The sequence below is a fragment of the Enterobacter sp. 241F3 genome (assembly GCF_034106785.1).
In the GTDB taxonomy this organism is placed as follows: domain Bacteria; phylum Pseudomonadota; class Gammaproteobacteria; order Enterobacterales; family Enterobacteriaceae; genus Enterobacter; species Enterobacter vonholyi.
In genome coordinates this window covers 56,102-139,074 of sequence record NZ_JAWNDD010000009.1, presented here as the reverse complement: position 1 = coordinate 139,074, position 82,973 = coordinate 56,102, and the positions used below count along the sequence as shown (strand labels likewise).

The window sequence follows — 82,973 nt, the reverse complement described above, 5'->3', positions numbered from 1 at the left end:
GAGCAAGATACCACTTCATATACAAATATCTGGTAGGGGGCAGTGCGACAAATGAAGAGTAAAGTAAACCACTGTGTAAATACTATCTGAAACATAGAAATTTAAAAAAACCTTTGAAAGGAGTTTCTCATGCAGCAAATAGGTTCAAAATGGTGGAAATTTTATTTCCATACGCGCACACCCGCCTCAATGGACTATGGCAAGGGTGATCATGAAATCAAAAAGACTATGACACTGAGAAATTGGCTATTAGACCATATAAATAAAGGAATAGAATGTAAAGCAGTAACCGACCATAACTCAGGAGCATGGATTGACCAATTAAAGATTGAATCCATGAAAGTAAGAAAGGAAGGGACGCTTGAGGTTTTCTTCAGCATCTGAGATGACAGTGGGATATCAATCACCACCCACTGTTTAACACCGCTCAATGAAAACTATATAGACGAAGGGCTAAAGCATTTCTTTCCCATCTGATTAATATAAACTTCTTTTAGCTACTTTAGATGCTGAAAGTAAATTGTTGGAGTCGAAGAAAAATACCAAAGAGTTGCAAAGGGTCAGGAGCGGAAATTGAGATGTAATTGTCTATACGCGAGTGTTTCAGGCGCATAATGCATATTAAACGGTAAAGTAACCTTAGCGGAAAAAATGAGGAGCCGTAGTCTAACACACAGGCCTCCTTGCCCTACCAAAATCTGTGAAATAAATCAGAACGCTCATGCACAATTAACGATTTGGAACATAGAAAAGCTATAATAAATGACTTTGAGATATCTGTTAAACACATGACAATTCAATATAATAATATTGATCAATTAGCCCGCACGAACAAAACGTTGCGGTCTAATCGATTGCCTATGGTATGGAAAAACAAAGCTACTTAAAATACCTCGTCCTTATATATGGCTTTCTTATTAGTTCCTTCTCAATTTCAAGGGCGGAAAAATTAAGCTGATCCACCCCCCTTTTTTTACATAACTTATCAAGTTTGTCATAAAGGGTTGCATCAATTAAAGTGTTAGTAAAAACGCCAAACCCTTCGACATCATAATAGTCTAGCATATCACCAACATCTACAAGTTTCGTGGCAGAAAGTGACCCTGCTCCTGTAACCAATTTACATTGAAAAATCCATTTTTTTGATGGTGTTAATGAATTTAAAGGAATATCATACACTTGTATATCTCTCCCCCCATCGCGAGAACGAGACTTACCTAATTTTCTAATTGTTTCATTATTAAAGCGTGGATGACTATAAATTATATCATAACAAAGCTTTTCAAATTCCTCGTCATCAATCCTAGACCAATCATATGTTAAACCTTCGGAAAAACCTATATTAACACCGGTAGAAATAAGAGCAACGCCTAATGTTTCGTTAAGGCTTTTCATCTGGGATAAATTCAGCTCTGCGGTATCATAAAGAAGGTGATAAAAATCACCGTCATCAACAACTACTAGAGTTCCATTTGGATCAACATAACATCGTTCTTGGCTAGGTTTTGGAGATAACAAACTACTTTCGTGACCTATCTGCCCCCTAAGAAAATCATTATAGGGCGAATAAGTAAAAGTTGAATTAGACCAATCAAATGGATCTAATGGCCACCTATCTTCATCTCTTAATAACTCAATACTGCTACAAACTTTAGATTTGAAATAATGCTTCATTGGGAAATAACAAATAATCACATCCGATATAATGTAAGAGACTCCTTTTAACACTAAAATGTCAGAGGGTATGAAACTTTCAAAACTGTAGTTTTGCTCGGTAACTTTAAAAAAGTTATCTAAGTCAACTGTATTTGGGAAAACCCAATTATCTGAAGATGCATAACATCTCTCTCCTATCACACTACTGTAAGCACTTTTCCAAAAACCCAAAGCTCTTTCAGGATATTTATTTATTTCACTCCGGTGCTCATCGGGCGCATCAGACATCATCTCAAAATACTTACCCCCTATTAAATTCGCATAATAATAATCATGCAAGGCAGGTACTTTTACATCAAAATTATCTAAATTATTTTCTATAGAGAGTACAGCATCTCTTATCTCACTATATACCGAGGGAACTTCGCTATAAAGACTGTCATCATATCTTTTATAAAGGACTATACAATCACTCAATGCTTCGAGAAATTTTTTGTTTGGCTTTGTTAAAAACAACTTAATGTATGATTTATGATTTTCACGATCGTAATAGGAAACTGCCCGGGCGTGTTGACAATTGTCGGCCAGTCGTTCCCCTGCCCATATTGCTTCAAGATAATCATCGCATAAGTCAATATATGAGTTTGATATTCCTACACTATCTAAAGGAATAAAAACCTCAATATCAGCATCAGGTTCCTGCCGGATATTTTTTATATCTTCAACATCTATATTATTTAAATAAATCTTAATCATTAACCTGCCCCTCAATGACCAATATAAACTGATATTAGCTGTATCTGCTTGTAGCACAAAGCAGACATTAACTCTCTGTATAAGAAGATATCATTCTTCTGAAGAAGGTCTCAAAAAAATCAGCAAAAAACAGATTCTCCGGTGTAGAGCGCCGCCGGTTTGGTGGCGCGCTACATTAGTTTTTACTCGATCTAACCAATAAAGCAGAAAATTGAAAGGAAAAATCATAAGGTAATGGTCAGTTTAAACTTTCCAATCGCTAATATAATCCCCATACCACTGCATCATCGCCCTTTTCCCTCTAGGCACTGCGCATAGTTGTACGTCCCACGAGTATCACACTCTTAACGATATGTGCAAGCTGTGTTTCAATCCAGGCCTCTGATTACGCTGAATAAGACTCACCATGTGGCGAAAACCATGCCCTTTCAGCTTGCCTCTATATCACAATAATTCAATGACCTAGTTGATGCTTTCGTTGCTAATTGGTTGGCATGGATCGTTACTGTCAATAAAGCACCATGGAAAAGGTTGCCTCAGTGATAATTTGACTATTTGATACTGCCAACCAACCCCTCAATTGAATTAGTCAGCAGATTTTAATTTAGAGCCAAATGTGCACTTATAGACAACTCACACGCCATTCCCCCTATTGATCTTAGCATAGTCAAACGGCGTAATCCCTCTGCCCCGGTTAGCATCCAGAAAATCAGCCCACCATTGCAGCATCAACTTACGTTCGTCGATAAATTCCGCCTTATGGATATACGCTGCTCGTACCGAATTACGTTCCATATGGCTCATCTGGCGTTCGACAGCATCCTTGGACCATAGACCTGACTCAATCAAAGAACTACAGGTCATTGTGCGAAAGCCATGACCACAGGCTTCGACTTTAGTGTCATAACCCATTACCCGTAGTGCACTGTTCACCGTGTTCTCACTCATGGGTTTACGCGGGTCGTGATCGCCAATAAAAATCAGCTCGTGTTCCCCGCAAAACTGTTTTATCTGCCTCAGGATCGCCAGCTCATGCTTTGAAAGCGACACCAGATGCGGAGTACGCATCTTTGAACCTCGCTGAGAATGTTTCACATCAGGAACAGGCTCTCGCTCGGGCGGGATGGTCCACAATGACGTTTCAAAATCGATTTCTGACCAGCGAGCAAAACGCAGTTCACTGGACCGAATGAAGATAAGCAGAGTGAGTTCTGTCGCCCAGCGGGTTAGCGGCCTGCCGGTATAGCTGTCTATTTTCTCAAGCAACTCAGGGAGGCGCTTTAATTCCAGCGCCGGACGATGTTGTCGATTACCGGAAGCAACCGCCCCAGCTATCTCTTGTGCCGGGTTATAATCAATTAACCCACTTTGCACTGCATAACGCATGATGGCCGTAGTGCGCTGTTGAAGACGAGCAGCAACCTCAAGACGTCCAGGCATCTCCACTGCTTTAATGGGCGCTAATAAATCGCGCGTTTTTAACTCAGTGATATTACGTTCACCAAGCGCTGCAAAGAGATTATCTTCCAGGCTTTTTAGCACACGATGGGCGTGATCTTCAGTCCACTTTTTATTGGTGCCATGCCACTCGATCGCTACCTCTTTAAAGGCTCGTGCTTTACTCTGTTCAACCTTATCATTTTTCTCTTAGTCTCCCGGATCGACGCCATTCGCTAGTAGCTTACGCGCTTCGTCAAGACGTGCTCTGGCATCCGCCAGTGTGATTTCAGGGTAAACCCCAAGTGCCAACATCTTTTGCTTGCCGTCATAACGGTACTGCAAACGCCAGTACTTAGAACCATTTGGATGGACAAGCAGGTGCATACCGCTGCCATCGGTCAGTTTGTATTGCTTATCCGTTGGCCTAGCTGTTCTGACCTTGATATCTGTTAACACCATGCTTATCCCCTCCCTGTTGGTACAAGCATTATCGAACCGGAAAAACCATCATCTGGACCAACATCTGTTGGTAGATGTACGTTGAAGCCGGTTGACCTTGAGAGAGTTAATAAAGCGGGGATGATGGGTAAATACTGAATTTCAGACACAAAAAAAGCCGCCCTTAAGCGACTTTGATTTGCATCTTTTGGTGCCGAAGGCCGGACTCGAACCGGCACGTATTTCTACGGTTGATTTTGAATCAACTGCGTCTACCGATTTCGCCACTTCGGCACTGAAGGGAATGCGGAAACGTTGTGGATTATACCTGTCGCGCGCCGCCATGCAAGCGACGACGCGCTAAACCCGCGCTAAGTGCCCAAAAAACCAGCGCCCTTTGTCACTCCAGCTCAGACACCGCCAGCCGAATCACCCTCGCCGCCTTCTGCTCCGGCAGCGCCAGCACCTTGGCCCACATCTCCTGCACCATATCGCAGGAGAGCTTCTCTTTGCCCGCCGCCTTCTCCGGCATCTGCAGCAGCTGGATGTCCTCGCCGTACTTATCGGCAAGTTGCTTCATAATCGGTCGCACATCCTCGACGGCCGCCTCGCGTTCGGCCGGGGTCACGGTGTGGCGGTTTTTGCCGTAGGCCGCGCGCATCATGTCGGCGTCGGCCTGCATGCGCCGCGTCATCAGGTCTTTATCCAGCATGCGCATCGGGTTCACGCCGCCCTTCACCATCGGGTAGAGGAAGCGGAAGCAGGCGTCGTCGCTCACCTTCTGGATGGCGGCGGTCTGCTCCATGTTGATGGTCATGTAGTTCACCACGTTGGCGTCCGGGGCGTTCTGCAGGCGCGACATCTGCAGATGCAGGATCTGCGGCTGGATGGTGTCGATAATCTGCTGCTCCGGCTCGCCCGCTTTTTGCAGGGCGGCCATCTGGTCGAGGATGCGCTGATGCAGCGCGGGCTCTTGCTCCTTAATCACCTGCCAGGCGGGCATCGCGTTGAGGGTGGTATCAATCTGGTGTTCGGGGGCACGCTGCTTATCGAAGAATACCCAGAACGCCACGGCGGCAGCCGCGACGACGACAATCACAATACGGGTCCACGTTTTATTCATCTCGCATCCTTATCCTTTCGCTATGCCGGTTTACACCGGCACGCCGCTGTGGAAGCGAAACTCGGTGTCCGGTGTCGAGATAAGTGTGGCTTCAATTTCACCAAAAAGCTTTATACGCGGTGAGATATCGTCGTCGCTCACCTGCCGGGCCAGCGTCAGGTAGTCCTGATAGTGGCGCGCTTCCGAGCGCAGCAGCGAGAGATAGAACTTCTGCAGGTCGTCGTCGAGGAACGGGGCCAGCGCGGCGAAGCGTTCGCAGGAGCGGGCTTCGATGTAGGCGCCGCAGATGAGCTTGTCGATCAGCGTCAGCGGTTCGTGGGTGCGCACTTCCTTCAGCATCCCTTTGGCGTAGCGGCTGGCGGTGATTTTGACGTACGGAATGTCGCGGGCCAGCATCGCCTCGCGCACCTGCCAGAAGTGGTGCAGCTCCTCTTTAATCAGCAGCACCATGCTGTCGATGAGCGCCTGGCCCCACGGGTCGTCGGTTTTGGGCATCACGCTTTTGCCAATCTGCCTGTGCAGGGCGATGAAGTCCGGCTCCGGGCCGTCGCGGAAGGTGAACTGTTCATAGGGTTTGAGCCAGTCGAGCAGCGCGTCGGCACCGCTTTCGTCGGCGACGTATTTACGCACCAGCAGCAGCGCGGTCTGGGCGGCCTTGAGCTCGCACACCATGTGGTCGGTGAGCAGCAGCGGCAGGTTCGCCGGGTCACGGGCTTTATCAATCCATGCTTGCGGGGTCGGGCACTGGAGGAAGTTGAGTACGGGGGCGAGTATCTGCGGGTAATCCATGGTTCTGCCTTGAAAAAGCGGTGGCGTGCGCCACCGCCTGAAACGCTTAGTGACGCACGCCGTCGTCGTCTTCGTCGACGTAATCTTCGTCGTCGCCTTCTTCGCCGTCTTCACCGTTCGGATCTTCGAAGTAGGTTCCCCAGCCGTCGTATTCAACATCAAACTTCTCGGCCAGGTTCATCAGTTGTTCTACCTGCGCGTCGATAAGCTCCGCCTTCAGCGCGCCTTCGCTCAGGATGTCGCAGCAGATGACGGTGTCGCCCTCTTCCACTTCCAGCTCTTCCGGCTCGGTCACTTCGTAACCAAGCTTGAAGGCTTCCACGGCCATTTTTTCCAGCGCGTCGAAATCATCCGCAGAGAAATGGTGCTCGATGGTGTACAGCGCGTCCGGATCGCTACCGTCTTCCAGCAGTTCTTCAATAATCAGACGCGTCTCTTCGCGTTGCTCTTCCAGGTGTTCCGGGTTTGCCATGGCTGAATCCTCTTTAAAGTGCGGCAGATACTTCTATTTTCACACACGGACGGGTTTGCCTCCACCTTTGTAAGAAAGAATTGTGAAACGGGGTTGCAAATGAATAATTACACATATAAAGTGAATTTTAATTCAATAAGTGGCGTTCGCCATGCGAGGATAAGATGTCCGATTTATACAAGAAACACTTTCTGAAACTGCTCGACTTTACCCCTGCACAGTTCACTTCTCTGCTGACTCTTGCCGCACAACTCAAGGCCGATAAAAAAAAGGGCAAGGAAGTACAGAAGCTTACCGGTAAAAACATCGCGCTCATCTTCGAAAAAGACTCGACCCGTACCCGTTGCTCTTTCGAAGTTGCCGCATTTGACCAGGGCGCGCGCGTCACCTATTTAGGACCGAGCGGCAGCCAGATTGGGCATAAAGAGTCAATTAAGGACACCGCGCGCGTGCTCGGGCGGATGTATGACGGCATTCAGTATCGCGGCCACGGCCAGGAAGTGGTTGAAACGCTGGCGCAGTATGCGGGCGTGCCGGTGTGGAACGGGCTGACCAACGAGTTCCACCCGACGCAGCTGCTGGCGGACCTGCTGACCATGCAGGAGCACCTGCCGGGCAAGGCGTTTAACGAGATGACGCTGGTGTACGCGGGTGACGCGCGCAACAACATGGGCAACTCGATGCTGGAAGCGGCAGCGCTGACCGGGCTGGATCTGCGCCTGGTGGCTCCAAAGGCCTGCTGGCCGGAAGAGAGCCTGGTGGCGGAGTGCAGCGCGCTGGCTGAGAAGCACGGCGGGAAGATCACCCTGACGGAAGACGTGGCGGCGGGCGTGAAGGGCGCGGACTTTATCTATACCGACGTGTGGGTGTCGATGGGCGAAGCCAAAGAGAAGTGGGCGGAGCGTATCGCGCTGCTGCGTGGGTATCAGGTGAATGCCGAGATGATGGCGCTGACCGGCAACCCGAACGTGAAGTTCCTGCACTGTCTGCCGGCGTTCCATGACGACCAGACCACCCTCGGCAAGCAGATGGCGAAGGAGTTCGATCTGCACGGCGGGATGGAAGTCACGGACGAGGTGTTTGAGTCGACGGCGAGTATCGTGTTCGACCAGGCGGAAAACCGGATGCATACGATTAAGGCGGTGATGGTGGCGACGCTTGGGGAGTAATTGACTCCTCTGCGGCCTGATGCCCTCACCCCGGCCCTCTCCCACGGGGAGAGGGAGAACACCGGCTCCATTTCATTGATTTTTCACCCCGAAAAAGGTACGTTTTCGCCTTAATTCCAGCGTGGACATACCAGCATTATGCCGATTATTCAGTCTGTTGAACGTGCGTTGCAGATCCTCGACCTGTTCAACGAGCAGGCCACCGAGCTTAAGATCACCGACATCAGCAAACTGATGGGGCTGAGCAAGAGTACCCTTCACTCGCTGCTGAAAACCCTGCAGCTTCACGGCTATATCGATCAGAACCCGGAGAACGGCAAATATCGCCTCGGCATGAAGCTGGTCGAGCGCGGCCATTTTGTCGTGGGCTCCATCGATATTCGTCAGAAGGCGAAAGGCTGGCTGACGGAGCTGTCCCAACGTACCGGGCAGACCACCCATCTGGGGATCCTGGACGGGCGTGAAGGGGTTTATATCGAGAAGATTGAAGGCAAGCTCGCCGCCATCGCCTATTCGCGCATTGGCCGCCGTCTGCCGGTTCACGCCACCGCCATCGGCAAGGTGTTGATTGCCTGGCTGGGCGAGGCCGAGCTGAACGCTCTGCTGGAGGGCTATCAGTACACCACCTTTACGCCCGCTACCCTCGCCTCCCGCGAAGCATTAATAGCCGCCCTGACGCAGACCCGCGTGCAGGGCTACGCCCTGGACAGCGAAGAGAACGAGCAGGGCGTGCGCTGCGTGGCGGTGCCGGTGTGGAACCACGAGTCCCGCGTCATCGCCGCCCTGAGCCTGTCGACGCTCACCTCACGCGTGGACGATGCCGAGCTGGCCCGCTTCCGCGAGCAGCTTCAGCAGGCCGGGCTCGCGCTGTCACGCGCGCTGGGCTACCCGGCCTGAGCCGTTATGCCGGCTCGTAGGTGAAGTAGTCGAAGTCCGCGTGGCAGCCGTCGCCGCTGATGTCCTCGCAGTGCAGCCCTACAAACGCGCCGGTGAAGAAGCCGCGCCCGCCGATGTAGTCGTCCGACAGCTTCCACGCCTCATACGTTACCGGCACGACGTGCCACGTCTCGCCGTCAAACGAGTAGCTGTAGCGGTAGACCAGCGTATCCACGTCCACGCGTAGCCAGACGCTCTCCGCATGTTCCGGCACCCGAATCGGCTGCTCGTGCAGCGGCCATGACGGCACGTTGTGGTCGAGCTGGATCACCTTGATGGTTCTTCCCTGCCCCTCCTCGTAGTCAACAAAGCAGTAGCTCCAGTTTTTGCTGTTGTAGTAGCAGGTCAGCCCCGCGCTCTGCTGGAAGTGGACCGGCGAGAACTGCATCCGCGTTTCTGAGCGGAAAGCGAAGTGCTGCCAGCGGCGCGCCACGGTCGACTGGGTAAAGGTCGAGTTGAGCGAGTCGTTGCCGTAGAGCCGTAAATAGCCGGGGCGTGCGGTGAGCGAGCCGAGGGTATCATCGAACGGAACGCGCAGGGTCTGCAGTTCAGGGTCCAGCGTACTGCCATCGAAATCGTCCCGCCAGCCGTTCTGAACGGCAGCGGGCTGCTCGGCAATCTGCGGGCCTTTCACAGTCAGCTGCGCGTGCTTGCCGCCTTCCACGTACGGCCAGCCGTCGCGCCATTCAATGCGGGCGATGCCGGTCTCGCGGCCCAGCGGGCAGTAGCCGCGCCCGCCGGAGGCCAGCAGCGGCACGCCGGGCAGGCGCAGCGGGCGGCTGGTGAGGTAGGCCATATACCATTCTCCGGTGTGGGTCTGTAGCAGCGAGCCGTGGCCGCTCTTCTGCAGCGGGTTCTCCGGCAGGTGCCAGCTGGTCATCATCGTCACGTCCGGGTGCAACTCGTACGGCCCGTCGATGTTTTTGGAACGCAGCACCACGACGGCGTGCTCGTAGCTGGTTCCGCCTTCGGCCACCATCAGGTAGTACCATCCCGCGTGGCGATACAGGTGCGCGCCCTCGGTGTAGCAGAGCGGCGTGCCGGTAAACAGGGTTTTGCGCTCGGGCGAGAGCGTGCCGGTCTGCGGGTCAAACTCCTGCATTACGATGGTGTTGTGCGGGTTGCTGTGGTGGCGCGGCCCCCACGGGCGGTAGAGGTAATATTTGCGGCCATCGTCGTCGTGGAACAGGGACGGATCGAACCCGCCGTTGCCCATCGGGATTGGCTCGCTCCACGGCCCCTCAATGGACGGCGCGGTGACGAGGAAGTTGCGGCCGTTTTTCCACGGCGAGTCGACAATCTTCACGTCGGTGTAGAGCAGCCAGAATTTGCCGTCGGCGTAGCTCAGGCACGGCGCCCAGATGCCGCCGGAGTCCGGGTTGCCCTTCATGTCCAGCATCGACACGCGGTCCAGCGGGGTACTGACCAGCGACCAGTTTTTCAGGTCGCGGGAGTGGTAGATGCGCACGCCGGGGAACCACTCGAAGGTCGAGGTGGCGATGTAGTAGTCCTCGCCCTGACGGCACAGGGACGGGTCCGGGTTGAAGCCGGTGAGTATGGGGTTAGTGATTTGCATAGTGCCTCCGGTTAATGGGATGCGGCTGTCGCAGCGTCAGGAACGGCCTCGCCCTGCGCCGCGCGTTGCTTGATCAGCTGCTGGCTGATGGCCTCCACGCGGGCGTCAGTGAGCTTGTAGAACGACAGCATGATGAACATGCCCGCGTAGAGCACCACCGGCACTACGCAGAACAGAATTTTGATGGTGGTCAGCACCTCGGCCGGCTGCACGCTGCTGCTGGCGGAGTAGTTCACGTACGCCAGGATCCAGCCCACCACCGCCCCGCCAATCGCCAGGCCAATCTTCAGGCTGAACAGGTAGGTGGAGAACACCAGCCCGTCGAGGCGGCGCCCGCTGCGGCTCTCCTCGTAATCCACCACGTCAGAGGCCATCAGCCACTGCAGCGGCGTGGTGGTGTTAAAGACGAACAGGAACAGGATGTTGAGGGCGAAAATCAGCGCGATGTGCTCCGCCGGGGTGACGAAAATCAGCAGGCTGATGAGCGAGTAGGCGACGATGATCCACTTGAAGGCGGTGACGCGGTCGAAGCGCCCCAGCAGTCGGGAGGAGCAGAGCGAGCCAAACATGGTGGCGAGGCTGCCGTAGAGTAAGAACTGGGTCGCCATCTCCGGGTGATCCATCACGTATTTGACAAAGTAGAGCGTCGCCCCGCCGCGCACCACGTTGGAACAGGTCGCCATCATCTTGAACGCGCACATGATGCGCCACTGGCCGTTGCCGAGCAGCAGCTTGAGATCTTTCGCCACCGACGAGCCCGGCTGCACCTCAAAGGTGTAGCGCTCTTTGGTGGTGAAGAAGCAGACGTAGAGCAGCACCACGCCGCTCAGGCCCAGTACGCACATGGCGCCGAAATAGCCCACCTGCTCGTCCCCCTTGCCGATGATGCTCACCAGCGGCAGGGCAATGCCGCTGATGGCGAGCGATCCCGCCGCTGCCAGGAAGAAGCGCCAGGACTGCAGGGCGTGACGCTCTTTCGGGTCGGCGGTGATGACGCCGGGCATGGCGCAGTACGGCACGTTAACGAAGGTGTAGACCAGGGTAAGGAGAATGTAGGTCACGCAGGCGTAGATGATTTTGCCCTGCGCGGAAAAGTCCGGCGTGTAGAAGGTCAGCACGCAGACGATGCCAAACGGGATGGCGCCCCACAGCAGGAACGGGCGGAACTGGCCGTGACGCGTGCGGGTGCGGTCCACCAGCAGCCCCATCAGCGGGTCGGTCACGGCGTCGAGCACGCGGGAGATTAAAAACAGCGTCCCCATAATGCCCGCCGACAGGCCGAAGACGTCGGTGTAGAAGTAGGCCAGCAGGAACATCGTGGCCTGCCAGACGAAGCCGCAGGCGGTGTCACCCAGCCCGTAGCCAATTTTGTCTTTCATGGTTAATTGCGTCATCAGAATTACACCCTTATGTAGTGTGCTGAATTACAACATCGTGTTAATGGAGTGTAATGAGCTGTTCAATTAACCAGCAATGGTCATATCTTATTTCTGAATTACGTTATTTTGCTTTTGTGACGCCAGCGATATATCTCAACTTATTGTTTAGATTGATAAAATAAAGATAAGCAAAAGCCGTCCACGGAATATATTCCGTAGACGACAATCGCGTGAAAAATAATTAAATACCGAGCGCTTTTTTACCGGCGTTAATTACCTCGATAATTTTATCGGTGTCATAAATACAGCCTTTCCAGGTGCCGCCGCTGACCGACTGCAGTGCCGCCCACAGGCGGGTGTCGTCCGGCAAGAAGTCGTGGGCGTGCAGGTCCGGGTGCGTCTGCCGCATTGCCAGCTCGCGCGCGCCCTCCTCCGGCGTCAGCGGGTTGTCCGCGGTGCCGATAAAATTCACGCTGCCCGTTAATGTCAGTCGGTCGACGGCTATCTCGATAATGTCATTATCGCGCAGCTTGCCAATCGGCCCGCCCGCCAGCGCCTCCGGCGAGACGTGGCCGAAGCAGGCGCCTGTCGACACGCCCGAGAAGCGCGCATCGGTGATTAACGATACCGTCTTGCCCCACGAGATATGCTTCAGCGCGGAGGTAAGCTGGTAGGTCTCTTCCATGCCGGTGCCGGACGGCCCGCCGCCGATCACCACCATGATATCGCCCTGCTTGATCTCTTCCCGCTTGATGGCCTTGATTGCCTGCGCTTCCGAGACAAACACCCTCGCCCGGCCGGTGTGGCGGTAAACACCATCTTCACCGACGACCGACGGGTCGATCGCCGTGGCCTTGATCACCGAACCTTCCGGCGCGATGTTGCCCGTCGGGAAGCAAACCGTTGAGGTCAGCCCTTTCGACTTTGCCTTCTCCGGCGGCAGGATCACGTCATCCGGCTCCACGCCGTCCTGCTCGCGCAGGCACTGGCGGAAGCGCGCCCGGCGCTCGGATGCCTGCCACCAGTCGAGGTTCTCGCCGACCGTCTGGCCGGTGACGGTCATGGCGTCCAGATGCAGCAGGCCGAGATCGCGCAGGTGAAGCATCACCTCCGGCACGCCGCCCGCGAGGAAGGCGCGCACGGTCGGGTGATAGTCCGGGCCGTTGGGCAGCACGCTGGCCAGGCGCGGCACCCTGCGGTTAACGCGCGTCCAGTGTTCAACATCCGGGATCGTGCAGCCCGCCGCGTGGGCGATGGCCGGAATGTGCAGCAGTAAATTGGTGGAGCCGCCGAACGCCGCGTGGATCACCATCGCGTTTTCGATGGCTTTGTCGGTAAGGATATCGCGCGTGGTGGTGCCGCGGTTATCCAGCTCGCTCACCGCCCGCGCCGACTGGCGGGCAATTTCCAGCCACACCGCCTGCCCGGACGGGGCCAGCGCGGAGTGCGGCAGTGCCAGCCCCAGCGCTTCCGCGACCACCTGCGAGGTGCCCGCCGTGCCGAGGAACTGACATCCGCCGCCCGGCGAGGCGCAGGCGCGACAGCCCAGCTCGGCGGCCTCCTGCAGGGAGAGTTCGTGGTTGGCAAAGCGCGCGCCGATGGTCTGCACCTTGCCCGCGTCTTCCCCCACGGTCGGCGGCAGCGTCGCCCCGCCCGGCACCAGAATGGTCGGCAGGTCGTGCATCGAGGCCAGGGCAATCATGGTGGCGGGCAGCCCTTTATCACAGGTGGCGACGCCGATCACCGCCCGCCGCGTGGGCAGAGAGCGAATCAGACGACGAAATACGATCGCCGCATCGTTGCGGTACGGCAGGGAGTCGAACATGCCGTGCGTGCCCTGCGAACGTCCGTCGCACGGATCGCTGACGAAGGCAGCAAACGGGATCCCACCGTTGCGGGCGATCTCCTTCGCCGCCGCCTGCATCTGCATACCGATTTCCCAGTGCCCGGTGTGGTAGCCCAGCGCAACCGGGCGTCCGTCCCCGGCGCGAATGCCCCCCTGGGTACCGATAATCAGCACCTCTTTGCCGGTCAGCCTGTTGGCGTCCCAGCCCATTCCTGCGTTCTGCGTCATGCCGAACAGGTTGCCGCTGGGGGATTCCATCAGCATCTGCGGGGTCAGCGGCAGCGCCCCCTGCGGCCCCGCGGCATGGGTGATCACCGCATAAAACGCATCGTCCTGTGGGGTGAAAATTTTCTCGATGGCCATGGTTATCGTCCGGCTCAGCAGAGCTTGAGCTGTTGCAGCAGGGTTTTCAGCTGCGCCTTGCGCGGCTCGTCCAGCGGCGAGGCGGGCGGCAGCACGTGCGTCGAGACAGGGCGACCGCAGAGCGCTATCGCCTCTTTAATGACGTTCACAAACGGCGTATCCAGCTGATACATCTGCGGGATTTGCAGCAGGGTCTGATGATACTCAGCCGCTTTCGCCACGTCTTTATCCCGCCAGGCTTTTAGAAGATTCACCGACACCTGCGGGGCAAAGTTGACGCTCGCCGAAATCGCCCCGTCGCCGCCGAGCAGCAGGGTATTGAACAGATGATCGTCGTAGCCGCAGAGCACGGTGAAGTGAGGGTGAGCGGCTTTGACGGTATGGATCATGCTGCGCAGATGGGCGACGGAGTCGATGGTGTCTTTGATGCCGATAATGTTGCTGCGCGAGTCGGCGAGGGTTTTCACCAGCGCCGGGGTCAGATCCTGACCGGTCAGCGCCGGGAAGTTATAGAGCATTACCGGCAGCGTGACGCTGTCGGCCACCTGCTCGAAATAGCGGATCAGGTTCGCTTCCGACACTTTCCAGTAGTAGGGGTTGATCACCACGATGCCGTCCGCCCCCGCCTGCTGCGCGTGCTGGCTGAGCTCAATGGTTTCCCGGGCGTTGGTGCCGCCGGTGCCGATCAGCACCGGTACGCGACGATCGACGCGATCGATAGCAAATTGGGCAATGGTTTTACGCTCTTCGGCGCTGAGCTGGGAGAACTCGCCGCCGCTGCCCAGGAAGAACAGGCCGTCAACGCCTGCCGCGATCAGATCGTCGATCAGCGCGGCGGTGCCCTGCTTATCGAGCTGGCCATCGGCGGAAAAAATGGTGGAGACAGGGGGAATGATTCCCGTAAACAACGCGGACTGCGGCATGAGATCTCCTTGCTGAATCATTTTGTTCTACATTATAGAACAACGTTCATTAAATTAACGATCATACTATGACGCAGGAAAAGCGCAGGTAAATGAGAGATGAAGAGGGAGTGCGGAAAATTTAAGCTGGATCACATATTAAGGGTGCGGTCTGGTGCCCTCACCCTAACCCTCTGCCACATGGAGAGGGAACTTTTACACCCTCTCCCCTTGGGAGAGGGCTGGGGTGAGGGGAAACTACTCAACTCGCATCTTCACCACAACTTTTCGCACCTTCGCCGGTGCCCCCACCGCGCACAGCGGCTTGTGCACTTCGCCCGGCCAGAACACGACAAAATCCCCTTCGCTCAGCACCACCGTTTTCTCCTGCTCGCCTTCCGGCAGGAACGCAATGTCTTTATCCGCCAGCCAGTCGGTGTCCGGCGTGCCGGGCGGCAGGGTGCTGAACGTCATCCCTTCCTGGCCCTTCAGCACGATCTGGATATCCAGATAGCGCGCGTGGTACTCGGCGCGACGTTCGGCGAACGGCTGGGTTGTATCTTCAGAGACCAGATAAAACAGGCTGTTGCCGTTGACGTCGTGCTTGCCGAGCGGCGTCGCGTCGGTGACGTGGGCTTTAACGTGCTCAATCGCCTGGCGCAGATCGTCAGGCAGCCAGGACTGCAGATGGTGGATGTTGCCGATAATCATGAGAAAATCCTCGATATAAAACAACGTTTCATTTTTACCTTTTATACGAGAATCCCGGCTGCCATACCAGCCCTTTTTGGAAGAGGTTTGCGCGAGCGCATGTTTATCGGGAATGGTGTTAACCCGCTGTTAATCCTGCCCAGGCAATTATGCAGGGGTTATGCATAACCTCGATCGGCTCTTATCGCGCGGCTGTTCTAACCTCTTGAGCATGCTCTTTAATTAACAAAACCCGTTGCCGCCTCACACTTTACTGTTTTGATAATTTGCTCTAAAAAACCATAATTATTTATTGATTTTTCTTAAGTCAAAAATAGTTAATTACGTTAATTGCATAGCCATTCTTACCCATTAATCTTATCGTTTAAAATCAGTCACATAAAAATATATGTCAAAAGATTAAAATCTACAAAACAATAACAACCTCAAATAACGCCACCGGATCCTGCTTAGCTATTCACCCCTCAACAATATGAAATTAATCATTATCTGATGCGAATCATGCTAATGAAAACAAACCGCATAATATCCATTTTCGCGTGAGCAACATCACAATACTGATTATTTAACTGCCTAGTATGAATCACGAAATCAATTGAGCTTAGCCGCCATGAAATTAAATTCATCACATGGCGCATGCCCTTTTTATTCTGAAAAACAGTTAAAGGAATAATTATGGAAAAGCATTACGTCGGTTCTGAAATTGGTCAATTGCGTAGCGTTATGCTGCACCGCCCAAATTTAAGTCTGAAACGCTTAACGCCATCGAATTGCCAGGAGCTGCTTTTCGATGACGTGCTCTCGGTTGAGCGTGCGGGTGAAGAGCATGACATTTTCGCAAACACGCTGCGCGAGCAGGGTGTGGAAGTCCTGCTGTTGACCGACCTTCTGACACAAACCCTTGATATTGCAGAGGCGAAGGCTTGGCTGCTGGATACGCAAATCTCCGACTACCGCCTCGGCCCCACCTTTGCCGGCGATGTCCGCGGCTGGCTGGCGGATATGCCGCACCGCGAACTGGCGCGCAGATTAAGCGGCGGATTAACCTACGGTGAAATTCCGGCGGCCATTAAAAATATGGTGGTGGATACCCACACGGCGAATGATTTTATTATGAAGCCGCTGCCAAACCATTTATTTACCCGTGATACCTCCTGCTGGATCTATAACGGCGTCTCTATTAACCCGATGGCCAAACCGGCCCGTCAGCGCGAAACCAATAACCTGAGGGCAATATATCGCTGGCACCCGGCGTTCGCCGACGGCGATTTTATTAAGTATTTCGGCGACGAGAATATTAATTACGACCACGCCACTTTAGAAGGCGGCGACGTATTAGTCATTGGCCGCGGCGCGGTCCTGATCGGCATGTCTGAACGCACCACCCCGCAGGGCGTGGAGTTCCTCGCCAACAGCCTGTTCAAACACCGCCAGGCCGAGCGCGTGATCGCCGTTGAGCTGCCAAAACACCGCTCCTGCATGCACCTCGACACCGTCATGACCCACATCGACGTGGACACCTTCTCCGTCTACCCGGAAGTGGTGCGCAAGGACGCCCAGTGCTGGACGCTCACCCCGGACGGACGCGGCGGCCTGCTGCGCACCCAGGAAACCGACCTGCTGCACGCCATCGAGAAAGCGCTCGGCATTAACCAGGTGCGTCTGATCACCACCGGCGGCGACGCCTTTGAGGCCGAACGCGAGCAGTGGAACGACGCCAATAACGTCCTGACCATCCGCCCCGGCGTGGTGATCGGCTACGAGCGCAACGTATGGACCAACGAGAAGTACGACAAAGCGGGTATCACCGTGCTGCCCATTCCGGGCGACGAACTCGGACGCGGCCGCGGCGGCGCGCGCTGCATGAGCTGCCCTCTGGAACGCGACGGAATTTAAAGGAGCCATCATGGAACGAAAACCCACTCTGGTTGTGGCCCTGGGCGGCAACGCGCTGCTCAAGCGCGGCGAGCCGCTGGAAGCGGAGATCCAGCGCCAGAACATTGAGCAGGCCGCCCGAACCATCGCCGGATTAACAGAACAGTGGCGCGCGGTGCTGGTGCACGGCAACGGGCCGCAGGTCGGGCTTCTGGCGCTGCAGAACAGCGCCTACGACAAAGTCACGCCCTACCCGCTGGACGTTCTCGGCGCCGAAAGCCAGGGAATGATCGGCTACATGCTCCAGCAGGCACTGAAAAACAATCTGCCGCAGCGCGAGGTGAGCGTTCTGCTCACCCAGGTAGAAGTGGACGCCGCCGACCCGGCCTTCAGCAACCCGACCAAGTACATCGGCCCGGTCTACAGCGAAGCCCAGGCAAAAACGCTGGCGGCGGAGAAAGGCTGGGTGTTTAAGGCCGACGGCAGCTACGTCCGCCGCGTGGTGCCGTCACCGCAGCCGAAGCGCATCGTCGAGAGCGATGCCATCACGGCGCTGATCCAGCGCGACCACCTGGTGATCTGCAACGGCGGCGGCGGGGTGCCGGTGGTGGAACACGCCAACGGCTATCGCGGGATCGAGGCGGTAATCGACAAAGACCTCTCCGCCGCCCTGCTGGCGCGCCAGATCGAAGCCGATGCCCTGCTGATCCTCACCGATGCCGACGCGGTATACCTCGACTGGGGCAAACAGACCCAGCGTCCGCTGGCGCAGGTGACGCCGGAGCTGCTCAGGGGCATGCAGTTCGACGCCGGATCGATGGGGCCGAAAGTGGCCGCCTGCCGCGAGTTCGTAGAAGCCTGCAACGGCATTGCCGGGATCGGCGCGCTGGCCGACGGCGCGGAGATCCTCGCGGGCGAGAAAGGCACGTTGATTCGTAACTGAACACTCATTTTAAAAAGGATTTAGCCATGACCATCAACCTGAAAAACCGCAACTTCCTGAAACTGTTGGACTACACCCCGGCGGAGATCCAGTACCTGATTGACCTCGCCATTGAGCTCAAGGCCGCCAAAAAAGCCGGGCGCGAGAAGCAAACCCTGGTCGGAAAAAACATCGCCCTGATCTTTGAAAAAACCTCCACCCGCACCCGCTGCGCCTTCGAAGTGGGTGCGTTCGATCAGGGCGCGCAGGTGACCTATCTCGGCCCAAGCGGATCGCAGATTGGCCATAAAGAGTCGATGAAAGACACCGCCCGCGTGCTGGGCCGGATGTACGACGGCATCGAATACCGCGGCTATGGTCAGGCCATCGTCGAAGAGCTGGGCGAGTACGCAGGCGTGCCGGTGTGGAACGGCCTGACCGACGAGTTCCACCCAACGCAAATCCTCGCCGACCTGATGACCATGCTGGAGCACTCTCCGGGCAAAACCCTGCCGGAGCTGAGCTTTGCCTATCTCGGCGACGCGCGCAACAACATGGGCAACTCCCTGATGGTGGGCGCGGCCAAGATGGGGATGGATATCCGCCTCGTCGCGCCGAAATCCTTCTGGCCGGAAGCGGGGCTGGTTGAGCAGTGCCGCGCCATTGCGAAAGAGACGGGCGCGCGCATCACCCTCACCGACGACGTGGAAGAAGGCGTGCAGGGGACCGATTTCCTCTACACCGACGTGTGGGTCTCCATGGGCGAGCCGAAGGAAGCCTGGGCCGAGCGCGTCAGCCTGATGAAGCCGTATCAGATTAACGCCCAGGTGATGAAGGCCACCGGCAACCCGAACGTCAAGTTCATGCACTGCCTGCCGGCGTTCCACAACGAGCACACCAAAGTGGGCCGCGAGATCGAGATGGCGTACGGGCTGAAGGGGCTGGAGGTAACGGAAGAGGTCTTCGAATCACCAAACTCCATCGTCTTCGACGAGGCAGAGAACCGCATGCACACCATTAAAGCGGTCATGGTGGCGACACTCGGCGACTAATCACCGCCCGGCGCGCCGCGGGTGCGCCGGGTTTAAGGAGAACATCATGGGCAAGTTTAAGTTTCCCTCCGCTTACACCATTCTCTTTTTTCTGATTGCCGTTGTGGCGGCGCTGAGCTGGGTCGTTCCCGCCGGTCAGTACCAGATGGCGATGAACGACACCCTCGGTAAAGAAGTCCCGATTGCCGGAACGTACGCGCACGTGGCGGCACATCCGCAGGGGCTGGTTTCCGTCCTGATGGCACCCATCGCCGGGCTGTACGATCCGGTTTCCGGCCAGGCCGGGGCGATCGACGTAGCGCTGTTTATCCTGATCATCGGGGGATTTCTCGGGATCGTCACCAAAACCGGGGCGATTGACGCCGGGATCGAGCGTGTTACCACCCGGCTGCGCGGACGCGAGGAGTGGATGATCCCGATCCTGATGGCGCTGTTTGCCGCGGGCGGCACCATTTACGGCATGGCCGAAGAGTCGCTGCCGTTCTACACCCTGCTGGTGCCGGTGATGCTGGCTGCCCGGTTCGATCCGGTTGTCGCCGCCTCCACCGTGCTGCTCGGCGCGGGGATCGGCACGCTGGGTTCCACCATTAACCCGTTTGCCACGGTCATCGCCGCCAACGCCGCCGGGATCCCCTTTACCAACGGCATCGCCCTGCGCGTGGCGCTGCTGGTCATCGGCTGGATCATCTGCGTGGCGTGGGTGATGCGCTATGCCCGCAAAGTCCGCCAGGATCCGTCGCTGTCGATCGTCGCGGATAAACAGGAAGAGAACCGCGCCCATTTCCTTGGCAACAAGGGCGAACAGTCGCTGGAATTCACCCCGGTGCGCAAAATCATCCTGGTGATTTTTGCCCTCGCCTTCGCGGTGATGATTTACGGCGTGGCGGTACTGGGCTGGTGGATGGCGGAGATCTCCGCGGTGTTTCTCGCCAGCGCGATTATTGTCGGCCTGATTGCCCGCATGAGCGAAGAGGAACTGACGTCGACGTTTATCAACGGCGCGCGAGATTTGCTGGGCGTCGCGCTGATTATCGGCATCGCGCGCGGTATCGTAGTCATCATGGATAAGGGCATGATTACCCACACCATTTTGCACAGCGCGGAAGGGCTGGTCAGCGGGTTGTCCACGGTAGCGTTTATCAACGTGATGTACTGGCTGGAGGTCGTGCTGTCGTTTCTTGTGCCATCTTCATCCGGCCTGGCCGTTCTGACGATGCCGATCATGGCGCCGCTTGCCGATTTCGCTAACGTCAACCGCGACCTGGTGGTGACGGCTTACCAGTCGGCCTCCGGCATCGTTAACCTCGTCACGCCCACTTCTGCCGTCGTGATGGGCGGGCTGGCTATCGCCCGGGTGCCTTACGTGCGCTATCTGAAATGGGTGGCGCCGCTGCTGGCGATCCTGACGGTGGTGATTATGGTGGCGTTAAGTCTGGGGGCGTTGTTGTAATTTGCCGGATGGCGCTGCGCTTATCCGGCCTACGGATCGGTGCGGTGCCACCGGTTATTTCGGGAACTGATATGGGAACTATGATGGATTACGAAGAGTACTCTCCCAAAGAGCAACTACAGCTGACGGTCTGCCAGCGCCTGATCGCAGAAAAGAGTTACCTCTCTCAGGAGGAGATCCGCCGGGATTTACAGGAGTGTGGTTTTGAGACCATCAGCCAGTCCACCGTTTCACGTCTGCTTAAATTGCTCGGTGTCATAAAAATTCGAAATGCCAAAGGGCTAAAGATTTATTCGCTGAATCCCCAGCTGCGCCCTGCCCCCGACGCCGCGCGTACCGTGTCCGAAATGGTGGTCAGCATCGAGCATAATAGCGAGTTTATCCTTGTTCATACCGTCGCCGGATATGGCCGCGCGGTGGCGCGTATTCTGGATTATCACCAGCTTCCGGAAATATTAGGCGTGGTGGCCGGCAGCAGTATTGTCTGGGTCGCCCCCCGGGTGGTGAAGCGCACCGCGCTGGTGCATAAGCAAATTAATTATTTACTCAGAACGCATTAATATTCACAAAGAACCGTTTGCATTGAGTAAAGCGTGCATTAAATCGCTTGATCCGAAAAGCGAGCTGCGTATAATGCCCGACAATTTGCCGGGAGGAAGCATGGTCAAGCGTGTACGACATAACGTCTTACCGCGTCTGAAATCAGACGCTGGCCTGCCGTTTTTCTTCCCGTTGCTAAACCTATTCCCAGAGCCCCTCATTTGAGGGGCTTTTTTTTGCCCGGCGTCAGGAGATAAACATGAATCCGCTTTATCAAAAACACATCATTTCCATAAACGACCTCAGCCGCGAAGAGCTGGAACTGGTTCTGGAAACCGCGGCAAAACTGAAGGCCAATCCGCAACCGGAGCTGCTGAAGCACAAGGTGATTGCGAGCTGCTTCTTTGAAGCCTCAACCCGCACCCGCCTCTCCTTTGAGACCTCCATGCACCGCCTGGGCGCGAGCGTGGTGGGCTTCTCGGACAGCAGCAACACGTCGCTGGGTAAAAAAGGCGAGACCCTGGCGGATACCATTTCAGTGATTAGCACCTACGTCGACGCAATTGTGATGCGTCATCCACAGGAGGGCGCGGCGCGCCTCGCGACCGAGTTCTCCGGCGGCATTCCGGTGCTGAACGCCGGTGACGGTGCCAACCAGCACCCAACGCAGACGCTGCTGGACCTGTTCACCATTCAGGAGACGCAGGGCAAACTTGAGAACCTGAACATCGCCATGGTTGGCGACCTTAAATACGGCCGCACCGTTCACTCCCTGACCCAGGCGCTGGCGAAATTTAACGGCAACCGCTTCTTCTTCATCGCCCCGGACGCGCTGGCGATGCCGCAGTACATTCTCGACATGCTGGACGAGAAAGGCATTCAGTGGAGCCTGCATGCCAGCATCGAAGAGGTGATGAGCCACGTGGATATTCTCTACATGACCCGCGTGCAGAAAGAGCGTCTGGACCCGTCCGAATACGCCAACGTGAAGGCGCAGTTCGTGCTGCGCGCCAGCGACCTCGAGGGCGCGCGCGACAACATGAAGGTGCTGCATCCGCTGCCGCGCATCGATGAGATCACCACAGACGTGGATAAAACGCCGCACGCCTGGTACTTCCAGCAGGCCGGGAACGGCATCTTCGCCCGCCAGGCGTTACTGGCACTGGTTCTGAATCGCGAATTAGCTCTGTAAGGGGAGACGACCATGACACACGATAACAAACTCCAGGTTGAAGCCATCAAGCGTGGCACCGTGATTGACCACATCCCTGCGCAGGTGGGCTTTAAGCTGCTGACGCTGTTCAAACTGACCGAAACCGACCAGCGCATCACCATCGGCCTGAACCTGCCGTCGGGCGAGATGGGCCGCAAAGACCTGATCAAAATCGAGAACACCTTCCTGACCGACGAGCAGGTTAACCAGCTGTCGCTTTACGCGCCGGACGCCACCGTCAACCGCATCGACGAGTATGAAGTGGTCGGTAAATCCCGCCCGAGCCTGCCGAATCGCATTGAAAGCGTGCTGGTCTGCCCGAACAGCAACTGCATCAGTCACGCTGAGCCGGTTTCCTCCAGCTTTGCAGTGAAAAAACGCGCCGATGACATCGCGCTCAAATGCAAATACTGCGAAAAAGAGTTTTCTCATTATGTGGTGCTGGCCAACTAATTGAGGTTGGTAATGAAATCCCGGCTGTTATAATGGCCGGGAACATTCTTAACGCTGTAATTCTGGAGAAAACATGAGCAAAGTACTCGCGACGGAAAATGCACCAGCCGCTATCGGCCCTTACGTTCAGGGCGTTGATCTGGGCAGCATGATCATCACTTCAGGTCAGATCCCCGTAAACCCAAAAACCGGCGCGGTGCCGGAAGACGTCGCGGCGCAGGCGCGTCAGTCGCTGGAAAACGTGCAGGCTATCGTTGAATCTGCCGGCCTGAAGGTGGGTGATATCGTGAAAACCACCGTGTTCGTGAAAGATCTGAACGATTTCGCGACCGTTAACGCCACCTACGAAGCGTTCTTCACCGAGCACAACGCCACCTTCCCGGCGCGCTCCTGCGTGGAAGTGGCCCGTCTGCCAAAAGATGTGAAAATTGAAATCGAAGCGATTGCCGTTCGTCGTTAATTCGCTTTGGCGATAAAAAAGGCAGCCCAGGCTGCCTTTTTTGTTGCTTGCTACTGATTCCGCGTCGCCCTGAGCAGCGTCTCCAGCGGATAGACCGCCGCAATCACCACTTCGTCCTGAACCTTCGCCGCGTTATCCAGCTCGCTCTGAATCGACGCGATCTCTTTATCATCCAGCGTGCCCTGGCGCGCCACCAGATCCGTCAGCCTCAGGCCAATCGTGGCCAGCTTATCCACCTCCTGGATCACCGGCTTCATCGCCTTGAGCTGATAGCTGTTTTCGCTTAGCGCCAGCGCGTCGCTGGTGTTGCTCTGCCAGCGGTTAAAGACGTGGCGCAGGGCGTCAGCGCTTTCCGTGTCTTCCGCATCGCTCACCAGACGGTCCGCCCATTTGTGCATCTGGCGCACGGTGGCGCTTTCGGCGTTCAGCGCATCGGCGAAGCGGTTGAGCGGCTCAAACTGATGATAGTTTCCGGCCTGGAACTTCAGGTGCTGGCGGGTGTAATACTGCGCGGGCTCTACCGCCTGAGCGAGGATCTGCAGCGGCAGCGTGTCGGCATTACCGGCAAGGCGCGTGAACTGCACCTGCTGCTGGGTATGCTGCTGCAGCCCGACCGACACCGTCGACCAGCTGTCCATCGCCTGCAGGCGGGTGTACATGTTATCGACGTCGTTAACATCCTGCGCGGACCACAGCCGCTCCGCCACCGCGAAGGTGCGCGGCCACAGGCGGATATCCAGCACCGGCGCCACCACGTTTTCCGCCCACAGAGCGGCTTCACCGCCGAGCAGGTTGGCCTGATTCGCCACGTCCGGCACGACCGGCGGAACGCCTTTCGGCACGTCGTCCAGACGCGTGCCGCTAATCGGGTAGCGCGTATTCCCGACGAGGAAATAACCGGTGAGTTTGTCGTTATCGACGGTGACGACCGGGCGCGTTTCGCCCATCCACGTATCGACGGTAAACGTGACCTGGCTGTCATCGCGCCACTCAATGTTCTGCACCGCACGGCGCGATTTCCCGGCAAAATCAATAAACCCGCGCCAGCCGGCATCCCCTTTCACCAGGGTGAAGCTCCCCTCCACCGGCTTGCCCTTCAGGCGCGGCATGGAAAAGGCCCAGCTCTGGACGCTGTCGGTGTCGGCTATCACGTCCACGCCGTTCAGCCCCTGCGGGACGATCTCGTTGCGGTAGTGATAGGCGGTGGACTGGGGCTGGTCGAGATAAAAGCCGGTCGACAGAATGCCCCTGTAGCCGTTCTGCGCCACCTGCCCCAGCGCGTCCTGCCCCTGCCAGGACTGGATCAGAATGCTTTTCGGCAGATCGGGATGGTAGATCTCATCCCAGCCGACCATCTGGCGGTGATGCTTCTCGAGGATCGTTTCCAGCCTACGGTTAAAATAGGCCTGCAGCGCGTGGCTGTCCGCCAGCCTGTTGTCGCGCATAAACTGCTGGATGGCCGGGTTCGCTTTCCACTGGCTATCGTCCACCTCATCACCGCCGATGTGCAGATACGGATCGGGGAAGATCGCCGCCAGTTCGCTGACCATCGCGTCGGCAAAAGCGTAAGTTGCGTCTTTTGTGGGATCCAGCACCGGCTTCAGCACGCCCCAGTGGCGCTCCATGGCGTACGGCCCCGGGGCGCTCATCAGCTCCGGGTAGGCCACGGCAATCGCCGAGGCGTGACCCGGCATATCGATCTCCGGCACCACGCGGATACCGCGTTCGGCGGCGTAACGCACCACCTCGCGCATCTGATCTGGGGTGTAGAACAGCCCGTCGCTGGCAAGCTGCGTCAGCTTAGGGTAGCGCTTCGAGCTGAAGCGCCAGCCCTGGTCGTCGGTTAAGTGCCAGTGCAGCACGTTGAGCTTCGCCGCAGCCATGCCGTCGATCTGGCGTTTGATATCCGGCAGCGGGATAAAGTGACGTGCCGAATCGAGCAGCAGCCCGCGCCACGGGAAGCGCGGCGAATCTTCAATGGTAACCCACGGGATCGAGGTGTTTTCCGCCCCGTTCTGCATCAGCTGGAGCAGGGTTTCCATGGCGCGCAGCGCGCCGAAGCGGGTGTTGGCGGAGATATTCACCCCGTTGGCGTCCACCGTGAGCTTATAGGTATCATCGCTGTCCGGCAGCGGCTGCGGCTTGACCTTTTTGGCAATCGCGATGCGGATAGTTGGTTTGTCTGGCTTTTCAGCCTGCGGCTGCAGCGTCCAGCCGGTTTGCAGGGCGATGCGCTGGCGCAGGCGGCTGACGGCGTCACCGAGATCGTCCCCGCTGACGCTAATGGATACGTTGTTGCTGAGCACCAGCGTGCCCTGAGTCGTCGGGCGTTCGACCTTCGCAGGCCAGGGCATTAAGGGGAGATCCCCTGCCGGGGCGGCAAAGGCAGAGGCGCCGAGCATCAGCCCGGCGGTTAAGAGACTGTACCGTAACATGAATGTTCCTTATCTGACGGGTCAAATAAAGGCAAAACATTCTGTTAACATGCGCTCAATTTGTCGTCAAGCGAATGCGCCGACGGAGATCACAGGTTGTTGAATTTGGGAGGAAAGCCATTCCCCTCTCCCCAAAGGGGCGAGGGGGAAAGGCGGCACCGAGCGGTCCCCTCTCCCTTCCAGGGAGAGGGTTAGGGTGAGGGTAAAAAATTACTGCCACCCATACCGACGCGCATAGAACCCTTTCACCATCTGGGTCAGCACCATATAACCGGCGAGGATCGCCACCAGCCACGGGAAGTAGCTCAGCGGCAGCGCCTGCAGCTGCAGGTAGCTCGCCAGCGGTGAGAACGGCAGCGCGATGCCGAGCGCCATCACAATCCCCGTCATCACAATCAGCGGCCACGCGGCACGGCTCTGGATGAACGGAATGCGGCGGGTGCGGATCATATGCACAATTAGCGTCTGCGACAGCAGCCCGACCACGAACCAGCCGGACTGGAACAGCGTCTGATGTTCCGGGGTGTTGGCATGGAACACAAACCACATCAGGCAGAAGGTCAGGATGTCGAAGATGGAGCTGATCGGGCCAAAGAACAGCATGAAGCGCCCGAGATCTGCCGGGTTCCAGTGCTGCGGCTTCTGGATCTGCTCGTCGTCCACGTTATCAAACGGAATCGCCACCTGAGAAACGTCGTACATCAGGTTCTGGATCAGCAGGTGCAGCGGCAGCATCGGCAGGAACGGCAGAAACGCGCTCGCCACCAGCACGCTGAAGACGTTACCAAAGTTGGAGCTGGCGGTCATCTTGATGTACTTGAGCATATTGGCAAAGGTACGGCGCCCTTCAATGACACCCTCCTCCAGCACCATCAGGCTTTTTTCCAGCAGAATGATATCCGCCGCTTCGCGGGCGATATCCACCGCCCCGTCGACGGAAATACCGATATCCGCCGCACGCAGCGCGGGCGCGTCGTTAATGCCGTCGCCCATAAAGCCCACCACGTGCCCTTCGCGCTTGAGCAGGGTGACGATGCGCTCTTTGTGCATCGGCGTCAGGCGGGCAAACAGCGTGGTACGCTGGGCAAGCTTCGCCAGCTCGTCATCAGAGAGATGTTCAATATCGCTCCCCACCACCACGTCGCCCGCGTCCAGCCCCACTTCATGGCACACTTTAGCCGCCACCAGCTCGCTGTCGCCGGTGAGAATTTTGACGGTAATACCGCTCGCCTTCAGCGCCTTCAGCGCCGGTGCGGTGGTCTCTTTCGGCGGGTCGAGGAAGGCGATGTAACCCTCGAGGATCAGATCGGATTCGTCAATACGCTGGTAATCACCCTCGCGCGCGGGCAGGAACTTGCTCGCCACCGCCACGACGCGCAGCCCCTGACGGTTCAGGTTGTCGGTGACGCGCTTGATGCGGCGCAGCATGGTGTCGTCCAGCGGCACGATGTCACCGTTATAGCGAACCTGCGTCGACACGTTGAGGATCTCCTGCAGCGCCCCTTTGCAGATCAGCTGATGCACATCCGTCTGCTCGCTCACCACCACCGACATGCGGCGGCGCTCGAAGTCGAACGGGATCTCATCCACCTTCTGCCAGCGGCCGGAGAGCGTGCGGGCGGACTCTTCATCCACCCCTTCCAGCACCGCGACGTCGAGCAGGTTTTTCAGCCCGGTCTGGTAATGGCTGTTCAGCCACGCGCTGTGCAGCACGCGCTCGCTGGTTTTACCGGAGATATCGGTGTGGTTCTCCAGCACGATTTTGTCCTGCGTCAGGGTGCCGGTTTTATCGGTGCAGAGAATGTCCATCGCGCCAAAGTTCTGAATGGCATCGAGGTGTTTAACGATCACTTTTTGTTTAGAGAGCTTCACCGCACCGCGCGCCAGCGTGGAGGTGACGATCATCGGCAGCATTTCCGGCGTTAAGCCGACGGCCACGGAGAGCGCAAACAGCGCCGCTTCCCACCAGTCGCCTTTGGTGTAGCCGTTGATCAGCAGCACGATCGGCGTCATCACCATCATAAAGCGGATCAGCAGCATGCTGACGCGGCCAATTCCTTTCTGGAAGGCATTTGGCTCGCTCTCCTGCTCGCTGACGCGTCCGGCAAGCTGGCCAAACCAGGTGTTGCCCCCGGTGGCGGTGACAATCGCCTGCGCGGTGCCGCTGACGACCGTGGTGCCCATAAAGCACAGGGTGTCGCACTCGAGCGGGTTCATCTGCTGCGGGTCGCGGCTGCGCGCCACCTTTTCAACGGGCAGGGATTCCCCGGTCAGGGAGGCCTGCGCGACGAAGAGATCGCGCGCCTGGATGATGCGTAAATCCGCCGGGATCATGTCCCCCGCGGCCAGCTTCACCAGATCGCCCGGCACCAGCTGGTCGATAGGCAGTTCCACCCAGGCGTTTTCGCCGAGATCGTTAATCACGCGCGAGACGGTCGCGGTGTTGCTGACCATCGCCTTCAGGGCGTCAGCCGCTTTGGTAGAGCGGGCTTCCTGAATAAAGTTCAGCAGCGTGGAGATACCGACCATAAGGGCAATGACGCCTGCAGCAAACAGATCTTCCGTCGCGTAGGAGATGAGGCCGAGCACGGTCAGCAGCAGGTTGAACGGGTTGCGGTAGCAGAGCCACAGGTGCACCCACCACGGAGACGGCTTTTGCGCCGGAATGAGGTTATCGCCATGCACGGCGCGGATTTTTTCCACTTCTGCCGCGTTCAGCCCTTCCGGGTGTCCGCCAAAGGCGCGCCAGACTTCGTTTTCATCCATCGCCGCCACGTTCAGGCAGCGTTCGGTCAGGGACGCGGGGATCGCCGCCCCCGCCATGTTTTTGGCATTAGGCAGCGGGTCGCGCTGAACAAGACGGTGTGGCAGGTGGCGGCTCAGCAGGGCCTGCAGCTGCCGGGTGATATTTTTAAACATAGTCATTCCTCCGCATCCGCCAGGGCGGATGCAGCAATTCCTTCAGGCGTGGCAAAGCCGTACCTGAGAGGCACTTAATTTTTCAAGCAGGAACGTTTATGACGTTGCTGCCTCACGCCGGTGAGACAGCAAAAGCTGGCTTACCGGAAAGAACGCATTCTCCCGTTCAGGAGAGGTGTGGGATCGGGATCCATGAAGCCTCCGGTAAGTAAAAAACAGGGTGTCGCCGCGTAGTCCAGGGATTTAGGCATACCCTTTATGACGATTCGGGCGGTATTATACCCCCCTGCAAATAAACCGAACGTAAACCAGACTTTGCCCATAGCGAAATCGCGCTATAGCATTAGGCTCAATTCACTACATCGTCGTTGTTACAGGGAATACAGCATGCAGAACCGCCTTACGATTAAAGACATCGCGCGTTTAAGCGGCGTGGGGAAATCGACCGTCTCACGCGTGCTGAACAACGAAAGCGGCGTCAGCGAACGCACCCGCGAGCGCGTCGAGGCGGTTATGAATCAGCACGGTTTTTCCCCTTCCCGCTCCGCGCGCGCCATGCGCGGGCAGAGTGACAAAGTCGTCGCCATCATTGTCTCGCGTCTGGACTCTCTGTCTGAAAACCTCGCCGTGCAGACGATGCTGCCCGCCTTCTACGAGCAGGGATATGATCCGATCATGATGGAGAGCCAGTTCTCGCCACAGCTGGTGGAAGAGCATCTGGGCATGCTCCAGCGGCGCAACATTGACGGCGTGGTGCTGTTCGGCTTTACCGGCATCAAAGACGAGATGCTAAAACCCTGGCAGCCTTCGCTGGTGCTGCTGGCGCGCGATGCCCACGGGTTTGCCTCCGTCTGCTATGACGACGAGGGCGCGATTATCACCCTGATGCAGCGCCTGTTTGACGAAGGCCATCGCCACATCAGCTTCCTCGGCGTCCCGCACGCGGACGTCACGACCGGCAAGCGTCGTCATGAGGCCTACCTGGCCTTTTGCAAAAAGCACAATCTTTCCGCCGTGGCCTCCCTGCCGGGTCTGGGCATGAAGCAGGGCTACGAGCAGGTCGCCAGCGTACTGACGCCGCAGACCACCGCGCTGGTGTGCGCCACGGATACCCTTGCACTGGGTGCCAGCAAATATCTGCAGGAGCAGCGTATCGATAACCTGCAGGTGGCGAGCGTCGGCAGCACGCCGCTGATGAAGTTCCTGCACCCGGAGATCATCACCGTCGACCCGGGCTACGCCGAATCCGGCAGACAGGCCGCCGCGCAGCTGATCGAGCAGATAAACGGGCGCGCTGAGCCGCGTCAGATCGTCATTCCCGCTCACCTTTCGTAATCGCCATAAAACAGATTATTGTGATCTTCGCCCGATTTCGGGAACGTTCCCATTTTCGCCGTCACGCTGAAGGAGTAGGCTTGCGCTCAGGTCATTCCCCCCCTCACCATCTGTCATGAGGTTTCATGATGAGTAAAGTCAAACAAGCAGATATCGATCGGCTGATCGTCCTGGTCGGCGGCCGCGAAAACATCGCCACCGTCAGCCATTGCATTACCCGCTTGCGCTTCGTGCTGAACGATCCGGCCAAAGCCAACCCGAAGGCCATTGAAGAACTTTCCATGGTCAAAGGCTGCTTCACCAACGCCGGTCAGTTCCAGGTCGTGATTGGTACCGAAGTGGGCGATTACTATCAGGCTCTGCTGGCAACTACCGGGCACTCCTCCGCCGATAAAGAGCAGGCGAAGAAGGCCGCGCGCCAGAACATGAAGTGGCACGAGCAGCTGATTTCCCACTTTGCGGAGATTTTCTTCCCGCTGCTGCCAGCGCTGATCAGCGGAGGCTTGATCTTAGGATTCCGTAACGTCATCGGCGACGTGCCGATGAGCGACGGCAAAACCCTGGCGCAGATGTATCCGGCGCTGAAAACCGTTTACGATTTCCTGTGGCTGATTGGCGAGGCGATCTTCTTCTATCTGCCGGTCGGGATTTGCTGGTCCGCGGTGCGTAAAATGGGCGGTACGCCGATCCTCGGTATCGTGCTGGGCGTCACGCTGGTCTCTCCGCAGTTAATGAACGCTTACTTACTTGGTCAGCAGGTGCCTGAGGTGTGGAACTTCGGCCTGTTTACCATCGCCAAAGTGGGCTATCAGGCGCAGGTCATTCCGGCCCTGCTGGCGGGGCTGGCGCTGGGCTTTATTGAAACCCGACTGAAGCGCATCGTGCCGGATTACCTTTATCTGGTGGTGGTGCCGGTCTGCTCGCTGATTCTGGCGGTGTTCCTGGCGCATGCCTTTATCGGTCCGTTTGGCCGCATGATTGGCGACGGCGTGGCCTTCGCGGTGCGTCACCTGATGACCGGCAGCTTCGCCCCGATTGGCGCCGCGCTGTTTGGCTTCCTGTACGCCCCGCTGGTGATCACCGGCGTGCACCAGACCACGCTGGCCATTGATATGCAGATGATCCAGAGCCTCGGCGGCACGCCGGTCTGGCCGATTATCGCCCTGTCTAACATTGCTCAGGCGTCCGCGGTGACCGGCATCATCATCGTCAGCCGCAAGCACAACGAACGCGAGATCTCCGTTCCGGCGGCCATCTCCGCCTACCTCGGCGTCACCGAACCGGCGATGTACGGTATCAACCTGAAATACCGCTTCCCGATGCTCTGCGCGATGATCGGTTCCGGTCTGGCGGGCCTGGTGTGCGGACTGAACGGCGTAATGGCAAACGGGATTGGCGTCGGCGGCCTGCCGGGCATCCTCTCCATCCAGCCCGCTTACTGGCAGGTGTTTGCCCTAGCGATGGCCATCGCGATTATCGTCCCAATGGCGCTCACCACCGTGGTTTACCAGCGTAAGTTCCGTCAGGGCTCGCTGCAGATTGTTTAATCTCTCTCTTTCGGGGCGCAGTTGCGCCCCTTCGCATTTGCAGGAACACACTATGAATACCCTTCCTCACTGGTGGCAAAACGGCGTTATCTACCAGATTTACCCCAAGAGTTTCCAGGACACCACCGGCAGCGGCACCGGCGATCTGCGCGGCGTGACGCAGCGTCTGGACTACCTGAAAACCCTCGGCATCGACGCCATCTGGCTGACGCCGTTTTATATCTCCCCGCAGGTGGACAACGGCTACGACGTGGCAAACTACACCGCCATCGACCCGGCCTACGGCACGCTGGATGATTTCGACGAGCTGGTCGCTGAGGCGCACGCGCGCGGCATTCGCATCGTGCTGGACATGGTGTTTAACCATACCTCCACGCAGCACGCCTGGTTCCGCGAGTCGCTGAACAAAGCGAGTCCGTACCGCCAGTTCTACATCTGGCGCGACGGCACGCCGGAGCTGTTGCCCAATAACTGGCGCTCCAAGTTTGGCGGCAACGCCTGGCGCTGGCACGCGGAGAGCGAGCAGTATTACCTGCACCTTTTCGCGCCGGAGCAGGCCGATCTCAACTGGGAAAACCCGGCGGTGCGCGCCGAGCTGAAAAAGGTGTGCGAATTCTGGGCCGATCGAGGCGTGGACGGCTTGCGCCTCGACGTCATTAACCTGATTTCGAAAGATCAGGATTTCCCGGACGACACCATTGGCGACGGTCGCCGCTTCTACACTGACGGGCCGCGCATCCACGAATATCTCCAGGAGATGAGCCGCGACGTCTTCACCCCGCGCAACCTGATGACGGTGGGCGAGATGTCGTCAACCTCGCTGGAGAACTGCCAGCAGTACGCGTCGCTCGACGGGCGCGAGCTGTCGATGACCTTTAACTTCCACCACCTGAAGGTGGACTACCCGGGCGGCGAAAAATGGACGCTGGCGAAGCCGGACTTCGTGGCGCTGAAAACCCTCTTCCGCCACTGGCAGCAGGGGATGCACAACAAAGCCTGGAACGCGCTGTTCTGGTGTAACCACGATCAGCCGCGCATTGTGTCGCGCTTTGGCGACGAAGGGGAATACCGCGTTCACGCCGCGAAGATGCTCGGCATGGTGCTGCACGGCATGCAGGGCACGCCGTATATCTATCAGGGTGAAGAGCTTGGCATGACCAACCCGCACTTCAGCCGCATCACCGATTACCGCGACGTGGAAAGTCTGAACATGTTCGCGGAACTGCGCGCCAGCGGCCGCGAGCCGGATGAATTACTGGCGATTCTGGCGAGTAAGTCTCGCGACAACGGGCGAACCCCAATGCAGTGGGACGCGTCGCACAACGCGGGCTTTACCGAGGGCGAACCGTGGATTGGCGTCTGCGATAATTACGAAACCGTGAACGCCCGCTCGGCGCTCGACGACCCGGATTCGGTGTTCTACACCTACCAGTCGCTGATCGGCCTGCGTAAAACCCTGCCGGTGCTGACGTGGGGAGATTATGAAGATCTCCTGCCGGAGCATCCTTCTCTGTGGTGCTATCGCCGCCAGTGGCAGGGACAGACCCTGATTGTTGCGGCAAACCTGAGTAATACGCCTCAGGAATGGCAGACAGACCTTCTCAGCGGTAAGTTGCAGGTGCTGATGAGTAACTACCCGACACCGCAAACGACGTCGCTGCGTCCGTTTGAAGCCGTCTGGTGGTTACAGCAGTAGCATTCCCTGCCGGGTGCGGCTCAGCACCCGGCTTACTTAACTGTTTTTGTTGAGTAATTAATCAGATTTTTCTCTCGCGCCTTTACAATCGCTGAAGCGCCCGTCGTTTGTACTCTCGTTTTTTTACTTTGTTCTGCATCAAATAAATCGCAAACTTGTTTGATGCAAATCACTATATGTAGCACTTAAAATGCACGCCGACCCAACATCTTGTATTTATCGTCTACTATTCCAACAACAAGACGGCGCTTACGCTGGCCGGAATTGTGGATAACACGAGCTGGGAACGCGGGAAGTCTTTGGCCTGGCGGGGAATACGCCCGGAGAAGACTTCTCCACCTCTGTGGATAACCTGTTTTCAAAAATGGAGTGATCATGACACCGCATGTGATGAAACGTGATGGCTGTAAAGTGCCGTTTAAATCAGAGCGCATCCAGGAAGCCATTCTGCGTGCAGCTAAAGCAGCGGGAGTCGATGACGCAGATTACTGCGCCACCGTCGCAGAAGTCGTTAGCAGCCAGATGAACGAACGCAGCCAGGTCGATATCAATGAGATCCAGACCGCGGTTGAAAACCAGCTGATGGCGGGGCCTTACAAGCAGCTGGCGCGCGCCTACATTGAGTACCGCCACGATCGTGACGTGCAGCGTGAGAAGCGCGGGCGTCTGAACCAGGAGATCCGTGGTCTGGTAGAGCAGACCAACTCTGCCCTGCTCAATGAAAACGCCAACAAAGACAGTAAAGTGATCCCGACCCAGCGCGACCTGCTGGCCGGCATCGTCGCCAAACACTATGCCCGTCAGCATCTGCTGCCGCGCGACGTAGTCTCGGCGCACGAGCGCGGCGAAATTCACTACCACGATCTCGACTATTCGCCGTTCTTCCCGATGTTCAACTGCATGCTGATCGACCTGAAAGGCATGTTGACCCACGGTTTTAAAATGGGTAACGCAGAGATTGAACCGCCAAAATCCATCTCCACCGCCACCGCGGTCACGGCGCAGATCATCGCCCAGGTCGCCAGCCATATTTATGGCGGCACCACCATTAACCGCATTGATGAAGTGCTGGCCCCGTTCGTGACGGCAAGCTTCAACAAGCACCGTAAAACGGCCGAAGAGTGGCAGATCCCGGACGCTGACGGCTACGCGCACTCCCGTACCGAGAAAGAGTGCTACGATGCCTTCCAGTCGCTGGAATATGAGGTGAACACGCTGCACACCGCCAACGGCCAGACGCCGTTTGTGACCTTCGGCTTTGGCCTGGGCACCAGCTGGGAATCACGCCTGATCCAGCAGTCGATCCTTCGCAACCGTATTTCCGGCCTCGGCAAGAACCGCAAAACGGCGGTGTTCCCGAAACTGGTGTTCGCCATCCGCGACGGCCTGAACCACAAGTTTGGCGATCCGAACTACGACATCAAACAGCTGGCGCTGGAGTGCGCGAGCAAGCGCATGTATCCGGACATCCTGAACTACGACCAGGTTGTGAAAGTTACCGGTTCGTTTAAAACGCCAATGGGCTGCCGCAGCTTCCTCGGCGTGTATGAAGATGAAAACGGCGAGCAGATCCATGACGGGCGCAATAACCTGGGCGTCATCAGCCTGAACCTGCCGCGCATCGCGCTGGAAGCGAAAGGCAACGAAGACGCCTTCTGGGCGCTGCTGGACGAGCGCCTGCAGCTGGCGCGTAAGGCGCTGATGACCCGTATCGCCCGTCTGGAAGGGGTGAAAGCCCGCGTCGCGCCGATCCTCTATATGGAAGGGGCCTGCGGCGTGCGCCTGAAGGCGGACGATGACGTATCCGAGATCTTCAAAAACGGTCGCGCGTCCATTTCGCTGGGCTACATCGGCATTCACGAAACCATCAACGCGCTGTTTGGCGACACGCACATGTACGACAGCGAAGCCCTGCGCGAAAAAGGGATCGCCATCGTTCAGCGCCTGCGCGACGCGGTAGACCAGTGGAAAGAGGAAACCGGCTACGGGTTTAGCCTCTACAGCACGCCGAGCGAGAACCTGTGCGACCGCTTCTGCCGTCTGGACACCGCCGAGTTCGGCATTGTGGAGGGCGTGACCGACAAAGGGTACTACACCAACAGCTTCCACCTCGACGTCGAGAAGAAGGTCAACCCGTACGACAAGATCGACTTCGAAGCGGCGTATCCGCCGATCGCCAGCGGCGGCTTCATCTGCTACGGCGAGTACCCGAACATTCAGCACAACCTGAAGGCGCTGGAGGACGTGTGGGATTACAGCTACCAGCACGTGCCGTATTACGGGACCAACACGCCCATCGACGAATGCTACGAATGCGGCTTTACCGGTGAGTTTGAATGTACCAGTAAAGGCTTCACCTGCCCGAAATGCGGCAACCACGATGCTGCTCGCGTCTCCGTGACCCGTCGCGTGTGCGGTTATCTCGGTAGCCCGGACGCGCGTCCGTTTAACGCCGGCAAGCAGGAAGAGGTGAAGCGTCGCGTCAAGCATTTGGGGAATGGGCAGATCGGTTAATCCTCAGCCACGTTAATGCCCGGTGGCGCTGCGATTACCGGGCCTACGGACCGCTCTCTTTTGTAGGCCGGGTAAGCGCAGCGCCACCCGGCGTGGTTATTCGCTATGAACTATCACCAGTACTACCCTGTCGACATCGTCAACGGCCCCGGCACCCGCTGCACCCTGTTCGTTTCAGGCTGCGTCCACGAATGCCCCGGCTGCTACAACAAAAGCACCTGGCGCCTGAACTCCGGCATGCCGTTCACCGCGGAGATGGAAGATAAAATCATCAGCGACCTGAACGACACGCGCATCAAACGCCAGGGGGTTTCGCTCTCCGGCGGCGATCCGCTGCACCCGCAAAACGTGCCGGATATCCTGAAGCTGGTGAAGCGCATTCGTGCAGAGTGTGCGGGAAAAGATATCTGGGTCTGGACAGGCTACAGGCTGGATGAACTGAATACGCAGCAGATGGAAGTGGTGGATCTGATTAACGTGCTGGTCGACGGCAAGTTCGTGCAGGATTTAAAAGACCCGTCTTTGATCTGGCGCGGCAGCAGTAACCAGGTTGTACATCATTTGCGTTGATCAAAGGCGGATGTTATCCATCCGCCCTTACCTCAAAACCGACTCAAACTCTCCATCGCCACCGCCTTAAACCCGGCAAAATCTCCGCAGCTAGAAAGCCTCGACATCGCCCGCTCGCGCAGGAAGGTGACGAAGATATCGTAAATCGCCATCGCCTCTTCGTACTCGCTTTTGCTGATGGCGAGCAGGAAGATGACGTGCGCGGTTTCGTCGCCCCACTGAACGCCGTGCGGGGCGAGCACGGTGTAGACCACCGTTTTCTGCGCCAGCAGGCCGAGGGAGTGCGGGAGCGCAATGCCGTCGCCGAGCATGGTGCTGACGATGGCTTCACGCTCAACAACCGAATCCAGAAACTCCGCGCCGACAAAGCCTTCTGCTTCAAGCTGTTCACACAGCTCGCGGAACAGCGTCTGCTGATCGATTGGCTTGTCGATAATGCGGAAATGGGCCGCGTCGAAGTATTTATCCAGCATCCACGGCCGGGTGCGGTCCACGAGCACCAGTTTGCCAATCTGTTCTAACTGATAGTCGGTCGGGAACGGGGCGATCGTTACTACCGGTTTCGACTTTTCGCTGACGCGTGCGGTGGCTATCACAAAGTCTTCGCCAATGGTTTCCGCAACCTCGTACTCGCGCAGGGTGAGCGTGCGCGTCACCTCAATCTGCGGATATTTACGCTGCAGCACCGCCTCAATCATGCGGACCATCGCGTTACCGGCGTCGCATACCAGCAGCACGCGCGGCTGGCGCTGGTAGCCGATGTTGTAGTGGCGCTCCAGCCCGACGCCAATGTGCAGCACCAGGAAGCCAATCTCGTTTTCGCTGATCGCATACGGCGTGTATTTGCCCCAGCTCGACACCGCCGCCAGCGTCATGTCCCACGCCATCGGGTAGTGCTGCTTGATGTTATCCAGCAGCGGATTGGGGATCATGATTTGATACCGCACGCGGGTGATCATGGTTTTGATGTGCGTGAGCAGATCCGCGTGCAGCTGTTCGTCGCTGAGCAGGTTGTAGTTATAGTGAGTGTTGATATAGCGCAGGATGTAGTTGACCAGCGCCTCGTCGTCGTCGGCGTTAATGGCGCTGGGCGCGATCTCCTGAATCTGCCGCGCCGCAATGTGCACGCACAGCCAGCTCTCCTCCGACGGCGAAAGCGCCTTGCCCGCCAGCTGCTGGATGGTGACGGCGATATCCTTAGCCGCCTCGCGCACGTTCTCTTCCACGTCTTCGGCGTGGAATTCCGGCAGCGGATAGCCCTCGCTGATGCGCCGTACCGACACCGCGCAGTACAGGCGCAGGAACAGCTCGCCTTCATCGGTCAGGCGAATGTGGTGACGCGTCAGGGCGTCGTGCAGCACCGGCACCATCTTCTCCGCCACGCCCGCATTTAGCGCCACGTCGGTCACCAGCGGGTTCAGGCTGTCCTGCTGCGCCAGCTCCCAGAGCAGATCGGTCAGGCACGCGCGGGTCGACATCTCGCTGCCAAACAGCTTCATGCCGTGGCGCGGACGCGTTTCCAGCGTCAGGTTGTAACGATGAAACCACTCGCGCACCTCCGCCATGTCACTTTGCAGCGTGGCGCGGCTGATAAACCACTCGTCCGCCAGATCCTCCAGCTTAAGAGAAAATGCCGAGGTCAAAAAACGTACCACCAGATAATGCACCCGCTCCGGCCCGGTGCGGGGGATACGCAGCGCGCGCGGGTGGGATGCCTGCAGCTGCTGGTAGCGCTGGGCATCATCTATTTTGAGCTGGTAGCCATTGCCCCTGCTCAAGATAAACTGCGCGCCGTGGCTTGCCAGCAGCGCGTTCAGGGCGGTGATATCGGCACGGACGGTTCGCGTGGAAACCGACAGCCGCTGCGCCAGTTCGTCCTGCGGCAGCGTCTCGTTTTGCAACAGTTCGAAAAGTTGCGCTAAACGTTGGTTCGGAAATCGCACGTCGTTGTCCTCTTACGGCTTAAGGTGAAATGACCATCTGGGATGGGCTGCCGACCGGGGTATAGTCCGGTTCGAAGCTCAATTTCCCGTCCTGCGCCACGCGGAAACGGGTAATGTTGTCGCTGCGCTGGTTCATGACGTACAGCCAGCGTCCCTGCTTATCGAGCGTCAGGGTGCGGGGATAATCACCACGCGTCCACACGTCATCCTGATGCGTCAGCGTGCCCTCCGTCGTTACGGTAAAGTGCCCGATGCTGTTATGCAAACGGTTAGCCACATACAGCTGTTTGCCGTCTGCGCTTAACGCCAGACCGGCAGCAAAGCTGGTGCCTTTGTAACCTTCAGGCAGGGCTGAAATTGTTTTGCCCTCTTTTAAGGTGCCGTTGGCGTTCACGGTATACCGGGTGAGCGTAGACGCCTCTTCGTTAATCAGCCACAGGGCATCGCCCTTTGGCGTAAAGACAAAGTGGCGCGGCCCGGCCCCTTTTGAGGAGGCGCTGATAAACGGCGGATCGTTCGGCGTCAGCTTTCCTGTCCGATCGTCAAAGCGGTACTGATAGATGCGATCCAGCCCAAGATCGGTCGAAAACACGTATTTCCCGCTCGGATCGGCGGCGATCATGTGCGCATGCGGGCCGTTATGATCGCTGATCGCGAAACTGCCCTCGACGGCAGCTTCCGGCTTCGCCGCGCCCGGTTCGCCTTGATCCTGACGTTTGTCCGTGGCGTCACCCAGGCTGCCGTCTGCGTTGACGGGTAAAATGGCAATCGATCCGCTGACGTAGTTCGCCACCAGAAGATGCTTGCCGTTCGGCGTCAGGGAGAGATACACCGGCCCCGCACCGCCGGAGGCCACCTGATTCAGCTCGCTCAGCTCACCGTTATCGCCGACGCGCAGCGCCTGCACCACGCCCTGCTCCACTTCGCTTGCCAGATACAGCGTTCTGCCGTCCCGTGAAAGGGTCAACTGCGCCGCATTCGGCAGTTTGCTCACCAGCGTTTTATCTTTCAGCGCGCCGGTTTGCGGGTTAACAGTAAAACGGTACAGCCCTTCACCGTTCGGATTATAGGTGCCCACCCAGGCGTATTGCGTCTGGGCGACAGCGGCGGTGGCGAACATTGAGAGTGAAGCGACAAGCAGGGTACGGGTGTGCATGGTGGCTCCTTCAGGTGTGTGCGGTTTAGTTTTATTTAACCAGCTTCTTCGTCATCGCCAGCAGCGTACGCACGTCTTCCGGACGCGTATCGCCGCTGGCTTTATCGATAATCGAGCTGTAGATATGCGGGACGATCTTGCTCACGCCCGCGTCGAGGGCGATCTGCAGGATCTCCTCATAGTTTTCCAGATCGATACCTCCGGTCGGCTCCAGCCAGAAGTCGTGGCGGGCGCAGGCTTCCGCTACCGCCTTGTACTCGTCACGGCACTTGAGGCCGCCCATCGGGAAGTATTTGATGGAGCTGCCGCCGAAATCTTTCAGCAGGGCAATCGCGGTTTCAACCGGCACGATACCGTCCGGCGCTTTGCTGCTCAGCGGGCCGGTGGAGATTTTTACCATGCCGACGGTGCCGGTCGGAGAGACCAGACCGTTGACCACGGACTCATTCTGCCCCAGCAGCGCGCGGCTGGTGGCCACGCCGGTGAAAACCTGGTTAACGTGCTGCGGCTGTACCTGACGGGAGATTTCACTCACCATCGCCGACTGGTTCGGGTCGCCCGCGCCCAGCCCAACAGACAGCGCGTTATCAATCAGCTTCGCGTATTCGCGCATATCGGCAACAGCGCTCGCCACGTCCGGGTAGTTTTTGGAGAGCACGCCCACCAGCACGTGGCCTTCCGCCGCCTCGTAGATGGCGCTGGCGTTGGCCTTCGACCCTGCCAGCACGTTCAGACAGACGCGGTCACGGTAAAAGTTGGGGGTCAGTTTCATGCGTTTTTCTCCTGTCCTAACACTTCGCTAATGCGGCGGTACACGATGTTCAGTTGGTCAGCATTCACGCTGCGCACGTCCGCTTCGATTATCCCTTCGTTGGCCTTGTAGCCACGGAAGTAAATGGCGTATTCGCCCTGCTTCAGCTTCGCCACCAGATCGCCCGTGCCGACGCCGGTCGTGACTTCGTCGAACTTAATCTCGGTGCGGGCAATATCGCGACCGGCGCTGTCCCAGACCACGCGCGCGGTCACACCGTTCAGGGTATTGAGCGCCTCGATAAACGGCGTCATTTTCGCCACCATCTCGGCGCCGCTCTCTTTAGTGGCCGTCAGGTAGTGTTCGATGGCGCAGGTCAGGCCGAGAATGCCCTCTTTGCCGACCTTCATCGCGCGGCCAATGCCCGCCGTCTGGCGCTTAACCCACTCAACGTACCGGGTTTTGCCGATCACCAGACCGCTGGTTGGGCCTTCGATCGCCTTCGCGCCGCTGTAGATGACCAGGTCCGCGCCAGAACGGTAGTACGCGTGCAGGTCTTCTTCCGCCGCGGCATCCACGATGAGCGGCAAGTCGTGTTTACGTGCGACAACCGCCGCCTGCTCGACGCTGAGCATGCTTTTCTGCACGCAGTGGTGAGATTTGATGTACATGATCGCCGCCGTGCGCGGGGTAATCGCCGCCGCCAGCTGATCGGCGGAACATTCGTTGGCGTAGCCCGCTTCCACCAGCCTGCCGCCGCCCAGCGCCACCATGGTGCCCACCGGCGCGCCGAAGTTCACGTTGTGGCCTTTCGGCAGGACGATCTCGTTGTTCTCAATCGGGGTGACGTGCAGGTTTTCCAGCAGCCAGTCGCTGTCTTTTACCAGCACCGCGGCCACGGACTGGGCAATGCCCGCCGACGCGCAGGAAACCACCGTCGCCCCTTCCACGTCCAGCAGCTTCGCGATGTATTCCCCGGTTTTATTGACCAGATCCTTCATCTCGAAATAGTGATTCATGCCGTCCATCGCCGCCTGTACCACCTCCGGACGCGGCGTGGAGACGCCCAGCGCCGTCATGCGGCCAGAGGTGTTGATAACCTGCTTTAAGCGGTACTTCTCATAAATCGAAGGCATGTTCCGTGCTCCCTTGTTCGGTCATGTAGCCCTTGCCCGCGCGGATCGCGGCAAGCGGCACCAGAATGTGTTCAGCCTGCAGGCTGTCGTTTTCGGCATCCGTCAGCACCGTTGGCTGGCGCTTGAGGGTAAATAGCGTCAGATCGGCGTCGAGACCCGGCTGAATGCGGCCCTTGCGCGTCAGGCGCAGGCAGTCGGCGGCGTTCGCGGTGACGCAGTCAATCACCTGCGGAAGTGACATGCCGATGGCGAGAAACTTCGACATCACGCTTGCCAGCGAGCCCACCGGGCCGTTGATGCGGTTGCGGCAGTAGATATCCGAGCTGATGGTGTGCGGCAGAATGCCCATCGCAATGGCGCGTTTCGCCACCTCAAAGCTAAAGCTCGCCGTACCGTGCCCGACGTCCAGGCGCACGCCGCGCTTGAGGGCGGAGGTGATGGAGGCGCGCAGCTCGCCGGACGGCGTAAGAATGCGGTTAGGCTTGCCGTTATAGCAGTGGGTGATAATGTCGCCAGAACTCAGCAGCTCGGCAATCTCGTCAAGGTTCGGCGGGTTGTTGCCAATATGAACCATCAGCGGCAGGTCGCCGTTCTCTTTCTGAATGGCTTTGGCGCGCTCCAGCGGCGTGATGCCGTTGTCACCGACCACGCTGCTGCTCATGCGCGCCTTCAGGCCGACGATAAAATCAGGGTGGCGCGTCACCGCCTGCTTCACCGCGTCGGCGTCAATATTGGCCATGTTGGCCAGCTCGTTCTGGGCAATCAGCCCCACGCGGGAGATGTTCAGCAGGGCAAAGACCTCGGTGGAGGCCCTGCGGGTGATGTCATAGAAATCGTCCACATCGTCGGCACCGGTACTGCCCGCGTCCACTACGGTGGTGACGCCGGTGGCAATGCCCACGCTGTCCGGCTCGTCGTGGTAAATCGGGGAATTCGGATAGCAGTGTACGTGGGAGTCAATCCAGCCTGCGCTGACGAACACGTCACCGTTAAGATCAACCGTCTTGCGAGCGGGAGCGTCAATGTCGCCCGTCGCGGCAATCTTCCCGTCCTGAATCGCGATATCGGTCAGGGTATCGTCGGCGAGGCGCGCGCGGCGCAGGAGTAAATCAAACATGAGGATCTCCTGAAAAGGCGGGCGCCGGAGCGCCCGCGGGTATTAAAGGGCGACCGGGAACAGCCAGCCCAGAATCATCGCGCCGAGGATAGCGCCACCGGTAATCGGCTTCTGCCAGATGTAGAACAGCAGCGCACCCACCAGCGAACCGACGCCGATTGGAATGGAGGCGGTCATGGCGCTGAGAATAATCAGCGGCCCGAGGAAGCGGCCGGAGGCGTTGCCCGCGCCCATCATCACGTCTGCGCCGTAGGTGGAGTTGCTCTGGTTGATAGTGAACTTACGCGCCAGGATGATGACGTAGCCAATCGCCAGGCCAATCACCAGGCCGGTGATCAGCGAAGCAATGAAGTTGGTCACCGGGAACATGATCCCCGCGCCCAGCAGCAGCGCCGGAACGCCAAGGCCCACGCCGGTCTGGATCGCGCCGCCGATGTCGAGAATACCAACCAGCGACCCTTCGATAATACGGGCGAACAGGAAGCTCGCGCCAAACGCCGCCACCGCGCCGTAAACGCCGGTATCAATGCCCGCTTTCAGCATCGCCACGAAGGCCACTTCGTTAAACGCGCCGATGCCGTAGAGGTAGTACATGTGCGTCCCGGCAAACACGCCGGAGGAGAGCAGGCCAACGAAGATCGGGAACGACCAGTCGGCATACCAAAAACCTTTATTCTGTTCCATGTAGAGGCTCCTGTTATTTACCGCTGAGCGAGTTGTGGATCATGTCGAGCCAGTTCGGCACGGTCAGATGGAAGGATTCAATCATCTTCATGTCGAAGCCGCGGAAGAAGCCGCTCAGCACGAAGAGCAGGACGATAGCCGCCATCATCACTTTGGTGACGTGGTTCCAGCCGCTCTCTTCTACGCCTTTACCGATCAGGATCCCCAGCACCAGGCCCGGTACGGCGTTCCCCATAATCAGCTGCGCCGCGCCGCCAAAAATGGTGGCCCAGAAGCCCGATTTTTTACCCGCATCGATAGCCGCCAGCCAGAAGATCACCGGCATCACGGTGTTCACCAGCAGGTTTGCCGCCGGCACCAGCACCTTCACGGCGGTGACCTGAAGGGCAGCCGGCACGGAGGAGGCGGTAAGGTTAAGGAAGGTCACGACAATCATGCCGATCAGGCCGCAGGCAATCGCCATTTTGCGCGGGTCGTGCAGCGTTTCGCCGACGTTACGGTTTTTGATCATCAGTGCAGCAGCACCCCAGTTCGGGATGATGCGGTGGTCAACGTCCTGTGTGAAGGCACCTGCGGCCACGGAAGAGGCCCAGGCGTTAAAGAAGAAACCTAACCCAAAGGAGAAGTGGGACGCCGGATCCCCTTCACAGGAGTTCAGTTCCCCCAACGTACGAAACGCGCCCATACCCTGAGTGGTAGGCGCATGAAACATGCGTGCAGCCCCGGCTCCGACACCGACGCCAACCAGGCCGCCAATGATGAGCGATTTTATTAATATAATTAAGAACATCAGTCTGCCCTTTTATGAATAATCAGCGTTGCGTGACGAAATCCACCTGGTCAAGATTGATAGCGGTCACGTTGACGGTCACATCCAGCTCCACGCTGTAGGTGCGTCTTTCCCGGCGCAGAAAGAAGAACAGAAACGCTTCTTTACGCACCGCTTCTTGCGCCTGAACGACCTGCACATCCTGTGGCTCAATACGCAGTAAGATATGCGGTGAGGCTTTCATCACCGCGGCCTGAACGTGGTTGAGCGCGTCGGCAAAGGCGCGCGCTTTGGCGTCGCCTTTGCCCTTCACTCTTACCGTGGTTGTGAACTGTTCTTTCATGCTTATGCGCCGTATTTTTTCTGCCACGCCTGCACCAGACGCTCGCCCAGCTCTTCTTTATCCATAAAGCCAAAGCCCAGCACGTTGCAGCCTTCGTTGATGGCGGTCACGCCCTCTTCCACGGAACGCATGCCGTATTTGGCCTTGTAGCCGTATTTGGTCTGGGCGGTGATGGCACCCGCGCCGCCGCTGCCGCAAAAGGAAATACCGAAGGTGGCGTTTTCCGCTTTCATCATGTCGCCGAGCTTCATGTCTGCCGCCACGCCCGGTACGACAACCGCGCGTCCACCTGCTTTTTCCACACCGGCAGCCACTTTCTGACCTTTACCCAGGCGATCGCCAATCACGACTGTAATCTGTTCCATGTGTTGCTCCTTAAAGGTTGTCTTTCGCGACTTCAAAGTGAACGGAGAGCAGCCAGGCCTCTTCATCAGGAAGGTTGCCAAACTGCGCGACCACTTCACGGGCAAGCCGCATTGAATCCGGTGAAATTTCGTCAAACAGCTCTGCTTCAACCTCCGGCAGCGGCTCGCCGGTCACGGACCGGTGCGCCATGGCGCGCACGTGGGAGGTGAGCATCTGCTCCTGTACCGCATTGGGGTAGATGTTGTTCCGGGACAGCAGGGCATAAACCTGCTGCAGCATGGTGTTTGCGAGCTGTTCTGTTTGCTCCGCCTGTTCCCCAACGTCGTTCATTACCGCTCCGTTAATCACTGGTCTTACCCCGTTAATGGCTCTGGAATAAAACTAACGTTGGGGGGGAATTGTTTGTAGCGAGTTGTTTTCCACTTCGAAGTGGAAAGGCGAGCCGCGGCAGTGATCTGTGCCACATAAATGCGGTGAATCTGAATTAATGACGGTATTTGCGTGATGAATATCACGTATTCCAGCGGCAAAACGCGCGCCGGGGAAACGAAACGTTCAGGCGTGGTGACGCAAAAATGTGATGGCGATAGGGTTTACTTATTACCGCGTAAAAAAAACGGGGGCCGCTGGCCCCCGCTGGTTGTTTGTCAGATGCGCGATCGGTTAACGGTATTTCTTGTGATACGTATTACGGGTCGTCACAAACTGCTCGGCTGCCGCCTGGGCTTCCTTCACTTTGCCTTCGTTAGCCAGCTTCAGCGCGCCGTCGATCTGGCCGACCAGCACGTCAAAGCCGTGGCGGTAGTCTTTCATCTCTGCGCTGTCTGCCGCTTTGCTTTCCAGCTTCGGAGGCGTCGCTTTTTGTGCGTCCAGCGCCGCTTCACGCATTTTGGTCAGCGCGTCTTTCATTTCCGCCGCATTGTCGGTTTTCTGCACCACCTTCAGGTTTTGACCGAGGATGCCCATGTCGTCTTCAAGATCGGCAGCAAACGCAGAAGAGCCAAGAACCAGCGTTGAAGCCGCGACGATCGCTAACAGATGTTTACGCATTGCTCACTTCCTTTTTTATTATTAACAAAACGCTATCTCTATTGTCCGGCGATTTTCATTTCCGGGAGTAATACAGAACCACACTGTATATTGCTGCGTGTTTCAATATCGTTACCGACCGTAACGATATTGCGCCACATATCCTTCAGGTTGCCGGCGATAGTAATTTCGCTCACCGGATACTGGATTTCGCCGTTTTCCACCCAGAAGCCCGCCGCGCCGCGCGAGTAGTCTCCGGTGATGCCGCTTACGCCCTGGCCCATCAGCTCGGTGACCACCAGACCGGTGCCCATCTCTTTCAGCATCTGCTCAAAGTTCAGGCCCTGTCCGGCAATACGCCAGTTGTGAATGCCGCCCGCGTGCCCGGTGCTTTTCAGACCCAGCTTGCGCGCGGAGTAGTTGGTCAGCAGCCACTGGGTCAGAATGCCGTCTTTAACGATATCGCGACGTTCGGTGCGCACGCCTTCGCTGTCGAACGGCGTGGAGGCAAGCCCCTTCAGCAGATGCGGATGCTCTTCGATGGTCAGCCATTCCGGCAGGATCTGCTTGCCCAGCGAGTCGAGCAGGAAGGTCGACTTACGGTAAACGGAGCCGCCCGCAATCGCGCCTACCAGATGGCCAAACAGACCGGTCGCCACTTCGTTGGCAAAGATAACCGGCGCTTTCATGGTGGAGAGTTTACGCGGCGACAGGCGAGACAGCGTACGTTCGGCACACTCTTTACCCACCCACTCAGGAGACTGCAAATCCCCCAGCGCGCGGCCAATGGTGTAGGCGTAGTCACGCTCCATGTCACCGTTTTCTTCGGCGATGACGCAGCTGGAGAGCGAGTGGCGGGTAGAGCAGTAGCCCTGCAGCATGCCGTGGCTGTTGCCGAAGACTTTGATGCCGTAGTGGCTGTTGAAGCTGCCGCCTTCGGTATTGGTGATGCGCTTATCCGCCTGCAGGGAAGCCTGCTCCGCGCGCGCGGCCAGCTCGATCGCTTCGTCCGGGCTCACTTCCGCAGGGTGGAACAGATCGAGATCCGGCGCGTCAAACGCCAGCAGATCTTTATCCGCCACGCCGGCGTAAGGATCCGGCGAGGTGTAGCGGGCAATATCCAGCGCCGCCTGCACCGTACGGGCAATGGCATCCGGGCTGAGATCGGTGGATGACGCGCTGCCTTTGCGATTCTGGTGATACACCGTGATCCCAAGCGCGCCATCGCTGTTGAATTCTACATTCTCCACTTCACCATAGCGGGTACTCACGCTGATGCCGGTGGTTTTGCTGACCGCCACTTCGGCGCCATCTGATTTTTCTGAAGCAAGCATCAGCGCGGTGGAGACGGCTTCTTCAAGAATCTTACGCTGCGCTTCAACTTGTGAGGTTACTTTCATCGCAAATGCCATACTGTAAGAGAGAGTTATCTGAAGTCTAACAGAGAACCGTTTTTCAGTGCGCGTCTTAACTGGTAACATTAGCCTCTTTTTTTAAGGAGCCTGACATGACTAAGCAGCCCGAAGACTGGCTCGACGACGTTCCCGGTGATGACATCGAAGACGAAGATGATGAGATCATCTGGGTCAGTAAAAGTGAAATTAAACGTGACGCCGAAGAGTTAAAACAGCTTGGCGCGGAAATGGTAGAGCTGGGCAAAAACGCGCTGGACAAGATCCCGCTCGACCAGGATCTGCGCGATGCCATTGAACTGGCACAGAAAATCAAAAAAGAAGGCCGTCGTCGCCAGCTTCAGCTTATCGGGAAAATGCTGCGTCAGCGCGACGTCGATCCGATCCGCCAGGCGCTGGACAAGCTGAAAAACCGCCACAACCAGCAGGTTGCGCTGTTTCATAAGCTGGAGCAGATCCGCGATCGTCTGATTGAACAGGGTGATGATGCCGTGCCGGAAGTGCTGAACCTGTGGCCGGATGCCGACCGCCAGCAGCTGCGTTCCTTGATCCGCAACGCGAAGAAAGAGAAAGAAGGGAATAAGCCGCCGAAGTCCGCGCGCCTGATTTTCCAGTATCTGCGCGAGCTGTCTGAGAACGAAGAGTAATTCGTTCCCCTCACCCCTGTGGGGCGAGGGAGAAAAGAGCGTAGGCCCGGTAAGCGCGAGCGCCACCGGGCTTTTTTTTTACGCGTCGGCTGCCGCTTCCGCTTTCTTCGCCAGACCGTCCAGCAGCTTCTGATGGATCCCACCGAACCCGCCGTTGCTCATCACCAGAATATGGTCGCCGGGCTGAGCGGCTTTCACCACCATATCCGCGAGCGCATCCACGTCCGCACTCCAGTGCGCAGGCTGAATGCAGGCATCGGCTACTTCAGCCACCTGCCACGGAATATGCTGCGGCTGCAGCAGGAAGACTTCATCGGCACGCCCTAACGACGGCGCCAGATCGTCTTTGCAGATGCCCATCTTCATGGTATTCGAACGCGGTTCCAGCACCGCCAGAATGCGCGCGGTACCGCCGACCTTGCCACGCAGGGCGGCAAGCGTTGCCAGAATGGCCGTTGGGTGGTGCGCGAAATCGTCATACACGGTAACGCCGTGGGCTTCACCGCGCAGTTCCAGACGGCGGCGGGCATTGATAAACGAGCCCAGCGCGTTGGCTGCATCCGCAGGCAGAACGCCGACGTGACGCGCCGCAGCAATGGCCATCAGGCCGTTGTGCATGTTGTGCTCGCCCACCAGGCCCCACTTCACCTCACCCACTTTTTCACCGTCGAGCAGCACTTCCCACTCGGAGGCATCGGCGTTGAGTTTCTTCGCCTGCCAGTGGCCCTGCTCGCCCACCAGCTCCTGCTCGCTCCAGCAGCCCATCGCCAGAGTCTGCTTCAGGTTGATATCGTTCTCCGGCAGGATGATGCGCCCCTGACCCGGAACAATGCGCACCAGATGGTGGAACTGTTTCTGAATCGCTTTCAGATCGTCAAAGATATCCGCGTGGTCGAACTCAAGGTTGTTGAGGATCAGGGTGCGCGGGCAGTAATGCACGAACTTGGAGCGCTTGTCGAAGAACGCGCAGTCGTATTCGTCGGCTTCGATCACGAAGAACGGGCTGTCACCCAGACGCGCAGAAACGTCGAAATTACCCGGTACGCCGCCGATCACGAAGCCCGGCTTGTAGCCGCAGGCTTCGAGGATCCAGGTTGCCATGCCCGCAGTCGTGGTTTTGCCATGAGTACCGGCAACGGCAACCACCCAGCGGTCGCGCAGGACGAAGTCATGCAGCCACTGCGGGCCGGACATGAACGGAATATTGCGTTCCAGTACCGCCTCGACGCACGGATTGCCGCGGGTCATCGCGTTACCAACGATCACCAGGTCCGGCTCGGGATCCAGCTGGCTGGCATCGTAGCCCTGAATTAAAGAGATGCCCTGTTTTTCCAGAAGTGTGCTCATTGGCGGATACACATTGGCGTCCGAACCTGTCACTTCATGGCCCAGCGAGCGCGCCAGCATTGCCAGTCCGCCCATGAAAGTGCCACAAATCCCCAATATATGAATGCGCATACGTCACTATCCTTCTTCAATGTGGCGCACATTTTACTCACATGTTAGCGGCTGTGAAACGCATTTCAGGTAAATCCGTATGTTGCTGGCGCGATTCACCTCTGCGCTACTATTTGAATATTTGTTAAGATTGTTGGGCTTTAGTCGTTTTAGTGAACATACAATCGCTCTACTCACAAAGATGCAGGGAAAGTGTTATGAAAACGTTAGGTGAATTTATTGTCGAAAAGCAGCACGAGTTCTCTCATGCTACCGGTGAACTCACTGCTTTGCTGTCGGCAATAAAGCTGGGCGCTAAGATCATCCACCGCGATATCAACAAGGCCGGTCTGGTCGATATCCTGGGTGCCAGCGGTGCCGAGAACGTTCAGGGCGAGGTTCAACAGAAACTCGATCTGTTCGCAAATGAAAAACTGAAAGCTGCACTGCGCGCGCGCGACATCGTTGCGGGTATCGCCTCTGAAGAAGAAGATGAAATTGTTGTTTTCGAAGGGTGTGAACACGCTAAATACGTTGTTCTGATGGATCCGCTCGACGGTTCCTCAAACATCGACGTTAACGTTTCTGTCGGTACCATTTTCTCCATCTATCGCCGCGTCACGCCTGTTGGCACGCCGGTGACCGAAGAAGATTTCCTGCAGCCTGGCATTAATCAGGTTGCTGCCGGTTACGTCGTTTATGGCTCCTCCACCATGCTGGTGTATACCACCGGATGTGGGGTTCACGCCTTTACGTACGATCCTTCACTGGGCGTTTTCTGCCTGAGCCAGGAACGCATGCGCTTCCCGGAAAAGGGCAACACCTACTCCATCAACGAAGGCAACTACATCCGATTCCCGAACGGCGTGAAGAAGTACATTAAATTCTGCCAGGAAGAAGATAAAGCGACCCAGCGCCCTTACACGTCCCGCTATATTGGCTCTCTGGTCGCTGATTTCCACCGTAACCTGCTGAAAGGCGGTATCTACCTCTACCCAAGCACCGCCAGCCATCCGGACGGGAAACTGCGTCTGCTGTACGAGTGCAACCCGATGGCATTCCTCGCCGAACAGGCGGGCGGCAAGGCGAGCGACGGTAAAGAGCGTATTCTGGATATCGTGCCGGAAAGTCTTCACCAGCGCCGTTCATTCTTCGTCGGCAACAACCACATGGTTGAAGACGTTGAACGTTTTATCCGTGAGTACCCGGACGCGTAATATCTCTCTTCAGGGGAGCCGTTCTGGCTCCCCTGTCATTTATATATTTTACCGTATAAGTGTTTATAAAAAACATGCTTTAATATTCACCACTGCTCCTGCATTATTTCCATAACAGTTTGACAGATATTTCGTGGAGCAGAATCGCAATGAACAATTATTCCCGTGCTAATACCGGCATTGATTTAAATCTTATCCCTGTATTTATTGAAATCGTCCGCTGCGGCAGCATGGCAAAAGCCTCTTTGCGTCTGGAGATGTCACGCCCCGCGGTAAGTCTGGCCTTAAAGCGTTTTAATCAACTCTTTGATGAACCATTATTTTTCCGAAAAGGTTTATATCTTGAACCGACGGAAAAAGCGTTAGCCTTAACCAGCTCGCTGGAAATATTAATGGGTGAAATTCACGATAATATTGCGGCAATTAATTCCGGGAAAAATAAAACCCCGGCACAGAACGTACCGGGGTTGAGTAATATTATGCAGCGGTCTGAGTCGTCACTTTGAATGATGACATCGCTTCCATCAGCTGACGCGACTGCTCCTCAAGGGAGCGGGTCGCGGCGGAGGATTGCTGCACCAGCGCAGCATTCTGCTGCGCGGTTTCGTCCATCTGATTCACCGCAATATTCACCTGCTCAATGCCGCGGCTTTGCTCCTGGGACGCGGTCGCAATCTCACGCATCAGTTTGGTCATGCGCAGCACTTCTGTTGCGATCTCATCCATCGTTTCGCCAGCCTGCTGAGCCAGCTCGCTGCCCTCGTTAACGTGGGTCTGCGAATCACTGATAAGCGATCGGATCTCTTTCGCCGCGTCGGCGCTACGGCTGGCAAGGTTTCGCACCTCGCCCGCGACGACGGCAAAACCACGCCCTTGCTCGCCCGCACGCGCCGCTTCCACGGAGGCGTTAAGCGCCAGAATATTGGTCTGGAAGGCAATACCGTCGATCACGCTCAGGATGTCGGCGATGCGCGCCGAGCTGCCGGAGATATCGCGCATTTTTTCAATCACGTAGCAGACCATTTCGCTGCCGTGATCGGCCGTATCGGACACCGACTTCGCCAGCTGGTGCGCCTGCTCGGCGTTATCCGCGTTGAGTTTCACCGTCGCGGTGATTTGTTCCATGCTGGCCGCCGTCTGCTCCAGCGACGTGGCGGTGGATTCTGTACGCTCGGCAAGATCGCGGTTTCCCAGGGTCAGTTCGCGGCTGCCGGTGTCAATTTGCGAGCTGGCATCGCGTACCCGCATTACCGAGTTCATCAGCGACTGTCGCATCTCCTCTATCACCGCGTTGAGGCGGTTAAACTCCTGACTCGCGGGCGCGGCAAGCGTATGGGTTAAATCCCCCGCCGCCACGTTCTCCAGCTGAGCAATGGAGGCCGAGAGCGGCTGGAGCAGCATATGGCGCAGCACCAGCCACGCGAGCACGATAATGCCCGCCGTCAGCAGCGCTGCGACGATAATCAGGATCAGCACGCGGGTTTTACTCGCCTGCACGGCACTCACTTCCGCCTGACCACGCGCTTCGCTCCATTTCTGAAACGCCTGCATATCGTTATCAAACTGTTTTGCCACCGGGATCAGCGTCTTCTCCAGCAGATCGTAATACCCGTCCGCGCTCTGGTCATTCAGGGTTTTCAGCATCGGGTTGATCCCCTGCTGGCTATACATCGCCAGGCTGGCCGCCACTTTATCGAGCAGCTGTTGCCCCTGCTCGTCAGCCACGCCGCCGTCGATCACGCCTTTCAGCGTTTTCTGGGCCAGGGCAACTTCCTGATTGATGTTTTTTACCGCTTTGGCCGCATCGTCCAGCATGCCGATTTCCATCATGCGGACGGCCTGGCCCGCCTCATTGCGGGCGCGCAGGATCAGCGTATAGCCTGAATTTAGCTGCACCATCTGCTCACCCTGAAGGTGATTAATGCGCTGAAGCGAAGAAGAACTCTGTGTGAGGGCATAAATGCCAATGCCGCTGACAATCAGCAGCAGAAGGGTCATAACGGCCAGTAAAGAGAGCAAGCCGGTACGAATCGATAGCGTTTTAAGCATGATATTATTTCCGGTAGCGAGATATTTCTGGGCATAAAAAAAGAGTATCGGCCGCTACCGGAAAATGTTTAGACTTTAAGCAAATTCAGCGTGTTATCGCTCTGTTACCGATGTGTTTACGCGGGTAACAGGTGAGCTTTGACGGTTCTCCCAGAGCACCGTCAGGCCACGCTGCAGGGCAATAAAAATAAACAGCAGAATGCCGATGGCGATCTTCGTCCACCAGGAGCTGAGCGTGCCGTCAAAGTTGATATAGGTTTGTATCAGCCCCTGAATCGCCACGCCGAACAGCGTCCCCAGCACCGTACCCACGCCGCCGCTAAGCAGCGTACCGCCGATGACCACAGAAGCAATCGCATCCAGCTCAACGCCAACGCCTGCAAGGGCATAGCCCGCCTGGGTATACACCGAGAAGACGATACCCGCCAGCGTCGCCAGGCCTGTCGAGAGCATATAGATGCGGATGGTAGTGCTGCGGGTCGAGATCCCCATCAGGTTTGCCGACGTAGCGTTACCGCCGATGGCGTAAACCTGATTGCCAAACCGGGTACGGTGGGCGAGGAAGATGCCGATCACCACAACGCCCAGCATCAGCAGCCCCATCGCGCTCAGACGACCGCCGCCGGGAATTTTCCACGCCAGGCTGGAGAGCGTGTCGTACACCGGATGGTTAATCGGGATCGACTCTTCCGACACCAGGTAGCTGACCCCACGGAGGAAGAACATCCCCGCGAGGGTAATGATAAACGCCGGGATTTTCAGCGCGTCGATCAGCAGCCCCATAAAGGCACCAAACGCGCAGCCCATCGCCAGCACCAGCGGAAACGCCACCAGCGGAGAGATCCCCCAGAAGCCGATCGCCTTCGCGAGGAACACGCCCGTAAACGCGATCACCGAGCCGACGGAGAGATCGATCCCGCCGGAGAGGATCACAAAGGTCATCCCGACGGCGATAATGCCTAAAAAAGCGTTATCGGTCAGTATATTGCAGATCACACGCGTGGAGGCGAAACCGGGAAACTGGGTGAGGCAGTAGAGATACCCCAGCACAAACACGCCCAGCGTGATCATTAGCGGTAAATTACGTTTTATCATGGCCACGGATCCCCTTAATGATGCTGACAAAGCGCGGCGACTGGACGATCAGCACGCAGAGCACGACCACCGCTTTCACCACCTGATTGAGTTCCGGCTGAAAACCGGAGAGCAGGATCCCGGTGTTCATGCCCTGAATAATCAGCGCGCCGATCACCGAGAGCAGCAGGTTAAAGCGCCCGCCCATCAGCGACCCGCCGCCGATGACCACCGCCAGGATCGCATCCAGCTCCAGCCAGAGCCCGGCGTTGTTGGCATCGGCCCCGCGAATATCAGCGGCGACGATGACTCCGGCGATGGCGGCGCAGATACCGCTCAGCACGTAGGTCAGCATCACCATCAGCCGGGTGTTGACCCCGGCGTTGCGCGCGGCGCGGATGTTGATCCCGACGGCCTCAATGAACATGCCCAGTGCCGTTTTGCGGGTGAAAAGCCAAAAGACAACGAGCGTGGCCAGGGCAATAATCACCGGCGTCGGGAAGAACAGAAGGTTGCCGCTACCGAGCCACGCCAGGCTCGGTGAGTTGAAGGTAACAATCTGGCCGGAGGTAATCAGCTGCGCCACCCCACGCCCGGCCACCATTAAGATAAGCGTGGCGACAAAGGGCTGGATTTTCAGCACCGCCACCAGAATGCCGTTCCATAATCCGGCCAGCACGCCGGTGCCTAAGGCCGCCAGCAGTACCACCGGCAGGCTATGCCCGGCCACGGTCATGGAGGCTGCAGTGGCCCCGGCGATAGCCATCACCGCGCCGACGGAGAGATCAATCCCGCCGGTGGCAATGACCAGCGTCATCCCGATGGCCAGCAGCGCCACGGGCGCAGCACGGTTCAGAATGTCTATCGGGCTGCCAAACAGGCGACCATCCTGCACGATAATCTGGAAGAAATGCGGTGCGACAAGGCTGTCAACCAGCAGTACCACCAGCAGCGCCGCGATTTGCGGCGTGCCGGTTGGCCAGCTGAAGCGGCGCTTTGACTCACCGGTTTGCGAAAGCGAACGGGACATCACGATTCACTCCTTATGCCGCAATGGCATTCATGATCGCCGGAACGGACAGCTTATCCAGCGGGATCTCTGCCACCTGCTTGCGATCGCGCATGATAATGACGCGATCGGCATAACCTACCAGCTCCTCCAGCTCGGACGAAATGACGAGCAGGGCCAGACCGTCTGCACACAGGGTTTCGATAAGCCGGATAATTTCGGCGTGCGCCCCCACGTCAATGCCGCGGGTCGGTTCGTCGAGGATCAGGAACTGCGGTTTGGTCAGCAGCCAGCGCGACAGCAGCACCTTCTGCTGGTTGCCGCCGGAGAGGAACTCGATCGGCTGTTCCGCGCTCGGGGTGCGGATGCCGAGCTGGCGGATAAAGCGCTCGGCTATGGCGTTTTGCTCTTTACGGGGGATCGGGCGCAGCCAGCCGCGCTGGGCCTGCAGCGCCAGAATGATATTCTCCCGCACCGAGGCCGCGGCAATGATACCGTCCGTTTTCCGATCTTCCGGGCAGAAGCCGACGCCCAGACAGGAGGCCTGATGCGGCGATCGCAGGGTTTGCGGTTTGCCCTTGATCAGCGCGCAGCCGCTGTCCGCGGGCTTGATCCCGAAGATCACCTCGGCGGTCTCGGTCCGGCCGGAGCCCAGCAGGCCCGCCAGGCCGACAATTTCGCCTGGCCGCACCTCAAGGTTAAACGGTGAGATCACTCCTTTTTTGCCGTAATCGCTGAACGCGGCGACCGGCTTCTCGCTCAGCAGCGTGCGCCCTGCGCGCTGGAGGGCGTTGGTCTCCAGCTCGCGGCCAAGCATCATTTTTACCAGCTCGATTTGCGGCAGCTCGCGGGTTTTGCGGCAGCCGACAAAGCTGCCGTTGCGCAGCACCGTAATGCGATCGCTCACCTCATACACCTGATCGAGGAAGTGGGTGACGAAGATCAGGCTGACGCCCTGATCGCGCAGCTGGCGCATCAGGGTAAAGAGCATCTCCACTTCCTGGGTATCGAGGCTGGCGGTGGGTTCGTCCAGGATGAGTACCTTCGCGGAGAGATCGATCGCGCGACAGATGGCAACGATCTGCTGCATCGCCACGGAAAAGCGGTTCAGCGGCTCGCGGACGTCGAGGGAGAAGCCGTAGGATTCCATCAGCTTTGTCGCCCGCGCCTCCATCTCTTTGCGGCGCAGCAGGCCAAAGCGTCGCGGCTCACGGCCAATAAACAAATTATCCGCCACCGACATATTCGGCAGCAGGTTCACTTCCTGATAGACCGTCCCGATCCCCAGCTGTTGGGCATGGGCGGTATTTTTTGGCGAAATGGCGTTGCCTTCCAGCCAGATGGTGCCGCGGTCGGCGTGATAAACGCCGGTCAGGGATTTAATCAGCGTCGATTTTCCCGCGCCGTTCTCGCCCAGCAGCGCCATGATCTCCCCACGCCGCAGGCTAAAATCAACGTTATCCAGCGCTTTTACGCCGGGGAAGAATTTGCTCAAGCCCTCTGTGCGGAGGATTTCCTGGTGTTGTTCAGTGGTCATGGTTTCCCCCTGCATCAAGCCGGATGGCGCAGCGCCACCCGGCATGTTCAGACAGGCTTAGTAGCCCATATTTTTCTTCTTCTCTAACTCTTCTTTCGCCGTGTCAGGCAGGTAGAGCGTGGATTTGGTAACCGTCACTTTCTCCGGCATCGTGCCGTCTTTCTTGAATTTCTCCAGCGCGTCGAATGCCGGGCCCGCCATGTTTGGCGTCAGCTCCACGCTGGCGTTGGCTTCGCCGTCAATCATCGCTTTGTAGATATCCGGCACGCCGTCGATAGAGCCGGTGAGGATATCTTTGCCCGGCTTCAGGCCTGCTTCTTTAATTGCCTGAATCGCGCCGATTACCATGTCATCGTTGTGGGCGTAAACCATGCAGATATTCTTGCCGTTGTTTTCAGCCTTAATGAAGCTCTCCATGACCTCTTTACCTTTACTACGGGTAAAGTCGCCGGACTGAGAGCGGATGATCTTGATGTTTGGCGCTTTCGCGATGGCTTCAGCAAAGCCTTTTTTACGGTCGATGGCCACGCTCGCGCCGACGGTGCCCTGCAGCTCAACGACGTTACACGGCTTGCCGTCGACCTGTTTCACCAGCCAGTCGCCAATCAACTGCCCTTCAAGCACGTTGTTAGCGGTGACGGTTGTCATATAAAGGGATTTGTCTTTGACGTCGATGGAACGGTCGAGCAGGAAGACCGGGATCTCAGCGTCTTTCGCTTCCTTCAGGACGGGTTCCCAGCCGGTTGCCACGACGGGTGCAATAAAGATGGCATCCACGCCCTGGGCGATAAAGGAGCGCACGGCTTTGATCTGATTCTCTTGTTTTTGCTGACCATCGGCGATTTTCAGGGTAATGCCGCGTTTCTGAGCTTCGCTTTTCGCCACGTTGGTTTCTGCCGCTCGCCAGCCAGATTCAGAGCCGACCTGCGAAAAACCTACGGTTAAGGGAGCGGCCATCGCCATAGACGACATGGCTGCCGAAACTGCTGTGACCAGGAGTAAGCGCTTCCACATATGAACGTCCTCGTAGGGTGAGTTATTGTTGGTTAAAAGATGTTCTGCGGAATGACTATAGCCCATGAAATATGTAACGAATTGCGTTACATCACACTTCAGAAAAGTGAATAAAACGTTAATCACAAGTTTGTAATCGCTTTCATTTCTCCATGAAAAATGCGGCTGAGTTTATGGATTTTTCTGTCATGGAATCGGTCTGAAAAGTGGGAAGAACGTGGAGAGAAGGCGAAAACAGGCGGAGACATTCAGCGCGAGTTGGCTATAATACCTGCCACTTATTTACCATCCATTTTAAAGGACACCGACATGAGCTTACTCAACGTCCCAGCGGGTAAAGAACTGCCAGAAGACATCTACGTAGTTATCGAAATCCCGGCTAACGCAGATCCGATCAAATACGAAGTGGACAAAGAGAGCGGCGCCCTGTTCGTAGACCGTTTCATGTCTACCGCGATGTTCTATCCGTGCAACTACGGTTACATCAACCATACCCTGTCTCTGGACGGTGACCCGGTTGACGTGCTGGTCCCAACGCCATACCCACTGGAGCCAGGCTCCGTCATTCGCTGCCGTCCAGTTGGCGTGCTGAAAATGACCGACGAATCCGGTGAAGATGCGAAGCTGGTTGCGGTACCGCACACCAAGCTGAGCAAAGAGTACGATCACATCAAAGATGTGAACGACCTGCCAGAGCTGCTGAAAGCGCAGATCACTCACTTCTTCGAGCACTACAAAGACCTCGAAAAAGGCAAGTGGGTTAAAGTTGACGGCTGGGACAACGCAGAAGCAGCGAAAGCGGAAATCATCTCCTCTTTCGAACGCGCTGCTAAGAAGTAATTCTTACTGCCGATTGATGAAAGCCCCGCACGTCGGGGCTTTTTTTGTGGCGGGCGCGCAGCTGGGCCTACAGTGAACATGTAGGCCGGGTAAGCGTAGCGCCACCCGGCAAGAGGCGTAAAAAAACAACGCCACCTCACGGTGGCGCTGTTTTTTTCAGTACTGGTCTCTGTCTAACCAGTTACCGCTTACAATCCGCGTTAACCCTTCGACCGGACGCTGGTAGACATACATCCACGCGCTTCCGTACGGCGTCTGGATCAACTGGCGTGCGTATTCACCGCCCCTGGTGCGCAAGGCATCAAGTTCGGCAAGTGTCGCGTTATCAATACGATAAACTTCACCCTGTACTGTTCCTTCGCCCGGAACCGCGCCTGGATAGTGGCCCAGGCTGTACAACTGGTAGTTCTCGATATCGTAATTCCCCAGTAGCTGGGCATTGGTCATCCAGTGACTGTTGCCTTGCCTGGTTCGTAAACTGCCGTAGACAAATATTCGCATTGCTAAAACTCAAACTGATAGAGCAGATCAAGTGCCTGGTCTACGCCGGACACTGCTTCCAGATATAGCTTAGGCATCAGGCGATAGCGTAACGTGAGTGTTGCCAGTGAGTCAAAGATCCCCACACCATATTTTACCTGCAGACCCGGCAGTACATAGCCGCTGACCACCACCTGCGAGGAGTCACCCACGCCCTGGGTGTCCAGCGCCAGATTGCTTACGCCGAACGTCTCGCCGATTTTACCCACAACCTGCCCACTTTGTGCAACCCCCAGACCCACTAACATCGAGGTCATCGCCGCGCTGTCGCTCTGACCGCTGTCCAGACCTTGTCCACGCAGCAGATAAGAGAGGGCTTCCTGCTGCGACATCGCCGGGTCAGAGAAGATCTCCGCCTTCGGTTCGTCGGCGGAACCGGTAACGCGTACGCCAGCAATAACGTCGTTTTCCGTCGCTTCAGGGTTACGAATCGCTTCGATGTTCAACAGAGGCTGATCCGGTGGACCGGAGAATAGCAGCTCGCCTTTACGGACGATCAGATCCTGACCATACGCATGGAAACGCCCTTCAGGAATATTAATTTGCCCGTTCAGGCCAAGCCCTTGTTTATCCTGCGCCACCTTCAGGTCGCCCGTGAGCCTCGCCTTCAGCCCAAACGCATTCAACCGCACGTTATTCCCCACGTGCACGATAAGATTACTATTAATCGGTATGCCCGCGCTCTTCTGTTCGACAGGTTTCAGATTTTCATTGAGCATAACTTCATCACTTGAGACGCCGACCGCGCTTTCCGGCACGTCGTGAACCACGATGCGCGCCCACGGCACGTCGACGCGTCCGTCAAGCGTGAAGAGGCTTGGCGTGGCTTCAAAGACCACATCAGGCGAGACGTCCAGGCGTACCATCGGCGGTACGGTGATGCGCACCTTGCTGCCTTTCGCGGCAATACGCGCGCGCCAGTTATCGAGCTGGCTCCAGTCCGCGTCGCCGCTCAGGTTGATTTGCCCTTGCTGCGTCAGTACCGAGCCGCTCAGCGTCGAGCTCATGCCGTTGAAATTCATCGCGATCTGGCTGGGCTGCATGTCAAACGGCATAAAGTTGCCGTCAATATCCACGCCGCTAAGCCGCATCTGACCGAACAGCTGCGGGCTTTGCGCGTTGCCGGCCAGGCGCAGGTTAGCGTTCAGCATGCCCTCGGCTTTTTCCCCGCGGGCGAAAATCGGGTTCACCATCGCCAGGTTGAAGTTACGGATGTTCACGTTACCGCCCAGATTACGCCGTCCCTGCGGATCGGTAATCTGGACCTGCCCATCCAACTGGCCGTTGTTGGTCAGGCGGATTGTCCACCCCAGCTGTGCGCGATTGTTATGCAGATCGGCACTCAGGTTCAGAGTATCGAACGCCACCGGAAGGGGCGCGTTGTTGACCTCCTGCGTCACCTTCACGTTACGCCCGGACAGCGTGACGCTGCCCTGCGGCAGCCCCTCTTTGGTGGTATCCCAGGCGACATCGGCTTTTCCGCTGAAGACGCCGCTCGCCTGTGTTGTATCCGGCATAAATGGCTTTAGCATCGCCAGATCGAAGCGGTTGAGGTTGATCTGCGCCCGCCCTTCCGCGCCCGCATCGATGGTCTGCGGCACGCACAGCTCCGCATTCGGATTGGTCCAGCAGTGTGGCCCAATGCTGATCTTCTGCTCGGCGTTGCGGTAGTCCAGGGCGATGGAGCGCGAGAGCGCCAGCGGCCCGACCGGCGTATTGAAACGGGTGTTATCCAGCGTACCTTTCCAGCGCTCCTCTTTGCGGTCAAAGCTGCCGGTGAGGTGAAGCTGGCCGGAGACCGGCTCGCCCTGCACGCGCAGCTGGAGATCGTGCTGCTTCTCGTTCCCTTTGGCATCCAGGGTGACCAGGCTAATGTTCACGTCCGGCTGAGAAATGCGCTCCACGCGCAGGTTCAGGTTACCGCCGATCTGATCGGTGGATTTCACATCCCCTTCCACACGTACTCGGGCAACGCTCAGCTCCTGCCAGCGCAGGTTATTGGCGGTAATGTCCGCCAGCAGCTGCGGCGCGTCTACCGTGCCGCGCACCTTCACGAGTCCTTTCGCCGTGCCGCCAAGCCCCGGCAGGGCGTTATCCAGATTCGGCGCGTCGATGGTGGCGTCCAGATTGAGATCTTTCACCCCCAGCTCGCCTTTGATATCCGCCGTGTTGCGGCCCAGCGCCACGTGCAGCCCTGGGATAACCCACTGCAGATAGCTGTTGCCTTTCACCGAGCCTTCAACGTTAACCTTGTTCTGCTTCACGTTCCCGGTGAGCTTAATTTCCGGCACGTCCATCTGCCACGTACCGCCGTACAGGCTGCCGCGGGTTTTGATCAGGCCATCCAGTTTTGAAGGCCAGTCCGGCACCTCTTTGGCGGTATTAATGCCCGTCAGCTTCAGCTCTCCGCGCCAGCTGATCGCCTGCTGCCAGTCGAGCAGCGCGGTCAGCTCGGTTTTGCCTTCAAGCGCCGCGACGGTCATCTTGTCGAGGTTGACCTGCTGTTCGTTGCCCTTCGCATCCAGCGTAATGTTCGCGGGCGGCACGCCCTGCCCCTTCACCGCGGTGCGGAACGAGAGCGTGTAGTCGGTCATCTTGCCGCTCAGCTTCAGCTTAAGATCATCGGCCTGGAACTGTTTTTCGCCGGTGAACGGCCAGGAAAGCTGCTTGCTGACCACCTCAAGATTGAGCGGCAGCCCGGCTTCCGCCAGCTGGGTTTGCGCGCGCAGGACCATGTCCACCGGGCCGGAGAGATTCACGCCAACATCGAGCTTATCGCGCAGCGCCCCGCCCACCTTGACCTTCACCTTTTCGCCTTTCAGCGGATCGATGTTGAGGGCACTGTTAAGCGTGATGTCCACCGGCCAGTTATCGCGCAGCAGGGCATTCCCTGACGCATTCACCGAGCCCTGGTTGGTGTCGATATCCAGCGCGTCGAGCTTCATGTTGCCGTCAATGCTGCTGACCTTCAGCAGCATATTGTAGACCGTCAGGTCGGTATCGCCCGTCAGACGCAGCTGTTCGCCTTTGAACTCCTCAATGTTGAGGTTCAGCGGCAGGTGAACGTCGGTCATTTCCGGCAGGACAGGCTTCGAGAAGAGATCTTTCAGCGTTTCGCCCAGCGGCTTCTCTTCCGGCTGCGGGTTCTGAATTTTCGGCTCGACGATCTCTTCCTGCGCCACGTCGGCCACCTTCGGCAGCGCGATCAGCAAGCCCTGCAACGACGTGGGCGTCAGGGTCAGGTTTTTCTCCTGCCAGCGCAGGCCGGAGGTGAAATCCATCACGGACACGGTGGTGTCGTCGATTTTGATATTGACGTTATCGAGCGCCACCCGATAGAGCGCGATCGGGTAAGGCGTGGAGAGATTCAGCGGGCCGCTGTCCTCTTCCTCGACCGGCGCAGACTTCGGCATTTTTTTCGAATCTATCGCCACGTTGACGTCTTTAAGCGACAGGTCGTTGACGCAGAGCTTACTGTCACGCAGACAGCCCAGCTTCACCGCGAGATGAAACTCCCCGGCGTTCACCGCCACGCCCGGCTGCTCGTAGCGGATATTCTTCAGACGCAGATCGCGCCAGCCGCCCGTCACCTGACCAATCTCCAGCCCCGGCACCCAGCGGTTCGCGGCGTTAAACAGCAGATGCAGCCCGGTCGTCGTTCCAACCAGAAACGCCACCGTACCGAGCAGCAGCACGATAAAAATCAGCACCCCGAGGCTTATTTTCTTCCATAAACTCATAATTCAGGCCCCAGACCGATGTAAAACTGTAATCCGTGTTCATCTTTGTCGCCGACAGGCACGGCGAAGTCGAGCTTGATGGGTCCGACTGGCGACTGCCAGCGTACGCCCACGCCCGCGCCGGTTTTAAAGTCGCTGCGGCGGATATCGTTCACCGCTTCACCGCCGTCAACAAACATGGCGCCCCACCACTTTCCGCTGACGTTGTACTGATACTCCAGCGATCCCGTCGCCAGTTTTGACGCACCGGTCAGCTGGCCCTTTTCGTTCTCAGGTGAGATCGATTTGTACTTATACCCACGAATGCTGCGGTCGCCCCCGGCGAAGAAGCGCAGATCCGGCGGAACGCGCTCGAAGTCTCCCGTTTCAATCCAGCCGAGATTGCCGCGCATCACAAAGCGGTGTTTGTCGTACAGCGTGCGGATCCAAACGTTTTGCGCCTGAATCACCGAGAAATCCACGTCGGAGCCCCAGGCGGAGTTGGAATAATCGATCGAGTAGCGCTGTGAGTCGCCCCAGGTCGGCATCAGCCCCCCGCGCGAACGGGTTCGGCTGATCATTACGCCCGGATAAAGCAGCATGGTGGTATTGGTGACGTTGGCCTGGGTAAAGTGGTCCAGGCTCCAGCGCAGGTTAATGGCGCGCTGCCAGCCGCTGGAGAGATCCCAGAAGCGGGAGACCGCAAGCGTCGTGGAGTCCTGCTTGGTGTCGTTTAAATCGGTGCGCTTAAAACCGCCCTGCAGAAGGTAATATTGCTCAAGCGGATTTTTCAGCAGCGGCATTTTGTAGCTGAAATCAAGCTGCTGCTCGGGCGCAGAGAGGCTCAGGCTGGTGGTCAGGCTGTGGCCGTACGAGTTCATCCACGGTTTTTTCCACGAGGTTTTCACGCGTGGTCCGACATCCGTCGAGTAGCCAACACCGGTCTCAATGGTGTTCTCGGTGCGCGGCGAGACAACGCCATGCAGCGGCAACACCTTGGTTTTGCGAGACTTCTCAAATTCCGGTGCGACAACTACGGAGTTAAACCAGCCGGTAGCGGAGAGGCGTCGGTTCAGCTCTCCGAGATCGCTCGACTGGTAGTAATCCCCTTTTTTGAAAGGCACGAGGTTTTGCAGGTACTCTTCGCGAATTTGCGAACCTTCAAACGTCACGTCGCCAAAGCGGTAGCGCTCTCCACTGTCGTAGTCGATATCCCAGAAGGCCTGACGTCTCTCCAGCGCAATGCCCAGCTGGCTTTTATTGAACTGGCTGTCAAAGTAGCCCTTACGCAGGGAAACATTCGTCAGCTCTTTTTTGAAATGGTCGTAGTCACCGTGGTTAAGCACGGTACCGATTTTCGGCCGCGTGCTGAGCAGGTCCAGATAATCCCGGTCGGTACGCGCCCCGCCGCGCAGGATGACGTTCGTACCGCCAATCAGTACCGGCTCACCCGGCGAAACGCGGGCAATAAGGACCTGGCGCCCCTTCTTTGGCGGCGGACGGAGGTCAAAATCAATGGTGGGTTCGTAATACCCCAGCGCTTTCAGCCCTTCACGGATCGCATCATCTACGCGCGCGCGAAAACGCCGGTCCGGCGTCACCTCATCACTCTGGATGGTCGACAACTGCGCACGCACGTTTTTTTGTAGCGCCCCGGATAACCCCTCAACCTGCAAACGGACATTCGCCGCGCTGGCAATCCCGCTTGTCAGCAACACACTGACTAAACATAACTGGCGGATTTTTGTCACGTTTTCTCCTGAATATCCCTGTTTCCACCCTGGAAGCAAATGAAGTGCCGCTCCGCGGCAAAATACGGCCTGTGGCCAAAAACCCGAATCGCGGGTTGAAAATGGGTGTAACACCCAAATATTTCTTATGATTAAATCTAGACTGATTCAGCGCATTTATTGTGTTCAATTAAACGCTTCGTGACAACCTTAACTGAAACATCGCACCCCGGGAGGCCCCATCGTGAGTTTATTCGACAAAAAGCATCTGGTTTCACAAGCTGATGCATTACCGGGACGCAACACCCCTATGCCTGTGGCGACCTTACACGCCGTCAATAACCACTCCATGACCAACGTGCCGGAGGGAATGGAAATCGCCCTGTTCGCCATGGGCTGTTTCTGGGGCGTTGAGCGCCTCTTCTGGCAACTCCCCGGCGTTTACAGCACGGCGGCTGGCTACACGGGCGGTTACACGCCGAATCCTACCTATCGCGAAGTTTGCTCCGGCGAAACCGGGCATGCGGAAGCAGTGCGCGTGGTCTATGACCCTGCGGTAATCAGCTACGAACAGCTGCTGCAGGTCTTCTGGGAGAACCACGACCCGGCGCAGGGCATGCGTCAGGGCAACGACCACGGCACACAGTATCGCTCGGCCATTTATCCGCTCACGCCGGAGCAAGATGCCGCCGCGCGCGCCAGCCTTGAGCGTTTCCAGCAGGCCATGCGTGAAGCGGGCGACACGCGCGAGGTGACGACGGAAATCACAACCGCGAAACCATTCTATTATGCGGAAGACGATCACCAGCAGTATCTGCATAAAAACCCGTACGGCTACTGCGGTATCGGGGGCATCGGCGTCTGCCTGCCGCCACAGCTGGCCTGATTTCCGTTCCAGCGCCACGCGAGCAGCGTGGCGCACACGGCAGTGACAGCGTTGTCTCATAACCTAACCACCACGCGTTGGCCGCTCCCTCCGGCTATCTTCGTCAAAATGTGACCTCTGGCAGATTTACATCTCTTTACGCTATACTACCCGCTGAAATAATCGGCTCAACGCTACGAGCTGGTGTTCAATGTGTTTTCACACAAATGGTATCAACTCCCCTTCTGAGGATCTGGCGAGAAGCCGGATAAACTATGTTAAACAGTATTTTAGTAATACTTTGTCTGATTGCCGTCAGCGCATTTTTCTCGATATCTGAGATCTCGCTGGCCGCGTCCCGTAAAATCAAACTGAAGCTGCTTGCCGATGAAGGCAACATCAATGCCACCCGCATCCTGAAAATGCAGGAAAACCCCGGCATGTTCTTCACCGTGGTGCAGATTGGCCTCAACGCGGTGGCCATACTCGGCGGTATCGTGGGTGATGCGGCGTTTTCTCCGGCGTTTTACAGCCTGTTTGTTAAGTACATGTCCGTTGAACTGGCCGAACAGCTCAGCTTTATCCTCTCCTTCTCGCTGGTAACCGGCTTGTTCATCCTCTTTGCAGACCTGACCCCGAAACGCATCGGTATGATTGCGCCAGAAGCTGTGGCTTTGCGTATCATCAACCCGATGCGCTTCTGTCTGTACGTGTTTCGTCCGCTGGTGTGGTTCTTCAACGGCCTGGCGAACGTGATTTTCCGCATCTTTAAGCTGCCTATGGTGCGTAAAGACGACATCACGTCTGACGACATCTATGCGGTAGTGGAAGCCGGCGCGCTGGCCGGGGTGCTGCGCAAGCAGGAACACGAGCTGATTGAGAACGTGTTCGAACTGGAATCCCGTACCGTACCGTCTTCCATGACGGGCCGTGAAAGCATTATCTGGTTCGATTTACATGAAGATGAGCAGAGCCTGAAGAACAAAGTGGCGCAGCATCCACACTCTAAGTTCCTTGTCTGTAATGAAGATATCGACCACATCATCGGTTACGTCGACTCCAAAGACCTGCTGAACCGCGTACTGGCAAACCAGAGCCTGGCGCTCAACAGCGGCGTGCAGATCCGCAATACCCTAATTGTGCCGGACACTCTGACGCTCTCAGAAGCGCTGGAAAGTTTCAAAACCGCCGGGGAAGACTTCGCGGTTATCATGAACGAATACGCCCTGGTGGTGGGTATTATCACCCTGAACGACGTGATGACCACGCTGATGGGCGACCTGGTTGGCCAGGGGCTGGAAGAGCAGATTGTCCAGCGTGACGATAATTCATGGCTGATTGATGGCGGCACGCCGATTGAAGACGTAATGCGCGTGCTGGATATCGACGAGTTCCCGCAGTCCGGTAACTACGAGACCATCGGCGGCTTTATGATGTTTATGCTGCGTAAAATCCCGAAACGTACCGACTCGGTGAAGTTCTCCGGCTACAAGTTTGAGGTGGTGGATATTGATAACTACCGCATCGACCAGCTGCTGGTGACGCGCATCGACAACAAACCGACCGTACTGGTTCCGAAGCTGCCGGATGCGGAAGAGAAGGTATCGGCGTAAGGTTCCAGCCTCCACAAACATCAACGGCTCCCATTGGGAGCCGTTTTTTTAACTACTGCATAGCACGTTGGTTAAGCCATCTCAGTTTGCAGACGCATAACCTGACGGTTGACTTCGGACATCACAGACAGGTGCTGTTTGTCCTTCACTTTTGGGACAAGGATCTTGCCCTTATCAAACTCAAAAGCGCCAACATCCTTGATATACAACCGTCCACGGAACAGGATCTTCACGTACTTCGCCACCTGAAGCGGGTTGTAGCGTTGGAAAATTTTCATTCTTGTATCTCCTGCGAATCATACGCTCTTGCGGTGCCACAATCGGCCCGACTGTCCTGAGCGCAAATTTTAATGCCCAATGACTATAGACCAGAACTACGGTGTTACCCAGTGTGCATAAGTTTATTTACCGTTTGATTACAATTATTCAGAATAATCTTTGCAAAGCGTGACCGGGCGCAGTATAAGCCGTCGTTTTTTCATGGATATGTGCGTTCACCCGCAAACTGGCATCGGGATTGCGGGAAAACCACATTGATCGCACTTATGATTAAAGCGTAAGACCAAGTGGTCGGATCACCTGCAAACAATAAGGAAACGCCATGACCCTACGTAATATCCTTGCAGCAGCCTGCCTGCTGCTGCCTCTGTGGGCTTCCGCTCACAACATTGAAAAAGGACAACGTGTACCGCCAGTCGGCATTGCTGACCGGGGAGAATTGATTCTCGACAATGATAAGTTTAGCTACAAACCCTGGAATAGCGCGCAGCTCGCGGGCAAAGTGAGAGTTGTACAACATATTGCCGGTCGTACATCCGCAAAAGAGAAAAATGCCAACCTGGTGGAAGCGATCAAGGCCGCGAAATTCCCGCACGACCGCTACCAGACGACCACTATTGTTAATACCGATGACGCCATTCCGGGCTCCGGGATGTTTGTGCGCTCAAGCCTTGAGAGCAATAAAAAGCTCTATCCGTGGTCGCAGTTTATCGTCGACAGCAACGGCGTCACCCGTAAGGCCTGGCAGCTGGAGGAAGAAAGCTCAGCGATTATTGTGTTGGATAAGGAAGGTCGCGTGCAGTGGGCGAAAGACGGCGCGTTAACCCAGGAAGAGGTGCAGCAGGTTGTCGACCTGCTGCATAAGCTGCTGGCTCAATAAATAGAGACGCGGAAGCCGGGGTTAAGGAAGGATTCGCGCGGGGTGTAGTCCAGCGGTTTGCCCTGCCAGTCATGAACATGCGCCCCGGCGGCCGCAGCAACGGCATGCCCGGCGGCGGTATCCCAGATATTGGTTGGCCCAAAGCGAGGATACAGCTGCGCATGGCCTTCCGCCACCAGGCAGAATTTCAGCGACGAGCCGATCGAGGTGGTCTGGTGTTCACCCAGCTGCTGCAGGTACTCCTGCAGTTCGCTGTCGCTGTGCGAGCGGCTAATTACCACCAGCGGCGGACGCGCATCGCGCACCTGGATCTGCTTGCGCACGCCGCACTCTTCCTTCCACGCCTTCCCTTCTGCGGCGCTGTACATCACCTTCATTACCGGCGCGTAAACCACACCCAGCACCGCTTTCCCTTTCTCAATCAGGGCGATATTGACGGTGAATTCACCGTTGCGCTTGATGAACTCTTTTGTCCCGTCCAGCGGATCGACCAGCCAGTAGCGCTGCCAGTGCTGGCGCTCGTCCCAGCTTTGCGGCGCTTCTTCTGACAGGACGGGGATGTCCGGCGTTAAGGCCTGTAACCCTTTGAGGATCACCTTATGCGCGGCAATATCCGCCGCCGTGACCGGAGAATCGTCGGCTTTGCTGACAACCTCCATAGGTTTAATACCGTCATACACCTGCATGATGGCATCTCCCGCATCCCGTGCGAGCTGACAAATTTTTTCTAGCATTTTCCACCTCTTTGTTAACGCAGTGAGGTTAACTCTTTGTTTTAGTTATATCGTAATGTGAACAATTCCGCTATCTGTGAAGCAATTCCGGTTTCAGGTTACTTTTTTCTGTCAGGATTCACATTTCTGTAAGCAACAAGCTATAGATACATACTCTTTTGTGGTCTGCATCGAAAAAAGGACTCCTCTGATGATTAAGTTTAGTGCAACGCTTCTGGCGACGCTGATTGCAGCGAGCGTGCAGGCGGCGACGGTAGATCTGCGTATTCTGGAAACGACCGATCTGCACAGCAACATGATGGACTTCGATTACTACAAAGATACCCCGACGGAAAAATTCGGACTGGTACGCACGGCAAGCCTGATCGATGCGGCACGCGGCGAAGTGAATAACAGCGTGCTGGTCGACAATGGCGATCTCATTCAGGGCAGCCCGCTTGGGGACTACATGGCGACCAGGGGGTTGAAAAAAGGCGAGATCCATCCTGTTTATAAAGCGATGAACACCCTGGATTACACCGTCGGCAACCTCGGCAACCACGAATTCAACTACGGTTTGAAATACCTTCACGATGCCCTGGCCGGCGCGAAATTCCCGTACGTTAACGCCAATATCATCGACGTTAAAACGCAAAAGCCGCTCTTTACCCCATACCTGATTAAAAATACCGAGGTTGTCGATCGGGACGGGAAAAAACAAACGCTCAAAATCGGCTATATCGGTTTTGTCCCGCCGCAGATCATGACGTGGGATAAGGCCAACCTCGACGGTAAGGTGACCGTCAACGATATCACCGAAACCGCGCGTAAATACGTGCCGGAAATGCGCAAAAAAGGCGCCGATCTGGTGGTCGTTGTCGCCCACTCGGGTCTCTCTGCCGATCCGTATCAGGCCATGGCAGAAAACTCCGTTTACTATCTGAGTGAAGTCCCTGGCGTCGACGCGATCCTGTTCGGCCATGCCCACGCGGTCTTCCCGGGTAAAGATTTCGTCAGCATCAAAGGGGCTGACATTGAGAAAGGGACGCTCAACGGCGTGCCGTCGGTGATGCCAGGTATGTGGGGCGACCATCTTGGCGTAGTGGATCTGGTGCTGAATAACGACGGTGGCAGCTGGAAGGTGACGCAGTCAAAAGCCGAAGCGCGCCCGATCTACGACGCTGCAGCGAAAAAATCTCTGGCGGCTGAAGATAAAAAACTGGTCAACGTGCTGAAGCACGATCACGACGCCACGCGCGAATTCGTCAGCAAGCCGATCGGCAAATCCGCCGATAACATGTACAGCTTCCTGGCGCTGGTGCAGGACGACCCGACCGTTCAGGTCGTCAACATGGCGCAGAAAGCCTATGCCGAACACTTTGTGCAGGGCGATCCGGATCTGGCAAAACTGCCGGTCCTGTCAGCCGCTGCGCCATTCAAAGTGGGCGGGCGTAAGAATGACCCGGCCAGCTATGTTGAAGTCGAAAAGGGCCAGCTGACCTTCCGTAACGCCGCCGACCTCTACCTCTACCCGAACACGCTGGTGGTGGTTAAAGCCACTGGGAAAGAGGTAAAAGAGTGGCTGGAGTGTTCTGCCGGACAGTTTAACCAGATTGACCCTAACAGCAGTAAGCCGCAGTCGCTGATTAACTGGGACGGCTTCCGTACCTATAACTTCGATGTGATCGACGGCGTGAACTACCAGATTGACGTCACCCAGCCGGCGAAATATGACGGCGAGTGCCAGATGATTAACCCGCAGGCGGAGCGCATCAAAAACCTGACCTTCAACGGCAAGGCGATCGACCCGAATGCCACCTTCCTGGTGGCGACCAATAACTACCGTGCCTACGGAGGTAAGTTTGCCGGTACGGGAGATAGCCATATCGCCTTTGCCTCGCCGGACGAGAACCGCTCGGTGCTTGCGGCGTGGATCAGCGCGGAGTCGAAGAAGGCGGGCGAAATTCATCCTGCGGTGGATAACAACTGGCGTCTGGCACCGATCCACAGCGATACGAAACTGGATATTCGCTTTGAAACGTCGCCATCCGACAAGGCAGCCACGTTTATCAAGGAGAAGGCGCAGTATCCAATGAAACAGGTCGCGACGGATGATATTGGGTTCGCGATTTATCAGGTGGATTTAAGCAAGTAGCGGCGATTGTGCCGGGTGGAGCTTCGCTTACCCGGCCTACGGGATGAAAGAGTACGGGTAGGCCGGGTAAGCGAAGCGCCACCCGGCTTTTACGCCGCGCGATCGTCCCTGTTCGCCATCACCTTCGGCGTATTCACCTCAATCCAGTCAGCCAGCGCGGCAACTTTCTCGCTGACCTCAATACCCATCGGCGTCAGGCTATACTCTACGTGCGGCGGCACGACCGGATACGATACGCGATCGACAAACCCGTCCTGCTCCAGCGCCTGAAGCGACTGGGACAGCATCTTTTCGCTCACCCCGCCCATTTTGCGGCGCAGATCGCTAAAGCGATGCGTTCCCTGGCGCAGCGCCAGCAGAATCAGTACCCCCCAGCGGCTGGTTACATGTTTGAGCACCTCTCGTGAAGGGCACTGCTCCGCGAAAAGATTGCCATCGCGCATTTGTTCGCTGAGCGTCGGTATCGTTGTTTTCATACTTACCTTTTTGTACGTACTTACTAAAAGTTAGCTATGGTGCTAGTGTGCCACAACATCAGACAAACACGAAGGAGATTCATCATGATCGCGATTACCGGCGCTACCGGCCAGCTTGGCCATCTCGTTATCGAACAGCTGCTGAAAACCGTACCGGCCAAGCAGATTGTGGCCATCGTACGTAACCCGGCGAAAGCGCAAGCCTTAAGCCAGCAGGGGATTGTGGTTCGTCAGGCTGACTACACGGATGAAGCCGCCTTCGCCGCCGCGCTGAGCGGCGTGGATAAGCTTCTGCTGATCTCTTCCAGCGAAGTCGGCCAGCGCGCGACCCAGCACCAGAACGTGATTAACGCCGCCAAAACGGCTGGGGTGAAATTTATCGCCTACACCAGCCTGCTGCATGCGGATACATCGCCGCTCGGCCTGCACGTTGAACACGTTGCCACTGAAAAAGCGCTGGCGGCGTCCGGGATTCCTTATGCCCTGCTGCGCAACGGCTGGTATACCGAAAACTACCTGGCGAGCGCGCCGCCTGCGCTGGAACACGGCGTGTTTATTGGTGCGGCAGGCGAAGGCAAAATTGCCTCTGCCACCCGCGCAGACTATGCCGCGGCGGCAGCCAAAGTGATCGCTGAAGAGGGCCATGCGGGCAAGGTGTATGAACTGGCGGGCGACCACGGCTGGACGCTGAGCGAACTGGCAGCTGAGCTCAGCAAACAGAGCGGGAAACCGGTAACCTATCAGAATCTCAGTGAAGCAGATTTTGCCGCCGCGCTTAAAAGCGTCGGTCTGCCTGCCGGGCTGGCTGATATGCTGGCGGATTCCGATGTGGGCGCGTCCAAAGGGGGACTGTTTGACGATGGCCATACGCTGAGCAAACTGATCGGGCGCGCAACGACACCGCTGGCGCAGAGCATTAAAGCCATTCTTTAACGGTGTCACCGTTCTTTCCTGCGGCCGGGTGATTTCCCTTACCCGGCCCACACATATTGATTAATAATAAAAACAGATATAACGATTAAAAATCCGGGTATTCTTTTTCCGTCGCGTACGTTATCGGTTTTTCAAATCCGGGAATGGTGATGCCATCCCTGGCAATCTCAATATCTTCCTCATTTATCCCCTGCTGGCCAAACAGATAAATGACGTTGAGTTCACCCTGCGAAGCCGACTCGTCGTACGCGTTCGCCTGATGTTGCACCTCGCGGTTACGCTGCTGATAATCCGCAAATACCGCGTCCCCGTAGCGTTTGCGCAACCATTGATGGGTAAGCTTTGGCGAGTAAACCACCCCCGTGGCATTATTACCGCCAAAGCCTTTTGAATTAATAAAGGCAATTTGCCCCTGGCCTTCCTCTAATTTGTAGTCCTGAAGAGGAATGGATAAGCGTGCGTTATTCACCTGCGGCGCGATCTGGGTTACGCTTTTAATTCCCGGTAAAATGCCATAGCGGAAGACGCCGAGGCAGCTGATGAGCTGGTCGCCGCTGGCGGGTCCCAGGGAGTGACCGAGATACGATTTCACCGCCGTCACCGGCCAGTCGCGGATCGCAAAGGCTTGCGCAACGCGGTCAAAAATATCCGCTTCGGAGACGCAATTCTTCGGCGTGCTTGAACCGTGCGCCTGAATAAACGATCCCTTTTGCACCGCCTCCATTCCGACCATCGATACTGCCGAAGCCACAGCTTTCGCCATGGTGATGTAGTTCCCCGGTCCCGGTGAGGCAATAGACCGCTTAAAGCCGTCAGCGTTGATAAAGACATTCCCCACCGAACCGTGGATCTCAGCCCCAAGCTGCAGCGCCAGCTCGTCGTCCATTAACACGACATACTGGCTGGATTCTGCGATCACAAAACCGCAGCTGTTGCCAAACGGGCGGCTGCTGTTACGCCAGTCGGGCGTTTCCGTTTCATCAATATGCTTAAGCTTGCTCTCCGTTGCCAGGGCGCCCATGGCGTCGAATCCTTCGATCGCTTCGGAGATGACCGGCGCTTCGGCGCTGCCCACAACGGCCACGCGAATGCGTCCCGCTTTTATATCTTCGACTGCCGCATTGAGGTTATACAGAAACGTGGCGCACGCCCCCAGCGTGGCGCTGGTATGGCCAACGCTACCCAGCACATACGCATTGAGGAAATCAGCGCACATGCTGTTCAGGCCCAGCGGACACTGTTTGGCGCTGACGCGCTGGCCTTTCAGGCGCGACTGGAGCATACCGCCAAAGCCATAATCGTCGAGCTGTCCCATGATATTGCCCGAATAGACCCCGAGCTGATCCGGCGCGATCGCTGCCTGTATCTCGCGCCACGGGATCCCCAGAGCGTTGATGGCGTCCGATGCCCCGACAATCGCCATTTGTAACGCCCGCGGATGGAACTGCGAATTGTAATGGTCACCCGGCCGGAATCCCTGCGGCAGCAAACCTGCAGCCTGAACCTCCGTGCGCAACAACGCCTCAATTTTACAGTCCATCTCTCCCTGAACGGTAATACGCACGCGCCGATCCGCTAATTCCTCAACCTGCCATCCCGCCGGTAAGGGATGCGGTAACTGTCTGGCTGAGATATTAAAGCTGAATCCTTCTTCGCCAGAAACCATATTCAATTTTGCATGGCTGGTGATAGCATCGACATCAAAATAGTCGCGCGTAATTATTCTGATAAGGGTTCCTTCCAGCGTCTCGTCTTTTATCTGCGCGGCAGCCTGAGCGGGCGTAAATCTTTTACCTGAAATGTCGCAATACCCACCTTCATCATATTTAAGTACGCCCATCAGAATAGCTAACGATAATAACGTCTCCTGCCTTTCCTCTTCCGATAATGAATCAATAATCATTCGGCGAAATGCATGATGAAAAGAACTACGACCAGCTGGACTATAGCCGCCAAAAGCCGTTATTACGGGTAATTTCACCATAATTCATCCTGTAGTGGTCGTAGATTTATTTTGTGCAAGTGCGATAATTTCAGATATTAGTTTACAAATTACCGACAAAAGCTAATATGAAAATCCAGCCAAAATGCTGAATTTTTTGGCCAGGGCAACGATGAGTCACCAAAAATAATAGTCAAAACAGGTATTAATCGAAAATGACAAATACACAAATTGGATTTGTGTTATGTGAACGCATGCTAAGTTCCGGTCTCAGTCTGCCGATTGAAATGTGGAAAGCCGCAGCCAGCAGCTATTTAGCCGAGCAAAAAACAACATCCCACGCAGACACGCACAAAACGGAGACATCTGCGTTCAGGCTCTGTCGTCCGGAGAATATACTGAAAGTTCATACTATTGGCATAAATAACGAGCCCATCCTGACGCAAAGTGGCTTTAGCATTACCACCGATACCACGCTTGCCGCAGACAGGCACTATGACGTTATCTATCTTCCTGCCCTGTGGCGCAACCCTCGAGCAGTGGTCAGACAAAAGCCTGAACTTCTGAAATGGTTGACCGAGCAGGCTGTGCGAGGAACCCGTATCGCTGCCGTCGGAACGGGCTGCTGTTTTCTGGCGGAGTCGGGATTGCTCAACGGAAAGCCCGCCACCACCCACTGGCACTACTTCAAACAATTCTCGCGCGACTACCCCAGCGTAAAATTACAAACCAAACATTTTCTCACGCAGGCCGATAATATTTACTGTGCCGCCAGCGTTAAGGCCCTGTCAGATCTGACGATTCATTTTATCGAAACGATATACGGGAAACGTGTGGCCACACATACACAACGGACATTTTTCCATGAAATTCGTAGTCAGTTTGATCGCCAGTGTTACAGTGAAGAAAACAAACCGCATCCGGATGAAGATATTGTTCAAATTCAAACCTGGATAAAAGCCAACTGCGCCTCGGATATATCCATGCAGAATCTTGCCGATATGGCTGGCATGAGTTTGCGCAACTTCAACCGTCGCTTTAAAAATGCCACCGACATATCCCCCCTGCAGTATTTATTAACCGCCAGAATTGAATCCGCCATGACAATGCTGCAATCCACCAATCTGTGCATTCAGGAGATCGCCAATGCGGTGGGATATCAGGATATTGCGCACTTTAATCGCCAGTTTAAGCATAAAACAACGGTTTCACCGGGGGATTACCGTAAGACCGTCCGGGCAAAGATGTTTAGTGCATAAACGCCGGTCATCTCTGATAATGAAAAGATGACCACGAGGAGGTTCAACGTGCAAGGCGTACCGGAACAGTTTAATGATGAAAGAGACAGCGCGCGCTTTCGCCATCTGGCGCAGCTGCCGGGCCTGGAGCTTTATCATGCCCATATTTCTGACTACGCCTTTGAGCCTCACACCCATGAAGCCTTCGGGATCGGCACGATTGAAACCGGTGCCGAACGCTTTCGCTATCGCGGTACCCAGCATCTCGCGGCGGAAAAATCCGTCGTTACCATGAACCCGGACGAGATCCACACCGGTGAATCCGCCACCGAGGGCGGCTGGCGCTACCGGATGGTCTATATCGAACCCGATCTGCTTGAAGAGGTGACCGGCCTCAGGCACTGGTGGTTTAGCGACGTGACCCGCCATGACCCGTTGCGCTCACACCAAATCGGCAGGCTGATTTACGGCCTGTGGCACACGGACGATCCGCTTGCGCAAAAAGGATTACTGCTGGATCTGATTGAGACCTTCCAGCCGCTGGCCCATCACGCGCCGGTGATTCAGGAGGGCGCGCACCGCTTCGAACGCGTACGCGAGTACCTGCACGACAACTACATGCACCCCCTGACGCTTGACGAGCTGGCCAGCGTCGTTTCACTCAGCCCGTATCATTTTCAGCGCCAGTTCAAAGCCCATTTTCACGTGACGCCGCATCAGATGCTGATGGCCATTCGCCTCTGGCGCGCCAAAGCATTCCTCACGCACGGCATGCCCGCCGCAGAGGTCGCCGCCGCAACCGGGCTGACCGATCAGTCTCATCTCACCCGCGCGTTTACCCGCCGCTACGGCATTACGCCCGTGCGCTACCAGAAGCAAGTCATCCGGCGCTAATGCGCAATCTCATACAATACGCGCGTATTTTCCCCTCCTACACTGCATACAGCGTAAATACCTGTGGATGGAAAAATGATTAGTGGAGTGTTGTATGCCCTGCTGGCCGGGATGATGTGGGGTCTGATTTTCGTCGGCCCGCTGATCGTGCCCGAGTATCCGGCAATATTGCAGTCGACCGGACGTTATCTGGCGCTGGGGCTGATTGCCCTGCCTCTGGCGTGGCTGGGACGCGCGCGCTTGCGTCAGCTCAGCCGTCAGGACTGGGGTACCGCGCTGGCGCTGACCATGATGGGTAATCTTATCTATTACGTTTGCCTCGCGAGCGCCATTCAGCGTACCGGTGCGCCGGTATCAACCATGATTATCGGCACGCTGCCGGTCGTCATCCCCGTCTTTGCTAACCTGCTCTACAGCCAGCGCGATGGCAAACTGGCGTGGTCTAAAATGGCGCCGGCGCTGATATGCACCGCCCTGGGGCTGGTATGCGTCAATATTGCCGAACTGCGTCATGGGCAGGCGGATGTTGACCTGTGGCGTTACGGTTCTGGCATTCTGCTGGCGTTCATTTCCGTGGCGTGCTGGGCATGGTATGCCCTGCGCAACGCGCGCTGGCTGCGGGAGAACCCGGACAAGCACCCGATGATGTGGGCGACAGCGCAGGCGCTGGTCACGCTGCCCGTATCAGTCGTAGGGTATCTCGGCGCATGCCTCTGGCTGGGCCATCAGCAGCCGGACTTCGCCCAGCCTTTCGGGCCAAGACCGTGGGTGTTTATCGGCCTGATGGTGGCGATTGCGGTGCTGTGTTCATGGGTGGGCGCGCTGTGCTGGAATATTGCCAGCCAGAAGCTGCCGACGGTGATATTAGGGCCGCTGATTGTCTTCGAAACCCTGGCCGGACTGCTTTATACCTTTCTGATGCGCCAGAGCGTACCGCCGCTGTTCACGACCTGTGGGATCGTGCTGTTGGTGGTGGGGGTAGTGATGGCGGTGAGAGCGAAGCCGGAAAAACCGAGGGTTGTTCCGGCATCGGAGATGTGAGTATTGCCCGGCGGCGCTGCGCTTGCAGAGCCTACAAAACCGTAGGCCCGGTAAGGCGTAGCCGCCACCGGGCAAGCCCTTAAAACGTTTCCCAGTTCCCTTCAGACGCCGCCGCGACAGGCTGCGCTTTTGGCACATAGGTTTTTACCGGCGCCGCTTTTACCGCCTGGTTGCGGGTAATTTTGAACACCGCCACCGCTTCGTTCAGGCGTGCAGCCTGATCTTCCAGCGCCGCCGCCGCGGCCGCAGACTCCTCCACCAGCGAGGCGTTCTGCTGGGTCACGCGGTCCATCTCGGCTACCGCCTGGCCCACCTGGTCGATACCACGGCTCTGCTCGTCAGAGGCCGATGCAATTTCGCCCATGATGTCGGTGACGCGGGTGACCGCATTGACGATCTCTGCCATCGTCTCCCCGGCTTCGTTAACCAGCTGAGAGCCCGCGTTCACGCGTTCACCGGAATCGTCGATCAGCGCTTTAATCTCTTTCGCCGCCTGAGCGCTGCGCTGGGCAAGAGTACGCACTTCGCCTGCCACAACTGCAAAACCACGGCCCTGCTCGCCCGCACGCGCGGCTTCCACCGCCGCGTTTAACGCCAGGATATTCGTCTGGAAGGCAATGCCGTCGATCACGTTAGTAATTTGCGCAATTTTGCTGGAGCTGGTGGCGATTTCGTCCATCGTCCGCACGACGCCTTCAACCACCTTACCGCCCTTCTTCGCCGTTGAGGAGGCATCCAGTGCCAGACGGGAAGCCTGACGCGCGTTATCGGCGTTCTGCTTCACGGTCGCCGTCAGCTGTTCCATGCTGGCTGCCGTCTCTTCCAGAGACGCGGCCTGCTGCTCGGTACGGGAAGAGAGGTCGTTACTGCCAGCGGAGATTTCGCCTGCACCGGTGTAAATGGTATCTGCGCCTTCACGCACCACGCCCACGGTGTTTGCCAGCGAAGTTTGCATCTCCTGCACGTTGCGCGCCAGGATGGCCATTTCATTATTACCGTCTGCCTGAATCGGCTGGGTGAGATCGCCTGCCGCAATAGAGCGAATATGGTTAATCACCTCTTCAAGAGGCAGCAGCAGCACGCGGCGCATGGCGATCCAGCTGGAGATAATCACCACAATCACCAGCAGCATAACCGCAGAAAGGATCCACAGGATGCGCTTGTAGTCGCTTTCATTGTCCTGGATGCCTTTATCGGTAAGCATTGCCTGCGCTTCGCGCCATTCACGATATACCGTCTGCATCGCATTTTGTTTCTGTTCGGCATTCTGCTTGAACATATCTTCCAGATTGCCCTGGCTCAGCAGAACGTTCATTTGCGTCAGCGTTGCAGAGTAAATGCGGTACTGCTCTTCGAGTTGGTTGGTCAGGTTCTCATCCAGGCCAGGCGTGTTCGGCAGGGCATAGTATTTATCGTAATGAACCTGCGCTTCAGTCAGCAGATTTTTCGCCGTGGTCACCAGCTCATTCAGCTGACCGCCGTTAATTTGTGAGGCCATGCTGCTTTGCAGGCGCAGCATCCCGCGGTTCAGGGTGACGCGAGCCTGGTTCAGACTGATCCACGCATCGGTAAACTCCGCCACGTTCTTGCTGGAGAGCTGCGACACGGTGAAGTTGTCTTTATCGTTATTCAGGGCGTTGATAAAGATACCGGCGGAAATCACTTGCATGATGCCGAGCACAAGCAGCACCGAAATCAGAAGGGTAATGACTTTTATACGTTTAAACATGCGTTGCCTTTGTTATATGCAGGTTTGTCTGACGTGGATATATCGGCAGGCGCGGCGGGTTGTTTACTGTTTCTCCACCTTTAAAAAGTTTCGAAACCACTTTCCTGAGCCCATTCAGAGAGTTAAAAGTGAGATTTTTTTGTGATCCACATCTCACTTTCCCCCTTCCCTCTAAAGGGTTATAGCGCTGACAAAAAGATGTATTTAATATGCATCTTATATTATTGATGACGAGGTAACTGCTATGGCCTTTCGCGACCAACCCCTTGGCGAGCTGGCGCTCTCCATTCCTCGCGCTTCTGCGCTGTTCCGTAAATACGATATGGACTACTGCTGCGGCGGTAAGCAAACACTGGAGCGGGCGGCTTCACGCAAAGAGCTGGACGTTGAGGTTATTGAAGCAGAGCTGGCGCAGCTGGCCGAGCAGCCCGTCGACAAAGACTGGCGAACCGCCCCGCTCGCGGAAATCATCGACCATATCATCGTGCGTTATCATGACCGTCACCGTGAGCAACTGCCGGAACTGATTCTTCAGGCGACCAAAGTCGAGCGCGTCCATGCCGACAAACCTTCCGTACCGCGCGGTCTGGCAAAGTACCTGACCCTGCTGCACGAAGAGCTTTCAAGCCACATGATGAAGGAAGAGCAGATCCTCTTCCCGATGATTAAACAGGGTATGGGAAGCCAGGCGATGGGGCCCATCAGCGTGATGGAAAGCGAGCATGATGACGCGGGCGAACTGCTGGAAGTGATCAAACACACCACCCACAACGTTACGCCGCCGCCAGAAGCGTGTACAACGTGGAAAGCGATGTACAACGGCATTAACGAGATGATTGACGACCTGATGGAACACATCAGTCTCGAGAACAACGTTCTGTTCCCGCGGGCATTAGCGGGGGAATAAAAAAGGCCGCTGCGGCCTGATGCCCTCACCCCGCCCCTCTGCCACGGGAGAGGGTGCAAAAACTAAAAACGGCAACCGAAGTTGCCGTTTTGCTTTTACCGTACGCCTGCCATACGTTTCTTACCGATAAACACCCAGCCCAGCCCCAGCGCGATAAACCACAGCGGCGTGACGATGAGTGCCTGACGGGTATCATCTTCCAGCGTCAGCAGAACCAGCACGAAGACGAAGAACGCCATACACACCCAGCACATCAGCTTGCCCAGCGGCATCTTGTAGATCGATTTCTCATGCAGATGTGGGCGCTGCTTGCGGTACACCAGATATGAACAGAGGATGATGGTCCAGACGAACATAAACAGGATCGCTGAGACCGTGGTAATCATGGTGAACGCGCCAATCACGCTTGGGTTCACGTAGAGCATCACCACGCCGCCCAGCAGGCACATGCAGGAGAAGGTCAACCCTTTTGCCGGTACGGCACGCTTAGAGAGCTTGGCGAACGCGCTCGGCGCTACGCCTTCCTGCGCCAGACCAAACAGCATACGGCTGGTTGAGAACACGCCGCTGTTCGCGGAAGAGGCCGCAGAGGTCAGCACCACGAAGTTAATCAGGCTCGCTGCCGCAGGCAGGCCTACCAGCACGAACAGCTCAACGAACGGGCTTTTGCTTGGCACCACCGAGCTCCACGGCGTCACGGACATAATGACGATCAGCGCGAAGACGTAGAACATGATGATACGCAGCGGAATAGAGTTTATCGCGCGCGGGAGAGACTTCTCGGGATCTTTGGTCTCCGCAGCGGTCGTTCCGACCAGCTCAATTCCCACAAACGCGAACACCGCGATCTGGAAGCCGGCAAAGAAGCCGCTGATGCCTTTCGGGAACCAGCCGCCGTCATTCCACAGATGGGTAAACGATGCCTGAACGCCGGTTGGTGACTGGAAGTGGGTGAGCACCATCACCAGGCCCACCACGATGAGCCCGACAATGGCCACGATTTTGATCATCGCGAACCAGAACTCCATCTCACCGAACATTTTAACGGTGGCGAGGTTCAGGCTCAGCAGCAGAACAATAACCGCCAGCGAGGCGACCCAGTCCGACAGACCCGGGAACCAGAACTGCGCGTAGGCGGTAATCGCCACGACGTCCGCCATACCGGTGACAACCCAGCAGAACCAGTAGGTCCAGCCGGTGAAATAGCCCGCCCACGGCCCGAGCAGGTCAGAAGCGAAGTCGCTAAAGGATTTGTATTCGAGGTTCGAGAGCAGCAGTTCACCCATTGCACGCATCACGAAGAACAGCATAAAACCGATAATCATATAAACGAATATGATTGACGGCCCGGCGAGACTAATAGTTTTGCCTGACCCCATAAACAGCCCGGTACCGATGGCACCCCCGATGGCAATGAGCTGTATATGACGGTTTGTGAGATTGCGCCGTAGCGACTGTTCAGACGACGCCCCTTCGTCGGCGACGACTTTAACCTGATCTACCATGTGATATTTTCCTGTTTATGCCTGTCTGTGTTGTTAAGGCTCTTCTGGCCTTTAAATACGTCAAAAGATGACGTTCCCTTGTAAGGGCTAATCGATATTAGGTAAGAATCGGCGGGATGAATACTATGATTTAGATATTATGTTAATAATATGTTGAAAGTGAGTGTCATATCACTCATGCAGCGCGAAACAGCTCACAAAAATACACGCAACAGTTTCGTTTGCAAGATAAAATGTTGATTGCACCATAACTATAGGTTTTTACACTATTTTCCTCTCCCCAACCGGAGAGAGGAAATAAGAAAAGTCGATTACAGAATTTCCAGCAGCTCGACTTCAAAGACCAGGGTGCTGAATGGCGGGATGGACGCGCCAGCGCCGCGCTCGCCGTAGGCCAGGTTATGCGGAATAGTCAGTTCCCATTTGGAACCGACTGGCATCAGGGTCAGCGCTTCAATCCAGCCTGCGATAACGCCGTTCACCGGGAACTCAGCCGGTTCGCCGCGCGCCACGGAGCTGTCGAACACGGTACCGTCGATCAGCTTACCGGTGTAGTGTACGCGAACGTGGTCGGTACGCGCCGGGATTGCGCCGTCACCCTGATTGATCACGCGGAACTGCAGACCAGACTCGGTGCTGTTCACGCCTTCACGCTCACGGTTCTCTTCCAGATATTTCACACCTTCGGCGGCCATCTCTTCAAAGCGTGCGCGACGCACGGCGTCAGCACGCTCGTGGATTTCACGCAGCGCACGGTGCACAACGTCAACCGGAACGGCAGGCTGTTTGCCTTCCAGTGCGTCAGCGATACCCGCCACCAGCGCTTCTGGTAACAGACCTTCCAGGCCGGATTCGCTCAGCTGCTGTCCTACCTGCAAGCCGATACCGTAACTTGCCTGCGCTTCGATAGTGTCAAAAGTCGGGGTGGTCATGGGTTTTCCTTCCATCACATTTAAAGTAGCGGGCAGCATATCAGCCATGCCCTTATGGGTAAAACTTTGTCTGAAGTTAAGGTGACAAACCGCGACGAAACAGAAACAATAGAGATAACCAGGATTAATCCCGAACTGATGTCACGGATGTCGGGTTTGCTACGCCGTTCAGGCAGTTAGCAAACTATACTTCGGAACACAGGATAAAAAAGACGCGGAGCAGGAGGAGTGCCATGCCCGGGCGATTTGAACTGAAACCTACCCTGGCGAAAATCTGGCAGGCGCCGGACAATTTTCGCATCATGGACCCGCTGCCTCCTCTGCATCGCAGAGGGATTATCATTGGCGCGCTGATGGTGATCGTGGGCTTCCTGCTTCCTTCCGGGAGCAATGATGTCGATACCGTACCCGTTACCCGGAATGCCCAACTGGACATTCAGTCGCAGACGCGACCGCAGCCTGACGCACAGCCGATGCAAACGCAGCTTGTCACCCCGTCTAACGATCCGGGTCAGGTTGCACCGGTTGAGCCAGAGCCCATTCAGGATGAACAACCACAGGATCAAGCCGCCGCTCAGCCTCAGACGCAACAGCCTACCGGCATCGAGCAACAGTGGCGTTCCTATCGCGTGGAGCCGGGAAAAACCCTGGCACAGCTGTTCCGCGACCATAACCTGCCGCCAACCGACGTGTATGCCATGGCGAAGGTGGAAGGTGCAGGTAAGCCGCTCAGTAACCTGCAGAATGGACAGATGGTGCAGGTTCGTCAGAATGCCAGCGGTGTGGTGACAGGATTAACGATTGATACAGGAAAC

At 56.8% G+C, this 82,973-nt stretch carries 70 protein-coding genes, 1 tRNA gene and 3 pseudogenes (1 of these 74 cut by a window edge); 32 read left to right on the top strand and 42 right to left on the bottom strand.

Annotated elements, in window-relative coordinates:
- Positions 1-129: 129 nt before the first annotated feature.
- A pseudogene (locus UR504_RS19450) lies at positions 130-357 on the top strand (hypothetical protein); the annotation flags it as partial.
- A gap of 522 nt (positions 358-879) precedes the next feature.
- Here UR504_RS19450 and UR504_RS19445 read toward each other — a convergent pair.
- The 6 genes and pseudogenes from UR504_RS19445 to rraB all read right to left on the bottom strand — a co-directional run bounded on the left by UR504_RS19445 (position 880) and on the right by rraB (position 6,674).
- On the bottom strand, positions 880-2,412 hold the full coding sequence (locus UR504_RS19445; RefSeq protein WP_302235603.1) for a hypothetical protein: 1,533 nt from the start codon (positions 2,410-2,412) through the stop codon (positions 880-882).
- A 633-nt stretch (positions 2,413-3,045) separates the two neighbouring features.
- Positions 3,046-4,311: pseudogene (locus tag UR504_RS19440) on the bottom strand (tyrosine-type recombinase/integrase).
- Positions 4,312-4,499: 188 nt separating this feature from the next.
- Positions 4,500-4,584, bottom strand: a tRNA-Leu gene (locus UR504_RS19435).
- 106 nt (positions 4,585-4,690) lie between these two features.
- Positions 4,691-5,413 (bottom strand): hypothetical protein, encoded by a 723-nt coding sequence (locus UR504_RS19430; protein WP_060579855.1) that lies wholly within the window; start codon positions 5,411-5,413, stop codon positions 4,691-4,693.
- 30 nt (positions 5,414-5,443) lie between these two features.
- The gene (miaE, locus tag UR504_RS19425) at positions 5,444-6,202 is read right to left on the bottom strand and encodes a tRNA isopentenyl-2-thiomethyl-A-37 hydroxylase MiaE (RefSeq protein ID WP_302235602.1); all 759 of its coding nucleotides are present in this window, start codon (positions 6,200-6,202) and stop codon (positions 5,444-5,446) included.
- Between the two features lie 46 nt (positions 6,203-6,248).
- The gene (gene rraB, locus UR504_RS19420; protein ID WP_006810300.1) at positions 6,249-6,674 is read right to left on the bottom strand and encodes a ribonuclease E inhibitor RraB; all 426 of its coding nucleotides are present in this window, start codon (positions 6,672-6,674) and stop codon (positions 6,249-6,251) included.
- A gap of 99 nt (positions 6,675-6,773) precedes the next feature.
- On the opposite strand from rraB, the gene argL reads away from it, so the two are divergent.
- The 3 genes from argL (at position 6,774) to xynR (ending at position 8,740) form a co-directional block, all read left to right on the top strand.
- On the top strand, positions 6,774-6,869 hold the full coding sequence (argL, locus tag UR504_RS19415; protein ID WP_213705005.1) for a putative translational regulatory protein ArgL: 96 nt from the start codon (positions 6,774-6,776) through the stop codon (positions 6,867-6,869).
- Positions 6,839-7,843 (top strand): ornithine carbamoyltransferase, encoded by a 1,005-nt coding sequence (argF, locus tag UR504_RS19410; RefSeq protein ID WP_302235601.1) that lies wholly within the window; start codon positions 6,839-6,841, stop codon positions 7,841-7,843. Before argL ends, argF (UR504_RS19410) begins: the two co-directional genes overlap by 31 nt.
- Before the next feature lie 138 nt (positions 7,844-7,981).
- Positions 7,982-8,740, top strand: coding sequence for a DNA-binding transcriptional repressor XynR (xynR, locus tag UR504_RS19405; RefSeq protein ID WP_302235600.1), 759 nt, complete (start codon positions 7,982-7,984; stop codon positions 8,738-8,740).
- A gap of 4 nt (positions 8,741-8,744) precedes the next feature.
- Here the strand turns inward: xynR and UR504_RS19400 are convergent, their stop codons facing one another.
- The 5 genes from UR504_RS19400 to UR504_RS19380 all read right to left on the bottom strand — a co-directional run bounded on the left by UR504_RS19400 (position 8,745) and on the right by UR504_RS19380 (position 15,556).
- Positions 8,745-10,355: a glycoside hydrolase family 43 protein gene (locus UR504_RS19400; RefSeq protein WP_302235599.1), complete on the bottom strand. Its 1,611-nt coding sequence runs from the start codon at positions 10,353-10,355 to the stop codon at positions 8,745-8,747.
- Positions 10,356-10,366: 11 nt separating this feature from the next.
- Positions 10,367-11,749, bottom strand: coding sequence for an MFS transporter (locus UR504_RS19395; protein ID WP_302235598.1), 1,383 nt, complete (start codon positions 11,747-11,749; stop codon positions 10,367-10,369).
- Between the two features lie 226 nt (positions 11,750-11,975).
- Positions 11,976-13,943, bottom strand: coding sequence for a xylonate dehydratase YagF (gene yagF / locus UR504_RS19390; protein WP_320740040.1), 1,968 nt, complete (start codon positions 13,941-13,943; stop codon positions 11,976-11,978).
- 14 nt (positions 13,944-13,957) lie between these two features.
- The gene (gene yagE / locus UR504_RS19385; protein WP_163354301.1) at positions 13,958-14,866 is read right to left on the bottom strand and encodes a 2-keto-3-deoxygluconate aldolase; all 909 of its coding nucleotides are present in this window, start codon (positions 14,864-14,866) and stop codon (positions 13,958-13,960) included.
- 237 nt (positions 14,867-15,103) lie between these two features.
- Positions 15,104-15,556 carry a YhcH/YjgK/YiaL family protein gene (locus UR504_RS19380; RefSeq protein ID WP_302235596.1) on the bottom strand — a complete coding sequence of 151 codons (453 nt, stop codon included), beginning with the start codon at positions 15,554-15,556 and terminating at the stop codon, positions 15,104-15,106.
- 675 nt (positions 15,557-16,231) lie between these two features.
- Here UR504_RS19380 and arcA point away from each other — a divergent pair.
- From arcA to UR504_RS19355, 5 genes are all read left to right on the top strand, one after another.
- Complete coding sequence (arcA, locus tag UR504_RS19375) at positions 16,232-17,452, top strand: arginine deiminase (RefSeq protein WP_029739276.1); 1,221 nt, start codon at positions 16,232-16,234, stop codon at positions 17,450-17,452.
- A gap of 10 nt (positions 17,453-17,462) precedes the next feature.
- The gene (arcC, locus tag UR504_RS19370) at positions 17,463-18,374 is read left to right on the top strand and encodes a carbamate kinase (RefSeq protein ID WP_302235595.1); all 912 of its coding nucleotides are present in this window, start codon (positions 17,463-17,465) and stop codon (positions 18,372-18,374) included.
- Positions 18,375-18,400: 26 nt separating this feature from the next.
- Positions 18,401-19,405 carry an ornithine carbamoyltransferase gene (gene argF / locus UR504_RS19365; RefSeq protein ID WP_008501386.1) on the top strand — a complete coding sequence of 335 codons (1,005 nt, stop codon included), beginning with the start codon at positions 18,401-18,403 and terminating at the stop codon, positions 19,403-19,405.
- A gap of 46 nt (positions 19,406-19,451) precedes the next feature.
- Positions 19,452-20,855: a YfcC family protein gene (locus UR504_RS19360; protein ID WP_302235594.1), complete on the top strand. Its 1,404-nt coding sequence runs from the start codon at positions 19,452-19,454 to the stop codon at positions 20,853-20,855.
- Positions 20,856-20,935: 80 nt separating this feature from the next.
- Positions 20,936-21,415 (top strand): arginine repressor, encoded by a 480-nt coding sequence (locus UR504_RS19355; RefSeq protein ID WP_302235875.1) that lies wholly within the window; start codon positions 20,936-20,938, stop codon positions 21,413-21,415.
- Between the two features lie 3 nt (positions 21,416-21,418).
- On the opposite strand, the pseudogene UR504_RS19350 reads toward UR504_RS19355, so the two are convergent.
- A pseudogene (locus UR504_RS19350) lies at positions 21,419-21,536 on the bottom strand (hypothetical protein).
- On the opposite strand from UR504_RS19350, the gene UR504_RS19345 reads away from it, so the two are divergent.
- From UR504_RS19345 to ridA, 4 genes are all read left to right on the top strand, one after another.
- Entirely contained in the window at positions 21,516-21,620 is a 105-nt protein-coding gene (locus UR504_RS19345; protein WP_022646880.1) for a pyrBI operon leader peptide, read from the top strand. The pseudogene UR504_RS19350 and the gene UR504_RS19345 overlap by 21 nt on opposite strands.
- Positions 21,621-21,654: 34 nt before the next feature.
- Complete coding sequence (pyrB, locus tag UR504_RS19340; RefSeq protein ID WP_023310198.1) at positions 21,655-22,587, top strand: aspartate carbamoyltransferase; 933 nt, start codon at positions 21,655-21,657, stop codon at positions 22,585-22,587.
- Positions 22,588-22,599: 12 nt separating this feature from the next.
- Positions 22,600-23,061, top strand: a complete 462-nt coding sequence (pyrI, locus tag UR504_RS19335) for an aspartate carbamoyltransferase regulatory subunit (protein WP_133293663.1) — start codon at positions 22,600-22,602, stop codon at positions 23,059-23,061.
- 73 nt (positions 23,062-23,134) lie between these two features.
- A complete protein-coding gene (gene ridA, locus UR504_RS19330; protein ID WP_008501391.1) occupies positions 23,135-23,521 on the top strand; it encodes a 2-iminobutanoate/2-iminopropanoate deaminase in 387 nt (128 codons plus the stop codon).
- Between the two features lie 50 nt (positions 23,522-23,571).
- On the opposite strand, the gene UR504_RS19325 is transcribed toward ridA, so the two are convergent.
- A complete protein-coding gene (locus UR504_RS19325; protein WP_302235593.1) occupies positions 23,572-25,956 on the bottom strand; it encodes a beta-N-acetylhexosaminidase in 2,385 nt (794 codons plus the stop codon).
- 210 nt (positions 25,957-26,166) lie between these two features.
- Complete coding sequence (gene mgtA / locus UR504_RS19320) at positions 26,167-28,875, bottom strand: magnesium-translocating P-type ATPase (RefSeq protein WP_045335516.1); 2,709 nt, start codon at positions 28,873-28,875, stop codon at positions 26,167-26,169.
- 387 nt (positions 28,876-29,262) lie between these two features.
- On the opposite strand from mgtA, the gene treR reads away from it, so the two are divergent.
- The 5 genes from treR to nrdG all read left to right on the top strand — a co-directional run bounded on the left by treR (position 29,263) and on the right by nrdG (position 36,537).
- Positions 29,263-30,210, top strand: coding sequence for a trehalose operon repressor TreR (treR, locus tag UR504_RS19315; protein WP_032651468.1), 948 nt, complete (start codon positions 29,263-29,265; stop codon positions 30,208-30,210).
- A gap of 128 nt (positions 30,211-30,338) precedes the next feature.
- Positions 30,339-31,757, top strand: a complete 1,419-nt coding sequence (gene treB, locus UR504_RS19310) for a PTS trehalose transporter subunit IIBC (protein ID WP_029739268.1) — start codon at positions 30,339-30,341, stop codon at positions 31,755-31,757.
- 52 nt (positions 31,758-31,809) lie between these two features.
- Entirely contained in the window at positions 31,810-33,453 is a 1,644-nt protein-coding gene (gene treC / locus UR504_RS19305; RefSeq protein WP_302235592.1) for an alpha,alpha-phosphotrehalase, read from the top strand.
- A 375-nt stretch (positions 33,454-33,828) separates the two neighbouring features.
- Positions 33,829-35,967 carry an anaerobic ribonucleoside-triphosphate reductase gene (nrdD, locus tag UR504_RS19300; protein ID WP_104949532.1) on the top strand — a complete coding sequence of 713 codons (2,139 nt, stop codon included), beginning with the start codon at positions 33,829-33,831 and terminating at the stop codon, positions 35,965-35,967.
- A gap of 105 nt (positions 35,968-36,072) precedes the next feature.
- Entirely contained in the window at positions 36,073-36,537 is a 465-nt protein-coding gene (gene nrdG, locus UR504_RS19295) for an anaerobic ribonucleoside-triphosphate reductase-activating protein (RefSeq protein ID WP_274241855.1), read from the top strand.
- Between the two features lie 32 nt (positions 36,538-36,569).
- On the opposite strand, the gene UR504_RS19290 is transcribed toward nrdG, so the two are convergent.
- From UR504_RS19290 to pmbA, 12 genes are all read right to left on the bottom strand, one after another.
- A complete protein-coding gene (locus UR504_RS19290) occupies positions 36,570-38,480 on the bottom strand; it encodes a BglG family transcription antiterminator (protein ID WP_274241854.1) in 1,911 nt (636 codons plus the stop codon).
- A 19-nt stretch (positions 38,481-38,499) separates the two neighbouring features.
- Positions 38,500-39,636 carry a lactonase family protein gene (locus UR504_RS19285; RefSeq protein ID WP_302235591.1) on the bottom strand — a complete coding sequence of 379 codons (1,137 nt, stop codon included), beginning with the start codon at positions 39,634-39,636 and terminating at the stop codon, positions 38,500-38,502.
- Between the two features lie 31 nt (positions 39,637-39,667).
- Positions 39,668-40,408, bottom strand: a complete 741-nt coding sequence (gene dagF / locus UR504_RS19280; RefSeq protein WP_115876602.1) for a 2-dehydro-3-deoxy-phosphogluconate aldolase — start codon at positions 40,406-40,408, stop codon at positions 39,668-39,670.
- Positions 40,405-41,523, bottom strand: coding sequence for a DgaE family pyridoxal phosphate-dependent ammonia lyase (locus UR504_RS19275; RefSeq protein WP_302235590.1), 1,119 nt, complete (start codon positions 41,521-41,523; stop codon positions 40,405-40,407). Before UR504_RS19275 ends, dagF begins: the two co-directional genes overlap by 4 nt.
- On the bottom strand, positions 41,507-42,640 hold the full coding sequence (locus UR504_RS19270) for an amidohydrolase/deacetylase family metallohydrolase (RefSeq protein WP_320740037.1): 1,134 nt from the start codon (positions 42,638-42,640) through the stop codon (positions 41,507-41,509). Before UR504_RS19270 ends, UR504_RS19275 begins: the two co-directional genes overlap by 17 nt.
- Positions 42,641-42,682: 42 nt before the next feature.
- Positions 42,683-43,324, bottom strand: coding sequence for a DUF4310 family protein (locus tag UR504_RS19265; RefSeq protein ID WP_003856081.1), 642 nt, complete (start codon positions 43,322-43,324; stop codon positions 42,683-42,685).
- Between the two features lie 13 nt (positions 43,325-43,337).
- Complete coding sequence (locus UR504_RS19260) at positions 43,338-44,114, bottom strand: DUF4311 domain-containing protein (RefSeq protein ID WP_024907277.1); 777 nt, start codon at positions 44,112-44,114, stop codon at positions 43,338-43,340.
- Positions 44,115-44,136: 22 nt separating this feature from the next.
- Entirely contained in the window at positions 44,137-44,436 is a 300-nt protein-coding gene (locus UR504_RS19255) for a DUF4312 family protein (RefSeq protein WP_006810338.1), read from the bottom strand.
- 2 nt (positions 44,437-44,438) lie between these two features.
- Entirely contained in the window at positions 44,439-44,801 is a 363-nt protein-coding gene (locus tag UR504_RS19250) for an SFCGS family glycine-rich protein (RefSeq protein ID WP_096758522.1), read from the bottom strand.
- A gap of 10 nt (positions 44,802-44,811) precedes the next feature.
- Positions 44,812-45,150: a glycine dehydrogenase gene (locus UR504_RS19245; protein WP_320740034.1), complete on the bottom strand. Its 339-nt coding sequence runs from the start codon at positions 45,148-45,150 to the stop codon at positions 44,812-44,814.
- A gap of 315 nt (positions 45,151-45,465) precedes the next feature.
- Positions 45,466-45,852, bottom strand: a complete 387-nt coding sequence (cybC, locus tag UR504_RS19240; protein ID WP_008501412.1) for a cytochrome b562 — start codon at positions 45,850-45,852, stop codon at positions 45,466-45,468.
- A gap of 38 nt (positions 45,853-45,890) precedes the next feature.
- Entirely contained in the window at positions 45,891-47,243 is a 1,353-nt protein-coding gene (gene pmbA, locus UR504_RS19235; protein ID WP_047652092.1) for a metalloprotease PmbA, read from the bottom strand.
- 95 nt (positions 47,244-47,338) lie between these two features.
- On the opposite strand from pmbA, the gene yjgA reads away from it, so the two are divergent.
- The gene (gene yjgA / locus UR504_RS19230) at positions 47,339-47,890 is read left to right on the top strand and encodes a ribosome biogenesis factor YjgA (protein ID WP_008501414.1); all 552 of its coding nucleotides are present in this window, start codon (positions 47,339-47,341) and stop codon (positions 47,888-47,890) included.
- 78 nt (positions 47,891-47,968) lie between these two features.
- On the opposite strand, the gene mpl is transcribed toward yjgA, so the two are convergent.
- Positions 47,969-49,348 (bottom strand): UDP-N-acetylmuramate:L-alanyl-gamma-D-glutamyl-meso-diaminopimelate ligase, encoded by a 1,380-nt coding sequence (gene mpl / locus UR504_RS19225; protein WP_111965364.1) that lies wholly within the window; start codon positions 49,346-49,348, stop codon positions 47,969-47,971.
- Between the two features lie 197 nt (positions 49,349-49,545).
- On the opposite strand from mpl, the gene fbp reads away from it, so the two are divergent.
- Together fbp and UR504_RS19215 are read left to right on the top strand one after the other, a co-directional pair.
- On the top strand, positions 49,546-50,544 hold the full coding sequence (gene fbp, locus UR504_RS19220) for a class 1 fructose-bisphosphatase (protein ID WP_023310178.1): 999 nt from the start codon (positions 49,546-49,548) through the stop codon (positions 50,542-50,544).
- A gap of 149 nt (positions 50,545-50,693) precedes the next feature.
- On the top strand, positions 50,694-51,050 hold the full coding sequence (locus tag UR504_RS19215) for a helix-turn-helix domain-containing protein (RefSeq protein WP_127729386.1): 357 nt from the start codon (positions 50,694-50,696) through the stop codon (positions 51,048-51,050).
- Here UR504_RS19215 and UR504_RS19210 read toward each other — a convergent pair.
- The 5 genes from UR504_RS19210 to ytfQ all read right to left on the bottom strand — a co-directional run bounded on the left by UR504_RS19210 (position 51,022) and on the right by ytfQ (position 57,227).
- Positions 51,022-52,593: a methyl-accepting chemotaxis protein gene (locus UR504_RS19210; RefSeq protein WP_302235586.1), complete on the bottom strand. Its 1,572-nt coding sequence runs from the start codon at positions 52,591-52,593 to the stop codon at positions 51,022-51,024. The two genes, UR504_RS19215 and UR504_RS19210, sit on opposite strands and share 29 nt — an antisense overlap.
- Before the next feature lie 93 nt (positions 52,594-52,686).
- Positions 52,687-53,688 carry a galactofuranose ABC transporter, permease protein YjfF gene (gene yjfF / locus UR504_RS19205; RefSeq protein WP_023293434.1) on the bottom strand — a complete coding sequence of 334 codons (1,002 nt, stop codon included), beginning with the start codon at positions 53,686-53,688 and terminating at the stop codon, positions 52,687-52,689.
- Positions 53,675-54,700 carry a galactofuranose ABC transporter, ATP-binding protein YtfT gene (gene ytfT, locus UR504_RS19200; protein ID WP_188035109.1) on the bottom strand — a complete coding sequence of 342 codons (1,026 nt, stop codon included), beginning with the start codon at positions 54,698-54,700 and terminating at the stop codon, positions 53,675-53,677. The genes yjfF and ytfT overlap by 14 nt, the downstream gene beginning before the upstream one ends.
- A gap of 10 nt (positions 54,701-54,710) precedes the next feature.
- On the bottom strand, positions 54,711-56,213 hold the full coding sequence (gene ytfR / locus UR504_RS19195; RefSeq protein WP_302235585.1) for a galactofuranose ABC transporter, ATP-binding protein YtfR: 1,503 nt from the start codon (positions 56,211-56,213) through the stop codon (positions 54,711-54,713).
- Positions 56,214-56,270: 57 nt separating this feature from the next.
- Positions 56,271-57,227, bottom strand: coding sequence for a galactofuranose ABC transporter substrate-binding protein YtfQ (gene ytfQ / locus UR504_RS19190; RefSeq protein ID WP_014882271.1), 957 nt, complete (start codon positions 57,225-57,227; stop codon positions 56,271-56,273).
- A 309-nt stretch (positions 57,228-57,536) separates the two neighbouring features.
- Here ytfQ and ppa point away from each other — a divergent pair, with 309 nt between their 5' ends.
- Positions 57,537-58,067 carry an inorganic diphosphatase gene (gene ppa / locus UR504_RS19185; protein ID WP_111965368.1) on the top strand — a complete coding sequence of 177 codons (531 nt, stop codon included), beginning with the start codon at positions 57,537-57,539 and terminating at the stop codon, positions 58,065-58,067.
- 156 nt (positions 58,068-58,223) lie between these two features.
- On the opposite strand, the gene UR504_RS19180 is transcribed toward ppa, so the two are convergent.
- The 3 genes from UR504_RS19180 to tamA are packed head-to-tail and all read right to left on the bottom strand — an operon-like array spanning position 58,224 to position 64,077.
- Positions 58,224-58,568 carry a gamma-glutamylcyclotransferase gene (locus UR504_RS19180; protein WP_111965369.1) on the bottom strand — a complete coding sequence of 115 codons (345 nt, stop codon included), beginning with the start codon at positions 58,566-58,568 and terminating at the stop codon, positions 58,224-58,226.
- Positions 58,569-58,570: 2 nt separating this feature from the next.
- Positions 58,571-62,347 (bottom strand): autotransporter assembly complex protein TamB, encoded by a 3,777-nt coding sequence (gene tamB / locus UR504_RS19175; protein ID WP_320740032.1) that lies wholly within the window; start codon positions 62,345-62,347, stop codon positions 58,571-58,573.
- Positions 62,344-64,077: an autotransporter assembly complex protein TamA gene (gene tamA, locus UR504_RS19170; RefSeq protein WP_127729377.1), complete on the bottom strand. Its 1,734-nt coding sequence runs from the start codon at positions 64,075-64,077 to the stop codon at positions 62,344-62,346. The genes tamB and tamA overlap by 4 nt, the downstream gene beginning before the upstream one ends.
- A gap of 223 nt (positions 64,078-64,300) precedes the next feature.
- Here tamA and msrA point away from each other — a divergent pair, with 223 nt between their 5' ends.
- Positions 64,301-64,942: a peptide-methionine (S)-S-oxide reductase MsrA gene (gene msrA, locus UR504_RS19165; protein ID WP_023310171.1), complete on the top strand. Its 642-nt coding sequence runs from the start codon at positions 64,301-64,303 to the stop codon at positions 64,940-64,942.
- Positions 64,943-65,196: 254 nt separating this feature from the next.
- Complete coding sequence (locus UR504_RS19160; protein ID WP_023310162.1) at positions 65,197-66,534, top strand: hemolysin family protein; 1,338 nt, start codon at positions 65,197-65,199, stop codon at positions 66,532-66,534.
- A gap of 71 nt (positions 66,535-66,605) precedes the next feature.
- Here the strand turns inward: UR504_RS19160 and UR504_RS19155 are convergent, their stop codons facing one another.
- The gene (locus UR504_RS19155) at positions 66,606-66,812 is read right to left on the bottom strand and encodes a DUF1107 domain-containing protein (protein WP_008501430.1); all 207 of its coding nucleotides are present in this window, start codon (positions 66,810-66,812) and stop codon (positions 66,606-66,608) included.
- Positions 66,813-67,135: 323 nt separating this feature from the next.
- Here UR504_RS19155 and UR504_RS19150 point away from each other — a divergent pair, with 323 nt between their 5' ends.
- Positions 67,136-67,693, top strand: coding sequence for a YtfJ family protein (locus UR504_RS19150; protein ID WP_023310161.1), 558 nt, complete (start codon positions 67,136-67,138; stop codon positions 67,691-67,693).
- On the opposite strand, the gene cysQ is transcribed toward UR504_RS19150, so the two are convergent.
- On the bottom strand, positions 67,687-68,427 hold the full coding sequence (gene cysQ, locus UR504_RS19145) for a 3'(2'),5'-bisphosphate nucleotidase CysQ (RefSeq protein WP_111965373.1): 741 nt from the start codon (positions 68,425-68,427) through the stop codon (positions 67,687-67,689). The two genes, UR504_RS19150 and cysQ, sit on opposite strands and share 7 nt — an antisense overlap.
- Before the next feature lie 190 nt (positions 68,428-68,617).
- Here cysQ and UR504_RS19140 point away from each other — a divergent pair, with 190 nt between their 5' ends.
- Complete coding sequence (locus tag UR504_RS19140) at positions 68,618-70,561, top strand: bifunctional 2',3'-cyclic-nucleotide 2'-phosphodiesterase/3'-nucleotidase (protein ID WP_136195707.1); 1,944 nt, start codon at positions 68,618-68,620, stop codon at positions 70,559-70,561.
- An 89-nt stretch (positions 70,562-70,650) separates the two neighbouring features.
- On the opposite strand, the gene UR504_RS19135 is transcribed toward UR504_RS19140, so the two are convergent.
- Positions 70,651-71,037, bottom strand: a complete 387-nt coding sequence (locus tag UR504_RS19135; RefSeq protein ID WP_023331869.1) for a winged helix-turn-helix transcriptional regulator — start codon at positions 71,035-71,037, stop codon at positions 70,651-70,653.
- Positions 71,038-71,121: 84 nt separating this feature from the next.
- On the opposite strand from UR504_RS19135, the gene UR504_RS19130 reads away from it, so the two are divergent.
- The gene (locus UR504_RS19130; RefSeq protein ID WP_320740029.1) at positions 71,122-71,970 is read left to right on the top strand and encodes an SDR family oxidoreductase; all 849 of its coding nucleotides are present in this window, start codon (positions 71,122-71,124) and stop codon (positions 71,968-71,970) included.
- An 85-nt stretch (positions 71,971-72,055) separates the two neighbouring features.
- Here the strand turns inward: UR504_RS19130 and UR504_RS19125 are convergent, their stop codons facing one another.
- Positions 72,056-73,873 (bottom strand): beta-ketoacyl synthase, encoded by a 1,818-nt coding sequence (locus tag UR504_RS19125; RefSeq protein WP_320740028.1) that lies wholly within the window; start codon positions 73,871-73,873, stop codon positions 72,056-72,058.
- 254 nt (positions 73,874-74,127) lie between these two features.
- On the opposite strand from UR504_RS19125, the gene UR504_RS19120 reads away from it, so the two are divergent.
- From UR504_RS19120 to UR504_RS19110, 3 genes are all read left to right on the top strand, one after another.
- Positions 74,128-75,171, top strand: a complete 1,044-nt coding sequence (locus UR504_RS19120) for a GlxA family transcriptional regulator (RefSeq protein ID WP_320740026.1) — start codon at positions 74,128-74,130, stop codon at positions 75,169-75,171.
- Positions 75,172-75,219: 48 nt separating this feature from the next.
- Positions 75,220-76,044, top strand: a complete 825-nt coding sequence (locus UR504_RS19115; RefSeq protein ID WP_320740024.1) for an AraC family transcriptional regulator — start codon at positions 75,220-75,222, stop codon at positions 76,042-76,044.
- 75 nt (positions 76,045-76,119) lie between these two features.
- A complete protein-coding gene (locus UR504_RS19110) occupies positions 76,120-77,085 on the top strand; it encodes a DMT family transporter (protein ID WP_320740022.1) in 966 nt (321 codons plus the stop codon).
- 79 nt (positions 77,086-77,164) lie between these two features.
- Here the strand turns inward: UR504_RS19110 and UR504_RS19105 are convergent, their stop codons facing one another.
- The gene (locus UR504_RS19105) at positions 77,165-78,814 is read right to left on the bottom strand and encodes a methyl-accepting chemotaxis protein (RefSeq protein ID WP_320740021.1); all 1,650 of its coding nucleotides are present in this window, start codon (positions 78,812-78,814) and stop codon (positions 77,165-77,167) included.
- Positions 78,815-79,058: 244 nt separating this feature from the next.
- Here UR504_RS19105 and ytfE point away from each other — a divergent pair, with 244 nt between their 5' ends.
- Positions 79,059-79,721: an iron-sulfur cluster repair protein YtfE gene (gene ytfE, locus UR504_RS19100; protein WP_143344566.1), complete on the top strand. Its 663-nt coding sequence runs from the start codon at positions 79,059-79,061 to the stop codon at positions 79,719-79,721.
- A gap of 95 nt (positions 79,722-79,816) precedes the next feature.
- On the opposite strand, the gene cycA is transcribed toward ytfE, so the two are convergent.
- Positions 79,817-81,226: a D-serine/D-alanine/glycine transporter gene (cycA, locus tag UR504_RS19095; protein WP_302235576.1), complete on the bottom strand. Its 1,410-nt coding sequence runs from the start codon at positions 81,224-81,226 to the stop codon at positions 79,817-79,819.
- Between the two features lie 311 nt (positions 81,227-81,537).
- Positions 81,538-82,158 (bottom strand): FKBP-type peptidyl-prolyl cis-trans isomerase, encoded by a 621-nt coding sequence (gene fklB, locus UR504_RS19090; RefSeq protein WP_008502892.1) that lies wholly within the window; start codon positions 82,156-82,158, stop codon positions 81,538-81,540.
- A 233-nt stretch (positions 82,159-82,391) separates the two neighbouring features.
- On the opposite strand from fklB, the gene UR504_RS19085 reads away from it, so the two are divergent.
- A protein-coding gene (locus UR504_RS19085; protein ID WP_271369014.1) for an OapA family protein crosses the window boundary here: on the top strand, positions 82,392-82,973 show its 5' portion. Its footprint extends 57 nt past the window's final position; the window shows 582 of its 639 coding nt (coding positions 1-582); its start codon is at positions 82,392-82,394; the stop codon falls past the right edge of the window.

What these genes read in the sequence shown, in the direction of transcription:
- argL (WP_213705005.1), top strand. Translation starts at nt 6,774, where the DNA reads ATGAATAATTACACATATAAAGTGAATTTTAATTCAATAAGTGGCGTT.
- arcC (WP_302235595.1), top strand. Translation starts at nt 17,463, where the DNA reads ATGGAACGAAAACCCACTCTGGTTGTGGCCCTGGGCGGCAACGCGCTG.
- yagF (WP_320740040.1), bottom strand. Translation starts at nt 13,943, where the DNA reads ATGGCCATCGAGAAAATTTTCACCCCACAGGACGATGCGTTTTATGCG.
- xynR (WP_302235600.1), top strand. Translation starts at nt 7,982, where the DNA reads ATGCCGATTATTCAGTCTGTTGAACGTGCGTTGCAGATCCTCGACCTG.
- ytfR (WP_302235585.1), bottom strand. Translation starts at nt 56,213, where the DNA reads ATGACCACTGAACAACACCAGGAAATCCTCCGCACAGAGGGCTTGAGC.
- UR504_RS19150 (WP_023310161.1), top strand. Translation starts at nt 67,136, where the DNA reads ATGACCCTACGTAATATCCTTGCAGCAGCCTGCCTGCTGCTGCCTCTG.
- UR504_RS19285 (WP_302235591.1), bottom strand. Translation starts at nt 39,636, where the DNA reads ATGCACACCCGTACCCTGCTTGTCGCTTCACTCTCAATGTTCGCCACC.
- UR504_RS19210 (WP_302235586.1), bottom strand. Translation starts at nt 52,593, where the DNA reads ATGCTTAAAACGCTATCGATTCGTACCGGCTTGCTCTCTTTACTGGCC.
- pyrB (WP_023310198.1), top strand. Translation starts at nt 21,655, where the DNA reads ATGAATCCGCTTTATCAAAAACACATCATTTCCATAAACGACCTCAGC.
- UR504_RS19125 (WP_320740028.1), bottom strand. Translation starts at nt 73,873, where the DNA reads ATGATTATTGATTCATTATCGGAAGAGGAAAGGCAGGAGACGTTATTA.
- cysQ (WP_111965373.1), bottom strand. Translation starts at nt 68,427, where the DNA reads ATGCTAGAAAAAATTTGTCAGCTCGCACGGGATGCGGGAGATGCCATC.
- miaE (WP_302235602.1), bottom strand. Translation starts at nt 6,202, where the DNA reads ATGGATTACCCGCAGATACTCGCCCCCGTACTCAACTTCCTCCAGTGC.
- UR504_RS19255 (WP_006810338.1), bottom strand. Translation starts at nt 44,436, where the DNA reads ATGAAAGAACAGTTCACAACCACGGTAAGAGTGAAGGGCAAAGGCGAC.
- UR504_RS19140 (WP_136195707.1), top strand. Translation starts at nt 68,618, where the DNA reads ATGATTAAGTTTAGTGCAACGCTTCTGGCGACGCTGATTGCAGCGAGC.
- UR504_RS19325 (WP_302235593.1), bottom strand. Translation starts at nt 25,956, where the DNA reads ATGTTACGGTACAGTCTCTTAACCGCCGGGCTGATGCTCGGCGCCTCT.
- nrdD (WP_104949532.1), top strand. Translation starts at nt 33,829, where the DNA reads ATGACACCGCATGTGATGAAACGTGATGGCTGTAAAGTGCCGTTTAAA.
- UR504_RS19395 (WP_302235598.1), bottom strand. Translation starts at nt 11,749, where the DNA reads ATGACGCAATTAACCATGAAAGACAAAATTGGCTACGGGCTGGGTGAC.
- cycA (WP_302235576.1), bottom strand. Translation starts at nt 81,226, where the DNA reads ATGGTAGATCAGGTTAAAGTCGTCGCCGACGAAGGGGCGTCGTCTGAA.
- UR504_RS19445 (WP_302235603.1), bottom strand. Translation starts at nt 2,412, where the DNA reads ATGATTAAGATTTATTTAAATAATATAGATGTTGAAGATATAAAAAAT.
- nrdG (WP_274241855.1), top strand. Translation starts at nt 36,073, where the DNA reads ATGAACTATCACCAGTACTACCCTGTCGACATCGTCAACGGCCCCGGC.
- ytfE (WP_143344566.1), top strand. Translation starts at nt 79,059, where the DNA reads ATGGCCTTTCGCGACCAACCCCTTGGCGAGCTGGCGCTCTCCATTCCT.
- UR504_RS19110 (WP_320740022.1), top strand. Translation starts at nt 76,120, where the DNA reads ATGATTAGTGGAGTGTTGTATGCCCTGCTGGCCGGGATGATGTGGGGT.
- ridA (WP_008501391.1), top strand. Translation starts at nt 23,135, where the DNA reads ATGAGCAAAGTACTCGCGACGGAAAATGCACCAGCCGCTATCGGCCCT.
- UR504_RS19105 (WP_320740021.1), bottom strand. Translation starts at nt 78,814, where the DNA reads ATGTTTAAACGTATAAAAGTCATTACCCTTCTGATTTCGGTGCTGCTT.
- UR504_RS19270 (WP_320740037.1), bottom strand. Translation starts at nt 42,640, where the DNA reads ATGTTTGATTTACTCCTGCGCCGCGCGCGCCTCGCCGACGATACCCTG.
- UR504_RS19380 (WP_302235596.1), bottom strand. Translation starts at nt 15,556, where the DNA reads ATGATTATCGGCAACATCCACCATCTGCAGTCCTGGCTGCCTGACGAT.
- rraB (WP_006810300.1), bottom strand. Translation starts at nt 6,674, where the DNA reads ATGGCAAACCCGGAACACCTGGAAGAGCAACGCGAAGAGACGCGTCTG.
- UR504_RS19215 (WP_127729386.1), top strand. Translation starts at nt 50,694, where the DNA reads ATGAACAATTATTCCCGTGCTAATACCGGCATTGATTTAAATCTTATC.
- UR504_RS19345 (WP_022646880.1), top strand. Translation starts at nt 21,516, where the DNA reads ATGGTCAAGCGTGTACGACATAACGTCTTACCGCGTCTGAAATCAGAC.
- treR (WP_032651468.1), top strand. Translation starts at nt 29,263, where the DNA reads ATGCAGAACCGCCTTACGATTAAAGACATCGCGCGTTTAAGCGGCGTG.
- UR504_RS19180 (WP_111965369.1), bottom strand. Translation starts at nt 58,568, where the DNA reads ATGCGAATATTTGTCTACGGCAGTTTACGAACCAGGCAAGGCAACAGT.
- yjfF (WP_023293434.1), bottom strand. Translation starts at nt 53,688, where the DNA reads ATGATAAAACGTAATTTACCGCTAATGATCACGCTGGGCGTGTTTGTG.
- pmbA (WP_047652092.1), bottom strand. Translation starts at nt 47,243, where the DNA reads ATGGCATTTGCGATGAAAGTAACCTCACAAGTTGAAGCGCAGCGTAAG.
- UR504_RS19430 (WP_060579855.1), bottom strand. Translation starts at nt 5,413, where the DNA reads ATGAATAAAACGTGGACCCGTATTGTGATTGTCGTCGTCGCGGCTGCC.
- cybC (WP_008501412.1), bottom strand. Translation starts at nt 45,852, where the DNA reads ATGCGTAAACATCTGTTAGCGATCGTCGCGGCTTCAACGCTGGTTCTT.
- UR504_RS19135 (WP_023331869.1), bottom strand. Translation starts at nt 71,037, where the DNA reads ATGAAAACAACGATACCGACGCTCAGCGAACAAATGCGCGATGGCAAT.
- UR504_RS19130 (WP_320740029.1), top strand. Translation starts at nt 71,122, where the DNA reads ATGATCGCGATTACCGGCGCTACCGGCCAGCTTGGCCATCTCGTTATC.
- UR504_RS19160 (WP_023310162.1), top strand. Translation starts at nt 65,197, where the DNA reads ATGTTAAACAGTATTTTAGTAATACTTTGTCTGATTGCCGTCAGCGCA.
- ppa (WP_111965368.1), top strand. Translation starts at nt 57,537, where the DNA reads ATGAGCTTACTCAACGTCCCAGCGGGTAAAGAACTGCCAGAAGACATC.
- dagF (WP_115876602.1), bottom strand. Translation starts at nt 40,408, where the DNA reads ATGAAACTGACCCCCAACTTTTACCGTGACCGCGTCTGTCTGAACGTG.
- treC (WP_302235592.1), top strand. Translation starts at nt 31,810, where the DNA reads ATGAATACCCTTCCTCACTGGTGGCAAAACGGCGTTATCTACCAGATT.
- argF (WP_008501386.1), top strand. Translation starts at nt 18,401, where the DNA reads ATGACCATCAACCTGAAAAACCGCAACTTCCTGAAACTGTTGGACTAC.
- fbp (WP_023310178.1), top strand. Translation starts at nt 49,546, where the DNA reads ATGAAAACGTTAGGTGAATTTATTGTCGAAAAGCAGCACGAGTTCTCT.
- UR504_RS19360 (WP_302235594.1), top strand. Translation starts at nt 19,452, where the DNA reads ATGGGCAAGTTTAAGTTTCCCTCCGCTTACACCATTCTCTTTTTTCTG.
- UR504_RS19275 (WP_302235590.1), bottom strand. Translation starts at nt 41,523, where the DNA reads ATGCCTTCGATTTATGAGAAGTACCGCTTAAAGCAGGTTATCAACACC.
- argF (WP_302235601.1), top strand. Translation starts at nt 6,839, where the DNA reads ATGTCCGATTTATACAAGAAACACTTTCTGAAACTGCTCGACTTTACC.
- ytfQ (WP_014882271.1), bottom strand. Translation starts at nt 57,227, where the DNA reads ATGTGGAAGCGCTTACTCCTGGTCACAGCAGTTTCGGCAGCCATGTCG.
- UR504_RS19355 (WP_302235875.1), top strand. Translation starts at nt 20,936, where the DNA reads ATGATGGATTACGAAGAGTACTCTCCCAAAGAGCAACTACAGCTGACG.
- fklB (WP_008502892.1), bottom strand. Translation starts at nt 82,158, where the DNA reads ATGACCACCCCGACTTTTGACACTATCGAAGCGCAGGCAAGTTACGGT.
- pyrI (WP_133293663.1), top strand. Translation starts at nt 22,600, where the DNA reads ATGACACACGATAACAAACTCCAGGTTGAAGCCATCAAGCGTGGCACC.
- UR504_RS19400 (WP_302235599.1), bottom strand. Translation starts at nt 10,355, where the DNA reads ATGCAAATCACTAACCCCATACTCACCGGCTTCAACCCGGACCCGTCC.
- UR504_RS19120 (WP_320740026.1), top strand. Translation starts at nt 74,128, where the DNA reads ATGACAAATACACAAATTGGATTTGTGTTATGTGAACGCATGCTAAGT.
- UR504_RS19250 (WP_096758522.1), bottom strand. Translation starts at nt 44,801, where the DNA reads ATGGAACAGATTACAGTCGTGATTGGCGATCGCCTGGGTAAAGGTCAG.
- mgtA (WP_045335516.1), bottom strand. Translation starts at nt 28,875, where the DNA reads ATGTTTAAAAATATCACCCGGCAGCTGCAGGCCCTGCTGAGCCGCCAC.
- treB (WP_029739268.1), top strand. Translation starts at nt 30,339, where the DNA reads ATGAGTAAAGTCAAACAAGCAGATATCGATCGGCTGATCGTCCTGGTC.
- UR504_RS19265 (WP_003856081.1), bottom strand. Translation starts at nt 43,324, where the DNA reads ATGGAACAGAATAAAGGTTTTTGGTATGCCGACTGGTCGTTCCCGATC.
- yagE (WP_163354301.1), bottom strand. Translation starts at nt 14,866, where the DNA reads ATGCCGCAGTCCGCGTTGTTTACGGGAATCATTCCCCCTGTCTCCACC.
- arcA (WP_029739276.1), top strand. Translation starts at nt 16,232, where the DNA reads ATGGAAAAGCATTACGTCGGTTCTGAAATTGGTCAATTGCGTAGCGTT.
- yjgA (WP_008501414.1), top strand. Translation starts at nt 47,339, where the DNA reads ATGACTAAGCAGCCCGAAGACTGGCTCGACGACGTTCCCGGTGATGAC.
- UR504_RS19155 (WP_008501430.1), bottom strand. Translation starts at nt 66,812, where the DNA reads ATGAAAATTTTCCAACGCTACAACCCGCTTCAGGTGGCGAAGTACGTG.
- mpl (WP_111965364.1), bottom strand. Translation starts at nt 49,348, where the DNA reads ATGCGCATTCATATATTGGGGATTTGTGGCACTTTCATGGGCGGACTG.
- tamB (WP_320740032.1), bottom strand. Translation starts at nt 62,347, where the DNA reads ATGAGTTTATGGAAGAAAATAAGCCTCGGGGTGCTGATTTTTATCGTG.
- UR504_RS19260 (WP_024907277.1), bottom strand. Translation starts at nt 44,114, where the DNA reads ATGTTCTTAATTATATTAATAAAATCGCTCATCATTGGCGGCCTGGTT.